At 61.9% G+C, this 110559-nt stretch carries 117 protein-coding genes and 1 tRNA gene (2 of these 118 only partly in view); 71 read left to right on the top strand and 47 right to left on the bottom strand.

The annotated features are described in order from the left end of the window. From ACGHJ7_RS04355 to ACGHJ7_RS04340, 4 genes are all read right to left on the bottom strand, one after another. A protein-coding gene (locus ACGHJ7_RS04355; protein ID WP_390474775.1) for a class I SAM-dependent DNA methyltransferase crosses the window boundary here: on the bottom strand, window positions 1-2654 show its 5' portion. It extends 358 nt beyond the left edge of the window; only the first 2654 of its 3012 coding nucleotides appear in the window; it begins with the start codon at window positions 2652-2654; its stop codon lies off the left edge, out of view. A gap of 54 nt (window positions 2655-2708) precedes the next feature. Further along, on the bottom strand, window positions 2709-3038 hold the full coding sequence (locus ACGHJ7_RS04350; protein ID WP_390474773.1) for an XRE family transcriptional regulator: 330 nt from the start codon (window positions 3036-3038) through the stop codon (window positions 2709-2711). 89 nt (window positions 3039-3127) lie between these two features. Further along, window positions 3128-4009, bottom strand: coding sequence for a nucleotidyl transferase AbiEii/AbiGii toxin family protein (locus ACGHJ7_RS04345; protein ID WP_173995044.1), 882 nt, complete (start codon window positions 4007-4009; stop codon window positions 3128-3130). Next, window positions 4006-4830 (bottom strand): type IV toxin-antitoxin system AbiEi family antitoxin, encoded by an 825-nt coding sequence (locus ACGHJ7_RS04340; RefSeq protein WP_390474770.1) that lies wholly within the window; start codon window positions 4828-4830, stop codon window positions 4006-4008. The genes ACGHJ7_RS04345 and ACGHJ7_RS04340 overlap by 4 nt, the downstream gene beginning before the upstream one ends. 116 nt (window positions 4831-4946) lie before the next feature. Here ACGHJ7_RS04340 and ACGHJ7_RS04335 point away from each other — a divergent pair, with 116 nt between their 5' ends. The 6 genes from ACGHJ7_RS04335 to ACGHJ7_RS04310 all read left to right on the top strand — a co-directional run bounded on the left by ACGHJ7_RS04335 (window position 4947) and on the right by ACGHJ7_RS04310 (window position 10325). Next, on the top strand, window positions 4947-5960 hold the full coding sequence (locus tag ACGHJ7_RS04335; protein WP_173995040.1) for a restriction endonuclease: 1014 nt from the start codon (window positions 4947-4949) through the stop codon (window positions 5958-5960). Between the two features lie 35 nt (window positions 5961-5995). Continuing rightward, on the top strand, window positions 5996-6265 hold the full coding sequence (locus ACGHJ7_RS04330; RefSeq protein ID WP_390474768.1) for a hypothetical protein: 270 nt from the start codon (window positions 5996-5998) through the stop codon (window positions 6263-6265). Window positions 6266-6328: 63 nt separating this feature from the next. Then, a protein-coding gene (locus ACGHJ7_RS04325) for an IS3 family transposase (protein WP_390474766.1) occupies window positions 6329-7500 on the top strand; the annotation gives its coding sequence in 2 pieces (ribosomal slippage) (window positions 6329-6581 and window positions 6581-7500; 1173 coding nt in all). Window positions 7501-7569: 69 nt separating this feature from the next. Then, complete coding sequence (locus ACGHJ7_RS04320) at window positions 7570-7842, top strand: hypothetical protein (RefSeq protein ID WP_390474764.1); 273 nt, start codon at window positions 7570-7572, stop codon at window positions 7840-7842. Window positions 7843-7902: 60 nt separating this feature from the next. Further along, window positions 7903-8763, top strand: a complete 861-nt coding sequence (locus tag ACGHJ7_RS04315; protein WP_211386582.1) for a hypothetical protein — start codon at window positions 7903-7905, stop codon at window positions 8761-8763. Then, window positions 8760-10325 (top strand): caspase family protein, encoded by a 1566-nt coding sequence (locus tag ACGHJ7_RS04310; protein ID WP_173995036.1) that lies wholly within the window; start codon window positions 8760-8762, stop codon window positions 10323-10325. Before ACGHJ7_RS04315 ends, ACGHJ7_RS04310 begins: the two co-directional genes overlap by 4 nt. 100 nt (window positions 10326-10425) lie before the next feature. Here the strand turns inward: ACGHJ7_RS04310 and ACGHJ7_RS04305 are convergent, their stop codons facing one another. The 4 genes from ACGHJ7_RS04305 to ACGHJ7_RS04290 are packed head-to-tail and all read right to left on the bottom strand — an operon-like array spanning window position 10426 to window position 15731. Beyond that, entirely contained in the window at window positions 10426-11841 is a 1416-nt protein-coding gene (locus tag ACGHJ7_RS04305; protein ID WP_211386584.1) for a UvrD-helicase domain-containing protein, read from the bottom strand. Continuing rightward, window positions 11834-13567 (bottom strand): ATP-dependent endonuclease, encoded by a 1734-nt coding sequence (locus tag ACGHJ7_RS04300; RefSeq protein ID WP_173995033.1) that lies wholly within the window; start codon window positions 13565-13567, stop codon window positions 11834-11836. The genes ACGHJ7_RS04305 and ACGHJ7_RS04300 overlap by 8 nt, the downstream gene beginning before the upstream one ends. A 55-nt stretch (window positions 13568-13622) precedes the next feature. Next, the gene (locus ACGHJ7_RS04295) at window positions 13623-15488 is read right to left on the bottom strand and encodes a hypothetical protein (protein WP_390474761.1); all 1866 of its coding nucleotides are present in this window, start codon (window positions 15486-15488) and stop codon (window positions 13623-13625) included. A 12-nt stretch (window positions 15489-15500) separates the two neighbouring features. Continuing rightward, entirely contained in the window at window positions 15501-15731 is a 231-nt protein-coding gene (locus ACGHJ7_RS04290) for a hypothetical protein (RefSeq protein WP_173995029.1), read from the bottom strand. Window positions 15732-16125: 394 nt separating this feature from the next. Here ACGHJ7_RS04290 and ACGHJ7_RS04285 point away from each other — a divergent pair, with 394 nt between their 5' ends. The 8 genes from ACGHJ7_RS04285 to ACGHJ7_RS04250 all read left to right on the top strand — a co-directional run bounded on the left by ACGHJ7_RS04285 (window position 16126) and on the right by ACGHJ7_RS04250 (window position 24441). Continuing rightward, window positions 16126-17319 (top strand): DUF932 domain-containing protein, encoded by a 1194-nt coding sequence (locus tag ACGHJ7_RS04285; protein ID WP_173995027.1) that lies wholly within the window; start codon window positions 16126-16128, stop codon window positions 17317-17319. 201 nt (window positions 17320-17520) lie between these two features. Next, window positions 17521-17778, top strand: a complete 258-nt coding sequence (locus ACGHJ7_RS04280; RefSeq protein WP_173995025.1) for a YjhX family toxin — start codon at window positions 17521-17523, stop codon at window positions 17776-17778. Window positions 17779-17789: 11 nt separating this feature from the next. After that, window positions 17790-18257, top strand: a complete 468-nt coding sequence (locus tag ACGHJ7_RS04275; protein WP_173995023.1) for a GNAT family N-acetyltransferase — start codon at window positions 17790-17792, stop codon at window positions 18255-18257. Between the two features lie 154 nt (window positions 18258-18411). Beyond that, window positions 18412-20463, top strand: coding sequence for a ParB/RepB/Spo0J family partition protein (locus tag ACGHJ7_RS04270; protein WP_390474758.1), 2052 nt, complete (start codon window positions 18412-18414; stop codon window positions 20461-20463). 196 nt (window positions 20464-20659) lie between these two features. Beyond that, complete coding sequence (locus tag ACGHJ7_RS04265; protein WP_173995020.1) at window positions 20660-21706, top strand: toprim domain-containing protein; 1047 nt, start codon at window positions 20660-20662, stop codon at window positions 21704-21706. A 313-nt stretch (window positions 21707-22019) separates the two neighbouring features. Then, window positions 22020-22946, top strand: coding sequence for a DUF2493 domain-containing protein (locus ACGHJ7_RS04260; RefSeq protein ID WP_236762392.1), 927 nt, complete (start codon window positions 22020-22022; stop codon window positions 22944-22946). 124 nt (window positions 22947-23070) lie between these two features. Continuing rightward, complete coding sequence (locus ACGHJ7_RS04255) at window positions 23071-23541, top strand: hypothetical protein (protein ID WP_173995018.1); 471 nt, start codon at window positions 23071-23073, stop codon at window positions 23539-23541. 564 nt (window positions 23542-24105) lie between these two features. Further along, entirely contained in the window at window positions 24106-24441 is a 336-nt protein-coding gene (locus tag ACGHJ7_RS04250) for a DUF736 domain-containing protein (RefSeq protein ID WP_173995016.1), read from the top strand. Between the two features lie 127 nt (window positions 24442-24568). Here ACGHJ7_RS04250 and ACGHJ7_RS04245 read toward each other — a convergent pair whose 3' ends face one another. Genes ACGHJ7_RS04245 through ACGHJ7_RS04235 form a run of 3 tightly spaced genes read right to left on the bottom strand, consistent with a single transcriptional unit; the run spans window position 24569 to window position 25301 of the window. Next, window positions 24569-24793, bottom strand: coding sequence for a GDCCVxC domain-containing (seleno)protein (locus ACGHJ7_RS04245; RefSeq protein ID WP_236762391.1), 225 nt, complete (start codon window positions 24791-24793; stop codon window positions 24569-24571). Then, the gene (gene merF, locus ACGHJ7_RS04240) at window positions 24769-25080 is read right to left on the bottom strand and encodes a mercury resistance system transport protein MerF (protein WP_390474754.1); all 312 of its coding nucleotides are present in this window, start codon (window positions 25078-25080) and stop codon (window positions 24769-24771) included. Before merF ends, ACGHJ7_RS04245 begins: the two co-directional genes overlap by 25 nt. Then, window positions 24978-25301: a mercuric transporter MerT family protein gene (locus tag ACGHJ7_RS04235; protein ID WP_390474807.1), complete on the bottom strand. Its 324-nt coding sequence runs from the start codon at window positions 25299-25301 to the stop codon at window positions 24978-24980. Before ACGHJ7_RS04235 ends, merF begins: the two co-directional genes overlap by 103 nt. Window positions 25302-25403: 102 nt before the next feature. Here ACGHJ7_RS04235 and ACGHJ7_RS04230 point away from each other — a divergent pair, with 102 nt between their 5' ends. Then, a complete protein-coding gene (locus tag ACGHJ7_RS04230; protein ID WP_173995010.1) occupies window positions 25404-25829 on the top strand; it encodes a helix-turn-helix domain-containing protein in 426 nt (141 codons plus the stop codon). 65 nt (window positions 25830-25894) lie between these two features. On the opposite strand, the gene ACGHJ7_RS04225 is transcribed toward ACGHJ7_RS04230, so the two are convergent. Further along, a complete protein-coding gene (locus ACGHJ7_RS04225) occupies window positions 25895-26119 on the bottom strand; it encodes a helix-turn-helix domain-containing protein (RefSeq protein WP_173995008.1) in 225 nt (74 codons plus the stop codon). 175 nt (window positions 26120-26294) lie between these two features. Here ACGHJ7_RS04225 and ACGHJ7_RS04220 point away from each other — a divergent pair, with 175 nt between their 5' ends. The 22 genes from ACGHJ7_RS04220 (at window position 26295) to ACGHJ7_RS04115 (ending at window position 44691) form a co-directional block, all read left to right on the top strand. Continuing rightward, on the top strand, window positions 26295-26561 hold the full coding sequence (locus tag ACGHJ7_RS04220) for a DUF2285 domain-containing protein (protein ID WP_173995006.1): 267 nt from the start codon (window positions 26295-26297) through the stop codon (window positions 26559-26561). Between the two features lie 142 nt (window positions 26562-26703). Next, a complete protein-coding gene (locus ACGHJ7_RS04215) occupies window positions 26704-26889 on the top strand; it encodes a transcriptional regulator domain-containing protein (protein WP_376909585.1) in 186 nt (61 codons plus the stop codon). Window positions 26890-26971: 82 nt separating this feature from the next. After that, window positions 26972-27418 (top strand): DUF2285 domain-containing protein, encoded by a 447-nt coding sequence (locus ACGHJ7_RS04210; protein WP_390474751.1) that lies wholly within the window; start codon window positions 26972-26974, stop codon window positions 27416-27418. Window positions 27419-27463: 45 nt separating this feature from the next. Beyond that, the gene (locus ACGHJ7_RS04205) at window positions 27464-28312 is read left to right on the top strand and encodes a hypothetical protein (protein WP_173995002.1); all 849 of its coding nucleotides are present in this window, start codon (window positions 27464-27466) and stop codon (window positions 28310-28312) included. 157 nt (window positions 28313-28469) lie between these two features. Next, window positions 28470-28754, top strand: coding sequence for an AlpA family transcriptional regulator (locus ACGHJ7_RS04200; RefSeq protein ID WP_173995000.1), 285 nt, complete (start codon window positions 28470-28472; stop codon window positions 28752-28754). Next, complete coding sequence (locus ACGHJ7_RS04195; RefSeq protein WP_173994998.1) at window positions 28751-29215, top strand: DUF2840 domain-containing protein; 465 nt, start codon at window positions 28751-28753, stop codon at window positions 29213-29215. Before ACGHJ7_RS04200 ends, ACGHJ7_RS04195 begins: the two co-directional genes overlap by 4 nt. Next, the gene (locus tag ACGHJ7_RS04190; RefSeq protein WP_173994997.1) at window positions 29212-29724 is read left to right on the top strand and encodes a S26 family signal peptidase; all 513 of its coding nucleotides are present in this window, start codon (window positions 29212-29214) and stop codon (window positions 29722-29724) included. The genes ACGHJ7_RS04195 and ACGHJ7_RS04190 overlap by 4 nt, the downstream gene beginning before the upstream one ends. A 39-nt stretch (window positions 29725-29763) precedes the next feature. Continuing rightward, complete coding sequence (locus ACGHJ7_RS04185) at window positions 29764-30477, top strand: lytic transglycosylase domain-containing protein (protein ID WP_390474748.1); 714 nt, start codon at window positions 29764-29766, stop codon at window positions 30475-30477. A gap of 247 nt (window positions 30478-30724) precedes the next feature. Continuing rightward, window positions 30725-32491 carry a DUF3363 domain-containing protein gene (locus ACGHJ7_RS04180; protein WP_173994994.1) on the top strand — a complete coding sequence of 589 codons (1767 nt, stop codon included), beginning with the start codon at window positions 30725-30727 and terminating at the stop codon, window positions 32489-32491. A 14-nt stretch (window positions 32492-32505) separates the two neighbouring features. Then, window positions 32506-34500, top strand: coding sequence for a conjugal transfer protein TraG (locus ACGHJ7_RS04175; protein WP_173994993.1), 1995 nt, complete (start codon window positions 32506-32508; stop codon window positions 34498-34500). Window positions 34501-34509: 9 nt separating this feature from the next. Further along, entirely contained in the window at window positions 34510-34932 is a 423-nt protein-coding gene (locus ACGHJ7_RS04170; RefSeq protein ID WP_173994992.1) for a CopG family transcriptional regulator, read from the top strand. Between the two features lie 135 nt (window positions 34933-35067). Further along, window positions 35068-36051 carry a P-type conjugative transfer ATPase TrbB gene (gene trbB, locus ACGHJ7_RS04165; RefSeq protein ID WP_173994990.1) on the top strand — a complete coding sequence of 328 codons (984 nt, stop codon included), beginning with the start codon at window positions 35068-35070 and terminating at the stop codon, window positions 36049-36051. Further along, entirely contained in the window at window positions 36048-36383 is a 336-nt protein-coding gene (locus tag ACGHJ7_RS04160) for a TrbC/VirB2 family protein (RefSeq protein WP_390474745.1), read from the top strand. The genes trbB and ACGHJ7_RS04160 overlap by 4 nt, the downstream gene beginning before the upstream one ends. Further along, on the top strand, window positions 36380-36649 hold the full coding sequence (locus ACGHJ7_RS04155) for a VirB3 family type IV secretion system protein (RefSeq protein ID WP_081533694.1): 270 nt from the start codon (window positions 36380-36382) through the stop codon (window positions 36647-36649). The genes ACGHJ7_RS04160 and ACGHJ7_RS04155 overlap by 4 nt, the downstream gene beginning before the upstream one ends. A gap of 4 nt (window positions 36650-36653) precedes the next feature. Further along, entirely contained in the window at window positions 36654-39152 is a 2499-nt protein-coding gene (gene trbE / locus ACGHJ7_RS04150; RefSeq protein ID WP_390474743.1) for a conjugal transfer protein TrbE, read from the top strand. Then, window positions 39130-39909 carry a P-type conjugative transfer protein TrbJ gene (gene trbJ, locus ACGHJ7_RS04145; RefSeq protein ID WP_390474741.1) on the top strand — a complete coding sequence of 260 codons (780 nt, stop codon included), beginning with the start codon at window positions 39130-39132 and terminating at the stop codon, window positions 39907-39909. The genes trbE and trbJ overlap by 23 nt, the downstream gene beginning before the upstream one ends. Before the next feature lie 6 nt (window positions 39910-39915). Beyond that, a complete protein-coding gene (trbK-alt, locus tag ACGHJ7_RS04140) occupies window positions 39916-40191 on the top strand; it encodes a putative entry exclusion protein TrbK-alt (protein ID WP_025825443.1) in 276 nt (91 codons plus the stop codon). Between the two features lie 3 nt (window positions 40192-40194). Next, entirely contained in the window at window positions 40195-41484 is a 1290-nt protein-coding gene (gene trbL, locus ACGHJ7_RS04135; RefSeq protein ID WP_099170562.1) for a P-type conjugative transfer protein TrbL, read from the top strand. Further along, window positions 41481-42167, top strand: coding sequence for a conjugal transfer protein TrbF (gene trbF, locus ACGHJ7_RS04130; RefSeq protein ID WP_025829577.1), 687 nt, complete (start codon window positions 41481-41483; stop codon window positions 42165-42167). Before trbL ends, trbF begins: the two co-directional genes overlap by 4 nt. Next, the gene (trbG, locus tag ACGHJ7_RS04125; protein WP_017516412.1) at window positions 42164-43222 is read left to right on the top strand and encodes a P-type conjugative transfer protein TrbG; all 1059 of its coding nucleotides are present in this window, start codon (window positions 42164-42166) and stop codon (window positions 43220-43222) included. Before trbF ends, trbG begins: the two co-directional genes overlap by 4 nt. Window positions 43223-43225: 3 nt before the next feature. Further along, entirely contained in the window at window positions 43226-44449 is a 1224-nt protein-coding gene (locus ACGHJ7_RS04120) for a TrbI/VirB10 family protein (RefSeq protein WP_017516413.1), read from the top strand. Beyond that, window positions 44446-44691, top strand: coding sequence for a DUF2274 domain-containing protein (locus ACGHJ7_RS04115; protein WP_017516414.1), 246 nt, complete (start codon window positions 44446-44448; stop codon window positions 44689-44691). Before ACGHJ7_RS04120 ends, ACGHJ7_RS04115 begins: the two co-directional genes overlap by 4 nt. Here ACGHJ7_RS04115 and ACGHJ7_RS04110 read toward each other — a convergent pair. From ACGHJ7_RS04110 to ACGHJ7_RS04090, 5 genes are all read right to left on the bottom strand, one after another. Further along, window positions 44645-45595 (bottom strand): LysR family transcriptional regulator, encoded by a 951-nt coding sequence (locus tag ACGHJ7_RS04110; protein ID WP_161795745.1) that lies wholly within the window; start codon window positions 45593-45595, stop codon window positions 44645-44647. The two genes, ACGHJ7_RS04115 and ACGHJ7_RS04110, sit on opposite strands and share 47 nt — an antisense overlap. Window positions 45596-45733: 138 nt before the next feature. Then, window positions 45734-46129, bottom strand: coding sequence for an MAPEG family protein (locus ACGHJ7_RS04105; protein ID WP_017516415.1), 396 nt, complete (start codon window positions 46127-46129; stop codon window positions 45734-45736). Between the two features lie 85 nt (window positions 46130-46214). Continuing rightward, window positions 46215-46895, bottom strand: coding sequence for a cupin domain-containing protein (locus ACGHJ7_RS04100; protein WP_081596628.1), 681 nt, complete (start codon window positions 46893-46895; stop codon window positions 46215-46217). Between the two features lie 10 nt (window positions 46896-46905). Beyond that, window positions 46906-47610: an SDR family NAD(P)-dependent oxidoreductase gene (locus tag ACGHJ7_RS04095; protein ID WP_017516417.1), complete on the bottom strand. Its 705-nt coding sequence runs from the start codon at window positions 47608-47610 to the stop codon at window positions 46906-46908. A gap of 21 nt (window positions 47611-47631) precedes the next feature. Next, window positions 47632-48243: a glutathione S-transferase family protein gene (locus ACGHJ7_RS04090; protein ID WP_017516418.1), complete on the bottom strand. Its 612-nt coding sequence runs from the start codon at window positions 48241-48243 to the stop codon at window positions 47632-47634. A gap of 101 nt (window positions 48244-48344) precedes the next feature. On the opposite strand from ACGHJ7_RS04090, the gene ACGHJ7_RS04085 reads away from it, so the two are divergent. Beyond that, a complete protein-coding gene (locus ACGHJ7_RS04085) occupies window positions 48345-49274 on the top strand; it encodes a LysR family transcriptional regulator (protein WP_017516419.1) in 930 nt (309 codons plus the stop codon). A gap of 24 nt (window positions 49275-49298) precedes the next feature. Here ACGHJ7_RS04085 and ACGHJ7_RS04080 read toward each other — a convergent pair whose 3' ends face one another. After that, the gene (locus tag ACGHJ7_RS04080) at window positions 49299-50267 is read right to left on the bottom strand and encodes a LysR family transcriptional regulator (protein ID WP_390474737.1); all 969 of its coding nucleotides are present in this window, start codon (window positions 50265-50267) and stop codon (window positions 49299-49301) included. 85 nt (window positions 50268-50352) lie between these two features. Between ACGHJ7_RS04080 and ACGHJ7_RS04075 the strand changes: the two genes are divergently transcribed. Next, window positions 50353-51435, top strand: coding sequence for an NAD(P)-dependent alcohol dehydrogenase (locus ACGHJ7_RS04075; RefSeq protein WP_052261069.1), 1083 nt, complete (start codon window positions 50353-50355; stop codon window positions 51433-51435). Window positions 51436-51726: 291 nt separating this feature from the next. Here ACGHJ7_RS04075 and gstA read toward each other — a convergent pair whose 3' ends face one another. Both gstA and ACGHJ7_RS04065 read right to left on the bottom strand, forming a co-directional pair. Then, a complete protein-coding gene (gstA, locus tag ACGHJ7_RS04070; RefSeq protein WP_017516422.1) occupies window positions 51727-52335 on the bottom strand; it encodes a glutathione transferase GstA in 609 nt (202 codons plus the stop codon). Window positions 52336-52382: 47 nt separating this feature from the next. After that, window positions 52383-53441 carry a nitronate monooxygenase family protein gene (locus ACGHJ7_RS04065; RefSeq protein ID WP_025828123.1) on the bottom strand — a complete coding sequence of 353 codons (1059 nt, stop codon included), beginning with the start codon at window positions 53439-53441 and terminating at the stop codon, window positions 52383-52385. A 199-nt stretch (window positions 53442-53640) separates the two neighbouring features. Between ACGHJ7_RS04065 and ACGHJ7_RS04060 the strand changes: the two genes are divergently transcribed. The 3 genes from ACGHJ7_RS04060 to ACGHJ7_RS04050 all read left to right on the top strand — a co-directional run bounded on the left by ACGHJ7_RS04060 (window position 53641) and on the right by ACGHJ7_RS04050 (window position 54989). Next, the gene (locus ACGHJ7_RS04060) at window positions 53641-53919 is read left to right on the top strand and encodes a helix-turn-helix domain-containing protein (RefSeq protein ID WP_025828124.1); all 279 of its coding nucleotides are present in this window, start codon (window positions 53641-53643) and stop codon (window positions 53917-53919) included. A 135-nt stretch (window positions 53920-54054) separates the two neighbouring features. Beyond that, window positions 54055-54546, top strand: coding sequence for a VOC family protein (locus tag ACGHJ7_RS04055; RefSeq protein ID WP_236761831.1), 492 nt, complete (start codon window positions 54055-54057; stop codon window positions 54544-54546). A 65-nt stretch (window positions 54547-54611) separates the two neighbouring features. After that, complete coding sequence (locus ACGHJ7_RS04050) at window positions 54612-54989, top strand: hypothetical protein (protein ID WP_025828126.1); 378 nt, start codon at window positions 54612-54614, stop codon at window positions 54987-54989. A gap of 196 nt (window positions 54990-55185) precedes the next feature. Here ACGHJ7_RS04050 and ACGHJ7_RS04045 read toward each other — a convergent pair. Continuing rightward, window positions 55186-55262, bottom strand: a tRNA-Arg gene (locus tag ACGHJ7_RS04045). A 555-nt stretch (window positions 55263-55817) separates the two neighbouring features. Here ACGHJ7_RS04045 and ACGHJ7_RS04040 point away from each other — a divergent pair. From ACGHJ7_RS04040 to ACGHJ7_RS03995, 10 genes are all read left to right on the top strand, one after another. Then, a complete protein-coding gene (locus ACGHJ7_RS04040; RefSeq protein ID WP_390474733.1) occupies window positions 55818-56153 on the top strand; it encodes a hypothetical protein in 336 nt (111 codons plus the stop codon). A gap of 82 nt (window positions 56154-56235) precedes the next feature. Beyond that, complete coding sequence (locus ACGHJ7_RS04035) at window positions 56236-56772, top strand: MmcB family DNA repair protein (RefSeq protein WP_390474731.1); 537 nt, start codon at window positions 56236-56238, stop codon at window positions 56770-56772. A gap of 684 nt (window positions 56773-57456) precedes the next feature. Further along, complete coding sequence (locus ACGHJ7_RS04030; protein ID WP_390474805.1) at window positions 57457-58209, top strand: sterol desaturase family protein; 753 nt, start codon at window positions 57457-57459, stop codon at window positions 58207-58209. After that, window positions 58107-58631: a DUF2141 domain-containing protein gene (locus ACGHJ7_RS04025; protein WP_390474729.1), complete on the top strand. Its 525-nt coding sequence runs from the start codon at window positions 58107-58109 to the stop codon at window positions 58629-58631. The genes ACGHJ7_RS04030 and ACGHJ7_RS04025 overlap by 103 nt, the downstream gene beginning before the upstream one ends. 178 nt (window positions 58632-58809) lie before the next feature. Beyond that, complete coding sequence (locus tag ACGHJ7_RS04020; RefSeq protein WP_390474728.1) at window positions 58810-60711, top strand: hypothetical protein; 1902 nt, start codon at window positions 58810-58812, stop codon at window positions 60709-60711. Between the two features lie 93 nt (window positions 60712-60804). Next, window positions 60805-61905 carry a phosphatase domain-containing protein gene (locus tag ACGHJ7_RS04015; RefSeq protein WP_390474726.1) on the top strand — a complete coding sequence of 367 codons (1101 nt, stop codon included), beginning with the start codon at window positions 60805-60807 and terminating at the stop codon, window positions 61903-61905. Window positions 61906-61955: 50 nt separating this feature from the next. After that, window positions 61956-62900: an alpha/beta hydrolase gene (locus ACGHJ7_RS04010; RefSeq protein WP_390474724.1), complete on the top strand. Its 945-nt coding sequence runs from the start codon at window positions 61956-61958 to the stop codon at window positions 62898-62900. After that, window positions 62901-64265 (top strand): M48 family metalloprotease, encoded by a 1365-nt coding sequence (locus tag ACGHJ7_RS04005; RefSeq protein WP_390474722.1) that lies wholly within the window; start codon window positions 62901-62903, stop codon window positions 64263-64265. A 6-nt stretch (window positions 64266-64271) separates the two neighbouring features. Beyond that, the gene (locus ACGHJ7_RS04000; protein WP_390474720.1) at window positions 64272-64985 is read left to right on the top strand and encodes a DsbA family protein; all 714 of its coding nucleotides are present in this window, start codon (window positions 64272-64274) and stop codon (window positions 64983-64985) included. Then, complete coding sequence (locus ACGHJ7_RS03995) at window positions 64982-65962, top strand: M48 family metalloprotease (RefSeq protein WP_390474719.1); 981 nt, start codon at window positions 64982-64984, stop codon at window positions 65960-65962. Before ACGHJ7_RS04000 ends, ACGHJ7_RS03995 begins: the two co-directional genes overlap by 4 nt. Window positions 65963-65981: 19 nt before the next feature. On the opposite strand, the gene ACGHJ7_RS03990 is transcribed toward ACGHJ7_RS03995, so the two are convergent. Further along, a complete protein-coding gene (locus ACGHJ7_RS03990) occupies window positions 65982-66611 on the bottom strand; it encodes an HD domain-containing protein (protein WP_390474717.1) in 630 nt (209 codons plus the stop codon). A 97-nt stretch (window positions 66612-66708) separates the two neighbouring features. Here ACGHJ7_RS03990 and ACGHJ7_RS03985 point away from each other — a divergent pair, with 97 nt between their 5' ends. The 4 genes from ACGHJ7_RS03985 (at window position 66709) to ACGHJ7_RS03970 (ending at window position 70542) form a co-directional block, all read left to right on the top strand. Next, entirely contained in the window at window positions 66709-67953 is a 1245-nt protein-coding gene (locus ACGHJ7_RS03985; RefSeq protein ID WP_390474715.1) for a sensor histidine kinase, read from the top strand. 4 nt (window positions 67954-67957) lie between these two features. Continuing rightward, the gene (locus ACGHJ7_RS03980) at window positions 67958-68755 is read left to right on the top strand and encodes a LytR/AlgR family response regulator transcription factor (RefSeq protein WP_390474713.1); all 798 of its coding nucleotides are present in this window, start codon (window positions 67958-67960) and stop codon (window positions 68753-68755) included. A 121-nt stretch (window positions 68756-68876) separates the two neighbouring features. Then, window positions 68877-69740, top strand: coding sequence for a carboxylating nicotinate-nucleotide diphosphorylase (gene nadC, locus ACGHJ7_RS03975; RefSeq protein WP_390474711.1), 864 nt, complete (start codon window positions 68877-68879; stop codon window positions 69738-69740). A gap of 133 nt (window positions 69741-69873) precedes the next feature. Further along, window positions 69874-70542: a ribonuclease T gene (locus tag ACGHJ7_RS03970; RefSeq protein ID WP_390474709.1), complete on the top strand. Its 669-nt coding sequence runs from the start codon at window positions 69874-69876 to the stop codon at window positions 70540-70542. A gap of 33 nt (window positions 70543-70575) precedes the next feature. Here the strand turns inward: ACGHJ7_RS03970 and ACGHJ7_RS03965 are convergent, their stop codons facing one another. After that, on the bottom strand, window positions 70576-71067 hold the full coding sequence (locus tag ACGHJ7_RS03965; RefSeq protein WP_390474707.1) for a hypothetical protein: 492 nt from the start codon (window positions 71065-71067) through the stop codon (window positions 70576-70578). Window positions 71068-71215: 148 nt separating this feature from the next. Next, window positions 71216-71671, bottom strand: coding sequence for a nucleoside deaminase (locus tag ACGHJ7_RS03960; RefSeq protein ID WP_390474705.1), 456 nt, complete (start codon window positions 71669-71671; stop codon window positions 71216-71218). A gap of 146 nt (window positions 71672-71817) precedes the next feature. On the opposite strand from ACGHJ7_RS03960, the gene rpmB reads away from it, so the two are divergent. Then, window positions 71818-72108, top strand: a complete 291-nt coding sequence (gene rpmB / locus ACGHJ7_RS03955; protein ID WP_390474703.1) for a 50S ribosomal protein L28 — start codon at window positions 71818-71820, stop codon at window positions 72106-72108. Between the two features lie 93 nt (window positions 72109-72201). On the opposite strand, the gene ACGHJ7_RS03950 is transcribed toward rpmB, so the two are convergent. Continuing rightward, window positions 72202-73173, bottom strand: coding sequence for an esterase-like activity of phytase family protein (locus ACGHJ7_RS03950; protein WP_390474701.1), 972 nt, complete (start codon window positions 73171-73173; stop codon window positions 72202-72204). A 138-nt stretch (window positions 73174-73311) separates the two neighbouring features. Between ACGHJ7_RS03950 and ACGHJ7_RS03945 the strand changes: the two genes are divergently transcribed. Further along, window positions 73312-73833, top strand: a complete 522-nt coding sequence (locus ACGHJ7_RS03945; RefSeq protein WP_390474699.1) for a hypothetical protein — start codon at window positions 73312-73314, stop codon at window positions 73831-73833. 33 nt (window positions 73834-73866) lie between these two features. Here the strand turns inward: ACGHJ7_RS03945 and ACGHJ7_RS03940 are convergent, their stop codons facing one another. The 3 genes from ACGHJ7_RS03940 to xseA are packed head-to-tail and all read right to left on the bottom strand — an operon-like array spanning window position 73867 to window position 76490. After that, window positions 73867-74808 (bottom strand): M23 family metallopeptidase, encoded by a 942-nt coding sequence (locus tag ACGHJ7_RS03940; RefSeq protein ID WP_390474697.1) that lies wholly within the window; start codon window positions 74806-74808, stop codon window positions 73867-73869. After that, complete coding sequence (locus ACGHJ7_RS03935; RefSeq protein WP_390474695.1) at window positions 74808-75011, bottom strand: DUF2093 domain-containing protein; 204 nt, start codon at window positions 75009-75011, stop codon at window positions 74808-74810. Before ACGHJ7_RS03935 ends, ACGHJ7_RS03940 begins: the two co-directional genes overlap by 1 nt. 24 nt (window positions 75012-75035) lie before the next feature. After that, a complete protein-coding gene (gene xseA, locus ACGHJ7_RS03930) occupies window positions 75036-76490 on the bottom strand; it encodes an exodeoxyribonuclease VII large subunit (RefSeq protein WP_390474693.1) in 1455 nt (484 codons plus the stop codon). A 5-nt stretch (window positions 76491-76495) separates the two neighbouring features. Between xseA and purD the strand changes: the two genes are divergently transcribed. From purD to ACGHJ7_RS03915, 3 genes are all read left to right on the top strand, one after another. After that, entirely contained in the window at window positions 76496-77773 is a 1278-nt protein-coding gene (gene purD, locus ACGHJ7_RS03925) for a phosphoribosylamine--glycine ligase (protein ID WP_390474691.1), read from the top strand. 77 nt (window positions 77774-77850) lie between these two features. Beyond that, complete coding sequence (locus tag ACGHJ7_RS03920) at window positions 77851-78936, top strand: PAS domain-containing protein (protein ID WP_390474689.1); 1086 nt, start codon at window positions 77851-77853, stop codon at window positions 78934-78936. Then, complete coding sequence (locus ACGHJ7_RS03915) at window positions 78936-79295, top strand: response regulator (RefSeq protein ID WP_390474687.1); 360 nt, start codon at window positions 78936-78938, stop codon at window positions 79293-79295. The genes ACGHJ7_RS03920 and ACGHJ7_RS03915 overlap by 1 nt, the downstream gene beginning before the upstream one ends. 224 nt (window positions 79296-79519) lie before the next feature. Here the strand turns inward: ACGHJ7_RS03915 and ACGHJ7_RS03910 are convergent, their stop codons facing one another. Continuing rightward, window positions 79520-80515 (bottom strand): adenosine kinase, encoded by a 996-nt coding sequence (locus ACGHJ7_RS03910; RefSeq protein ID WP_390474685.1) that lies wholly within the window; start codon window positions 80513-80515, stop codon window positions 79520-79522. 141 nt (window positions 80516-80656) lie between these two features. Here ACGHJ7_RS03910 and ACGHJ7_RS03905 point away from each other — a divergent pair, with 141 nt between their 5' ends. The 3 genes from ACGHJ7_RS03905 to ACGHJ7_RS03895 all read left to right on the top strand — a co-directional run bounded on the left by ACGHJ7_RS03905 (window position 80657) and on the right by ACGHJ7_RS03895 (window position 82835). Next, window positions 80657-81367 (top strand): EI24 domain-containing protein, encoded by a 711-nt coding sequence (locus ACGHJ7_RS03905; protein WP_390474684.1) that lies wholly within the window; start codon window positions 80657-80659, stop codon window positions 81365-81367. Continuing rightward, a complete protein-coding gene (locus ACGHJ7_RS03900) occupies window positions 81360-81791 on the top strand; it encodes a hypothetical protein (RefSeq protein WP_390474682.1) in 432 nt (143 codons plus the stop codon). Before ACGHJ7_RS03905 ends, ACGHJ7_RS03900 begins: the two co-directional genes overlap by 8 nt. A gap of 93 nt (window positions 81792-81884) precedes the next feature. Then, window positions 81885-82835, top strand: coding sequence for a hypothetical protein (locus ACGHJ7_RS03895; protein ID WP_390474680.1), 951 nt, complete (start codon window positions 81885-81887; stop codon window positions 82833-82835). A gap of 6 nt (window positions 82836-82841) precedes the next feature. Here ACGHJ7_RS03895 and ACGHJ7_RS03890 read toward each other — a convergent pair whose 3' ends face one another. From ACGHJ7_RS03890 to ACGHJ7_RS03840, 11 genes are all read right to left on the bottom strand, one after another. Then, complete coding sequence (locus ACGHJ7_RS03890; RefSeq protein ID WP_390474678.1) at window positions 82842-83138, bottom strand: hypothetical protein; 297 nt, start codon at window positions 83136-83138, stop codon at window positions 82842-82844. An 86-nt stretch (window positions 83139-83224) separates the two neighbouring features. After that, entirely contained in the window at window positions 83225-83581 is a 357-nt protein-coding gene (locus ACGHJ7_RS03885; protein WP_390474677.1) for a HesB/IscA family protein, read from the bottom strand. After that, a complete protein-coding gene (locus ACGHJ7_RS03880) occupies window positions 83581-84102 on the bottom strand; it encodes an SUF system Fe-S cluster assembly protein (protein ID WP_390474803.1) in 522 nt (173 codons plus the stop codon). Before ACGHJ7_RS03880 ends, ACGHJ7_RS03885 begins: the two co-directional genes overlap by 1 nt. 10 nt (window positions 84103-84112) lie before the next feature. Beyond that, entirely contained in the window at window positions 84113-85342 is a 1230-nt protein-coding gene (locus ACGHJ7_RS03875) for a SufS family cysteine desulfurase (RefSeq protein ID WP_390474675.1), read from the bottom strand. Further along, window positions 85339-86100, bottom strand: a complete 762-nt coding sequence (locus ACGHJ7_RS03870; RefSeq protein WP_390474673.1) for a SufD family Fe-S cluster assembly protein — start codon at window positions 86098-86100, stop codon at window positions 85339-85341. The genes ACGHJ7_RS03875 and ACGHJ7_RS03870 overlap by 4 nt, the downstream gene beginning before the upstream one ends. Further along, on the bottom strand, window positions 86093-86842 hold the full coding sequence (gene sufC, locus ACGHJ7_RS03865) for a Fe-S cluster assembly ATPase SufC (protein WP_390474671.1): 750 nt from the start codon (window positions 86840-86842) through the stop codon (window positions 86093-86095). The genes ACGHJ7_RS03870 and sufC overlap by 8 nt, the downstream gene beginning before the upstream one ends. Then, window positions 86842-87390, bottom strand: a complete 549-nt coding sequence (locus ACGHJ7_RS03860; protein WP_390474669.1) for an endonuclease domain-containing protein — start codon at window positions 87388-87390, stop codon at window positions 86842-86844. The genes sufC and ACGHJ7_RS03860 overlap by 1 nt, the downstream gene beginning before the upstream one ends. A 222-nt stretch (window positions 87391-87612) precedes the next feature. Then, complete coding sequence (sufB, locus tag ACGHJ7_RS03855) at window positions 87613-89109, bottom strand: Fe-S cluster assembly protein SufB (protein ID WP_390474667.1); 1497 nt, start codon at window positions 89107-89109, stop codon at window positions 87613-87615. Continuing rightward, complete coding sequence (locus tag ACGHJ7_RS03850) at window positions 89106-89531, bottom strand: SUF system Fe-S cluster assembly regulator (RefSeq protein WP_390474665.1); 426 nt, start codon at window positions 89529-89531, stop codon at window positions 89106-89108. The genes sufB and ACGHJ7_RS03850 overlap by 4 nt, the downstream gene beginning before the upstream one ends. Before the next feature lie 119 nt (window positions 89532-89650). Further along, window positions 89651-90439, bottom strand: a complete 789-nt coding sequence (locus tag ACGHJ7_RS03845) for a helix-turn-helix domain-containing protein (RefSeq protein WP_390474801.1) — start codon at window positions 90437-90439, stop codon at window positions 89651-89653. A 156-nt stretch (window positions 90440-90595) separates the two neighbouring features. Then, window positions 90596-92446, bottom strand: coding sequence for a DUF885 domain-containing protein (locus ACGHJ7_RS03840; RefSeq protein ID WP_390474663.1), 1851 nt, complete (start codon window positions 92444-92446; stop codon window positions 90596-90598). Between the two features lie 348 nt (window positions 92447-92794). On the opposite strand from ACGHJ7_RS03840, the gene ACGHJ7_RS03835 reads away from it, so the two are divergent. The 3 genes from ACGHJ7_RS03835 (at window position 92795) to ACGHJ7_RS03825 (ending at window position 97535) form a co-directional block, all read left to right on the top strand. After that, window positions 92795-93832, top strand: coding sequence for a quinone-dependent dihydroorotate dehydrogenase (locus ACGHJ7_RS03835; protein WP_390474799.1), 1038 nt, complete (start codon window positions 92795-92797; stop codon window positions 93830-93832). A 10-nt stretch (window positions 93833-93842) separates the two neighbouring features. Next, window positions 93843-95612: a gamma-glutamyltransferase gene (gene ggt / locus ACGHJ7_RS03830; protein WP_390474661.1), complete on the top strand. Its 1770-nt coding sequence runs from the start codon at window positions 93843-93845 to the stop codon at window positions 95610-95612. 90 nt (window positions 95613-95702) lie between these two features. Continuing rightward, a complete protein-coding gene (locus tag ACGHJ7_RS03825; RefSeq protein ID WP_390474660.1) occupies window positions 95703-97535 on the top strand; it encodes an AMP-dependent synthetase/ligase in 1833 nt (610 codons plus the stop codon). A 7-nt stretch (window positions 97536-97542) separates the two neighbouring features. Here the strand turns inward: ACGHJ7_RS03825 and ACGHJ7_RS03820 are convergent, their stop codons facing one another. Together ACGHJ7_RS03820 and ACGHJ7_RS03815 are read right to left on the bottom strand one after the other, a co-directional pair. Then, the gene (locus ACGHJ7_RS03820; RefSeq protein WP_390474659.1) at window positions 97543-98070 is read right to left on the bottom strand and encodes a hypothetical protein; all 528 of its coding nucleotides are present in this window, start codon (window positions 98068-98070) and stop codon (window positions 97543-97545) included. Between the two features lie 108 nt (window positions 98071-98178). Then, the gene (locus tag ACGHJ7_RS03815) at window positions 98179-99477 is read right to left on the bottom strand and encodes a hemolysin family protein (RefSeq protein WP_390474658.1); all 1299 of its coding nucleotides are present in this window, start codon (window positions 99475-99477) and stop codon (window positions 98179-98181) included. Between the two features lie 192 nt (window positions 99478-99669). Here ACGHJ7_RS03815 and ACGHJ7_RS03810 point away from each other — a divergent pair, with 192 nt between their 5' ends. Beyond that, window positions 99670-100365, top strand: coding sequence for an OmpA family protein (locus ACGHJ7_RS03810; RefSeq protein ID WP_390474657.1), 696 nt, complete (start codon window positions 99670-99672; stop codon window positions 100363-100365). Between the two features lie 79 nt (window positions 100366-100444). Here ACGHJ7_RS03810 and ACGHJ7_RS03805 read toward each other — a convergent pair whose 3' ends face one another. Then, window positions 100445-101236, bottom strand: coding sequence for a 3'(2'),5'-bisphosphate nucleotidase CysQ (locus ACGHJ7_RS03805; RefSeq protein ID WP_390474656.1), 792 nt, complete (start codon window positions 101234-101236; stop codon window positions 100445-100447). 117 nt (window positions 101237-101353) lie between these two features. Between ACGHJ7_RS03805 and sucC the strand changes: the two genes are divergently transcribed. The 3 genes from sucC to ACGHJ7_RS03790 all read left to right on the top strand — a co-directional run bounded on the left by sucC (window position 101354) and on the right by ACGHJ7_RS03790 (window position 104458). After that, window positions 101354-102553 (top strand): ADP-forming succinate--CoA ligase subunit beta, encoded by a 1200-nt coding sequence (gene sucC / locus ACGHJ7_RS03800; protein WP_390474655.1) that lies wholly within the window; start codon window positions 101354-101356, stop codon window positions 102551-102553. Between the two features lie 192 nt (window positions 102554-102745). Then, window positions 102746-103492 (top strand): electron transfer flavoprotein subunit beta/FixA family protein, encoded by a 747-nt coding sequence (locus ACGHJ7_RS03795; RefSeq protein ID WP_390474654.1) that lies wholly within the window; start codon window positions 102746-102748, stop codon window positions 103490-103492. Between the two features lie 36 nt (window positions 103493-103528). Further along, window positions 103529-104458, top strand: a complete 930-nt coding sequence (locus ACGHJ7_RS03790) for an electron transfer flavoprotein subunit alpha/FixB family protein (RefSeq protein WP_390474653.1) — start codon at window positions 103529-103531, stop codon at window positions 104456-104458. A gap of 112 nt (window positions 104459-104570) precedes the next feature. On the opposite strand, the gene ACGHJ7_RS03785 is transcribed toward ACGHJ7_RS03790, so the two are convergent. The 4 genes from ACGHJ7_RS03785 to ACGHJ7_RS03770 all read right to left on the bottom strand — a co-directional run. Further along, window positions 104571-105245, bottom strand: a complete 675-nt coding sequence (locus tag ACGHJ7_RS03785; protein ID WP_390474652.1) for a sigma factor — start codon at window positions 105243-105245, stop codon at window positions 104571-104573. Window positions 105246-105358: 113 nt separating this feature from the next. Continuing rightward, window positions 105359-106579 carry a DUF445 domain-containing protein gene (locus tag ACGHJ7_RS03780; protein ID WP_390474651.1) on the bottom strand — a complete coding sequence of 407 codons (1221 nt, stop codon included), beginning with the start codon at window positions 106577-106579 and terminating at the stop codon, window positions 105359-105361. Window positions 106580-106650: 71 nt separating this feature from the next. Beyond that, window positions 106651-110118, bottom strand: a complete 3468-nt coding sequence (locus ACGHJ7_RS03775; RefSeq protein ID WP_390474650.1) for an efflux RND transporter permease subunit — start codon at window positions 110116-110118, stop codon at window positions 106651-106653. 3 nt (window positions 110119-110121) lie between these two features. Next, a protein-coding gene (locus tag ACGHJ7_RS03770) for an efflux RND transporter periplasmic adaptor subunit (RefSeq protein WP_390474649.1) crosses the window boundary here: on the bottom strand, window positions 110122-110559 show its final stretch. The gene runs 774 nt beyond the window's last position; only the last 438 of its 1212 coding nucleotides appear in the window; its start codon lies beyond the right edge, outside the window — the gene reads right to left on this strand; the stop codon is at window positions 110122-110124.

Below are 110559 nucleotides of genomic sequence, written 5' to 3'. Positions count from 1 at the left end.
TCGTCTGTTGGTACCGCTTCGGCGCGACGTCGATGATCTGCAAAAGGCAGGTTGAACTCTAACGTATCTGAAATCACCTGAACATCGCGCTCCCCTAATCCATAGAGCTCAGCCACCCAGCCATCGACGAATGTCCAGTTTTTTTCGCTTTCAAGCAGAGACTGATACAAGCTGCCAATCTGATTTCTTTGGCCTGTCTTTAGTTGAAAGAAGTCTGGGAATGGGATTCTATCCAAAGCTGCTTTCTCTACCACATCCCGCTCGAAACCAAATTTGCCACTGGTTACGAGAGCAAACCAAGTGGCAAACTTACTCCCGAGAACTAGCGCGACGTAGCGGACAAAATCATGCGGATCATCGATCTCGCCTGGGCTGTAGCCATAGAAGGTTTCGTTGAAGACAAGATCTGAGTCCGAGACAGAAACAGCAATACGTCCAGTAGCTGCCGGCGGCGATTGATGTACGATCGCCATAGGTCCAGAGAATAACTCTCTCAGTCTCGGATCGTGAATTCGTCCGTGCGAGAACTTTGGCAAGCTTTCGGCATCGATTTGGATCTCAGTAAATGTAGATGCCGAGACCTCAGGCAAGCCGTGAAGATATCGGGCGTCCACTCCAGGAAGACCATCGCCATTTTTTCTAATCCGACTGCTTTTCTTGAGCGTTTGGAAGCCATTGCCACTACCTTGCAAGCGTCCACGTGCTCCGGCTCCCATCGCTTTGATCCAAAAAGCTCGTAGAGAGGCGTGGCCTCCAATTCGAATCCTCTCAAGAATACCGAGATCAGCCTTTGAACCTCGAAACAGAACCTTTAATATCTCAGGGGTGTCACGAAGCTGCTGAACCGAGATCACCTCTGCGCTTGTCGCGTCAATGCGCATCGCCCCTGCATCATTTAGAGAAGCCTCAATGTGGGGGCTGACGAAGCGAAACCCTGCACTAGCGCCCGGTGCCCTGTTTTTTGCAAACAAGAGACAAAACGGCGCGGAGATCTCGGGCCACACTTTTGTCTGTCGTAACTCGGCCCCATTTATTACGGAAGTTACCTCGATTGCGTCGAACAGCAATTGGCGCGCCTCGTCCATGCCGTCGCCTTGCTGAAAGAGAAGGCGTGCATGCAATGCGAATGTAATTTGCCCCCCTGGCTTTGCCCACTCCATCGCCCGCCAAACAAAAGGAATATCCAATACCTCATTTGGAATCGGTGGCGCGCTGTCTATGCCACGCTCAGCCGCAATCTCTTTGACTTTTGCGCTTACCAACTCCCAATCGGGCAGCTTTGTACCGCTTGCCCATGGCGGGTTGCCGACTACGAGATCATATTGCCCGATGTGCTCCTCGCCAACCAAGGGACCCAGACTACCAAGGTCTGCTCCCTTCTCTTCGAACTCAGAAGAGACGAGGTGAAGTACCTTTCCGCGAAGGTTTCTAAATCGCAGTTTGTCGACCGGCCTCGGGTTGGGGTCGAGTTCAATCGACATAAGATACAAGCCGAGGGCGGCAAACCGAAGTGCCGCCTCGTTGATATCGAAACCAACGATCTGGGTGTCCAAGATCGAACGGAGTGCGCGGGTGTCCGGACGTCTCTCATTGATACGCCATTTCTCAGCGACCAGCTCGCGAAACGCGGTCAACAGGAAGACGCCAGCGCCTGCAGCAGGGTCTAGCACACGCGCCTTATCGCAGGAGTCTTGCCTTTCTAAGGCTCGAAAAGAAGCTCGAACGAGTAAGTCGGCGATCGACCGAGGCGTGTAATAGCCGCCTTCTCGTCTTTGGCGTGCGGGCGCATGGTTACGCAAATAGAGTTCATACGCTTGGCTGAGTACACCCACGGGAATGTGCGCAAAATCCAGATTATCCCACTTTTCTTCCCATCCCAAAAAGAGTTGCCCGTCCGGTGCGCGGCGCAAAACATCACCCAAAACTTGATAGGCGTTCTCGGGCAATTTTGAGAACGTCCCAACGGACAGTGGGAGTAGGTCGCCGTTGAAAGTCTTATCAAGCCAAATTGAAGTTTTCTTAGCCATCTGGCTATTGTCAAAGAGACGCGCCGTTGCGCTTTCGTCGCCCATGCTGGCTGGAAGTAGGCCTCGGTCTGCAAGAAAACGTGTGAATAGCGCTCGCCCGACCAGCGAGATAGCGTCCTCGTCCGAAACGCTGAATTCTGCTATCAGCTGACCAATGGAGGCCGTGAGAAGGTTGAGAACAACATTTGAAATCCAATCGCGTTTGCTGACGGCCCCATCGGGCCGAATGTTACCGAGACGAGCGAAGGCAGTTGCGTTTGCAGCCTCGCCATCCCTCCAATCCACGCTCGCTTCGCTAGGCGTCTTGCGATCAAGTGCGAGACGGTAGACGTTAAGCTGTCCGGAACCGACGAGACCCAAATACGGTGCGTCACCTCGCATGGCGAGCAACCGTCTGATTCTGTGCAGCTGGTCAGTGTCGGTCAATGACGCTGCATCGACCAAAAACATAAGCGGCGCACCTTGCCACTCGTAAACTGCTCGCACGATTGCAAGATCGTTATCACCTGCCCGTTGCGCTGTTACCAAGGTGGCGTAAGGCAATAACTCTGGACCGTCTTGGTCGAGGAAGTGTAGCGATTGGAGATCGGCACCAAACGCAGCCGCGTTGGATTTGAGGTTAGCCATGCCGCCACCTCGCGACGGTGCCGTTCTCTGAATCAAAGATAGCTGAAGAAAGACTCATGAGTCGAGCTCCAAGGTGGCCTGGCGATTCCCGCCAAAACGCCCTTTTTGGGCGCTACCGCGGACCTTCTTGGGGGCAAGAGGCACCTTCGACATCACCTGGCGATAGTCGCCGCCAAGGTCATCTACTCCCCCAATGAGCACCGCAATGAGCCCAAGATGCGTCGGAAGCTCTCCCGTTCGGGCGTAGTTGGAAATCGAATTGGGATTCATGCCGACAAGTTCCGCAAAACCACGGACACTCAGTCCAGCCTTCCCAATTTCTGCTAGGAATTCCGTATACTGCATTTGACCCAATAACACATATTTTAATGTACTTAACCACATTATTTTATGTGGGTAAAGCCTCGTGGCTAACTGCGCGACCAGTCGCCTTGAGCACATCGCGCACGATGATTGGGTCGCTAAAGACCCAATCATGAAGATCGTCCGAGAAGTTCAGGGAGGCCTAGCTGCTCAGCAACTTCTCCGGTTCGGGCCCACCGCTGACCGGGCAGACGTTCGATCACATTGACGAATACCTTGATGAACGCCGCTCGCCCGGCGGCAGCATCCAGCGCATCGGCACGATCAGGTGTCAGCAGCGCGCGGATGTCACCCAACAAGTCGGGCCGTGCGAACTTCGCGAGCATCCGCTGCTCCGCTTCTGCGCGGGAGATGGTCTGATCTTGCTGGTCGAGATACCGGACAAACAGTTCCACAACCCGATCGAGATTGAGATCGGGAAGCGCATCAAGCGCGTGGTCTAGATCAAAAAGGTCGCGCCCTTTGTCGCGCTGCAACAAGGCACGCAGTTTCGTCGCCAGCAGTTCTTCCGCGGAGAAGGATGCGATGGTCGTGCTTCCTGTGAACCATGGGCTCTCCACAGCGTATGGGATCGAAACTGGCGGGTCGAAAGCTTCGATCTCAGCGATGTTGATCTCTACCTTTAACCGGATCTGCGCTTCAGAATCATCCTCAGCCGGAACGCGAAAACGCAGCTTCGGTGCGACCTGGCTCGATGCAAAGTTCGCTTGTCCCAACCAAGGCTCCAGCACGCCTCGCATGGCATCAAGGATGGGGCCGATCGGTCCGGGCGTTGTGCGGACGAGATCAATATCCTCCGAATAGCGCAAAGGCTCCGGGAAGATGACCTTGTTGAGGGCTGTGCCCCCTCGAAACCTCAGTTCGGCTCCCAAAAAATCGTGATTGAATATCTCGACGAGCGCACGAGAAATAATCAAGTCTTGCTCGACTTGCCTTGGCTCGGCCCAAGGGGCGATCAAGCTCCAAGCTGTGATGTTGGTTTCGGGGATCATTGTTCGTCAACTTCAATTGGGCGGCGGACAATGATGTGCCAACGTGCGTTTCGCTCTCGCTCATCGTAGGAGGTGACTGCACTTACTTCTCCAGGATCAAGTTCGACCCATGGTACATTGCCGTTTCGGATGTGCCTCTCCAAACCGGACGTAATCTCATCATGTCCCAAATGCTCGAGAATATAGCCGAGGCGTTGGACAACAGACCGCTCAAAGCTCGGCGCGAGGACATCAAACTGGATCGGGTCAATATTGACGGCAAGCTCATTGAGAACGCTCGCCGCATGATCAACACCACCGCTCGCATGCGGATAGCGTATCAAATCCAACGCGGTGAGCGCTGGCGAAGACACCCGCATCGATCCGGTCTCGGTCTTTCGTTGCTCAACGCCTTGCCCGACGCGTTCAATGTCCTTGCGGAAATAGAAAGCGAGCTTTGAACGTCCAGCCCGGATGGGTTTCCACTGCCGATCAGTGACGACCTGGAACTCCATGACCGCTTGATGAGATGCCCCATGAAGCTCTGCGGCTTTCAGGAGCGCCACATAGTAAGGTCGCCCCGCATGCTTCATCATAGCATCGATGTACCAGCTTGGTGGCGGCGCACCCCACTTCAAATACCGCGTGGGCGTAATGACGTAGAAGCCTCGGCGCGGTGCAAAGATATGACCCCGCTTTTTGAGACGTGCGGCCGCGTCGAGAAAAGCCCCATGGCTGATCCCTAACGCCTCTACCGCACTCTCGCGCGTGAAGCAGGTGCGGCCGCTGGACGCGAGCTCTTCAACATAGGTTGCCAAACTGGTGGCGCGCTGAGGTATCATATTCGAAAATCCGCTCTACCCGCCGAGTTTCTATTATGATATTACATTTTCGGCAAGCTCAATATGGCTAACTCCGCATCCGAAGCGGACTTACGAATATGATTCTAGGTGGGCAAATGACGGGAACAGACGATAGCGACCGGCTGATTCAAGAGGTTCTCTCAGACCTTGGCTGGGATGACGACCCTAAGATAGTCGCCGACAAGGTGAAGCGGCTAGACCAGGGCCTGCCCGCCGAAGACGAGTTTACGGCCATCTGCAGCTGGCTCGGCAAGGCGCGCCTCCTTCATAAACTCGACCAACATCAAGCACCGTCGAGTTCGCGCGAGCTCTATCAAGTTCCCGACTTATTGGCCGAATTTGAACATTCTGACCCCGTCCTAATCGAAGTGAAATCAAAGACGAAGCAGACGCTTTCCTTTACCCCGCGATATCTTGATCGGATCCGCGCCTACGCCCAGCTCGTCAAGATGCCCTTGCTTGTCGCCTGGAAGCACCACGGCATCTGGGTGCTCTTCGACATTCAGCACCTCACCAAGGCTCAGAAAAACTTCAACATCACGTTCGGCGACGCCATGAAAGAGAACCTGCTCGGCATCCTTGCTGGCGATGTCGCTTACAAGATCGCTTCCGGTGCAGGTCTGCGATTCCGCTGCAAAAAAGAAGCACTGGTTGACCGAGAGGAATCCGAAGATACCGTAACTGAGCAATGGAAAATGAGGATCGACGAGGTCGGCTTTATGATCTCCGGCGGAGCGACAGCGGATGATCTAGACCCGGACGTCACGACGCTTTTCACGACGTGGGATCTATCCGAGCAGCAATCCCACAGCGACACACACATCGACCTTCGTTTCATCGCAGGCGATGATGACGGCATGATGTTCGGCCATATGGCACTGACACATCTCCTGCATTGGGCCTTACCGCAAGGCGAAGCGATCAACTGGCGTCATGCGATTAGACGCGACGCGGTCGTCAGTAACATGACAAATTTCCGGCGCGCTCTAGAACGCGCCCTAGAACAGAAGGTCGTACACATCATACTCCATCAACAACCGCATACGTGGCCCCACTTCGTTCCTAAGCCCGTCGGCAACCCAACACCTCGAAGCGCAGCAGAGTCATGAAGCAGCCTACCAAACAGTACGGCCGAGCGTCCCTCATGGACGAAGTACTTGGTCTGGATGAGGTCACTGCACCAAAGGTGGCGTCCATCATCGTTCACGCTGGAAATATCGAACATCACCTTGAGCGCGCGATCTGGATCTTGGAGAAAATTGAACCAAAGGGGATTCGTCCAAAAACGGACTCAAAACCAATAACCAACTTGATTTCGATGTTGGAGAACCGCGCTGAGACTGTGCCTGAAGACGATGTTCGCACCTTTCTGCAAACTTGGTCGAAAGCGACACGATCCGGGTTCATCATTTGACGTGACCCCCTGATTTTCCTCCACGAGTGATTAGAGTCTGGCCTTGAAGGAAGGACGGACGAGATGAAGAGAACGAGGTTTACCGAGGAGCAGATCATTGGTGTGCTGAAGGAGGCTGAGGCGGGAGCGAAGACCGCCGATCTGGCGCGTCGGCACGGCGTGTCGGAAGCGACGATCTACAACTGGAAGTCGAAGTATGGCGGGCTGGAGGTGTCCGATGCTCGTCGCCTGAAGGAGCTGGAGAGCGAGAACGCGAAGCTCAAGCGGCTGCTGGCCGATGCCATGCTGGACAAGGCAGCACTGAAGGATCTTCTGGCAAAAAAGTTCTGACGCCCGCCGCCAAGCGGGAAGCTGTCGCTCATCTCCAGGCGTGCCACGGGATGAGCGAGCGGCGGGCGTGCCGTGTCATCGATGCCGATCGCAAGAGCGTGCGTTATCGTTCCACGCGGGACGATGACGCTGGTCTGCGTGAGAAGCTGCGCGAGCTGGCCAACCAGCGTCGGCGGTTCGGCTATCGCCGTCTGCACATTCTGCTGCGCCGGGAGGGCGTGATGATCAACCGGAAGAAGACTCAGCGCATCTACCAGGAGGAAGGGCTGGCAGTGAGGCGGCGACGCAGCCGCAGGCGTGCTGTCGGCACGAGGGCTCCTGCTGCGGTTCTGGCTCTACCGAACCAGCGCTGGAGCCTCGACTTCGTTCATGACCAGATGGCGTCGGGCAGACGGTTCCGTGTGCTCAACGTGGTCGATGACGTGACCAGAGAGTGCCTGGCAGCGGTGCCGGACACGTCGATCTCCGGTCGCCGCGTGGTACGGGAACTGACCGATCTGATCGCCCGGCGCGGCAAGCCCGGCATGATCGTCAGCGATAACGGCACCGAGCTGACCAGCAATGCGGTGCTGGCTTGGGTAGCGGAGATAGGAGTTGAGTGGCATTACATCGCGCCGGGAAGGCCGATGCAGAACGGCTTTTGCGAGAGCTTCAATGGGCGCATGCGCGACGAGCTACTCAACGAGACGCTGTTCATGAGCATGGCCCATGCCCGGGTCGAGATCGCTGCCTGGGTGGATGACTACAACCGGGAACGACCGCACTCATCCCTTGGCTACGAAACACCGGCGGCGTTCGCCGCAAAACTGGATAAGCAATGGCCTGCTTCGCTACGCCCTACGGGCTCCGCTACGCAGCCCATTGCTTCAACCGCGCTCATGCGCAACAACGCGGTCCGGCTCTAATCCCAGCTGGAGGAAAGCTGGGGGTCACGTCACATTCGCCACAACATCGCACACGGCGTCTCATTCAAAATGGAAAAGTCTCTGGTGTTCAGTCGAAATCCAAGATGGCACGGCGAGCTACGAAAACGGGAATATGGCGACTTGTGGTGCGAGCCATATATCCTTGATTTAATTCGAGAGTCCTTTGCCACACTGCTGCGCGTCATCGGGGCAATTGCGACGACCGATCGATCACTCAACGACATCGCAAGCCCGCTTGCTCAAAGTGCTGTAAGAGAAGCTCGTTCAATACTGGGCGAGTTTGCTGACCAGTTTTACAATCCCAGTTTCGAGAAATACTGATAAATCATAAAGAGTTCAGAAGCGGCACACATAAACCTGATCGAAAGAGACGCAACTAAATTGGCTAAACGATTAACTAATTGGAACGACATCGCGGAATTGAAGGCCGACCTTCTGGAGTTTTTTCCGGACGATGGGTTTATGAAAAAACTTGTCAAAGGCGTCATGCGGGTCGCCCGAGACAAGAAAAATCCGATCAGAGGAAATCTGGTCGCGAGCGGGCTCCGCGAAATCACCGGTCACATTCTACATAGTCTCGCGCCGGACGACGCCGTGCGAGAGTGTGTTTGGTTTGTACAAGCCAAAGATACCAAGACCGTCACTCGACGTCAAAAGGCACATTACATCGTCCATGCAGGGCTTCCGGAAGATTTCGTAAAAGACGCCCTAAGGCTCGAAATGACAGACTTCACCAAGCCGCTCTTGGATGCCTTCGAAGCGCTGAATAAATCCACACATGTCCGCTCCGAAACAATTGTACACAAAGGATCGGCGGTGCGCGAAATGATCCACGATGTGCTGGCAAGCCTACTGGACCTTCTCGCCGCCGCCGCAGGTGGACGAGAAGAGATTACACGAACGACCGCAAGCGTCATGCACACCGCCGTCTTCGAGAACCTGATATCGGAAACCATCCAAGAACTTGATGAGCTGTCGACACACACAATAGTTGACGGGCATTACATCGACACAGTGGAAGTCCAGTCCCTGACCGCAACTGAAATCGAATATGTCATCACCGGACAGGTTGAGGTCGAACTCCAATATGGTTCTAACTCAGACGTGCGGAACGACATCGGTTTTCGACAAGATGACTCATACCCTTACAGTGCGGTGATCAAATCTAATCCGGCGAAACCAATGGAAATACACCCCTATGATGTCGCTCTCAAAGTAGACAATAGCAGTTTCTTCGAATGACAAAGAAAAGCAAAAAATCAATAGGTCCAGCAGAGCCTACGCCCTTGCTCAAAGACTGCGGGCAAGTGACGGCCGTCATTATTGCTATCGAAGACTATCAGCCCAGAAAAAATGGCCAAATCCCAGGGGTCGACTACGCCAAAGCCGACGCAGAAGCCTTTTCGGCCGTTCTCGATCAGATGTTCCCAGATACGGAAATACATCGGATTTATTTGATCGACAGCTTGGCGACCAGCATGAGCGTTCAAGACGGTGTCCAAGAAGCGATCCATTCGACGGGACCGGACGACCTTCTGATATTCTACTATGCCGGACATGGTTTTCATAACGGGATCTCCAACTTGATCACTGTGTGGGACAGCAACGGTCACAACCTATCTGGAACCTGCCTCAATCTGCGGCAGCTGATTTTCGATCCCGTCGAGAAAAGTGCGTGCCAGAGGCTCCTGACATTCATCGATGCCTGCGCCGAAGATCTTGAAGATCAATTCAGCAGCCGCAACGTCGTCTCGGATATGAGCGAGACGGAATTCAAAGACTTCGTGAAAGTCGACCAGTATGTGGGTGTGTTCCTGTCCTGTACCCCAGGCCAGAAGTCATACGGCCATGCCGGGCTTGGTCACGGGGTATGGTCTTACCATCTGGTGCAGGCCCTGAGTGGAAACGCACCGGATGCGATCGATGCTTTTTCAGTCATCACGGACACCTCGCTCAGAGACTATCTCAGCAAGTCGGTTCGCCGTTATGTCACAAAGAAGATGTCGACGGCGGCACAACAAACACCCATCGTCCGCACATCTGCGTCAAACCGCTTCGCGATATGCGAAATCAAGGAAGCAGCTGAACCAGCATTGCCCAAGAATGATTTTACCGCCCTGTCGTTCAAACCGGATTCCACGCATTTCAGCCATATTGAAACGCGCGCCTATGACAGGCTCCCAGGGTTCTCGAAAGCAAAAGGACATTTCGTCCCCGACAATGTGAATCCAAGCAGTGCGGAGTTTGCCCGAAACCTCCTCGAAGAGGAAATCAACGAGGAGATCGATGACCACTATCGAGAGGCCAAACGAATTTTCCGCCTCCGCCGCGATGATATCGGAGCCGGTGATGACACACTTGATACTGATCATTTCCGGTTTTGGATTGAGGTTCGGCAAACACCCGACGATCCATCAGAAATCCAGATTATCCGCTGCTTAACCGTGCGGGAGGATTCTGAAGAAATGCTTCGAAGTATCGACGAGATGTTTGGCGCCACGTTTGATCGTGTTGTCAGTCGCATCCAAGGGGTAGGGCCAGACTTTGACGAGGTCGTTCGGCACCTTGAAGATATTGAAATTGAATATGGCGGATCGCTAGAAGAATCAGAGCGCAGACGGAAAGCGACATATTACTTTCCGGAGGGTGGTCGCTTGGAATTTGATCTTCGAGACGGTTGCGTAAGTATCTGTGCGCAGAGAAAAACCAAGTTCCTCGACATTTTGGATTTCGCAAGACCAATCGCGCTTGGGGGACCCGATGATCAGGTCAAATATCTCTCAGACGAGTCACAGCGCGTGTAAGACAATTGGAGGACACTGGGCCTTGAGGGCGAAGCCTTTCCCTGCGGTTGAGCCCGTAGTATCGCCGGACTCCTGCTGCGGGAGTGTAAGTACGGCTTCGCTAGGCTTGTCTGACAATGATTGGGTTCGTCGTACAGATCACAAGCTTTCGCGAACCGCGCGTCATCGCAACATAGAGATCGCGAGCATTCAGCAGATCTGTATCAATCACCACCGCCACATCAGCTTCCAGTCCCTTGAGAAGCAAAGTGCTACCAACAGCTCGGCGCGGCAAGGCCCGGCCTTTGACGCGGGACTGCTCCCGCGCGCGAACCGCCATTTCATGAAAGTCATCGACATCCACGCAGCCATTGAATGCCTGAATGGCAGAGCGCACCAAGGCCGGACGAAGGGGAAAAACGCCGGCTTGCCGATTAATCTCAACCAACATGGTCACGGCGGCTTCTGGGCTTGGCGATCGTGAGAACGCTAGCGCCGCACTCTCAGCATCAGTTGGCGGCGTCCGTTCTCGCCCCGCCAGCAATACGCTGAGCCGTTGCTTCATTTGTGCCGCGCCCACCCCAGTCATTGTGCTACCAGCAAAGTCTATCAGCTCTGCCGCCGCAGTCGGCGCGCGCATATCAAACGCCTCGGCAAACCGGATAAAGTCGGTCAGGTCGGCGTTTTCAACAACGACCGCGCCATGCGCTCGTCCTGCGATATCCCGGTGCCGTGGTGGTCGTTTGGCGTCACATACGATAAGGACACTCCCACCATCTACTGGCGCTCGCGTATTGGCAGCTTGCGTTTGCTTCTGGATGTCGTCGTCACCCGTTACCGAAATCAGGTCCACCTCAGGTGGCGCTTGGCCAAGGTCTATGGGCTGACCCGATTGAAGCGCGGCCCTCACAGCTAAGAGCCATCGTCCAAAGTCTTCGGTCCCGGCATTGCGCCAACGCCATGGAATATCCAGCTCTCCCGCAGCCGGAAAGCGGGTCTGAACATCGGCCTGCCAATCCACGAGAACGTTAGTGCCCCAACCGAAAATGGCCTGCATGGGATCGCCGAGAACGCAGGTCGGCAAGACTTCTGCAATCTTCGATACCATCGTGTGCTGTTCGATAATGCAATCCTGATACTCATCAACAAACAGTCGGGCATAGGTCGCCTGGAGCACGTCCCTGACATGATCGCCAGCAAGGATATTGAGCGTCCCTGCACGGATCGCGGGATAGTCATCTCTTGGATTGTTGAGGTCCAGCGTTCCGTCCGCATGGCCACTGCGCTGCGGGAAGGTTCCAATGAGACGCATTCCCCAGCCGTCGATCGTCGTAATCCGAAACGCACTTTGCGGGACACCCATATGCGTCAGTCGGGCACGGAGCGCTGCAACACCGGCATTGGTATGCGTCAATATCAAAATCGGTTTGGGATCGACGTGGCGTTGCAATGCCGACGCTATCAGATGCGTTTTCCCGCATCCAGCAGGTGCGGAAACGCTGCCGCAAGTGATATTTAGCAGATCGATCTCAGCCATGAGGCGTTTGCGCCCATGCGAGAAGCGCATTCACGCGGTTCTGAAAATCCTCACTGACATTTCCGAAGTTCGGTGCCAGAACATTACGTGCCACATGTTCCATCCGGCCAACTGTTTTGAACCACGGGTTTTTCTTTGTGGTGCATGCTGTGACAATCACATCTCGCTGAGCAGGTGAGATTACATGTTGCGGCGAATGAAGAATTGCACGGAGGTTGTCTATCGTTTCCTGGTTGGCCGATGCTGATTGAACATGCGCCGCGATCATGTCCTGACCATGCTCTGCAATAGCGTAATCCAAGAGAATCAAGAGTGTCGCGTCTCCTGTATTACCGACAATTGCTGCCTCTAACGATTGCCCGGCATGCCAAGTAAATGTAGCCCCCGCTGTTTGATGGAAAGCGGCTTCAATTTGTGTGTCGGGTATTAGATCAGCATCGCGAAATACCGCAGCGCGATACCCCAACTTCACGAACTCCGTTGCCTTTTCGTACAATCGGTCTGGATGACCGCCACCGCCATCAACAAGGGCGACGCCACAGGCAAAGATCGAGGGGCGGCCATGGGCAGTGCAGTGTTGTTCAAAGCCCCTCACAAACCCGACTTCAGACGCTCCCTCACAAACCAGAACCGATGGGGCCAGGAAAGCTTCGGGTGCACTGCGCAGCGTCCCTTGTGCAGTATCAGAAACCAAACGCGCGACGTGCTTTCCTTCTGACTGACGTAAAACACGAAGCTGTTTCGCGGTAAGTTCCCTCAAAACGATTGGTGAGTGCGTCGTTGCGAAGACTTGCTGCGGCGGCACCTCTTCCTTCGCCCCTAACGACCCCAATAAGCGAATGATCCGATGTGGTTCGAGACCATTTTCAACCTCGTCGACCAGCAGGATAGACGATACTCCGGCCACCTCGCGCTGGAGGCCCGCAATCAAGAGGCGTGTCGAACCTAGGCCAAGACCGCGAAGGGGCACACCGTTTTCATCGTGCAGCGCGATGGATCCGCCCGTCACAGAAACAGAATGTGTGTCGAGAAGAGCTTGTGCTTTTGCACCGATTGGTATGCCGAGTTCATCGGCTGCCTTTTTGACCGACGCCAACGCATCTCCTAGCTGTTCATCGGCGTCATTGCCAAAGGCTTTGCGGGCCTCTCTTGCAGCTTGCGAAAGTGCCAAAGACGCATCAGGCTTCTCTTCACTTAAACGTCCGAGCACTGACCCGCGCCGCCATGCGAGATTATGATCAGACGTTGCGCCTAGTCGGGTTGGCGCAAGATTGAGCCGATCCTTCCAGTTGAGGTTGCGTTCGCTGCCTTTCTCATCTGCCCGGTCTGATTTTAGTCGCCAGCGCGGTTCAAGATCGCCAGCAATCTCCAAATTCAGCGACAGGACGGTTTCCAATCCGTGTCCTGGCTCGTCTTCGATCGTTCCCAATAGATCATCATACCCACGCAGATAATCGCCATAGGCCTCGTAATTTTTCAAATTGTCGGACAAATCGCCTAAGGTCAGCGTGACAGAAATCGGTATCTCAACATCAATCTCATGAAAATCGGCGTCCGTGATCTGGACGGATCGACGGGCTCCAAGACAGAGGTCAATCGCATCCAGAACGGTACTTTTACCGGAGTCGCCAGAGCCGATCAGGCAATTGATCCCCGGTGTGGGATACCATTCCAACGATTTGATCGACCGGAAGTGTGAAATGTCGACTTTGCGAATGACCGCCATGGTGCTCTCCTTAACGGCCTTCGCCAATTCCTAATTCTTCTCGCCACCTTTTGACCTAAGCTGCGGTCTCTTCTGGCACGTCCGCCGTTTTGATCAGTTCTTTGGCATACCGTTTCGCTTGCGAGATGCTCTGCTTGTAATCGTCGGCGGCAAGCGACAGCGATTCAGGAGAAGTGGCGCGGTCTAAATCGTCACTTGACCAATCGTCTGAGAGGCGTTTGCTGATCGCATAGCAAGTTGCCTTTCCAACACGGAACGCCATGAATTTGCGCGAGGCTCTAAGGATAGAGGAACGCACTACCTCTGTTTCACCTGACGTGCGCAGCTCCGCGTCGAGTTCAACGGCCATGCGTTCCGCTGCCGAATAAAGGCCATTTACGAAAAGCGTTTGGGCATCCTTGTAAAAGCGGCCTGCACGACCTCTCAGGTTTTTCTCAGCAATCTCTTCAGGATCGGTCAGAATTTTGATTTCAGGAACGCGTTCTAACGATTGCGCTGAGCGTGACAGCTTCGATCCATCGGGAGCTTTGCGCACTTTCTTTTGTTTCGCGCGCTGACTCTTGTTCGGGTCGCCTTTAGCGCCATTTTCCTCATGTTCTTCGACTGTCTCAGGGAAGTCCGTGTTGAGATCAACTGGGTCCGAGGTATCGCTGCCATCGGCTGCTCTCTCAGTCGACAAAGCAGACGGACGGCGCGACGGGCTAAGGGTCGCCGTTGGGACTCTGAACTCATCGAGCAGCTTCTGCAGGTCGCTTTGCAAATCATCTAGGTTGTCATCCGAGGCCGGAGATTCTGAGCGAATGACCTCTTTGACCCAGTCTGGCATCAGTTCGCGTACGTAATCATCGAAGTCTTGGGCTACCATCGATGAGCGATCATCCGGCCAGGTTAGTCCGTCCCGATACTGGTTAGGCAAAGCTACATTGTCAGATAGTTCGACCTCAACCGTGAGAACCTTCGACCCAAACGGAATGCCGAAATTAGGCGCTGCAGCCGACCAAGCCTTCTTCGATTTGATATCGTATCGCTCACCCTTATGGACAAGCGCGCAAAACGTAGTCGAGCTCGTCGCAGGATTAGCCAGTGCGCTGAGTGAATGGCTGTGGCGCTCATGTTTCGGATCATGAATGTAATGGACTGCTATCTCCCCGCCAGGCGCCTCAACCCGCTCGTGCTTGGGCAGTTCGCCCAGAACGTCTTCCAGCGTCTTAAGTCGTCGTGTGCGACCCGTCTCGCCCTTGCCACCGCCCTTGGTCATGGCGACATCTATGCGCACTTCGACGCCCTCACCAAAACGCGCAAAGCGCCGGAAAATCGCTGAAGGAATGTAACTGCGATCAAGGCTTTTGCCTCTACCCAACGGCTCAGCGACTGTGTCGTGGTCCTCGCTTTGACCGAGCAAGACGACCTCAGTCCAATCGTACGTTGTGATTTGGCCTGCCTCGCGAGCCGCCTCGGTAACATCGTAAATCGTGTCGAAACTTCCGTCCGACAGTTCTGCGGGAAACCGCACATAGGTGCCTTCTTCACCATCGAAGCCGATAACAACCTCGTTTACGATGCCGTCCTTGCACGAGCGATAGCGAATTCCTTCGCGTGACATAGTCAAGCCTGAGACCTTGGCCCCAATCCCGAAGTTTCCATCCAATGCCATCTCTTTGTTTATAGATGAAGAAAGATCAGTCGCTTGCTTCAACTCTTTGTCGTCCATTCCGGTGCCAGTGTTCCAGAACGTTAACTTACGCACACCGTCGATCACCGTTGGATAGACTTCGATACGGCGGTTTCCGAGGTCAGCTCCAACTGCGCTTTCGTCGGCGTTCTTGAAGAACTCGCGGACAAGCGTGTCCACGGGGGCCTGCTCGATAAGACGATTGATGAGGAAACGCTTATCGCGAATGTTAAGTGGTTCGGCTTTCATCGATTGTGACCCCTACAGCTTGAACTTGTCGACAGCATCGCTCGACGATGATCCGAACTTTCGCTCGATCTCACCCGTTGCATCCCGAAGCACCTTGATAATCTTCTTCACATCGGCGTCGTCATATTCGTACGCGCGACGGTTCGACAAATTGCCAAGCTTGCGAATGGCATCGAGCGCGGATTGGGTGCGCCCTTCGGCTAAACGCACAAATTTCTCTCGTTTTTCATTGCTCTTAACCATCGAATCGTCACCGCCTTCTGCGCATTATATTGAAATTCAGATAGGTTGTCGGTCAATATATGTCAATAATGTCATGAATTTCTCAACAAATATCGGTTCATGTTCGGCACATTTCGTCGAATTTCATCAAATCCGCATATCCTCCGAAAGACTTTTTGTGAGGCTTTGTAAGTGAAAACACGGTGCGCCACTTCGTGTGAATCTGGCTGTTGGGTACTGCTTTTGGCTATTTATGGGGAAAGCCTTCCCCCTTGGTCGAGCCTGCAGTCTCGCCCAACCCCTTCTGCGGTGAGACTCCGCAACGCCCTTTAGAGTAAGAGGCCAGCGGCTGTCGCCGTGACGGGTTTGGAGGTCGAGAGAGAGGCTCTCGGACCGCCCGTCTTGGAGAACAGCCATGACAGCAATCGAGATCATGAACGGTCGCCCCGAGAGCGACGGCTACAAGGTGGATGTGTCTCGCGGCGGACACGATGGGCGGGTATCATCCGAATGGTTTTCCCGGCCCGACGACGAGAAGTACCTCTCCCTTTCAGAGCTATGCGCCTCGGTGAAGGGCCGCGCCGAGCGGAGCCGGACACGCACGGTCGAGAGCGCGGCGATCCGGGTCGAGGCCCACCGCGATGATCCGGAAAAGCTCACGCTGGTCTTGCCTAACGCCGAGGCACCGGTTGCGCCAACACACTGGAGCTTCGGTCAGCTTGCGAGCCTCGTCGGCGCGCCGGCCGCCTATCTGCGCCAACTTCCGGCCCCGCTCGCGGGTATAAACCTGCAATACGGCCTTACCAACCACCGCGCCGAGCAGATCAAGACCATGGAAGTCGCGAACGGTCGCACCGAGCTGCGCGCCGTGACCGGCCCAGACTACGGTCGCATCTACGACCACGAACTGGTCTCGGCCGTTCAGCGCATCGCAGGCGATGGCGTCGGCGACACGCGCTGGAAAGTGCCCGGCGTGCTTGATTGGTCGACGGGCATCTACAACCCGATGGTCGACGTCACCAAGGACACGACCACGCTCTATGCGTCGGACAGGGATGTCTTCCTCTTCTTGGTCGACGATCTGAACCCGATCGAGGCTGGCACGCTGCCCGACGGATCTCCGGACCTGTTCTTCCGAGGGTTCTATTGCTGGAATTCCGAGGTTGGGGCTAAGACACTCGGGATTGCGAGCTTCTATCTCCGCGCCGTGTGCCAGAACCGCAATCTCTGGGGCGTCGAGGACTTTCAGGAGATTTCGATCCGGCATTCCAAATATGCCGCCAACCGTTTCGCACATGAGGCGGCCCCCGCTCTGGCGAATTTCGCCGACTCCTCCCCGCAGCCTTTCATCCAAGGCATCCGGGCCGCACGCGAACGGATCGTCGCGCGCAGTGACGAGGACCGCACCGACTTCCTGCGCAAGCGCGGTTTCTCGAAGGTGGAGAGCGGCAAGATCGTTGAGACCGTGCTGGCCGAAGAAGGCCGCCCGCCCGAGAACGTCTTCGATTTCGTGCAGGGCATCACAGCCGTCGCCCGATCCAAGCCGCAGCAGGATGCACGGCTCACCATGGAGACCCGTGCCAAGAAGCTGCTGGAGGCGGCCACCTAAAGGTCGCTATTGCTTGTGGTTTTCCGCGATCGTCTATACGAACAAGCTCACGGCAGGCATGGAAGCCCGCCGATGGAGATTTGATGTTTACGATTGCGGGAAACCGCTAGTTCCACTCGGTTGGAACGTATGAACCCAAGGCCTGTCCGCGCGTGATGCCGGGCAGCCCTCTGTGTTGTTCTCAAATCTCAAAGAAATCCCATGAATATCTCAAGACACGAACAGCGTGTCTTGCACGTCCTCTCGCAAGGCGGCGCGATCCGCTACCGGCGTAAGGACAACGGCAAGATCCGCGATATCGCGTGCATCACGCGGGACGACCATATGCTGGCCGACTGCACGATGCATGTCTTCGAGCGCCGCAAGAAACGGCGCTTCATCCACTCGAGCGATGGAAAGCCCTACCGCGTCACGCGGCTGGGGCTCGTCTCCGTGCGCTCACAACCCGACAATCGATAAGGAAAACACCTATGACAGATATCACTGTTCAACCAACCACCTCCGACGACATTGCGGCGCTCCGCCTCGCGGCGGACGAAACCGAACTGTTCCCCGGCGAGATGCTCCCGGACATGGTGTCCGGCTTTCTCGGCGGCGACGCAGATGCGCTCTGGCTGACGGCCCATCTGGCCGGAACGCCGGTCGGCTTCTGCTACGCAGTTCCAGAAGATCTGACCAACGGCACCTGGAACATGCTCGCGCTCGCCGTGCGTCCTGCCCATCAGGGCGACGGCGTCGGCGGCGCGCTCGTGGAGGCGCTTGAGGATCAGTTGCGGACGCAAGACGTCCGTGTGCTGATCGCGGATACCTCCGGGACCGACGCGTTTACGCTGACGCGCCGCTTCTACGCGAAGAACGGCTACAGCGAGGAAGCCCGCATTCGCGACTTCTGGGACGCGGGCGACGACAAGGTCGTTTTCTGGAAAGCCTTGCGCTGAGTACCGCGCACGGCCCGGGGGGTTCGGATTTGGCACGCCCGGGAGAATAGTTGCGGCCCGCCGCTCCTTTAGAGGGAGAGGTGGGCCGTGGCCTTCGTGACGGGTTTGAAAGATCGAGAGAGTGTCTCTTAATCGCCCGTCGCGGAGAAGTCTCATGACCAAGTCCAAGAAGATCACCCTCAGCGCCTCGCGCGACATCCCCTTCAACAAGCTGCTGCTCAGCCAGTCGAACGTCCGGCAGATCAAATCCGGCGTCTCGATCGAAGAGCTGGCCGAAGACATCGCCCGGCGCACGCTACTGGCAAGCCTCACCGTCCGACCGGTGCTGGACGAGGAAGGCGGTGAGACCGGGATGTTCGAAATCCCCGCGGGCGGCCGCCGCTTTCTCGCGCTCGAACTGCTGGTGAAGCAGCGCCGCTTGAACAAGACCGCACCCGTGCCCTGTATCGTGCGGACCGATGGTCTGGCCGAGGAAGACAGCCTCGCCGAGAACGTCCAGCGCGCGCCACTGCATCCGCTCGATCAGTTCCGCGCCTTCCGGGCGATGCGCGAGAAGGGCAAGTCTGAGGAAGAAATCGCCGCGGCGTTCTTCGTCTCGGCCGGTGTCGTTAAACAGCGGCTGAAGCTCGCCGCCGTATCGGCAGCGCTTCTGGACGCCTACGCCGAGGAGCAAATGACCCTCGACCAGTTGATGGCCTTCACGGTCAACCCCGACCACGAGCGCCAGGAGCAGGTCTGGGAGGCACTGAAGCAGCACTACTCGAAACAGCCTTACGAGATTCGCCGCATGCTGACCGAGGGCGCCGTGCGTGCCTCCGACCGGCGGGCGCAATTCGTGGGTCTCGACAACTATGTCGAGGCGGGCGGCGAGATCCTGCGCGATCTCTTCCAGACCGACGATGGCGGCTGGCTGCAGGATGCCGCGCTGCTCGAAACCATGGTGTCGGAGAAGCTCAACGAAGACGCCAAGGCGATCCGGGCCGAAGGCTGGAAATGGATCGAGGTCGCGCCCGACTTTCCCTATGGGCACACCTACGACCTGCGACGCATTCGCGGCGAGGCCGAGCCGATGAGCGATGAGGAGGAAGCCTCCTATACCTCGCTCAAGGCCGAGTACGAAAAGCTCGAAGACGACTATGCCGAAGCGGATGAACTCCCCGAAGAGGTCGACACCCGGCTCGGCGAAATCGAGACTGCGATGGAAGCGCTGCAGGATCGCCCGATCCGGTTCGAGGCGGATGACTATGCCATCGCGGGCGCGTTCGTCAGCATCGACAGCTCTGGCAATCTGCGTGTCGAGCGCGGCTATGTTCGAGCCGAAGACGAACCGGCGGTGGAAACCGACGAGGCTTCCGACGCGGGCGGTGATCCGGCCGTGGATGATGCGATTGCTGACAGCGACGAGCCGGCCGTCGATCCTGACGAGGAGGAAGACGATGACGGCACCAAGCCGCTCTCCGACCGTCTCGTCTGCGACCTGACCGTCCACCGCACCATCGCGCTGCGCAATGCACTGGCCGGTGATCCACAACTGGCCATGCTCGCCTGTCTGCACACGATGGTCCTGCAGCTCTTCTACCATTACGGCCAAGACAGCTGCATCGAGATCACGCCCAAAGCCACGCATTTTGGTGCGCAGGCGGACGGTCTCGGAGACACGTCCTATGCACAGGGGATTGACCAGCGGATCGAGACCTGGGCGGCCAACTTGCCGAAAGCGCAGGAAGACCTGTGGGATGCGCTGATCGAATGGGATAGTGACAGCCGCGACGCGCTCTTCGCGCATTGCGTGTCGATGACCGTGAACGCGGTGCAGGAACCGCATTACCGCAAACCGCGTGCACTCGCCCATGCCGATGTCCTAGCCGCAACGCTGGGTCTGGACATGGCGAAGGCAGGTTGGTCGCCGACGGCGGAGAGCTATCTCGGCCGCGTGACCAAGGCGCAGATAGTCGCTGCGGTGCGCGAGGCCAAGGGCGAAAAAGACGCCGAACGCATCGCCGGGTTCAAGAAGCCCGATATGGTCGCCGCCGCCGAGGAACTGCTCGCGGGCACCGACTGGCTCCCGCAGCCGCTGCGCACCCCGCCCCTGGTCGAGATGCCCGACGAGCCGGAGTTCGAGATCATCGATAACGGTGATGTCGAGCCGCAGGCGGAGAACGATGATGCCGAAGAACAGGCAGTCCCGCTCGAAGCCGCTGAGTGATCGCGCAAGGACAGGCGAACGGCGGCATTAGGTCGATGGTCGATCGTGCCGCTTCCGGCGATGATGTTTCTGTCGCCGAGGCCGCCTTCGCCACGGGTGACCACCAACCGAGGGAGAGGCTCCCCCAACTTCCTCGCAACTGGGGTCCGTCGGAAACGGCGGGCCCCTTTTTCGTGCGCAACCGATGGAGATTCTCATGTCGAATACAGCAGCGGAAATTGCGCAGCGCCTCGGTCGTGACGCGGAGGCCGTATGCCGGCACTATCTGTCCAATGGCCGCAAACAGGGCAATTACTGGATCGTCGGCGATGTCGACAATGCGCCGGGACGCAGCCTCTATGTCCGCCTCACGGTACCATCCTCCGGCAAGGGATCCGCTGGCAAATGGACCGACGCCGCCACCGGCGAGCATGGCGACCTGCTCGATCTCATCGCAGCCAATCTCAATCTGTCGTCCCTTGGCGACACGCTGGACGAGGCACGCCGCTTTCTCAGTCTCCCGAAATCCGATCCACCGTCACGTGCTCCGGTGGCGAGAGCGCCGACCGGCTCACCGGAAGCGGCACGACGGCTTTGGGCGATGGGTCAATCCATCGCCGGAACACTCGTCGAACGCTATCTCGCCGCTCGAGGGATCGGCAGCCTGCAGTCAGTTCGCGCGCTGAGATTCCATCCAAGCTGCTACTATTGGCACGAAGGTCAGCCGAGATGTGGTCCGCCGGAAACCTGGCCCGCCTTGCTCGCAAAGGTCACGGACGAGGCTGGCACACTGACCGGTGTCCATCGGACGTGGCTCGATCCAAAAACGGCCACGAAGGCCCCGCTCGATCCGAACCGCAAAGCCATGGGCAATCTGCTCGGATACGCCGTGCGCATCGGACAGGCCCGCGAGGTCATGGCGGTGGGCGAAGGGCTGGAAACGATGCTCTCGCTGCGCGTGGCTATCCCTTCACTTCCTGTCACTGCAGCACTCTCCAGTGCGCATCTGGCCGCGTTCGATCCGCCCAAACACCTGAACAGACTTTACATCGCCGTCGATGCAGACCCCGCCGGACGCGAGGCCGCTGCGATCCTGGAAAAACGCATCTTGCCGATGGGGATCGAGACGATCCCGCTCCATCCGGTGCAGGGCGACTTCAACGACGATCTTTGCCGTCTTGGGTTGGACAACCTAAGGGCGCAGTTGCGGTCACAGCTCGCACCGATCGATGTGCCAAAGCTCCTGGAGGCGGTCACAAGCTGACCGTCACGGGAGCAACGGTCGTGCAGAACCGCGATCGCCTCACCACATCCGAGAGCCGCTCCCACGGCCTTCCTGAGAGGGGCGAGACGGAGCGGAGACCGCCCGGTCCGGCAATGGCTGCGGTGACACCGTTTTCCGCCGCCGCGCAAGCGCGGCTTTGCATCGCGATCCAAAACGGCGCCGCCTTCGCCATCCTCCGCTGCGCTCCGGCCGCCGCCTGAGGTCGGCGGTGCAAGCCCGGTCGCTCGCCGCTTGCCCGTCGCCCATGAAGGCCGCGCGGGGCGCGGTCACGAGGCGAAGGAGACCCAACCCCATGACCCTGCACGATCCACAAACCCGCTCAGCCACCGCCCTGGTGCTCGACGAACTCCAGCTCTTCGGCCACCGGCCCTTCTCGGGCGAGCCCGATCCGCGCCCTTTGCCGGAAGCAGATATCGTCCACGGCGCGCTGACTGACGTCTTCGACGCACTTGTTGTCGCTCTCGGAGATACGCGGCTCGAACCCGATCTCGAAGACCTGCTCTGGTCCACCACCAATGTCTTCCACCGCATGGCGGTCCGTATCGACCGCACCCTCGACGACAACGAGCAGGCCCAGAAACGCAGCCAACGTCAGCAGGACGGCTCCGAAGTCCGTTCGGTCGAACTGGAACGGCTGACCGCCGAAGGCATTACGCTGACGGAGCGACGCAACGCCTATGACAGCATGCGCGATCTCGCCGCCGAGCTCTTCGAAGCGCATATTGGCCAGACCTGGCATCCACGTTCCGGCTCACAGCGAAACCGCAAGCATATGACCGCCGCGCTGATCGACAGCCGCGACTATCTCGACACCAAGCGGAAAACCGACCTCGAACCGCTGATGCCCACCGGCACGAAGATCGCCTTCACCGGCGGTCAGGATGTCATGGATACACAGGCCATCTGGACGGCTCTCGACAAGGTCAAAGCCAAGCACGACGACATGGTGCTGCTGCATGGCGGTTCACCCAAGGGTGCTGAACGCATCGCGGCCTGTTGGGCCGACAACCGCAAATGCCAGCAAATCGTCTTCAAGCCGAACTGGAACCGGCACGGCAAGGCAGCACCGTTCAAGCGCAACGATCAGCTTCTGGACACGCTGCCCATCGGGCTCATCGTCTTCCCGGGCTCCGGCATCTCCGACAATCTCGCCGACAAGGCGAAAATCCTCGGCATTCCGCTTTACGATTTCCGGGAGAAGAAAGGCGGGTCGTCATGACCCATGATGCCTTCAAGGCATCGCGATGCGCTGTCCGGGGATATTCCGCGATCAGCGCATTTATGCTATGCTTTGGCAGCGCAATGGCGGTGGTGGGAGCGCAGCTCATAAGAGGAGACCGCCCATGTTTGTATCCGCCTTTCTAAGCATCGTTGGACTTGGCTTCCTCGTCTATGTGCTTTTCAGTCTCGCCGTTTACGCGCTTCCTTTTTTCGTCGCTGTCACCGTCGGAATGTATGTTTACGATACGGAGGCAGGCGTCTTGGCCGCCCTCGTCGCAGCGATGTTTGCAGGGGCCTTCACGCTCATCATCGGACAGATCGTCTTCGCGAAGGTGCAGTCGGTTCCCGTGAGGCTGCTGATAGCGAGCCTCTATGCAGCACCCGCAGGTGTGGCCGGATTTTCGGCTATCAAGGGGCTTTCTCAGATTGGTGGCGCGTCGGAAAGCTGGACGCTGGCCTTCGCCATCATCGGAGGGATTGTCGTCGCGGGCACGGCCTGGGTGCGGATCGCAAGCCTCGCCGGGCCGCCGGGGGAGGACAATGTACATCGCTCCCAGAGCACCTACAGGCAACAGTTCGCGAATGACCGATGAACCCACACCGTCAGCGACGGTGTAAAGTCTCGTGGTTTTGCGCGATTGGTTGAAGAAGCTCTCCAGATCGAGGCGTGTCGCGGGTGTGGTCGATCGAACGCTTGGACCAGAACCGAAACTTCGAGCAGAATGACGAAGCGCTTGGGAGACGGCGTTCTCATCCACCTGCAGTAATCAGCGACGCGACTGATCTCCGCCGTTCTACACGACACAGCCTGTCTTCACGCGACAAGCGGTGCCGGTGCATTGCCCGGTCCGAATCTGGCGGCCATTTCTCTTCCCATGCCCAAGTCACCCGCACCCGCTGCGGTCTCTCCAACGGCTGATCTGACCGGGATCGGCTGACGCCTCGACCGCCTCAGCCGCAACGCCGGGTTCGGACTTTCTTCCCCTGGCCGGAGGCCATTCCTCGCGGGACGACCCTCACGGGTCCAAGAAAGTCCGCCCCCGGCGTCCTCCGCTAGCGCTGCGGGCCAAGGGCTGCGTCGGCGGATCGTCCCGGTCCTGACGATCGCCATCGAGACCGCGACGGGCGCGGGATCGAAAGCCAATAGGAGAATTGACATGGCAACCATCGGAACCTTCAAGAAGACCGGCAACGAGTATGTCGGAGAAATCGTCACCCTCAACGTGCAGGCGCAGAACGTCCGCATTGTTCCCGAGGACAGCACCAATGGCGAGAACGCCCCCTCCCACCGGGTCTTCGTCGGCCGCGCCGAAATCGGCGCCGCCTGGTCCAAGCGCTCGAACGAGGACCGCGATTATCTGAGCCTCAAGCTGGACGATCCGAGCTTCACCCAGCCCATCTACGCCAACCTTTTCGACGACACCGTCATCGAAGGCGGCGAGGAAACGTTCAGCCTCATCTGGTCCCGGGCTCGCCGCAAGAACGGCGAATGAGCCGCCCATCGCTCCGCCCGGTTTCCCGGGCGGGGCGTACTTTTCGTTTGTGACGCCGGATCGGCAGCGCGCCAGAGGGGGGCTTCGAGCCCAAATTGATTGATGCTGCGCGATGTCTGAATGGCGGCTATGCGCAGCAGGACTTGCCTTCTTGGATTGGTGGACATGGAACCGTTGCATAGGAACAATAGACGCAGCAGTCTCCCGGCAGGGGTTTCAGGACGGTGCCGCATCCCTTGCAATCATAAAACCACTGGCACGCGTCTGTTGGCATAGTCTCGGTTTCTACGTGTCCGCAAGACGGACAAGTGAGCGTAGATTCCAAGGCTACTTTTGCGTCTTCTGTCGCCATACCGCGTACCCCGTCAGTATAAGAAATCCTGCCAAGATCGGCAGCAAAACAGCATCGTTGTAAACGACCCCAAGTAAGCCAGTCAGGCCAACCGCTGTTAGCAAGACAGGCAGCAAAGGCGTGAAGCAACAGAGGATGGCCAAGATCGTGCCGCCCACCCCGAGCGCCAATAGTCTGTTCTTCATCAGATCGATCTCCACAAATCCCACATGAAACGCTGCGCTGACGGCTCCCACAGGGGCGAAGACAATGCGACCAAGAAGGCGATGGATGCGAGTGAAGTCCATACCATTGCAGACTGCCCACGCGTTGCGCATGGCTTGCGACGAAGCACCCGATACCAAGCCCAAACGAGAGCAATCGCAACTCCGAAAAGGATGAACTCGCGGTAGGCAATGAATGGCCCAAGAATAGTGAGCCAAGCACCGCCAAGGCCCACTATCGAAAGGCAGATAGGCAAAACACAGCACGACGCCGACAACAGCGCTAAAAGTGCTGCGAAGGGCATCACAAGCCCGGCAGCAACGCCAGATTCTGCTACAGGCAGTTGATTTGCATTCATGTCCATTTTGCTTTTCTACTTCCTGTAGCCACTACAGGAGCAAGCGAAATGTTCACAATCGGCAAAGCGTCGGATCAAAGCGGCGTGAATATCGAAACGATCCGTTACTATGAACGTGAGGGGATTGTTCCGAAGCCGGTGCGCTCCGCAGGCGGACGTCGGCTTTACTCGTCTGATGAAGTTGCGAAACTCAGGTTCGTTCGCCGCTGCCGCGATCTGGGTTTCCCGATTTCAATCATACGGACCTTTTTATCGCTCACCGCGCAGAATGACCGATCATGCGGTGAAGTGAAAATCATGGCTGAGAACCATTTGGGTGAGATAGACGCTAAGATTGAGCACTTGGTACGCCTCCGGGAGGCGCTCTTGAGCCTATCTAAGAAATGCGACGACGGCACTGCGGCCTGTCCCATGTTGGAAGCTCTAATGAAGGATGGCTTTGGCGAAGGCGTACCAGAGCAAAGCGGTCATTAGTGAAAACTCCACGGAAGCTCAATTTCTCCGAGTTCCAGACATTTGGGTAGGCTGCCGTCGCAAGACTAGGTCCCGTCTGGAATATCTTCTTTCAACAAGAGATCCGGCTTAACATCCAACGCAAGAGCCGCATGCCAAAGCGTGATGATCGTGACGTTCTGTTGACCCCGTTCCATCGAGCTTACATGGGCTCGGTCCACGCCCATTTTCACCGCCAACGCCGCTTGGCTCATGTCTGCTAAAGTTCTGTAGTGCTTGAGATTGTTCCCAAATGTCTGCCGGATATCCATCCGACGACAAAAGACCTATCGCGTATTTTAGTGCGACGTATTATAATACTCGAAAAGGAGCTCAGATTCAGGGGAGCCGTTGTCCGAAAGCGTCCTCTCGGCTGGGCCACTGTTGCGCCAGACCGCGCAAAGATGGCATTAACCATTTGGGCGCAACGCCGCCCAGGGGGACGGGATGACAGATCAAATCAATCAAAAGCTCGTCGATACACCACCCGAAAGCGATACCATCACGGAATATGATCGTGCTCAATTGAAGCTTTACGCGCGCCTCTTGGATGCTGAAGCCGACGGTGCCGCGCTTTCTGAAATCACTCATCATCTTTTTGGAATCGAGGTTGATGATGAACCGGAACGGGCGCGCCACGTGCACGATAGTCATTTGGTGAGAGCCCACTGGGTCGCACAACATGGGTATCATGAGCTGCTGACCAAGGCTTAACACGCCACCCTGCACTCTGCGTGGCGATGCGCGTTCCGCATCACTCGATGCCGCCAGCTCCCCTACGAATTCCCGCTTAACGCGAGCATATTGCTAGGTCCTCAGCGATCGACGCTCGGCGCTTAACAGTGGGAGAGCGGACATGCCGACGAATTGGCGAGACGAATCCAGCTATGATTACATCGAACAACTCGATGCTTCAGGCCTTGCCTGGGAGTGCCTTAGACGCAACCCGCGCTACAAAGCGGCATATCCAACGATGACGGACATCGAAGCGTCAGACTGGGGGTTGCGATTTCCCCGTCGACCCGAACTTAAAGGCAACTGACACGCGTCTCTTTTGGCGACCGGCAGTTGCGCCAGCCGTCAGCACGATAGTTTCCGCATTACGTGACAACGAAGCGCAAACTTTGCCTTTCGATGGGCTGATCTTAGAAGTCCAACGAGGTAGCAAAGGCCGATACTGGACATGTCTGCGACCTGATTTTGTCGTCGTATCCGACGTCGCGCTCACCGCCGATAGACCATTTGGGGTCCTCATCCCACTCGAAGCAAATTGGTCGATCAGAATGAAAACGGCGCGGCGTCTTCACGCCGCCATGCAAGGCCAACAGACACGCGGATGGTTCACGGCGCAGCGCAGAAAACGCATCGCCCAAGCCCTCCGCACGGATGACGGGCGGCGATCCGGAGCCCGCTTCCAGGAGATCGCGGTCGCTTATTTCGGCGCGGCTCGCGTCAGTGTTGATCCTTGGAAGACCAGCTCATTGAAAGCACAAGTGGCGCGTCTCGCAACTTATGGACGGATTCTGACCAACCAAGGTCACCGACATTTGCTCCATGGTAAAACAAAGTAAGAACATCAACTTGTTAAGACCTGTGTTTCCGGTATGTTTCGGAGCATGCAGAATGACATCGAAGCGCTAGAAGATCATGCCCGTATAATGGGGCGCTCACGGCGTTTGCCGTCCAAAGCGCGCATGGTCTTTGACCAAATATTTCACAGTGGCGGGGGCTATGTCCTCGACTTTTCTGACTGCACAATGGCCGAATGGTTCGAAGAAACCTTTGACCTAGACATCTTTCAGGAACGCTTCCAAGCCGAAGGCCATAGCAAGGGAAAAACGCTACGCGGGTTCGTTGAAGTCACCGAACCACGCCTTGTCGCGCGGGTTTTACACGCACTTTGGCTCTATCGCTGCGAGCTTCCTGACTACAAAGAATCCGATCCGGAAGAGGAGGCAAGGCTCAAAGCCTGGCTCGATCGGTACACCAATGAGCTTGAAACTGCATCCACGATGAAACTCGAAGATGCGCTGACTGACTTCTCGCGCGACACCACGCTGCCGAAGTTGCGCGCCTCCATTGCAAACGATCTCGTCGCCGAGAAGCCCGGTGTCGCACTTGACCGTGTGCATACCTACTGCGTTAAACGCTTCCGGCATTTGCTCTCCGAACGCGGCCACCCCGTCGAGGCAAGGACGCCCCTCCACGCGATCTTCGGCGCTTACGGCAAATTGCTCCGCGACAACAGAGAAGTCACCGAGTTCGCTTTACCGACACTTCGAGTGCAGCATAAGCTCTTCGAAGCGCTCAATGACGCGCGCAACAAACGCTCCTTCGCGCACGACAACGACTTGCTCTCAGTCTCAGAAGCACAGTTTCTGATCGACTGCGTGCTTTCCTCCCTGGCCTTTATCAAACGGATCGAGAGCAGCCGTCCGCAATCGGAAGACGACACTCCATTCTGAAAAACATCATCTGAGCACCCACATTCCCGTGTTTTTCGGGGGTGACGATTTCCTTCCGCAACCTTCGTCATCCCCCTCACGGGCACTTCTCCGCTTCTCTGTCCATCGACCGCCCAGCGCATTCCGCGACGGGCCGCGATGACCAGAGGAGTCTATCATGCCCGATCCCACTGCCGGCCTGCCGCCGCGCTATCTCAGAACTCCGGAAGCCGCGCGTTTTCTCGGCCTGTCCGGTCGAACGCTTGAGAAGCATCGCACCTACGGGACCGGCCCAAGCTATTCAAAGATAGGCGGCCGCGTCGTCTACGCAGTCGACGACCTGCAGGCCTGGGTCAGCCGAGGCGATCGCCGGTCCACCTCCGAAGACACCGGCGACATCGTTCTGCCTGCCAAACGCCATGCGGCGATCTCACCGGCCTACAGCCGCGAGAAACGCCGGTGAGCGCCCGCACGACTGTTCAGTTGACCTGGATCGAGGGTCAGATCGAGCGTTGGCTGCGCTTCGGTCGGATCGTCCAAGAGACGACCACGAGCCGTTCCCAACGCATGGTCGGGTTCCATCCCGGCTCTATCTTCGCGTTCATCCGCTGGGCGTCGAACGACTACGGGACGGTCGAAAGCCGGATCGACATTCTGCAAGCGCCGCGCCAAGGCGAGCATTTCTCCACCGTACCATTCGTGACACCCGGCGGCATCAGTCTGTTGCGCCTTTCCGGCTGGCCGAAAGTCGAAGCCGTGCTGCTCGCCACCGACCAGGTCGAGGCCGAAAGCATCGCGCCCGAAGACGTCTGTCCCGACCATTGGCGGCATGTCCACAACCGCCTAGCCAGCAATCTCGAGCCACGTCGCTATACGCCGTTCCGACACGATGCCTGGCTCAAACGTCGAGCGCTCGCGGCATGAGACGCGCACGTACATCGCTCATCCTCGGCGGTTTCGGCATTACCCTGATCGCGCTCTCCGCGGTCATCCGCGCCAATCCGGTCCTCGTCTGGAATGCGTCGGCAAGTGTGCCAATCGGCTTCTATGCCGTGCGGTCCATCGATACGCCCAGGGTCGGTGACCTAGTCGTTCTGGAACCGCCGTCGCCGCTCGGCGACTGGCTTCTCGAGCACGGCTATCTCGGCGCGGACGTCCCGCTCATCAAGCATGTCGTCGCACTTCCTGGACAACGTGTCTGTCGCATTGGCGTCACCATCACCGTCGATGGATCGCCCGTCGCGAACGCAAAGCTCCGCGACCGTTTTGACCGGCGCTTGCCCAGTTGGCAGGGCTGCCAGACGCTCACGGACGATCAGATTCTCTTCCTCAATCCCGACACCGAAGCGAGCCTCGACGGTCGTTATTTCGGGCCGCTGCCACGTGACGCGATCGTCGGCCGCGCCGTCCCGATCTGGACCCGGGAGGGCTGATGAATGTCAATCCTCCCTCCTTCCGGCCGTCGGTTCATCGTGGCTTCTGCGACGATCCTCGCGCTTTCCGGCTGCGCCAGCCCGCCCACCGCAGACGCGCGGGATACGGTTTCGCGCACTGCCGAGGCCACGGCCCCGACCTCCGACATCGACACCTACATCGCGGAAGCCGCGCAGCGTTTCCGCATCCCGGAGCACTGGATACGCGTCGTCATGCAGGCCGAAAGTGCGGGCAATCCCCGTGCTGTGAGCAGCGCTGGTGCGATGGGTCTCATGCAGATCATGCCGAGCACCTGGGCTGAGCTGCGTGCCGATCATGGCTTCGGGTCGGACCCGTTCGACCGTCGCGAGAACATCCTCGCGGGCACCGCCTATCTGCGCGCAATGTACGACCGGTTCGGCGCGCCGGGGTTTCTTGCGGCGTACAATGCCGGTCCCGGACGATACGCCGAACATATTCGAACCGGGCGCCCATTGCCGCGCGAGACGCGCCACTACATGGCATCGCTGTCACGCGCACTTGGTTTCTCTGGTGCAGTTCCACTGCAAGCAACGCGCACCGTTTCCGCAGCACGGTGGCAGGAAGCCCCGCTCTTCGCGCCCGTTTCTTCTGCAGACAATCAGCAGCAGAGCAACCGAAGGGACGGTCGCCGCCGCTCCGTCAACCAATCGTCGGAGAGTCATCCCAACGAACCGCAAAACGAGCGGGCCAACCCGCTTTTCGTTTCCAGATCAACGGAGACAGATCAATGAGCGGCTCATTCGCAGTCCGCGCCGTTTTGTCATGCTGCCTCGTATGGAATGCGGCAGAAGGAAGATTGCAGCAGGGATCAACGGTGGGAGGGCAAGATAAAAGGCCGGACGCGCGAGGCGTCTACGGCATTGTTGTTGTTGAGGTTTTTGTGTGTCGCGAACTTGGCAATAGTGCTGCGCTTACAGCTATCCCCCTGATTACATACACCTTTCACCGTGCCATGCCTTACTTTGGGGAGGCACCCGCATGAGCCGGCGTGAGAACGACATTCGCATCAAGCCCGGGCGCATCCGCGACAAGGGTCCGTCGGCCAAGCGCGCGAAGAGCTTCGTCGGACAGGTCATGCGCGCCGCGAAGAAGGCGGGGCATACCGGCAATCATTTCAGGACGAGCGGCGGGCGTGCCGGGCGTTCGACTTTCGGGCGCGGACGCTTCGTCAGGGTCTCACGCGGCCTCGCACGGACGCAGCGCCGGGTCGTGGTAAACGCACGGATCGTCCGGCATCGCGGTCAGAAGTTCCGGTCCGCACCGCTCGCCAAGCATCTCGATTATCTGAAGCGCGAGGGCGTCACCAAGGACGGTCGCGATGCGGGCATGTTCGACAAGGAGCACGAGCGGGTAGACGACCGCGCTTTCGTCGCCAGTACCGAAGACGACCGCCATCATTTCCGCTTCATCGTCTCGCCGGAAGACGCGGGCCAGATGGAAGACCTGCGGGCCTTCACCCGCGATCTGATGGCCCAAGCCGAGCGCGATCTCGGCACCGAACTCGATTGGGTCGCGGTCGATCATTGGAACACCGACAATCCCCATGTCCATGTGCTGGTGCGCGGCAAAGCCGATGATGGCAAAGACCTCGTCATCTCGCGGGACTATATCAGCCGCGGTCTGCGTGGGCGGGCGGAAGAACTGGTCGAGTTCGAACTCGGACCGCGCAGTGAGAAGGAGATCGCTGCCGGTCTTGATGCGGAAGTGAAGGCCGAACGCTGGACCGGTCTGGATCGGGCCTTGCGGTCCTATGCCAATGACACGCTCGGTGTCGCCGACTTGCGGCCCGGCGCGCCCGACCTCGACGACGAAGATCTCAAGCGTCGCATGACCGGGCGCGCGCAAACTTTGGAACGCTTTGGGCTTGCGGAAAAGCTCGCACCAACGGTCTGGCAATTGAAACCGGGGATGGAAGACACACTGCGCGAGATGGCCGTGCGCGGTGACATCATCAAGACGATGCACCGCGCCCTGAGCGGACAGACACGCGGTCAGGCCCGCGTGCAGTCCGACTTCGCAATCGAGGGGCAACCGGATAATTCGATCCTCGGCAAGCTGGTCGACCGCGGCTTGCACAACGAACTCTCGGGTGAAGCCTATGCGATCATCGACGGAGTCGACGGACGTCTCCATCACCTGCGGTTCCGCGATCTCGATCTCACAGGCGACACTCCTCTCGGCGGGATCGTTGAGACGCGGAGTTGGGCCGGGAAGGATGGAGGGACGCGACGCCTGGCTCTGGTCGGGCGGTCGGACGTTGCGCTGGAAAAGCAGGTCGAGGCCGATGGTGCCACATGGGCCGACCGGTTGGCGCTCGCCAAGACCCGCGCGCCGTTGGCGCAAAGCGGGTTCGGAGCCGAGGTCCGCGACGCTTTGGTGAAACGCGCGGAGCACCTGATCGGCCAGGGCCTCGCGACGCGGCAAGGTCAGCGCGTCACCTTCGCACGCGATCTCCTGAAGACACTGCGCCAGCGCGATCTCGGTAAAGCTGCGAGCAAAATCACCGACGAGACCGGCCTGCCATTTCGAAAGTCCGATGACAGCGAGTCCGTTGCGGGCATTTACAAGCAACGCCTCGACCTCGCTTCGGGCCGCTTCGCCATGATCGATGACGGGATGGGCTTCGAGCTCGTGCCCTGGAAGCCGCAGCTCGAAAAGCATCTCGGCCAGACCGTCTCGGGCACCGTCACGGCGGGCGGCGGCATCGGCTGGTCGCTCGGCCGCAAGCGCGGCCTCTCGATCTGATCCCGGAGACCTCTATGACCTCGAAGAAACACGCATCACCGGCCACCGCCATCCTCTGGGGTCAGATCTTCATCGTCTCGACGGTTACGCTGCTCTTCGTCTGGGCCGCGACGCAATGGGTGGCTTTCCGACTCGGCTTTCAGTCCCAACTGGGGGAACCGATGACCACCATCTTAGGTCTGCCGATCTACGCGCCGTGGAGCGTCTTCGTCTGGTGGTACTGGTACGACGCCTATGCGCCGCGCGTCTTCATGGAAGGCGCAATCATCGCCGGAACCGGTGGTATCGCTGCCGTCGGGATCGCGATTTTTCTCTCCGTGCTGCGTGCCCGCGAAGCCAGCAATGTGACCACCTACGGCTCCGCCCGCTGGGGGACAGAGAACGACATGCGCGAGGCGGGATTGTTCGTCGATGACGGTGTGGTCCTCGGGCGCTACCAGTCCCGCTACCTCCGGCATGACGGACCCGAGCATGTGCTCTGCTTCGCGCCGACGCGCTCCGGTAAGGGTGTCGGTCTGGTCGTCCCGTCGCTTCTGGCCTGGCCAGGCTCGGCGATTGTCCACGATATCAAGGGCGAGAACTGGCAGCTGACGGCCACCTATAGGTCGCGATTCAGCCACGTGCTTCAGTTCGATCCGACCGATCCGAATTCGGACGCCTACAATCCGCTGCTCGAAGTGCGCCGCGGCGACAGCGAGGTGCGGGACGTCCAGAACGTTGCCGACATCCTGGTCGATCCCGAAGGATTGCTCGAACGCCGGAATCATTGGGAAAAGACGAGCCACTCGCTTTTGGTCGGTGCGATCCTGCATGTGCTCTATGCCGAGGCTGACAAGACGCTCGCCGGTGTTGCGGCCTTCCTCTCCGATCCGAAGCGGCCTATCGAGTCGACGCTCGCCGCCATGATGCGAACCCCGCATCTGGGAGACCACCCGCATCCTGTCGTCGCCCAAGCCGCACGCGAACTTCTGAACAAATCCGAGAACGAACGCTCCGGTGTTCTCTCGACCGCGATGAGTTTCCTCGGGCTCTATCGCGATCCGGTCGTGGCAAAAGTCACGCGCCGCTGCGACTGGCGGATCGACGATCTCGTGACCGGGGACAGGCCGGTGACACTCTATCTCGTGGTGCCGCCATCAGATATCTCGCGCACCAAGCCGCTGATCCGGCTCGTGCTCAATCAGATCGGTCGGCGGTTGACTGAAGACCTGCACGCTGAGCGCAGCCACCGCATGCTGCTCATGCTCGACGAGTTCCCCGCGCTCGGACGGCTTGATTTCTTCGAGAGCCAACTCGCCTTCATGGCGGGCTACGGGATCAAGGCGTTCCTGATCGCCCAATCCCTCAACCAGATCGAGAAGGCCTACGGTCAGAACAACGCGATCCTCGACAATTGCCATGTCCGTGTCGCCTTCGCGACCAATGACGAGCGCACCGCGAAGCGGGTGTCCGACGCGCTCGGCACGGCGACCGAGATGCGGGCGATGAAGAACTACGCCGGGCATCGGCTCTCGCCGTGGCTCGGGCATTTGATGGTGTCTCGTCAGGAAACAGCCCGACCGCTGCTCACCCCGGGCGAAATGATGCAGCTCCCGCCAAAGGACGAGATCGTGCTGGTCTCCGGTGCGCCACCGGTCCGCGCAGAGAAGGCGCGCTACTATGCCGACCCGCAGTTCAAGGCCCGGATCGCGCCGCCACCGGATCGCGACGCGCAAGCTGGGGCGGTCGGCAGCACGGCAGACGATTGGAGCAGTCGCGAACCAATCGCAGCGCCGCCTCCCAAAAAACGGAAAGCATCGAGCGACGACGCCGATGGCGGTATTCGGCGACAGCCCGACCTTCCGGAACATGAAGACATCGCCCCCGAACCGGCACCGGTGCGCAGTGAGTTCGCCGATCTCGATGACGAACCGGAAGACGATGCACAGCGCGCAAAAGCCATGCGCGACCGGTTCGGCGGCGTCGCACGACAAGCCTCGCTCGATCCCGATGACGGGATCGAGCTCTAGGAGGTGGCCGTGAAGAAAGACCGACTGAATGTGTATTTCGATCCGGCTCTGTCGGGTGAACTTGAGGCGTTGGCCGCCCGCCGGAAGGTCTCGAAATCGCAAATCGTGGAGGCGGCGCTCGCCGCATTTCTGTCGCCCGATGGCGCAGATCAGCGGGAGGCCGCAATCGTCCGGCGCCTGGATCGACTTACCCGCGCAATCGAACGCCTGGAGCGCGACCAATCCATCGGCAATGAGGCGATGGCGCTGTTCGTGAAGTTCTGGCTGACGACCACACCGCCATTGCCTGACGAGATGCGGGAGGCCGCACAGGCATCGGGCAAGGAACGCTATGACAGGTTCGTTGAGGCAGTTGGGCGGCGACTCGCAAAGGGGAAAACGCTGACCAAGGAAATCTCGGAGGACATTCCAGACCCTACATCCACTGCCTGAAGCCATCGCGACTTCATGCAAAATGCGCATGTCCCTGCCTTCACACGCCGCCGCACTACTACGCCCTTAAACCTGTTGCGAATGATCCTTTAGCGGTCTTCTTGATCGACCCCGTAACCAGATGCGGGGCCGCGAATGACCGTCCACACTCTCAAATCAGCAGCGATCGAGCGCGGTTCCCGCATGCTCCGCACCGCGCTTGGCGCGGATATTGCGGCCTGGCTCGACGAAGCCGCCGTTGTCGAAGTGATGCTCAATCCGTGCGGTCGCCTCTGGGTCGACCGGCTCGGTGACGGCCTCTGCGATACGGGCTCGACGCTTACCGCAGACGATGGCGAGCGGATCGTTCGCCTGGTCGCCCATCATGTCGGCGCCGAAGTCCATGCGGAGGCGCCGCGCGTCTCCGCCGAATTGCCCGGAACGGGCGAACGTTTCGAAGGATTGCTTCCCCCCGTGGTCGCAGCCCCGACTTTCGCGATCCGCAAGCCCGCCGTCGCCGTCTTCACGCTCGACGACTACGTCCGCGCCGGGATCATGGATGAGGTCGCAGCCGACGCGCTGCGCGAAGCCGTCGCGTCCCGCGCCAACATCCTCGTCGCGGGTGGCACATCGACCGGCAAGACGACACTCACCAACGCGCTGCTCGCCGAGGTCGCCAAGACCTCCGACCGCGTCGTCCTGATCGAAGACACGCGCGAGCTGCAATGCACCACGCCCAATCTGGTCGCGCTCCGCACCAAGGACGGCGTTGCGACGCTGTCCGATCTCGTCCGTTCATCGCTCCGCCTGCGCCCGGATCGAATCCCCATCGGTGAGGTGCGCGGGTCCGAAGCGCTCGATCTTCTCAAAGCCTGGGGTACCGGCCATCCCGGCGGGATCGGCACGATCCATGCGGGCTCGGCCATCGGCGCGCTGCGCCGCCTCGAACAGCTCATCCAGGAAACCGTTGTCACGGTCCCGCGCGCTCTGATCGCGGAGACCATCGACGTTCTCGCCGTCCTGCAAGGACGCGGCAGCGATCGCCGTCTCGCGGACTTAGCCCGCGTCACCGGCCTGACTGCCGAGGGCGACTACGCGCTTCAATCCCTTCTCACCAACCCGAAAGGACCCGCCACATGACCACCCGACTCAATCTCCTCTATCCCCGCTGGCCCATCTATGTCAGCGCCGCTGCGATCGTTGTCCTGCTCGCCACCGGACAAGCGGAAGCGGCGGGGTCCGGCATGCCCTGGGAAGCGCCGCTTCAAGCCATCCTCGAATCCATCGAAGGGCCGGTCGCCAAGATCGTCGCGGTCATGATCATCATCATCACCGGTCTGACGCTTGCGTTCGGCGATACATCGGGCGGCGCTCGCAGGCTCGTGCAGATCGTGTTCGGTCTGTCAATCGCCTTCGCCGCATCGAGCTTCTTCCTGTCCTTCTTCTCATTCGGCGGTGGCGTCCTCGTATGAGCGACCCGACCGACATCCCCGGCTTCACCGCCCCCGTCCATCGCGCGCTCACCGAGCCGATCCTGCTCGGCGGCGCACCGCGCACCATCGCGATCGCCAATGGCACCATCGCGGCCGCCGTGGGTCTTGGCCTCCGGCTCTGGCTGGTGGGGCTCGCCCTCTGGGCCATAGGGCACATGCTCGCGGTCTACGCCGCAAAGCGCGACGCCCAGATCGCCGATGTCGCGCGCCGTCACCTCCGTTATCCGACCTGGATGGGAGTGTGAGGAGATGATGCGCCTCGCCGAATACCGCTCCAAAGCCGCATTGCTCGCCGATTTCCTGCCCTGGGCCGCGATGATCGGCGAAGGTGTGATCCTCAACAAGGATGGCAGCTTCCAGCGAACGGCGCGGTTCCGCGGTCCCGATCTCGATTCCGCAACGCCCGCCGAGCTGGTCGCGACCGCCGCGCGGCTCAACAGCGCGCTGCGCCGTTTGGGCTCGGGATGGGCGGTGTTTGTCGAAGCGCAACGCGTCCCGGCACGCGAATATCCGCTGTCGGAGTTCCCCGATCCGATCTCCGCGCTGGTCGATGCGGAGCGGCGCGCGCAGTTCGAAGAAGCCTCATCCCACTACGAGAGCCGCTACTTCCTGACGCTGACCTGGATGCCGCCTGCGGACGATACCAGCCGCGCGAGCGGGTGGCTCTTCGAGGACGCGCCGAGCAAAGGTGCCAACCCACACGAACACGTCGCGGCGTTTCGCTCCCGTTCGGACCGGCTGCTCGGTCTGTTCGAAGGGTTCATGCCCGAGGCCGCCTGGCTCGATGACGCGGAGACGCTGTCTTATCTCCATTCGACGATCTCGACGCGGCGACAATCCGTCCGCGTGCCCGAGACCCCGATGCATCTCGACGCCTACTTAGCCAACGAGCCGCTGGTCACCGGGCTCGCGCCAAAGCTTGGCGAGGTGCATCTCCGCACGCTCTCGATCGTCGGATTCCCGACCGCGACCTGGCCGGGCCTACTCGACGAGCTTAACGCGCAGGCCTTCGAATATCGCTGGGCGACGCGCGCCATCTGTCTCGACAAGACCGACGCCACGAAGCTCTTCACCCGCATCCGGCGTCAATGGTTCGCCAAGCGCAAATCGGTCGCGGCGATCCTCAAGGAGGTGATGACCAATGAGGCCTCGACGCTCCTCGATAGTGATGCCGATAACAAAGCGCTCGACGCCGACGAAGCCTTGCAGGAACTCGGAAGCAACATCGTCGGCGCGGCCTATGTCACCGCCACCATCACCGTCTGGGACACGGACGAACGCGCGGCGGATGCCAAGATGAAGCTAGCCGAGAAGGTCGTGCAAGGCCGCGACTTCACCTGCATCCCGGAGACGCTGAACGCCATCGAAGCCTGGCTCGGCTCGCTCCCCGGCCATCTCTACGCCAATGTCCGGCAGCCGCCGATCTCGACGCTCAATCTCGCCCATATGATCCCGATCTCGGCGGTCTGGGCAGGGCCAGCGCGCAACGACCATCTGGGCGGCCCGCCGCTCTTCTACGCCGAGACGAAAGGAGCGACACCGTTCCGCTTCTCGACCCATGTCGGCGATGTCGGTCATACCCTCATGGTCGGCCCGACCGGCGCGGGCAAATCGGTGCTGCTGGCGCTCATGGCTTTGCAGTTTCGCCGCTACGAGAACGCGCAGATCTTCGCCTTCGATTTTGGTGGATCGATCCGCTGCGCGACGATTGCCTGCGGCGGGGATTGGGAAGATCTCGGTCTCGCGCTGTCGGACGAAGAGGACGCGGTCCAGCTGCAACCGCTCGCCCGGATCGACGACGCGGCCGAACGCAGTTGGGCGCAGGACTGGCTCGCCGGATTATTGGCCCGCGAAGAGGTGATGATCGACCCGGTGGCGCGCGATCATCTCTGGTCAGCGCTCACCTCGCTTGCCTCGGCCCCGATCGAAGAACGCACGCTGACAGGTCTGTCGGTCCTCCTGCAATCGAACGATCTCAAGCGCGCACTGACCCCTTTCTGCCTCGGCGGACCGTTTGGCCGTCTGCTTGATGCGGAAGACGAAGCACTCGGCAGTGCCGATTTCCAGGCCTTCGAGACCGAGGGGCTGATCGGCTCCGCCGCTGCGCCTGCCGTCCTCGCCTATCTCTTTCACCGCATCGAAGCGCGGCTCGACGGACGCCCGAGCCTCATTATCGTCGATGAAGGCTGGCTTGCCTTGGACGACGCGACCTTCGGATCGCAACTGCGCGAATGGTTGAAGACGCTGCGCAAGAAGAACGCCTCCGTCGTCTTCGCCACCCAATCGCTCGCCGACATCGACGGCTCGGACATCGCGCCCGCCATCGTCGAAAGCTGCCCGACACGCATCTTCCTGCCGAACGAGCGCGCCTTCGAGCCGCAGATCGCCGCGACCTATCGCAGTTTCGGGCTCAACGACCGACAGATCGAGATCGTCGCCCGCGCGACGCCCAAACGCGACTATTACTGCCAGTCGCGCCGCGGCAACCGGCTCTTCGCTCTCGGCCTCGGCGAAGTCGCGCTCGCCTTTACCGCGGCCTCTTCCAAAGCCGACCACGCCGCGATCGACGCGATCCTCGACAAACACGGGCGTGACGGTTTTGCCGCCGCCTGGCTCGCCCGGTGCGATCTCGGATGGGCGACCGAACTGCTCGGTCCTTCCGACGCCGTGATCGAAGCCACCCCATCCGCAACCCCAGAAGCCAACGACGACAAGGAGAAGACTGATGTTCACGACCAAGACACGTAAACTGGCAGGGCGCGCCGCCGCAGCCCTGTTGCTGTCGAGCGCGATCGCAATGACCCCGGCGACCGCGCCGCCCGCCCACGCATTCTTCGGCGGCGGGTTCGGCGGGATCGTCTACGATCCGACCAACCATGCCGAGAACCTGCTGACCGCCGCCCGGACGCTGGAGCAGATCAACAACCAGATCGCCCAGCTCCAGAACGAAGCGCAGATGCTGGTCAACCAGGCGCGCAATCTCGCGAGCCTGCCATATTCGTCGCTGTCGCGACTGCAGTCTTCGGTGCAGCAAACCCAGCAGCTCTTGGACGAAGCACAGCGCATCGCCCATGATGTGGCGACGATCGACGAAGCCTTCACCCAGGATTACGGCGCGGCAGCCGCGCGCGGCGATTTCGACGACATGATCGCGGGCGCACAGGATCGCTGGCGCACTTCGGTCGCCGGTTTCGAAGACGCCCTCAAGGTGCAGGCAGGCGTCGTGGGCAACATCGAAACCGCCCGCACCGAAATGCAGGCGCTCGTCGGCCGCAGCCAGGCCGCGACCGGTGCCTTGCAGGCGACCCAAGCCGGTAATCAACTCCTCGCATTGCAAAGCCAGCAGATTTCTGACTTGACGGCGGCCATCGCCGCGCAGAACCGGGCGCAATCGCTCGAAGCCGCGCGTGTCGCAGCTGCCGAAGCGCAGGCCCGCGAGAACCTCACGCGCTTCCTCGATTACGGCTCCGGCTACGAGCCGACCACCGTGCGGATGTTCCGGTAAGCCGCGATGAAGCTGACCGCTGAGACCACGCTGAAAGCCATCGCCATCGCCTTGGGCGCCATTGCCGCGCTCATGGCGGCGATGGAACTTCAGCGCGCGTTGGAAGTGGAACGGATGGAGCGCCCCGCCGTGGTCTCGGACGATCCGTTGCGTGAGACCTTGCAACACTGCCGCTCGCTGACCCCGGAAGCCCTTGAAGCCGACACAGAGTGCCAGGCCGCCTGGGAGGAGAACCGCCGCCGCTTCTTCGGCACGTCCACCGACAATTCGGACCCGGAGTAGGTCATGGACGGAGTCGGCGTCATCGATCGGTTCCTGGAGGTCTTTACGACCTATATCGACAGCGGGTTCGGCCTGCTCGGCGGCGATGTCGCCTTCCTCGCGACCACACTCATCGTTATCGACGTCACGCTCGCCGCGCTCTTCTGGGCCTGGGGGGCGGATGACGACATCATCGGTCGCCTCGTCAAGAAGACGCTCTTCGTCGGCGTCTTCGCCTATATCATCGGCAACTGGAATGCGCTCGCGCGCATCGTCTTCGAGAGCTTCGCAGGTCTCGGCCTCATCGCCACCGGCGGCGCGATCGGTGCGGGCGAGCTCCTGCAGCCGGGCCGGATCGCCGCTGTCGGGCTTGAAGCAGGGCAACCAATCTTGGAGTCCATCGCTGACCTGATGGGCTTCGTCTCCTTCTTCGAGAACTTTATCCAGATCTCGATCCTGCTCTTCGCCTGGATCGTGGTCCTGCTCTCCTTTTTCATCCTCGCGATCCAGCTCTTCGTGACGCTGATCGAGTTCAAGCTGGCGACGCTCGCGGGCTTCATCCTCGTGCCCTTCGGCCTCTTCAACAAGACCGCCTTCATGGCCGAACGCGTGCTAGGGCTCGTCATATCGTCCGGTGTCAAGGTGCTCGTGCTTGCCGTCATCGTCGGCATCGGCTCGACCATCTTCGGCGAGTTCACTGCCGGTTTCACCGGCGAACCGACCATCGAGGATGCGATGGCCGTCGTGCTCGCGGCGCTCTCGCTGCTCGCGCTCGGCATCTTCGGCCCCGGCATCGCCAACGGCATCGTTTCTGGCGGACCGCAGCTCGGTGCCGGCGCGGCGGTCGGTGCCGGCCTCGCAGCAGGCGGCGTGGTCGCAGGTGGTCTCGCGGGCGCGAAGATGGCCGGGGCCGCCGGTGGAGCCGCCCTGCGCGGTGGATCTGCCGTTGCAGGCGGTGCTTCGACTGCCTTCGGGATCGGCGCAGCCTCGGGCACGTCCACGGCCGGGAAAGCCGCGAGCGCCATGGCCGCAGTCGGCCAGGCCGGAGTCAACACAGCTGTCAGCCCGCTCAAGCGCGCTGTCGGCGACAGCTACCGCTCCGGCTCACGCGCTGCCTTCGAAGCCACCGGCGGCAAGTTCAGCAATTCCCCGTCATCCATGCCGACCCCCGCCAATGACGGTCCGCCCGCCTGGGCGCGCCGCATGAAACGTCAGCAGAGCCTGCAACACGGCACCGCCGTTGCCGCCCACGCCATCCGCTCCGGCGATGGCGGCGGCGCGGGCACTGCCATCAGCCTTTCGGAGAGATCATGAAATTCAAGAGAACCAGCGTGCGATACGCCAAGACCCCCGAACCCGTGACCCCTTACCGGAAGGCCGCCCAGGTCTGGGACGAGCGGATGGGTTCGGCCCGCGTCCAAGCCCGCAATTGGCGGCTCATGGCCATCGGGTGTCTCGCCACGACAGCGACCTTTGGCCTCGCGCTGGTTTGGCAATCCACCCAAGGCACAATCGTCCCTTATGTGGTCGAGGTCGATAGACTTGGGGCAGCCCAAGCCGTGGTACCGGCAACCGCCAACTACCGCCCAACCGATCCGCAGATCGCTTTCCACCTCGCACGCTTCATTGAGAACGTCCGCGAGGTTCCCGCCGATCCGATCGTGCTCCGCGAGAACTGGCTCCGCGCTTACGATTTCACCACCGATCGCGGGTCCGTCGCGCTCAACGACTTCGCCCGGGAAAACGATCCCTTCGCCCGCGTCGGCGAGGTCCAAGTCACCGCCGAAATCTCCAGTGTCATCCGGGCTTCTGACAACAGCTTCCGCGTGGCCTGGACCGAACGCCGCTACGTGAACGGGCAGCTCGCCGTCACCGAACGCTGGACCGGCATACTCAGCGTCGTCGTCCAACCACCCCGCGACGCCGACCGCCTCCGCAAAAACCCTCTCGGCGTCTTCGTCCACGCCATCAACTGGTCAAGGGAGAACGCCCAATGAATGATTGCATCATACGCAAAACCTGCATGCCCGCCAGACTTTCCATCACTACACTTCTCGCCGGTTCGATGCTGGCCGGGTGCGCCACCTTCAAACCGCCTGAGATCAGCTACGATGATCCGGTCGCCGCAACGCTGGTTGCTGAACCGGCGCGCCCAGTCCGGATCGTCGAGACACCCGAGCCTTTACCGCTGCCCGGCCAGCTCATGCGGGTCGATGCCGACGACCGTCCGGCAGAAGCTGCGGAACCGACCGAGCGCGTGACCAACGCCAATGCCGCCGCCCGGATCGAACCGGTGCGCGACGGCTTCATCAACGCCGTCCAGCTCTATCCCTACAGCTCCGGGGCGCTCTATCAGGTCTACACCTCACCCGGCCAGGTCACGGACATCGCGCTACAGACGGGTGAGAGTCTCGTCGGCGCCGGCCCGATCGCCGTGGGCGACACAGCACGCTGGATCATCGGCGATACCGAAAGTGGCTCCGGCGACAGCCGCCGCATCCATGTGCTCGTGAAACCGACCCGGCCCGATCTCGTGACCAATCTCGTCATCAACACCGACCGGCGCACCTATCACCTCGAACTGCGCGCGACGCCGCAGGCCTATATGGCCTCCGTATCCTGGCAATACCCCGAAGACGACCTGATCGCGCTTCGGCGCCAGAACGATCGTGCAGAGGCGAGCCTTCCCATCGGGCGCAATGTCGATCTCGACGATCTCAACTTCCGCTACCGGATCACCGGCGACCGCGCGCCCTGGCGGCCGCGCCGCGCCTTCGATGACGGGCGGCAGGTCTTCATCGAGTTCCCGCGCGGGATTGGCCAGGGCGAGATGCCGCCGCTCTTCGTGATCGGACCTGAAGGGGACGGTCAGCTCGTCAATTACCGTATCCGGCGCAACTACATGATCGTCGATCGGCTCTTCGCCGCCGCCGAACTGCGGCTTGGGGATCGCCAGCGGGTGGTGCGGATCGTGCGGACGGACGGGGTCCAGCGAAGCACCCAACGCGAAGAGCGCGTGGTGTCCGCCTGGCGTCCCGATGAGGACCGCTGACCCATGACCGGAACTGAAGATCAGCAACAAGACGACCGCGCCGAAGAGCCGCCACGCACCGAACAGGACATCGCGAAGGAACTCCGCCTACGGCCCGATCCGCCGCGTGTCATGCGGCTCTCGCGCAAGGCGATCACGGTTCTGGTCGTCGCCGGTGGGCTCGGCATCGGCGCGATCCTGATCGGAGCCTTGCAAGGCTCCGATCCAGGCGATGGACCTTCCGAACTGTTCTCGACCGAACGAGTCCAGGAGGCCGAGGGCCTTTTGGGGCTGCCGCGCGACTACGCGTCGATCCCACGGCTTGGCCCACCGCTACCGGGTGAGCTCGGGCGTCCGGTTCTGTCTGCGCAGCGGCGCGGTGAGCCCGTGCCCGTCGTTCCTGCGACCGGTCCTGCCGTCGATCCGGAAGAACAACTGCGCTTGCAAGAGGCCGAAGCCGCGCGGCTCGCGACGCTCTTTGCCGACGCGAGATCGAGCGGCACCGGGGCTGAAAGGCCACAGGCAGCCCCCGTTGCGGCCGCGGCCACCGGGCTACAAGGTCTCTTCCCGGCTTCTGCCGATCAGGCACGGAGGCCGGACACGACGGAGCGACAGGAAGCCTTCCTAGATCGTGAGGTCGATAGACGAACCACCGCCGCAAATCGGCTACAATCCCCGCCGAGCCCCTACGTCCTGCAAGCGGGATCGGTCATCGAGGCAGCGCTGCTGACAGGCCTGCGCTCCGACCTTCCGGGGCAGATCACCGCGCAGGTCACAGCGAACGTCTATGACAGTCCCACCGGGCAATTCCTGCTGATCCCACAAGGCGCGCGCCTGCTGGGCGAATATGACAGCCGCGTGGAAACCGGTCAGCGTCGTCTGCTGCTCGCCTGGACCCGATTGATCCTACCCGACGGTCGCTCCATCGTCCTCGAACGCCAGCCCGGCACGGATCAGGCCGGATACGCCGGGCTCGAAGACGGTGTCGACAATCACTGGGGCCAACTATTCCGCGCGGCGGGTCTGGCGACCATCCTCAATATTGGGCTTGAGACCGGCGAAGATGGCGGCGACGAGATCGCCAAGGCAATCAGAGACGGCACGCAGGACACGATCGGACGCGCCGGCGAGGCCATCGTCCAGCGCCAGCTTCAGATTCCGCCGACACTTACGATCCGGCCAGGATTTCCGGTACGCGTGATGGTGACGCGCGATCTAATCCTCGAACCGCAAGGAGATGCCCGATGAGCAAGTTGAAGCTAGGCGACATTCGCGACGACAAGCCCGTCAAGCTGACGATCGAGCTACCAGCGCAGGTGCATCGGGATCTGACAGCTTATGCGGAGATTCTTGCGGCTGAGAACGGGCGCAAACTCGAACCGGCCAAGCTCATCGCGCCCATGCTGGAGCGTTTCATGAAGACCGATCGCGGGTTCGCTAAGCTCAAGAAAGAGAACCGTTCGTCTTTGCTTCGATCTTCGCCAGACTGATGAATCGTCGAAGTGCCGGGTTATCGTTTTCTGGAAGCCATGTCAGAGAAAAAGGAGTTGGCTCACCATCACCCCCAATGGGAACATAGGTGACATTAGGGTAGGTAATCCCTCTACAGTGCTCGTAGACAAATGTGATGCCCAACCCCAGACCGACCAAACCCATGATCTCTTCGCGACTCAGCCGATTTCGGTGAACGAGTTCTGATTTTGCGAAAGCCGCAACGTGCCCTAGCCTGTGTGTATCGAAAGCCGTAAATGGCTCCGTCACCCAAAGAACATCAGAAGCCTCATTCAACTCTTCCCAGAGTATTTGATGACGTTCAGACCATTCGTGGTCCGTCGAGACCGCAAGAAGCATCCGCTCGCGCGAAAGTAAAACACTGTCTTCGACACTTGGCTTTGGCGCACGTGAAGTGATGATTGCGTCCACGAGGCGTTGGTTCAATAGAGTGGAGAGTTCGTTGCTGGACGCTCCAATCACCTGAATGGCGACATCGCAATGGGCTTCGATAAAAGCCGAAAACAGGTTTCGCACGGGTCCGCCGGAAAGGCAGGCTGTAATGCCAACGTCCAGTTTTCCAGTCATAGCAGTCCCAGCCATAGAGGCGGATTCTAGAGCGTCCTGAACCCCGGCAACAAGCATCCGGGATTGTGACATAAAACGCCATCCAAAAGGCGTCAGGCGCACTCCTGTCGTACGCCTTTCAAAGAGCGACAACCCAAGCATTTCCTCCAATTTCTGAATGCGTCTGCTCAAAGACGGTTGGCCAACGCCAATAGCCTCTGCCGCTTTACGAATGCTACCTGCCTCGCAGACAGACAGAAAACACTGCAAGTCAGATATACAAAGAGGTATGCCAGAACTCGGTTCCCCTGCACCTAATTTAAGGCGTCGAGACACGATGCAATCCCGCAACAAATACTAACTCCACCCCGTTGCTGCACGACTGGGGAGGGCGACAGGACGCGACGACTCTAGCTAGGAGATGCGCCACGTCACCGGAGCGAGTGGCGCGCGCTCTGAGTTTCGCTGCCACGATCAAACGACCCCGAGGATGACCATGGCCAGAACCACTTGGACTATCCACCCAAGGACGAAGGTCAATGTCCGAGCGACCGGAATACCCAGCGTGTAGACGACAAAGTGCGCCAGACGGGCGAAGAAGTAGAGCATGCTGAGTGTGATCGTGAGGCTAGAGGACAAATTCAGGGCGACGACTCCCAACACCAGAGCCGCGAAGATCGGAAAGTTTTCCATCGCGTTTTGATGGGCCGCCGTCGCGCGCTGCGCCCAGTCCGACAAGGGCTTATGCTCAGGGTTCGGATTTCCCAGCGATGCTGGTATCCCGATTACGGCAAAGCGGTTCAAGACATAGACCATCCAAAACAGGGCAGTCATGAGGCCAGTTGCAGCCATCCAGTGGATTTCAGTCATTATTGTTTCCTTTCGATGACGAGATCAGCCTGAAATGCGGGTCGCTCTAGCAACCCGATTTCAGGGCGGCGCGTTTTCCGGCCGATCAGGTGAGATGCCCCAAGTGGCCCCGTTTGGCCCAGATGCGACAGCCTGACGGGGATTGGATGGGCAATTCTGCCCCAGCCGGGAACCGCAGCCATGTGCCCGCGCCGCATAGGGTGTCGCCGTAAAGCAGCTCCCCTTCGATGACGAAAATCTCTTCGCCGGAAAAATCGCCGCGGTCAGCCCAATTGGTTCCTGGCGCAAGCCTCTCTGAAACGACCGTCTCGGACACATCCTGATGGAGCTGCGCGCGGGTCAGACCGTCCGTTCCGGTTGGCTCATATGCGAGGTCGTCAATATGCTTGTGGACGGTCTGGCGATCATCTTCTTGGAACTGGCGCAGCTTCACAAAAATCGTGCATCCATCCTTCGTGAAGGGCGCGTGCTTGCTGCCCGGAGGGTTGCGCACGTAACACCCGGTGCGGAAATCCCCGTCACCATCAGAAAACACTCCTTCAAGCACCAGATATTCTTCGCCCATGTCATGGGTGTGTTCCGGAAACGCACTTCCCGGCGCATAGCGGACCACCGAGCTTGCCCGGGCAACTTCGGCCCCGTCGCGTTCCAGAAAGCGGCGGTCAACCCCGGCTGTCGGAGAAGGCGACCACTCTTGTTCAGCAGAATGAACGATGGCCGGTTGAGAAAGATCAGTGTTTACACTCTCTGGTACACTGTACGTCATGATGAAGTCCTCAGAATTTCTCAGTCGCAGGGCGCATGTCGAATTCATGTGTCCAGGCTTTGGGGGATTGATTGATCAGCTGCAGATAGGCCGTCGCGATCGCGTCAGCGTCGAGACAATCTTCTTCCTTGATGTTGAAGCGTTCCTGGGCTTGGGGTCCCCAGATGATGCCATCGAGCACGGAATGCACGACGTGGATCCCTTGCGGGCCAAATTCGCGGGCAAGGGACTGTGCCAGGCCACGCAGCGCGAACTTCGCTGATGCGAAGGCTGCAAAGCGCGGATTGCCTTTGAGAGCCGCTGTTGCGCCGGTGAAGATCACTGTGCCGCTACCTGCAGAAACCATGCCGGGCAGCACGGCCCGCGCCGTGATCATTGCACCGAAGCAGGTCGACACCCAAGACGCCTGGAACTCCTCTGGTGTCAGTTCCAGAAAGGGTTTCGGGATGAGCTGCATCGCGTTGTAGATCAGCACCGTTGCAGGGCCATCCTGCCCGTCAATCAGCTCAATCGCCTTTTCGACACGCGCCTGATCGCTCAAGTCGTAAGGCAGGTGGGTGTAAGACGCGCCGAGGTCTTCTCCCTCAAGGCTGCTTTTCCGGGATAGGCCGTACACGTTGTAGCCATCCGCGATCAGCGTCTTTGCAATCGCTGCTCCAAAGCCCGGCGCCATACCGGCAATGATCGCAGATTTCTTTTGTTGTGAATCGTTCATGTTATTTCTCCTTGATCAGTTTCAGGCCTTGGCGGTCGGACGTTCAGAGACGCGCGCGTGCCACGCCGCGAGATGCGTGCAGTCAGCCGGGATCGAAATGCCAAACAGACCCGCAAAATCGACACCGCAGAGCGCCGTAATGTCGGCAAAGCTGAACGTGTCGCCAGCGACGAAGTCCCGTCCCTCCAGCTCTTGGTCTAACCAGCGCATGGTCTCTTCAACGCGCGGTTTGTTCGCCTCGCCCCATTCTTTATTGCGATAGCGATCCGCCTCGCCCAAACCGTCAGTGGCGTGATGGAAAAAGGTCGTGGCCGCCCCGACCAGGCCTTCTTCGACCCGCCGTTGCCACATCGCGACCAAAGCCTGGTCCTTCGGTGTTTTGCCAAGCAAAGACGGCTCAGGCTGCGTAGCCTCGAAGTAACGGGCAATCGCAACAGCCTCAGAGATGACCGCGCCGTCGTCGAGCTCGAGGCAGGGTACGGCTTTGAGCGGATTGAGCTTGGTGAAGCCCTCACTGTACTGCTCGCCCTTGAAGACATCGACCTGAGCGCAGTCGATATCGATCCCCTTCTCAGCAAGGAAAATTCTGATGCGACGTGGGTTCACTGCACCAGTGCAGTCATAGAGTTTCATGGCAGACCTCAAATTTAGACTAGGGTTGCATGGACTGTAGCGGTCAGGCTATTGATAGAGAAATTGCATCTCAGAATATGACCAATAGTTGGTGGCTATAAATGAACCTCAACCAGCTCCGATATGCCTCAGCGACTGCGGCCGAAGCTTCGTTCACCAAGGCGGCTGAACGATGCCATGTCACCCAGCCAACCCTTTCCAATGGGATTGCGCAGTTAGAAGAAGAACTCGGCGGAGCCCTGTTCGATCGCACAACCCGCAAAGTGAACCTGACCGCCTTTGGCAAAGACGTCTTACCGCTGATCGATGCAGTGCTTCAGTCGCAAGGAGAGTTGCAGGCCCGGGCAAAAGCCTTCTTCGATCCACAACATCAATTGCTTCGTATTGGATTGTCACCGCTGATCGACATGCGCCTCCTGACACAGGTAATTGCTCCATATCGAACAGAATTTCCCGATGTCGATGTCTTCTTTAAGGAGTGCTTTCTGGATGATCTGGATGCCCGTCTGGAAAAGGGGCAGATTGATGTGATGCTCTGCCCGTTTCTGCCGCATGAGCCCACGGCGCGCAGCACTTTCAGCACCGAGATTTACACAGAAGAGCTGCGATATCTTCCAGCCCGGTCGTCTGCCATGACCCAGGTTGATGAGGGTGCCGTCCTACTTTCACAGATCGCAGATGACACGTTCATTCTATCCTATGACGGATGCGGTCTGGCCAATGCAACGCGATCCCTTTTCTCCAGCGCGGATCTTCAGTTGAAGGAGTATTCCGGGCACACGATGAGCTATCACGTCATGCAGGAATGGGCCGATTTGGGCATCGGGTCCACCATTCTGCCGGGCTCCCGCATTTCGAGGGAGTTTCGGGATAAGACTTGTCGGGTCATGCTGGCGCCACAGCATCCAGCCTTGATCCGCATTGACGCACTTTGGAACCGTGCAGCGACCTATCCCAAACACATCAGCGCGTTCCATCAGCACCTGATCGAACGCGCGCCAAGCCTCGTGCGCGGTGCAGCCGCTGCTTGACGTTCAACCAGCCTTGGGGCGCGGTCATCTACCCCAAGGAACGGGTGATGCGAAACGCGCGACCAGTGCATCAATCGCGACCCGGATTTTGGGTGCATGGTCACGTCGTCGCGGCCACAATAGGTTGATGCTCCGGTCTACCATGTCCGAAAAAGACAACACTGGAACAAGAGCGCCTGATCGCAAGTGTTCACCGGCAAGCCAAGTAGATAGCCGCGCAATGCCATGCCCTGCCAAGGCGGCATCCAGAAGAGCCTCACCGTGATTGACTGTCAAACATCCAGCGTATGACTGCTCGACCATGTCACCGTCCTCAGTAACGAGATGCCAAGGGAGAAGGCGCCCACCATGCTCAAAGAAGATACATCGGTGCGAAGCGAGATCCTCCAGCTTGTCGGGTGTCCCGTGACGCGCGATGTAGGCTGGCGCTGCACACAGGATCGACGTCTGCTCCGCCAGCATTCTGGTGAGAATAGTGGCGCTGTCATCTGACGCGCCGATCCGCACAGAAAGGTCGAAGCCTTCCTCAACCAGATCGACAAAACGATCCGTGAAAGACAAGTTGAGAACCAAACTCGGATATTGAGTCGTAAGCTCCAAAAGCGCTGGAGCAGCCCATAGTCGCCCGAAAGAAACGGGCAAGCTTACTCTCAAAACGCCCGTCACTTCCCTGCGCCGCAAACTCATCGACGTCTCTGCAGCTTCAATGTTTTCAAGAATCTCCTTGCTCTTCAGAAAAAAGACTTTGCCCTCATCCGTAAGCGTGATCGAACGCGTCGTGCGCAGCAAAAGCTGTACACCCAGGCGTTCTTCAAGCCGAGCCACGCTCTTTGCTGCCGCAGACTTTGAAAGGCCCAAGGCCTGTGATGCTGCAGTGAAACTGCCCATCTCTACCGTGTAGACGAACGCAGAAATGCCTTCGACGCTGATAGACGGGAGGAGACGCTTAAATTCACGATCCTTTTTCGCAAATGATAGGATAAGAATTCCCAACTAACTATATGAAATATACAATAGGCTGTGCCCAGATGTCACGTGATCGACAACAGATCACCTGCAATCGTGAGGTGCAGATTTCATGAAACAGAAAACGATGAGGGCGTGGGCGCTCAGGGAATTCGGCCTAAGCAACCTCGAAATGGTTGAAACACACAGACCGATTCCATCTGCGACGGAAGTTCTGATACGTGTACGAACAGTCTCGCTGAATTATCGCGACAAATTGGTGGTCGATGGGGCACTTTTGCCGGAACGGCCTAACATGCCATTCATTCCTGTCTCGGACTTTTGTGGTGCGGTCGTTGACGTTGGGCACAACGTCTCAAGCGTCGAGCCTGGAGACCGGGTGATTGGTAACTTCTGGACCGAATGGATTGACGGTCAACCGCCGCGGTCGATGCTCACCCATGGTTTGTCTTTGGGCGGACCTCTGCCTGGTGGGCTTGCTGAATACATCGTCATTCCGGAAGCGGCAGCTGTCAAAGTACCAAGTGATTTGACGGATGCGGAGGCCTCCACACTCCCTGTAGCAGCACTGACGGCATGGTTCGCTTTCGCCGAAACCGGCAATGTCCGAGAGGGTCAAACCGTTCTCGTCCAGGGCACAGGGGGCGTTGCACTTGCCGGATTGCAGATTGCGCAAGCGATCGGCGCACGCGTAATCGTTACTTCGCGAAGTGAGAACAAACTCACCCAGACGCTCAAGCTCGGTGCTTGGGCTGGTATAAATACGAGTACCCACCCAAACTGGCCCGAAGAAGTTATCGAACTGACCGACGGTGCCGGTGTCGATCACATTCTGGAATTGATCGGCGGCGATAACCTTGCCCGATCTTTGACAGCAGCTGCGCCACAGGGCCAGATATCGCTTGTCGGCTTCCTCGGCGGGATGGATGCGCAGATCAGTGCGATTCCGTTCATGCTGCGCAGAATAAGACTGCAAGGAGTCTCGGTCGGACATCGACGCGCGCTTGAGCGATTGATCAGCTTTGTTCAGCGCAATGACATCCATCCGGTAGTCGATAAGGAATACGCTTTTGAAGATGTGCAAGACGCATTCGCACATCTCAAACACGGCCCATTTGGAAAAATCACCGTCCGGGTCAGCGACTGGCGCGAAGCCAAATCGCAAACGCTCGACGAAGACGTGCTTCACAGTTAGTCAGCTCTCTCAGAACACTGACGCAGTGTTGCAATCAGTAAACCGTTGCAAACGCAGTACAGCGTTAAGTCCGCGGAGCCAGTGGTTTGTGCGGCTGACGGTCCCTTCCAAGGCAACCGCTGACTCTCTCCCGCGATTACCGCTCTCTTCTAAATTGATCGGCTCCGACCCCACCGACAAGTGAATTCTCCAGAAGGGTGCGGCGGCTCAGCGCAAACACATCAGCGTATTCCATCAACACATGATCGAACGCGCACCAGGCCTCATACGCTGAGCCGCCTCCGCTTTACGCTAGCCGGACGTCTCGGCCTCAATTGCGGCCTTCACGGCCGGTCGATCTCCGATCCGTTGCAGATAGGCCTGTAACTTAGGCCAGGCATCCAAGCTGATATCCTTAAAACCCGCCCACCGCGCCACAACGAACAAATAGGCGTCCGCAATCGTATATGTATCTCCCATGATGTGTGTGCGGCTATCTGAAAACCGCGCTTCGATATAGTCGAAACATTTGCCCACCTTGGCAGGAGCCGCCTGGATTTGTTCTTCGGAGGCTGTCGCTGAGAACAAAGGTGAAAAGGACTTGTGAAGCTCGGCACTAATGAAATTCAGAACGCCTTGCAGCTTGGCCCGTTCAATGCTTCCGGACGGAGGGACCAAATCGGCTTCTGGAACGCCGTCTGCAATGTACTGAATGATAGCCACACCTTCGGTAATGACATCGCCGGTATCCAACGCCAGCGCTGGAACATAGCCTTTTAAGCAGATACCGAGGTAATCGTCGCCGGATTGAGTTTTCTTGGTCTGAAGATCGACGAGATCGAGTTCAAATTTCGCGCCCACCTCGCGCAGGATGATGTGCGGGGACAATGAACACGCACCGGGGGAATAGTAGAGTTTCATTTTAGGCTCCATGATTTCAGAGGGGTTGAACTGAGCTGGGAACGGCCTCACGCGATGCCGACGATCAGGTCGGCCATCAGATCGGCGGTCTTCCTGTGCTTCAGAAGCGGTGCGGCCTGATTTGCATAGAGCGAGAGGAACTCATCACCCCCTGCAGCGATGCTTGCTGCGCGCAGCGGCGCCACGAACCATGCCTGGACTGGAAACGGCGGGAGCTGAGCTGCCACGGCCTGCATGTCTTTGATCAGACGGTTGGACATGCCCCTGGCAAGTCGCCCGGTATAGGCACGTGTCAGTTCTGAACTGGCAGAGCGATCCGAATACAGTGCCGCCCGATGTTGATCCACCGTGCCGGATTCCGCGCAGGCCAGGAACGCCGTGCCCAATTGCGCGGCCCCCGCACCGAGGGACAACGCCGCCTCGATGCCCCCGGCATCCACAATCCCACCCGCCGCAATGACCGGTTTTGAACACATCTCTGAGATAACACGGGTAAGCGGCATGGTGCCCATCAAGCTGTCCTCGGCCCGGTCCAGAAAGGACGGCCTGTGCCCGCCCGCTTCGAACCCTGTGGCGAGGATCACATCGACATTTGCAGCTTCGAGCGCTTGCGCCTCGGCTAATGTTGTTGCGGCCCCCACTGTTGTGATGCCCCGGGCCTTGCAATCTGCCAACACGCGGGCTGGCGGTATTCCAAAGACGAAGCTGAACACATCCGGTTGTGCTTCAAGGATTGCCTCCACCTGCTCCTCAAAGCTGGGGTGGAACCGCGGCGGTTGCTCTGGTTTGGGAAGGTTGAGCTCACGATAAAGCGGTTCAAATAGGCGCCAAGCCCGATCGTAGGCATCAGTGGAGTAATCCCGTGCCTCTGGATCGTGATCAGACACCCAAAGGTTCAGCGCGAAAGGGTTGCTGGTCTTCTCCCGGATTTCAGAAGCGACACCCAGAATGCCTTCGGCTTCCAGATAATGCACACCAAATGACCCCAAGCCGCCGAGGTTAGAAACGGTGGAAACCAGCTCCACGGTCGAAAGCCCGCCACCAAAAGGGCCTTGAATTATAGGATGTTTGATCTTCAGCAGATCCAGGGTTTGCGTGCTTTGCATGAGTTTGCCTCCATCCGAGTTACGCACCAGATGCAGACTAGATAGGTCCAACGTTACATCTTGTAATTAGCTTTCCTCAGGTTACTCTTATTTTGAAGTTTCCAGATGGTAACCACGGAAAGGACGTGCTTTGACAGTTTTGAAGCGACGAAAAAATAGGTCTCCGGCCCACGATCCCGACTGCCCTTTGAACGAGTGTATGAGGCTTATTGGAGGTGCGTGGACCCCCAACATCATCTGGTACCTCAGCGGAGGCGCGCGCCGATTTTCCGAGCTAAAAGAAGACATTACGCCGGTATCAGCCAAAGTTCTGAGCGCACGCCTGAAAGAGCTTGAATCAAAGGGGGTTGTCGACCGAACGGTCGTGGCGACCTCTCCACCCACGGTGGAATACAGCCTAACCGATCTAGGTCAGCAACTCGTTCCTGCAATCGATGCGATCGTTACGGTTGGGAAAATGCTGAAAGAACGAGCTTGATCAACGCCATGGAGTCGGTCTGGTATCGCGCATCAAGCCCGCATCACCGCAAAGGGTTCATAGGCCAGTCGAAACTTGGGGGCCTCTCAGGACGCGACGGGTATCACAGACCCAAGAAGACACAGAGGATGATCTATGACTCCATTAACCCGCCGTCAGAGCATCGCAATGGCCGCTGTTGGTTCGGCAATCTTGGCTAATCCGACGAAAGCATTTTCCCAGAGTAAGACCGTATCCGCACTCAACCAAATCCGCGCTTTGGATTACACCATTATCTATACCCGCGACATGACCGCGATGCGAAAATTCTACGAAGAAATCATGCAGCTTGAGTTTCGCCAGGCTGCAGGAGATGGATGGGTCGAGTTCAAGGTTGGCAGCAATATCCTTGTTCTGACGAGCGAACCAGCGGGTGGCCTCTTTCCCGAGACGGTGCCTGCACCTGGTGTTGGTTCCGTTCAGCTAGCGTTTCGGGTCGCGCCCAAGATGGTCGATGCCTGCGCGGAGGAATTGCAGGCAGCCAAAGTGAAGATCATCGGCGAACCCACAGACCAGCCATGGGGCCATAGAACACTGTTCTTCCGGGATCCAGACAACAACATCCTGGAGATATATGCCGACATCTGATCGCCCATGTGTCGATTCCTAGAGCAACGAGACTGTATCCATCCATTTCATGAGGCGACTGCACGATGAACCGCCAGGACGTTCTTAAAGACGAACTTCGCAGGATATATGAAAAGTACGTCGAGGGTTTCAAAGCCAATGACGTAAAGTTAATCGACGAGATCGTTCGCTATCCCATCGCTTATCTTAAAGACGGTGTTGTCGAAATGATGGACAGCTATCCGATTGATCCGGCGAAACTCAAAGCCGCCAAAGGATGGGATCACTCGACGGACTGGCATTTCGATATCCCAGCAATCAACGATCATCACGCCCATGCGGTCGCTTCCGCCGTGCGGCGGCGCGTCGATGGCTCGGTCATTGAGCGTGTTCATGGTTTCTACGCATTTACGAAGATCGACGGCTCGTGGAAAATGTACGCGTTCTCCGAAGTGACGTCGTGAGTTCTCTGTCCTCAGCTTGATCGCTCGCGGTACCCACCTGTTTTCTCAGACAAAGCCTAAAACAAGCGGGAGGATGACCCGCCTAACCTACAGTCTCTGCAGCAATGAACGGAAGTGATGCGTCCAAGTAAGCAGTGCGCAAGCGCGAATTTGAGAATCACCTGATCAAGTAAAATATTGTTTTGTATATAGAAATTGGCGCACCCGAGAGGATTCGAACCTCTGGCCTCTGCCTTCGGAGGGCAGCGCTCTATCCAGCTGAGCTACGGGTGCATACCGTTCGCGAGATGCTTACGCCATGCTTACGCGAGATTTTAATCGGTCTGAAGAGCGAACCCGACATCCACTCAAACCGTTGTTTAGTCACTTCTTTCTTCCAACACCAGCAACCATCGCCAGACTTGACATCCGCCTTCGGAGGGCGACACTCTATCCAGCTGAGCTACGGGTGCCTGTGCTTACGCGATGCTTACGCGGAAACAACGGCTGTGTGAAGCCGTTGTAGCGCGTTTCGGTAAGCTATTGAAATCTAATCCATTCCCTTCAAAAATCGTCATTCTTTAGGGCTTGACACCTGCCTTCGGAGGGCAGCGCTCTATCCAGCTGAGCTACGGGTGCATCGCCTGTGCAGGCTTGCGGTTTTGCAATCGTGCGGGGCGGGCCGATAGCAAAGGGGGGGCTCGCTTGCCAGCGATAATGACGGTCGGCCGCGAGACGGGCGCGCATTAGCGATTTGGCAATGGCCGCCCGGCTAAGGCAGGCGGGATGAACGCGCATACCAATCCTTCCGCGAGTACGCCGGCCGCCCGGCGAAAAGGCAATCCTGCCATGAGCGTCGAATGGGCCGCATTGCAGGATGCAGCGGCGGCCGTCGCGGCGATGGCCAATCTCGCGCCCGAGCGGACGAGCCCGGAGATCCGCAACTTTCCCGCCATCATCCGCGATGCCGGCGGGGCGCGGCTGGAACTGGCGGAGCAGGGTATCGCCGATCTGGGCGCGATGATGCGCCCCGGTCTTACTGCGCTGCTCGCGGTGCGTGCGCGGGGACAGGACGCAACGGCGCCCGCCCTCGCCCTGTGGCGCGAATTTCACCATGCCCGCGCGGCGCTGCTGGCCCTGATTCCCGATACGGGCGGCAATGGGCCCCGCCGCGCAGCGGGATAACAAAGGGCGCCGCGCCGAGGAGGCACGCCGGACCTCGCACCAGCCGCTTGACGAAGTTCATGGTCTGTTCCAGACAGGCTGCATGACCGCGACCCCCTCCAGCCAGACCGAATCGGACAGCGCCGGCAGCGCATCCGCAATCCCGCTCGCCAATCCTGTTGCCAACGATGCCGGCGGCCTGTGCCGCGGCATATCGCGGATGTTTGCCCGCAACGGCATCTGGTGCCTGCCCGAAATGCCGCTGAAGGGGGGCCGCCGCGCCGACCTGATGGGCATCGATGCGAAAGGCCGCGTGATCATCGTGGAAATCAAGGTCAGCCGGGCGGACCTGCTGGGCGATGCGAAATGGCCCGATTACCTGGAGCATTGCGACAAGTTCTACTGGGCGCTGGCCCCCGACCTCGATCGCGGCGTGCTGGAGACCGATGCGTTTCGTCCCGATGCGTGCGGCATCATCGTCGCCGACGCCTATGACGCGGAAATCGTGCGGCCCGCCCCGACCGAACCGCTGGCCGCCGCACGGCGCAAGGTAGAGGTGGAACGCCTCGCCCGGACCTCGCTCAGGCGCATGACGGTGGCGAGTGACGGCGAATGCGCGCCTTGGGGCGCTGGAGAATAGGCTTTTTGTCGAACTGACTATTGCCGGTTTTAGCCAAAGCGCCTCAGGCAACTGTAAGATTTTGCGAGCTGCTAAGACGACCGCTCCTAGACACACCCTGTATGGCGTTGTTCGTCCATTGGTCAAAGGATCATAACAGATTGACTGCCACCCCAAGCGACGATTACTGATGTTCGCGGGGGAGCAGGAAGCTACCTATTTCAAACCTCGTGAAGAGGCCTGACGCTTTGCTAGCAGCGGCGGCTTGCGACCCCCCACACTGCTCAAGTGGAACTGAGCAATGCTGCGAACTCTTAGATACTGAATCAGGATTGCTTGAGTCGCAAGCGACCAAGAGGTTAGCTTGCATCAAACTCGTGGATACGGTTTTGGATCTGCGCACTGATACCGAGAAAATCCACGCAAATGCTTGAGCGGTTCGACTGGCAACCCCGAAAATAAAGAATGGCAAAAACTTTTCGCGGCGCAACATCGTCGAGTTTTCTTTGCCTAAACATTTTTGGAAAACTGATTCGTTCAGACTATCAATCGTTCGTATCGCACTCACCACTCAGCACTTCGTTAGGCTTTGCAGGCTAGGCGAGGCGGCGTAAGATGCCTGCCGATGTGGGTCTGGACGGAATGATGGCGAACCTTACTGGTTTCTTCGATGCGCCCTGGGCGGTAATCGGCTGGTCGGCGGCGATGATGAGCGTCATCGTCGCGCTGCGCTACCTGGCGACCAGCGGCATCTTCGCCTGGATCACGGGCAAGGTCCGCCCCGGCTATCACGCGAAACTCGGCAAGCAGGTCCGGCGCGAGATCGGCTGGTCGCTCGCCTCGGCCGCGCTTTACGGCATTCCGGCAGGCGTCATTGCATGGGGCTGGCAGGCGCATGGCTGGACGCAGGTCTATACCGGCTGGAACGACTATCCGCTGTGGTACCTGCCGCTTTCCGTCATTGCCTATCTCTTCGCGCACGATACCTGGTTCTACTGGACCCACAGGTGGATGCACGAGCCGCGCGCCTTCCGCATCGCCCACGCGGTGCACCATGCCAGCCGCCCTCCGACCGCGTGGGCCGCGATGAGTTTCCACCCGGTCGAGGCGCTGACCGGCGCGGTCGTCATCCCGGCGCTGGTTTTCCTGGTCCCGATCCACGTCGCGATGCTGGGACTGGTGCTGGGCATCATGACGGTGATGGGCGTGACCAATCACATGGGATGGGAGATCTTTCCCCGCGCGCTTGTTCATTCAAGGGTAGGGGACTGGGTGATAACGGCGAGCCATCACCAGCTGCACCATGAAAGATACCGGTGCAATTACGGGCTCTATTTCAGGGTATGGGACAGATTATGCGGAACGGACGGGGGATTGGCCGACGCGTACAGGCGGCCGGGGAAGCAACCAGGCGCAGTGGCGGTCGCCGCCGCGCCATCGCGGGCGCGCCCTTCCTGACGCTGGCGGGCGCTGCCATCCTGGCGGGCGGCAATGCCGCGCCGCAGGTGCAGGACGTTACGGTCGACGTCACGCAGCTGCGCAATGCGAAGGGCGATATCCTCGCCTGTCTGACGTCGAGCCGGAAGCATTTCCCCGATTGCGAAGGCGATGCCGCCGCGTTCGAGGCCCGCGCCGCCGCCCGCAACGGTGCCCGGATCACCTTCCGCAACGTGCCTGCCGGGACCTATGCCATCGCCCTGCTCCATGACGAGAACGCCAATGGCAAGGCGGACCGTGCATTGATGATGATGCCCAAGGAAGGGTTCGGTTTCTCGCGCGATGCGAAGCTGAAGATGGGGCCGCCCAGCTTCTCCTCCGCGTCGTTCGAAGTGGCCGATGCACCGGTCCGCCAGCGGATCACGATGCGCTACCTCTTCTGATTTCCCGGAAGGGCGCGATGCCCTGCCCCGGCGTGCCGACGTCACGGCGGCGGGTTGCCCCTGGCGCCCGCACTGCGCATCGCGGGACGAAAAGCCCTTAACCGTATGTTTACCATGCCCCCTCATACCCCTGTGGTGAAGGGTCACCTACGGCCCGCAACAGGCAAAGCCAGGGGCAATGGGACTGATGGACACGCTGCGCGGCAAATTCGGGTCATCCGCTTGGGATGACGAGATCGACGCCGACGACTTCGACGAGGACGAGCAGGACGACGGCATGGAAGTGCAGTCGCCCCCCTCCCCCGTCGGTCAGGACGAGCGGCGGATGCAGGTCCGGGCCTATAATTTCTGGGCCAGCCTGCTGGGCGACCGCAGCCTGCCCTGCATCGAGGACCTGGAGCCCGAGACGCTGGACGATTTCGGCCCGTTCTCGGTCCTGCTGGATTTCACCTCGGGCATAGAAAACCCGGCCGTGCCCTATCTCGGCGCGAAGCTGGCCGGCGAATGCGATGCTGATGCCGAGATCGAGACGCTGGAAGACGTTCCCAGCCGTTCGCTGCTGAGCCGTATCACCGACCATTACATGCAGATCCTCGCCAACAAGGCGCCGATCGGCTTCGAGGCGGAATTCGTGAACCAGCGCGGCGCGACCGTGCTGTATCGCGGCATCCTGCTGCCCTTCTCCAGCGACGACGACACGATCGATTTCATCTACGGTGTCATCAACTGGAAGGAAGTGGCCGACCAGATCACGACCGATGCCCTGCTGCTGGAAATCGACAACGCGCTGGAAGGTGCAGAGCCGGAAGGCGCAGAGGACGACCGTGACCATTCCGAAGACCCCATCGGCGACTGGGCCGACGGTCCTGCGGCGGACACGACAAGCAGCGACGACGGTGCCGATGACGGCTTCGACGACCTGCCACTGCCCGCGTTCGGCGACAGCACTGCGACCTTCGATGCAGAGGCCGACGTCCGCGCCGAAGCCGAAGCCATGGCCGCGCGCCTGCTCGCCAGCGAAGAAGAGGGCAGCGAGGATGGCGAAGATGCCTATGACGATGCCGAAAGCGACGATGCCGAAGACTGGTCCACGCCGCTTTCCAGCCTGATCAAGCCCAAGGGCGAACGCCAGGCGAAGGAACCCATCCTTCCCGCCGCGACCCCGCTGCCCGGCGATATGCCCATGGCAACGGACGCAGAAGACGAAGGATCGGACTGGGACGACGAGCCAGCGATCCCGCAAGGCTACGATGCCGAGGAAGCCGCGCAGGATGCCCCGCTGGAACTGGAAGCGCCGTTCGAACTCGAAGCGCCTCTGGAACTGGATGACGCGGTAGCGGACGAGCCCCAAGCCGAAGCACCGCTCGATCTCGACCAGTTTGCCGTCGCCAGCCCGGACACCGGCGAATCTGCCGCAGACGTCCCCGCTCCGGCGACCGAGATCACCTTCACCCCTTCGGTCGAGATCGACGAGAATGCCGGTCTTTACGACTGTCTCGCCGATGCACGCGAACTGGCGCAGGCTGCCAGCACGTCCGAAGATCGCAGCCGCAACGCGCTCTATGCCGCGGTCAGCCGCGCCTACGACGTCAGCCTGGCCGCAGAGGAAGCGCCCGAGGACTTTGCCGAACTGGTCAGCGAAAGCGGCCTGACCGTGCAGGACCGCGCGCCGATGACGCCGGTCGTGAAGCTCGTCTTCGGGGCGGATTACGACAAGACCCGCCTGACCGAATATGCCGCCGTGCTGAGCCATGCACACCGCATGGAACTGGAGCGCGGCAGTTTGCGCGAATTCCTGTCGAGTGCAGAGGGCGGCCTGAAGGGCGTCGTCCAGGCCGAACGCCGCCTGCGCCGCGAGGAAGCCGGCAAGCCGGTGGCCGAGGAAGGCGAGGTCCGCGAAACCCTGGCGAAGAAGCTGCGCGAGATCGAACCGCGTTCGCTCACATCGATTTCCGCCGAGGGCCCGGAATTCGGCGTCGTCATGATCCGCCGCCTGCCCACGGGCGAAGTGGTGCTGGTCGGCGAGATCGAGGACGATGTGAAACTGGTGGAGCAGGTCGGGCGCAAGCTGGTCGGCTGAACCTGCCGGTCGAAGCCTTACCAGCATTGCCGGAACACGTTTCTTTGCCCTGACGGGGTTTCGCTGGGGGCATCCTACCGCTAGCCCCTGCCCATGCCCTTGTTCCCGACTGCGCCCGTCCGCCTCCAGCCCTATTTCGGCCACCGCAACGAAACCCACCTTTACATGAAGGCGCGCGCCCTGCGCTCGGCCAAATCGAGCTTCGATGGCGGCGGAAGGTGGCAGGCCATGCGCACCATGCTGGCCCAGTTCCTGAGCCACGAGGTCGCGGGAATGGAAGCGCGGCTGGAAGTAGAGCGCGCCGACGGCTCCAGCATCGAAGTGCCCGGCACGACGGACAAGGAAGGCTTCGTCACTTTCGAAATCGCCCTCGACGACCCTCTCCCCCTGCCGGAGAACACGTCGTGGGAAGTGGTGACGCTGCACTGGACAAACGAAAACGGCGAACAGTGCATCGAAGGCCACGTGCTGGCACCGGGCCGCAGCGCATCGCTGGCAGTCATTTCCGATATCGACGACACGATCATCGAAACCGGCATTACCGGCAATCTTCGCAGCGTGGCGCGCAACTGGCGGCGGGTGCTGGCGCAGATGCCGGACGAACGGCTCGCCGTGCCCGGCGCGGACGTGTTCTATTCCTCGCTCGGCGGAGGGCGCGTGCTGGCGGAGGGCGAGACGCATACCGGCGACCGCATTCGCGCCTTCCACCGGCCGTTCTTCTACGTCTCGTCCAGCCCGTGGAACCTGTTCAGCTATCTCGTCGCATTCAAGCGGCAGCGGGAAATGCCGCTCGGCCCTGTATTCCTGCGCGACTGGGGTCTCGATCGCAGCACGTTCGGCTCGTCCAGCCACGGATCGCACAAGACCGATGCCATCCGCCGTATCCTGGCGGATTACCCTTCGCTGCGCTTTGCCATGATCGGCGACGATACGCAGGGCGACCTGACCGCATTCGGCGAGATCGTGCAGGAACACGCGAATCGCATCGCCGCAGTCTTCATCCGGAAGGCCGCCGGACCGTTCAGTCCCGAGGAAGTCGCTGCCAAGGCCGCCATCGAGGAGGCCGGCGTACCGCTATGGCTGGGCGAAAGCTACGATCTGGGGCAGGACTTCCTGAAAAATGCCGGACTTTCCGCAGACGGGGCGACGTCGAAGATCATCGAAGCGGTCGAGAAGGGGGACGAGGCCGCCTAGGCCTCGCGCGCATCATGGGTAGGAACAATGCAGGCAGGGGCTCCAAGCGAATGATCTGGATCGCAGCGGCCGTCATCGGCCTCGGCATCGTGGGCGCCGGGCTGTGGTATGCCGCGCTGAATGCGCAATCGGTCGAGACGCTGGACCGGGTCGACGGCTTCTACACCTCCGGCGACGCGCAAATGGTAGAGGGGCCGGTCAGCTTCGGCGACCATCCCCAGCAGCGCCTGTTCGTCCACCGTGCGCCCGGCGACGCTGGAGAAGCGCCTTTGCCGGTCCTCGTCTTCATCCATGGCGGCAGCTGGCGTAGCGGCGATCCCGAACCCTACGCCTTTGTCGGCCGCAATTTCGCGCCAGAGGGTTATGTCGTCGTCTCGGCCGGATACCGGCTGGGCGAGGCCGGGAAATTTCCCGCCATGCTGCAGGACGGGGCCGCTGCCCTGCGCTGGATCCATGACAATATCGCACGTCACGGCGGCGACCCGGACCGGATCGCGGTGATGGGCCATTCCGCCGGCGCCTACAACGCCGCCATGCTGGCGCTGGATACGCAGTGGCTGGCAGCCGAGGGGCTGGGGCCGGACACGATCGATGCGTGGGTGGGCCTTGCCGGACCCTACGATTTCCTGCCCCTCGATAGCGATTCGACGCGGGCCGCGTTCGGCCATGCCGAGCCGCTCGAAAAGACCCAGCCGATCGCGTTCGCACGGGCCGACGCGCCGCCCGCCCTGCTGATGACCGGCGATGCGGACGAGACGGTGAAGCCGCGCAATGTCCCCGCTCTCGCCGATGCGCTGTTGGATGCGGGAATGCCGACCGGCCGGGTGCAGACGGACAGCATCCCCGGCATGGGTCACATCCCCATCGTGATGGCGCTGTCCACCCCGTTCCGGAAGGACGGGCGGGTGAAGGCCGAAATCCTGCGGTTCCTGGACCGGCACCTCGCGTCCCCGGACAGACCGGCTTCAGCCGCCGTTCAGGGCGAAACGGAGTAGATGGCCGCCATGCGCATCCTTGCCAACCTGCTGGCGCTTTGCGCGCTGGTCGCCTTCACCGTCCAGCCCGCTTTCGCCCAATCGATACTGCGCGATGCCGAGACAGAGGCGCTGCTGCAGGAATTGGCCTATCCGCTGGTCGAGGCGTCGGGGCTGGAGCCGGGCAATGTCGACATCGTGCTGGTCAACGACCCGTCCATCAACGCCTTCGTCGCGGGCGGTCAGGTCGTCTACCTGCATTCCGGGCTGATCGATGCCGCCGATACCGCCAACGAGGTGCAGGGCGTCATCGCGCACGAGCTGGGCCATATTACCGGCGGACACATCACCCGCTTCGGCGAAGGCGCGAAATCCGCGACCGGCGTGTCGCTCCTGTCGCTGCTGATCGCCGTGGGCGCTGCCGCTGCCGGCGCAGGCGATGCGGCGCTTGGCGCCGTGCTGGCCGGGCAGCGGGCGGCCCTGGGCAAGTTCCTCGCCTTCACCCGCGTTCAGGAATCCTCCGCCGACGCGGCGGGCGCGCAATTCCTGTCCGATGCCGGTATCTCGGGCCGCGGTTCGCTGACCTTCTTCGGCAAGCTGCAGAACCAGGAATTCCGCTATGGCCGCAGCCAGGACGACGAGGCCGGGTTCGTGCGGACCCACCCGCTGTCGGGCGACCGCATCGCCCGCCTGCGCGAGGTCTATACCGCCGACCCTGCATGGGATGCGCCGGACGATCCTGCGCTGCAGGCTCGGTTCATGCGCGTGAAGGCGAAACTGTCGGGCTATCTTGCCGACCCTGCGCGTACGCTGGCCTCCTTCCCCGAAAGCCGGAACGACGTCGCCGCCCGCTATGCCCGCGCCTATGCCTATCACAAGGATGCGCGCATGGACCGGGCGCTGGCAGAGGTCGACGCGCTGCTGGAGATGGACCCCACCGACCCCTATTTCCTCGAACTGAAGGGGCAGGTCCTGCTGGAATCGGGCCGCGCGGCCGACGCGCTGGAACCCCTGCGCCAGGCGACCGAACTGACCAATTCCCAGCCGCTGATCGCCTCGATCTTCGGCCATGCCCTGATCGCCACGGAAGACGAAAGCCACCTGCCCGAGGCGGAGAACGTGCTGCGCGCCGCGGTCAGCCGCGACCGGCTGAACCCCTTCGCATGGTACCAGCTGGGCAAGACCTATGCCGCGCAGGGCGACATGCCGCGCGCACAGCTGGCCACGGCAGAACAGCAAGTGCTGAACCGCGATTACGGCCGCGCCCTGCAAAGCGCACTGGCCGCCGAGGCAAGCCTGCCGGAAGGCTCGCCCGACTGGCTGAGGGCGCAGGACATCACGCTGCAGGCCCGCGCCGAACTGGAGCGGATCAGGGACTCAAGGTAGGGGCATATGGCAGGCAACTGGACGACGATCGCGGCATCGGGCGCGCTGGCACTGGTCGCAGGCTTCGGCGGCGCGGCGCTGTATGACCGGACTGGCATGGGGCAGAAACAGACCCGCGCCTACCTGCTGGAAAACCCCGAAATCCTGCCGGAAATGGCGGAGGCCTACCAGAAGCAGGAGGCGAAGGAGCGGCTGGCACAGGTCGGCGGCGACGCGATGCAGCCCTTCCCCGGCGCGGTGCTCGGCAATCCGCAGGGCACGCGCACACTGGTCGAATTCTCGGACTATAATTGCGGCTATTGCCGGATGGCCCGCGACCATGTCGATGCGCTGGTCGCCGCCGATCCTGAGCTGCGGGTGGTGGTGCGCGAATGGCCGATCTTCGAAGGCAGCGAGGAACCGGCGCGCATGGCGCTAGCCGCTGCCAAGCAGGGCAAATACGCAGCCTTCCACGCGGCCCTGTTCGAGGAAGACAGCCGCGATGCCGAATCCATCCGCCGCGCCGCCGCGAAGGCAGGGCTCGACCTCGATCGCGCGATAGAGGACGCGGTGGGCGAGGACATCACCGTGGAACTGGCGAAGAACCAGTCGGTGGCGCAGGCCCTGGGCTTTGGCGGCACGCCCAGCTGGATTGCCGGCGGAACCCCGCTGGAAGGGGCCGTGGGACAGGAACGGCTGGCAGAGCTGATCGCCTCCGGGGCCGACGACGCGGGCGCATGATGCGCGCCGCCTTTACCGCATTATCGGGCCTGTGGCTCGCGGCGCTGGCAGTGCCGGTACTCGCGGAGGACCCAGCTACGGGCCAAGCCATCGCCATCCCCGCCGATTTTGCCGAGCTCCGGGCCAAGGACGCGCGCATCCAGCGACTGGGCCACGAACTGGCGACGGCCAACGCCCCCTTTTGCGAAGAGACCCGCCCCAGCCCCGGCCTGATGCTGCACGACATCGCCGCCTATGGCGACAGCGCGCTGCTGCGCGAGGCCCTCGGCCTCAACGGTGATATCGCGGTGCAGGTGGCCGTGCCGGGCGGGCCGGCAGACGGGCTGCTGGCGAGGGATACCGCGATCCGCGCCGTCGCGGGGCAGGAGGTGGCGGACGCCGTGTTCGACGAGGAGCGCAAATGGCTGCGCATGACGTCGCTCAATACCCGCATGGAAACCGCGCTGGAGAAAACGGGCCAGGTCACGCTGACCACGGCGGACGGGCGCGACGTCACCATCGCCGGGACACCTGCCTGCGCCACCCGGTTCGAGATCGGCGCCATCGGCAAACGCGCCGCCGCCGATGGCCGGCGCGTTGTCATCGGCGAGGAGTTTCCCGGCCTCGCCTATGACGACCCGGAACTGGCCGCCGTCATCGCGCACGAACTGGCGCACAACATCCTGCGGCACCGCGCCCTCCTCGACGAGCGGGGCCGGAAGCGCAGGCTGGTCCGTGCGACCGAGCGGGAGGCCGATCGCCTTGCCCCGTGGCTGATCGCCAATGCGGGATACGATCCGGCGGCAGCGACCCGCTTCATGCAGGCATGGGGTCCGGATCACAGTGGCGGATGGTTGCTGCGCAAGCGGACCCATGATGGCTGGGACGAACGCGCCCAAACGATCGCCGCCGAAGTGGCGCTCGTCCGCAGCCACATGGCAGCGAGTGGCCGGGCCGACTGGAAGACGCATTTCGTGCGCGAAGGCGAGACGCGCTAGGTCTCCCCTTCAGGCGGCGTCAGGCGGCTTCGTCCTCCATCGCCGCCTTGTACATCGATGCCAGCGGCTTCGCCATGACGCGGCGCACCATCGGCTCGAAGAATTCCAGGCTCTCGCTCTCGTAATCGGGGTCGAACGCGGCCTGGTCGTATTTCTCGCAGAATTCGCGGCACGCTTCGTAATGTTCGTGGCCTTCGAACTTGTCGCGCGCATTGCGGTCCATGCCGAGGTGGTGGAAATAGTAATAGCCCTGGAACGCGCCGTGGTTCTGGCAGATCCAGTAGTTCTGCTCGCTCACGAAGGGTTTCAGGATCGAGGCCGCGACTTCGGGGTGGTTGTAGCTGCCCAGCGTGTCGCCGATATCGTGCAGCAGGGCCATCACGACATATTGTTCGTCCCGCCCGTCTCGGTGGGCCCGGGTCGCGGTTTGCAGCGAATGCTCCAGCCGGTCGACCGGAAAGCCGCCGAAATCACCGTCAAGCAGTCGCAGATGATCGAGCACGCGGTCGGGCAGGCCCTTGGCAAAGGCGCGGTATTCGCCGCCGATGATTTCCCAGTCTTCCTTCGTGCCTTCCTTCATCTCGGTGAAGGCGGCGCGGGCATGGGCGTGTTCCTGCGCACCGTGCAGCGTCTGCTTGCTTACATCCATCGTGTTCTCTCCTCTTGAGCCGTAAAGTGCCACAGCTGAGCCAAACGCGCAAAACCTGTCTGACGCAGGGCTGCAAATGCGCTAGGGAAGGCAGTCTATGGCGGTATTGCCCTTTCGACCCACGCGCTTCTTCGAAAACAAGAACCGCGCCTTCTGGAACCTGCAACTGGCGGGATGGGGCGGCGCGTTCACCTTGCGCGCCGTATCGGGTTTCGTCGGCGGGCAGGAGCTTTCCTTCTTCGCCGTGATCTTGATCGAGGCGGTGACGGGCCTGTCGATCAGCCTGATCCTGTCGACCGTCTATCGCCAGCTGATGGGGATGAAGCCCGTCGTCACCTGGGTCTCCACCGCCGCGGTCCTGGCGGTCGCGGTCGTCGTGTTCGCTTTCATGCAGACATGGGTGATCGACCTGACGCGGCCCGAAAACTCGGGCTTCGCGTCGCTGTTTATCGGGTATTCGATCTATCCCCTGACGCTGCTGGGGGCATGGTCGGCGCTGTATTACGCAATCAATTTCTTCCTCCAAGTGGAGGAACAGGCCGATAGGCTGGAACGGCTGGAGGCGCAGGCCACCGGCGCGCAGCTGGCCATGCTGCGATACCAGCTGAACCCGCATTTCCTGTTCAACACGCTCAATTCCATCAGCACGCTGGTGCTGCTCAAACAGACGGAGCCGGCGAACGCGATGCTGACGCGGCTGAGCAGTTTCCTGCGCCATACGCTGGTGACGCAGCCCGGCGGCAAGACCACCGTCCGGCAGGAAGTCGACACCATCAAGCTGTATCTCGACATCGAGAGGATGCGGTTCGAGGAACGGCTGCGCACCGAGTTTGACATAGAGGACAGCGCGGCCAAGGCCTGCCTACCATCCATGCTGCTGCAACCGCTGGTCGAGAACGCGATCAAATACGCGGTATCCCCGCAGATGGAGGGCGCGAAGATCACCGTTCGCGCCAATCGCACGGGCGACCGGCTGCGCATGGTCGTCAGCGACAGCGGGCCGGGCCTGCAGGGCCGCTCACCCTCCCAAGCGTCCGCCTCGTTCCAGGGCGATGCGCCGGGCACGGGCGGCACCGTATCGACCGGCGTGGGCCTGCCCAATATCCGCGACCGGCTGGCACAGGCATACGGAGAGGACCACTTGTTCGAAATCCGCTCCCCTGCCGAAGGCGGCTTCTCGGTCCTGATCGAAATCCCCTACGAGCAGGAGGAGGAAGACGCGCCCGAGGCGGCCGCATCGCCCGCCCCTTCTTCTCCGGCTGCACCGCGCGCGCAGCCCCAGAAACAACCGGCATCCCCAGCCGTTCATCCCCCACAGATATCCCCTGCCACCGGAAGGTAACGCCATGGCCATACGCACCATCATCGTCGACGACGAAAAGCTCGCAATCCAGGGCCTGCAACTGCGTCTCGAGAAGTTCGAGGACGTCGAGATCATCGAGACCTGCGCCAATGGCCGCGAGGCGATCCGCGCGATCAAGACGGAGAAACCCGACCTCGTCTTCCTCGACATCCAGATGCCGGGCTTCGACGGGTTCTCCGTGGTGAAGGGCGTGATGGAAATCGAACCGCCGCTGTTCGTCTTCGTCACCGCCTACCAGGAACACGCGATCCGCGCGTTCGAGGCCAATGCGGTGAACTACCTGATGAAGCCGGTGGACGAGGACAAGCTGGCTGACACGCTGGAACGCGTCCGCATCCGCCTGGCGGAGAAGAAGAGCAGCGAGGAAGCGGAGAAGCTGAAGACCGTCCTTGCCGAAGTCGCCCCCGACGCGGCAGAGGAAATGGCCGACGGCGAAGACGAGAGCGCCGACCGCTTCGAAAAACTGATCAACGTGAAGGACCGCGGCCAGATCTTCCGCGTGGAAGTCGATTCCATCGAGCATATCGAGGCGGCGGGCGATTACATGATCATCTCCACCGGCGACAATTCGCTGGTCCTGCGCGAGACGATGAAGGACCTGGAGCGCCGGCTGGACCCGCGCAAGTTCCAGCGCGTCCACCGCTCCAAGATCGTGAACCTCAACCAGGTCCGGCAGGTGAAGCCGCATACCAATGGCGAATGCTTTCTGGTGCTGGATTCGGGCGCGGAGGTGAAGGTGTCGCGCAGCTACCGCGACGTGGTCGCGCGCTTCGTGCATTAGTTTGCCTTTCGCTCGCGCCTCCGCGCGAGCGTCCTCAGGGCTGCTCCTCCGCTTCGCTGCGGGCCCCTGCGGGCGGCTGGTCAGCCTTGCGGTTGCCGGGCGACCGGGGCAGGAATGATCCATGACCGATTTTTCTCTTCCGGGTTTCGACCTTTCCGCCTTTGTCCGCAGCACCTTGGACGAGGATCTGGGTGTCGGCCTGCCGGGCGGCGGCAGCGATGTCACCGCGTCCAGCGTCATCCCGGCGAATGCCCGCTTTTCCGGTGTGATGGACGCGCGCGATGCGTGTTCGGTCGCGGGCCTGCCGGTGGCGGCGGCGTTCTTCCGCGCGCTCGACCCGGAAGTGCGGATCGAGATCCTGGTGGAGGAAGGCGCACGCGTCATCCCCGGCACCGACCTGATGCGGCTGGAAGGGAACGCCCGCGCCCTGTTGACGGCAGAGCGCAGCGCGCTCAACACAGTGCAGCACCTGACCGGCATCGCCACCATGGTCCGCGAATATGTGACGGCGATGGACAATCCCGATTGCACCCTGCTCGACACGCGCAAGACCATTCCGGGCCTGCGCATGCTGGAGAAATACGCGGTTCGCATGGGCGGCGGCTCCAACCACCGCATGGGCCTGTGGGATGCGGCCATGATCAAGGACAACCACATCGCGGTCGCAGACACGGTCGGCGAGGCGGTGCGCCGCGCGGTCGAGGCGGGGGTCGAGGACATCATCTGCGAAGTGGACCGGATCGACCAGATCGAACCTGCGCTGGAAGCGGGCGCGACCCGCCTGCTGCTCGACAACATGGAACCGCCGACCTTGCGCGAGGCAGTCGCGCTCGTGGCAGGCCGCGTCCCGACAGAGGCCAGCGGCGGGATCAATCTCGACACCATCCAGGCGAAGGCCGCGACGGGGGTCGATTACGTCAGCGTCGGACGCCTGACGCAAAGCGCCCCGGCGGCGGATATCGGGCTGGATTTCGGGGTGCTGTGAGGGATTGGTTTTCTCTCGCGGCATATCGGCTTCGCTGATGCCTCCGAGGGGCCGGCGCAGGAGCGCCGGCGGCCCGTCGGCCTTGCTGTCCGCTAATAGCGGACCGTTGCTTGCGCTGGCCGGCTTGGTCGTCGTGGGACTGCCTGCCGCGGCTTCGGCGCAGGCCTACCAATGCAAGGTTCCGGCGCGCATTTCCGTGCCGCAGGCGAAGCAGGACGGGCCGGTGCGGCAGGTTCCGGTGACAGGCTACACCATGGCACTGAGCTGGAGCCCTGAGTTCTGCCGCACGCGCCAGCGCAGCGGCACGCATGCCACCCAGTGTTCGGGCCGCAATGGCCGCTTCGGCTTCATCGTCCACGGCCTGTGGCCGGATGGGCGCAGCACCTGGCCGCAATACTGCCCAACCGCGCGCCGTCCCCAGCCTGCCACGGTGGCGAAGAACCTCTGCATGATGCCGTCCGCCAGCCTCGCCGCGCGGCAATGGGCGAAGCATGGCAGTTGCATGACGCGGCGGCCCGATACCTATTTCAATGTGACGCGCATATTGTGGAACAGCTACCGCTGGCCCGATTTCGACCGCATCAGCCGCGAGGAGGGCCTCACCGCAGGCCGCATCCGTGAAGCCTTCGCCAGCGCCAATCCGGGCTGGGAGCCAAGCATGGTCGGCGTAAAGCTGAACCGCCGCGGCTGGCTGCAGGAATTGCGCCTCTGCTACGGCAAGCGCTTCAGGCCGAAAGTGTGTCCCAGCCGGACATTCGGGCCGAAAGACGGGGTGAAGGCCAAGATATGGCGAGGGATGTGAGGGATTTCCTCAGGATGCAGGTAAATCGACCAACTATTCGAGTTCAGAAAGACGGCTCGACATCAATATGTAGCAAATAGCCGGTCCATAACGATCGCCCGAGTCATCGCCAGAATCGAGAGCGACCCAGTTCGGTTGTATTTGATCCTTTAGCCACCCTGCTTCCCTCTGCGTAATTGGGCGCAGATTTGAGTTTTCATAACCACAATCCAAAGCGACTTTCAGCAGACGTGCAAGAGTGGCGCGTGGACCGAAACCTAGAGGGTCACTATCAAAGGATTCCAAAGCCTCTATCATCACAGGTGTAGCATCGCAGTTCGTTGAGATCGCTTCGGCTCCAATGACGAGATGAATGGAGGTCGCAACCTTTGCCAATTCCTCTTGAATGTCATCTACCGAGATTTCTGAAAAACGGCTCTTCGGAACAAGGCGTAATGTCGTCATCTCGCCCGAATGACCTGTGCAGTTGATGCTCCATTTTTCGCGCGCAGCTAATTCGCGGATCAAAACTATTTGCGGCGTCATACCGGACGCTATTACGCCTTCGACTGGACGCGGCTGAGCGCTGTAGCAGCCACTCATCAAAACAATTATTAGAAAAGAAAGATCTATACATACACTAATCTTATATTAGGTTTTGCAAAACGCAAGCTGGTCATCAACGCCGTTCATACTACCTCCGCCCCCTAAAAAATTCCCGCAACATCTCCCTCGCCTCGCCCTCACCCATGCCCGAATACACTTCCGGCGCGTGATTGACCTGCGCGTGCTCGAAGACCCGCGCGCCGTGTTCGACGCCGCCGCCTTTGGGGTCGCTGGCGGCGTAGTAGAGCTTCGCAATCCGCGCATGGGCGATGGCGCCGGCGCACATGGCGCAGGGCTCCAGCGTGACCCATAGCTCGCAGCCTTCCAGCCGTTCCTGTCCCAGCGCCTCGGCGGCGCGGCGAATCGCCAGGATTTCGGCGTGGGCGGTCGGGTCGTGGAGGGTGCGCGGCGCGTTGTGGGCGCGGGCGACGACCTCACCGTCCTTCACCACCACCGCGCCGACCGGCACCTCGCCCGCATCCACGGCGAGGCGCGCCTGCTCCAGCGCGGCTTGCATTGCGGGCGGGACGGGCCATCGTGCCATCCCGCCGCGCTAGCGGGGAGAGCGCGGCAAACGCAAGCTATCGGTTGACGATTCGGCTTTTGGGCGATACTTGCGCGCCTTTCCCGGCCCTCCCCCCGCATCTTGCGGGGCAGTGCCGCATATCAAAGCAAGCAAAGAGATTGATCATGTCGCGCATCTGCGAACTGACCGGCAAGGGCCGCCTGACCGGCAACAATGTGAGCCACGCGAACAACCGCACCAAGCGCGTGTTCCTGCCGAACCTGCAGCACGTCACCCTGCTGAGCGAGAAGCTGGAGCGTGGCTTCAAGTTCCGCGTGTCGACCCACGGCCTGCGCAGCGTCGAGCATAATGGCGGTCTCGACAACTGGCTGCTGAAGACCAAGGACGAAAAACTGTCCCCGCGCGCCCAGAAGGTGAAGCGCGAACTGAAGAAGGCTGCCAAGGAAGCAGCGTAAGCCGGAAGGCTTTTCTTCAAGCGAGATTCCAAAGCGCGCTGGGCATCATGCTCCGCGCGCTTTTTCGCGTCTGTAGCCGGGACGGCGCGCCGATTACTCGGGTAGTTCCCCGTCCCAGCGCATCCTGAGCAGCAGCGTGTTCTGGAACTTCGCCGTATTGTCGTCCGAAATCATCCAGAGCGTGACGGGATAACCGTCCCCCCACACCGCGATCCCTTCGAAATTGTCGGTCGGCATCGGCGGGGTGAACCGCGCAATTTCCTGCCACGGCCATTCCTCGCCCTCGCGAATGTCGGCCGGGTCCGCGACCAGCAGGCGCGCCTTGAACACCGGCGGCAGGCCCCATTCGAAGCTGCGCACCAGGATCAGCACGCGGCCATCGGGCAATGCGGCCATGTCGACCGGCAGATACCCTTCCGGATCGTGGAAATCGAACGAAATGGCCTCGGCCCCGTCCACCGGATCGCCATCGAACAGCAGGCCGTCGCGGTTCTGTGCCGACCACGCCCATGTTCCTTCCGCCATGGCGATGAACCGCCCGTCCGGCAGACGCACGAACGCCTCGGGCCCAGCATTGGACGGCCAGTCTTCCATTTGCGGCGGTTCCGCGCCCGCCTGCACGCCCCCGCGCGGCCCCATGCGGATGACCGCGTTGAGGTTCTCGTAAGCGGCCCAGAGCCAGCCCGTCTCCGGGTCGATCGTCAGCGCCTCCAGGTCCGATCCCGTTTTCTCGCCGAAATAGGATTTCGCCCCGAACCGCCGCATGTCGCCGCGCCCGGGCTGGCCGCCATCCAGTTCCAGCCACAGCGCAGCGCCCTGGTCGCTGCCTGCCAGGAGGAAATCGGGCTCGATGGCGACCAGTCCGGAATATCCGCCGAACAGCGAATGCTCGCTCGACAGTTTCCACATGCCCTCGATCTCCAGCGCACCGACGCGCGGCTGCTGGACCGGGATGGCGACCGAGACGAGACCGGCGTCCAGCACCTGCGCCGGGCGCGGGCTGCGGATCCAGGTGCCGGGCGCAAGCGCCAGCACGACAAGGGCGAGGAGGAGAAGGCGTGTCACCGGCGCTGCCATAGGCGAAAGGTGCGCCCGTTCAACGCATAAGCGGCCAGACGCGGTGCCCCGGCCGCAGCGATACACTTGCCATGCAGGCGGGCGGCACTACACTCGGGCGCCGACACAGCACCCCATGAGGTCCCGATGGCATTTCGCACCCTGATCGCGCTTGGCGCAGTTTTCACCCTCGCCGTTCCCGCTGCGGCGCAGGACGACGAGATGGGCACACCGGCGGCGGTGCAGGCGCTCTACGATTGCCGCGAGATTGCCGATCCGATGCAGCGCCTCTCATGCTATGACGCGCAGGTCGCGGACATCGCGCAGAAGGAAAGCACGGACGAGCTGGTCTTTGCCGACAAGGAACAACTGCGCGAGGCACGGCGCGGCCTGTTCGGCCTGTCGCTGCCGCGCATCCGCCTGTTCGACGGCGGGGACGAGGACGAGTTCGAGGAAATCACCACCACCATCGCCAGCGCCACGCGGATCGGGCGGGGCAGCTGGGCCTTCACCCTCGCCGATGGGGCGCAGTGGGTGCAGAACGACAATTTCATCATGTACAGCGACATCGATCCCGGCACCGAAGTCACGATCAAGAAAGGTGCGCTCTCCAGCTTCACCGCGAAGATCGGCAATCGCCGCGCGATCAAGGTGAAGCGCGTCCAGTAAGGAGGGGGCAGTTCGCACTGCCTCCCCTCAACCTCAGGGCATGGGGCCGGTGAACAGCAGCGGGTCCAGCCGCGCATCGTGCCATTTCAGGCTCCAGTGCAGGTGCGGCCCGGTGGCGCGGCCCGATGCACCGACATTGCCGATATGCTGGCCTTGCGTGACGGCCTGCCCCTCCTCCACCACGATGCGCGAGGCGTGGAGGAAGGCGCTGTTCAGCCCTGCCCCGTGGTCGATGATGATGAGGTTGCCTTCGAGGCTGAAACCCGTGCGGGCGAGGACGACCACGCCGTCTGCCGGGGCGACGAAGGGCACGCCGCCACCGGGCGCGATATCGATGCCGGAGTGATAGCTGCCCGGCTCCCCGCGATAGATGCGCTGGCGGCCGAACAGTCCGGAAATGCGCCCCGTTACCGGCCAGACGAAATCCTGCGTCCAGCCCTCGGCGCCGGTCTGTCGTGCGCGCGCATCGACGATCGCGTTCCACTCCGGCTCGCGTTTCGCCCACCACGCCTCGCTGCTGCCGCCTTCGCGCTTGGCGACATTCACGCGCTGGATGTTCCATTCGCGAGGAGAGACGGTGACCGGCACGCTGACCTGCCGCCCGTCCTTCATGGATGCGTGCAGGAACGCCTGCGTGCTTTCGTCCCGGTCGAAGGCAGCGAAGAACCTGCCGGTCGGGCCGATCGCCAGCGGCGTTTCGCCGAGCCGCGCGGACACCGTGCCCGCCGGAACCTGCCCGCGAATGAAGCCGCCCTGGGTCAGCTCGCCGTCATAGAGGAATGTTGCCGGCCCCTGCGCCTCCGGTGCGGCAGCGGCGGGTGGCGGCGTCATGACAGGCGCGGCGGCTGTCTGAGGCGTCTGCGTGTCAGGTGATGCGTCGGCGCTGGCCAGCGTTTCGTCTGCCGCGCTGGCGGCATTGCAGGCGGCCAGCGAAGCGAGTGCGATCAGCGCCGCCCCGCGTGCAGGCAGACGCATCACTGCGCCTCCAGCAGGCGCTTCGTCGCGATTTCGGCGCTGGCATAGGGTTCCTGCAGGTCCGCGCTCCAGTAACGCAGGTCTTCGAGAGCGATGAGCTCGCCCGATACGGCGCAGGCGACGTGGCGCCCGGCTTTCAGGACACGGAAGGAGCTGGCTTCGTAGCGCAGCTTGGCGAGCTGGTCGCGGGATGACATGAGCATGGGCGGGTCTCTAGCAATGGCGGGTCAATCGAACAAACCCTGCTGCGCATCGCCGCCTGCGGCCGGCTTCTTGCGGCGGGCAGGCTTGCGCGCAGCGGGCGCGGTGTGTCCCTCTCCTACCGCAAGCACTCCGTCTGCAAACTGAATGGAGAGCGCGCCCGCTTTCTCCGCCTCGACCTTGCGGCGGACCAGTCTGCCGTCCGCATCCTGAACCAAGGAATAGCCGCGTTCGAGCGGGGCACGCGGATCGAGCGAGCCGTGGACACGGGCGAGTGCGTCCAGCCGTTCCTGCTGGCGAACCAGCTTCTGGCGAGGCAGGTCGGGCGTCAGGCGGATGGCGGCGAGTCTGCGCGCGGCATCGCGGTGGGCGCGGGTCAGGATGGACGGCGCCAGCTGCGCGCGGCCCAGCCGTTCGCGGCCATCGCGCGCGCGGTTCTCCAGCCCGCGTTTCAGCCTGTCCGCCAGATCGTCCAGCTTTTGCGCCTGCGGTTGCAGCAGCGCATCCAGCTTCGGCAGGCGCTGGACCCGCGCCTCCAGCCGTTCGCGTCCCAGTTCGAGCGGGCGCAATACGCTGCGCTGCTGGCGCACACCGAAATCGCCGAGCATCGCGGCAAGCTCCGCCCGCACCGGCACGGCCATTTCCGCAGCAGCGGTCGGCGTCGGCGCGCGGCGGTCGGCGGCGTAGTCGGCCAGCGTGGTGTCCGTCTCGTGCCCCACGGCGCTGATGACGGGAATGGGCGATTCGGCGATGGCGCGGACCACGCTTTCCTCGTTGAAGCTCCACAGATCCTCGATCGAGCCGCCGCCGCGCGCCACGATCAGCAGGTCGGGACGCGGGACCGGTCCGCCTGCCGGAATGGCGCCGAAGCCGCGAATGGCCGCGCTCACCTGGTCGGCTGCGCCCTGCCCCTGCACCAATACGGGCCAGACGACGACATGGCTGGGGAAGCGGTCGGCCAGCCGATGCAAGATGTCGCGAATCACCGCGCCGGTGGGCGAGGTCACCACGCCGATGGTGCGCGGCAGGTAGGGCAGCGCGCGCTTGCGTTCGCGGGCGAACAACCCTTCCGCTTCCAGCCTCGCCCGCGTTTTTTCCAGCAGGGCCAGCAGCGCGCCTTCGCCGGCCAGCTCCATCCGCTCCATCACGATCTGGTACTTGCTGCGCCCGGGATAGGTCGTCAGCTTGCCGCTCGCGACGATTTCCAGCCCGTCTTCCGGCTGGAACGGCAGGCGCCCGGCATTGCCTTTCCACATCACCCCGTCGATCACCGCCTTGTCGTCTTTCAGGCTGCAATAGAGATGACCCGACGCGGCGCGCTTCACGCCCGACAATTCGCCGCGAAGGCGGACGAAGCCGAACTGGTCCTCCACCGTCCGTTTCAGCCGGGCCGACAGGTCGGACACGCTGACAGGCTCGGCGTTGTCGCCGCTGCGACCCTTCGCTACGAGGCCGCTATTGTCGTCACTGTCAAAGGGCATGAGCCATGAATATCCTGCTGATCGGTTCGGGCGGGCGCGAACATGCGCTGGCGTGGAAGCTGGCGCAATCCCCGCAAGTTGCGAAGCTGTTCGCCGCCCCCGGGAACCCCGGCATTGCAGAGGAAGCGACCTGCGTCGACCTCGATCCTGCCGACCACGCAGCGGTGCTGGCATTCTGCAAGGCGGAAGACATCGCGCTGGTGGTCGTCGGACCCGAAGCGCCGCTGGTGGACGGCCTCGGCAATGCATTGCGCGCAGCCGGTATCGCAGTGTTCGGCCCTGACAAGGACGCAGCCCAGCTGGAAGGCAGCAAGGGCTTCACCAAGGATTTGTGCGAGCGGGCGGGCATTCCCACGGCAGGATACGTCCGCACTCGTTCGTTCGAGGAAGCGCGCGATGCGCTGGACCGGTTCTCCCCGCCTTACGTGCTGAAGGCAGACGGTCTTGCTGCAGGGAAAGGCGTGGTCATTCCCGAAACGAAGGAAGCCGCGCTGGTGGAATTGCGCGATATGTTCGGCGGCCGTTTCGGGCAGGCCGGGGCGGAAGTCGTGATCGAGGAATTCATGACCGGGGAGGAAGCCAGCTTCTTCGCCCTGACCGACGGGACCACCGTCGTCCCTTTCGGCAGCGCGCAGGATCACAAGCGGGTGGGCGAAGGCGACGAAGGCCCCAATACCGGCGGCATGGGCGCCTATTCGCCTGCGCGCGTGCTAAGCGGCGAACTGCAGGCCCGCGTCATGCGCGAAATCGTGCAGCCCACCGTCGATACGCTCCGGGCCGAGGGGATGCCCTATTCCGGCGTGCTCTATGCCGGGCTGATGCTGACCGAGGACGGCCCGAAACTGATCGAATACAATGCCCGCTTCGGCGATCCGGAATGCCAGGTCCTGATGATGCGGCTGGAGAGCGACCTGGCTACGCTGATGCTGGCCTGCGCCGAGGGACGACTGGGCGAAGCGGAGGACGTCTCCTTCAGCAAACGGACCGCGCTGACCGCGGTGATGGCCGCGAACGGCTATCCCGGCACGCCGGAAAAAGGCGGCGCGATCGAACTTGGCTCGGCCGAAGAGGACGGCGCGAAGGTTTTCCACGCAGGCACGAAGCGCGATGGCGAGACGCTGGTCGCCAATGGCGGACGCGTGCTGAACGTCACCGCCATGGGCGCCAATGTGACCGAAGCGAAAGCCGCAGCCTACGAAGCGGTCGATGCCATCGACTTTCCGTCCGGCTTCTGCCGCCGCGATATCGGCTGGCGCGAAGTGGAGCGTGAAGCGCAAAGGTGATTCCGCCGGACCTTTCCCGCTCTCTGCGACGTTGGGAGAGTGCAACAAAAAGCAATCAGCGACGAGGGGACGCTTCCATGGCGCGGCAGGACAATACGAAGGGCGAATTGAAATCGTCCAACCAGGCCCACCGCGCAATCATTTCGCGAGGCGCCCGCGCCGAAACATTTGGCGGCGCCACCGGGCTACTGTTCGAACAGGCCATGGCGCAGACCCGCATGGCCGTGTGCCTGACGGACCCCCGGGTCGAGGACGATCCCATCGTCTTCTGCAACGAAGCGTTCGAACAGCTCACCGGTTACAGCAGCGATGAAGTCGTCGGGCGCAACTGCCGGTTCCTGCAGGGGCCGGATACCGATCCCGGTCAGGTCGCGAAGATCCGAGAGGCGCTGAAAAGCGAGAGCGTCGTCGTCGTCGAACTGCTCAATTACCGGAAGGACGGCAGCACCTTCTGGAACACGCTGCATCTCGGCCCGATCTACAATGCCGAAGGCGAGCTTATCTATTTCTTCGGCAGCCAGTGGGACGTGACCGACATCCACCAGTCGCGTGCCGAGGAAAAACACGCCAAGGCCATTGCCCGCGAAATCTCGCACCGGATGAAGAACGTCTTTGCCGTCGTCGGAGGCATCGTGAACATCACGGGGCGTTCGATGGATGCCCGCGAGGTATCGCGCAAGATCAACGAGCGGGTGCAGGCGCTGGGCCGGTCCTACGAACCCACGCTGGACGATGCGGCGCTGGGCACGATTCATGTCGGGCAGGCGATCCGGTCGGTGCTGGCGCCCTACGACCCCGAAGGCGACCGCATCGTGTTCGAAGGGAACGGCGTCCGCACGAAGCCGAATGCCATTTCGGCGATCGGCCTCGCCCTGCACGAACTGGCGGCCAATGCGACGAAATACGGGGCGCTTTCCAACGCCGCCGGAACCGTCACGGTCCGGTGGCATCATGCAGAGGATGCCGGGCCCGTGCTGGAACTGGAGTGGATCGAGGCGGACGGCCCCACGGTCGATGGTCCGCCGCCTGCACGGGGAACCGGCTTCGACATTGCCGAGACGCTGCTGAAATTCGCGCAAGGGACCATGCACAAGGATTGGGACCCGGCCGGCCTGCGTGTGCGGATCGCGGTTCCCATGCAGCCATCGGCAGGGGCAGCGTAATGAAATACCTCGTCCTGGAAGACGAGCCGCTGATTGCCATGGACCTGCAGTTCGCGCTGGAGGATGCCGGCTACGAGGCGGTCACCGCGTCGAACAACGCGCAGGCGCTTTCCATCATCGGGGACGGCGGCATTGCAGGGGCCATTCTGGATGTCAGCCTCGGCCCGAACGAGACGTGCTACGAAACGGCGGACCGGCTGCAGGATGCAGGCATCCCGTTCCTGCTGCATACCGGCGACCTCAACCGCATCGGCGAACACCTGCGCGAAATGAACGCTCCGGTGCTGGAGAAGCCCCGGCCTGCCGACGATGTCGTTGGCGCGCTGCTCGGCATGGAAGAACAGCGCAAGGCCGGCTGATCGATCAGAAGAACCTGTCCTACACGCGGTCCGCTCGCTAGCGAGGACGGGCTCTTTCCCATTGCCGGAACCCATCCCCCAAGCTGCGTTTTCGCGTCATTTCCCGGTGAAGTGTCAACTTCGCGAAAGCGCCATAAACTTTTGGTATTCCGATGGAATAAGCGAGCGAAGGACCAGGCGCCGCTGTCAACATCGTCAACTTCGCGGCGGCTGGACCGGCCTGCCTAGCCGAGGTGCTTTTCCATCAAGGCCTTCATGTCGGTTTCGGGACGCGGGCCGATATGGCTGATGACTTCGGCCGCCGCGATCGCTCCGCGCTTCAGGCAGGTCTCGAGGTCCATGCCCGCTGCATGGCCGGACAGGAAACCGGCGGCGAACTGGTCACCCGCACCGGTGGTGTCGACCACCTTGTCGACCGGCTGCGCCGCGACTTCGGCGCGGGTTCCGCCGGCGATGGCGACAGCCCCGTGCTCGCCCTTCGTCGCGACCAGCATCGGAACATCGCCCGACAGGCGATCGAGGCCTGCCTCGAAATCATCCTCGCCTGTCAGCGTCGCCAGCTCGCTTTCGTTGACGAACAGGATGTCGATCACGCCGTCGGCGATCATGGCGCGGAAATCGTCGCCATGGCGGTCGATGACGAAGCTCTCGCTGGCGGTGAAGGCGACCTTGCGCCCCGCGCCGCGGGCGACGTCGATGGCGCGCCGCATGGCCTTGCGCGGTTCTTCGGGGTCCCAGAGATACCCTTCGAGATAAAGGATCGCACCGCTCGCGATCAGGTCCTCGTCCAGCGCGCCCGCGGGCAGGAACTGTCCTGCACCCAGGAAGGTGTTCATCGTCCGCTCCCCGTCGGGCGTCACGAAGATCAGGCAGCGGCCCGTCGGCGGCTCTTCCTCGCGCGCGGGCGTGTCGAAAGCGATGCCCGCAGAACGGATGTCGTGGGCAAAGACCTTGCCGAACTGGTCGTCGGCCACCTGCCCGATAAACGCGCATTTCGTGCCGAGCGCCGCCAGGCCCGCCAGCGTATTGGCAGCACTGCCGCCCGATTTCTCGGTCGCCGGACCCATCGCATCATACAGCCTGTCCGCGCCTTCCGCATCGACCAGCGACATGCCGCCACGGGCAAGGCCAAGCTGCTCGATGGTCGCATCCTCGCAAGGCGCAAGGATGTCGACGATGGCATTGCCGATCGCGACGACGTCGAATTTGGGGTCGGACATGGTGCTGCGTGTCTTTCGTTCGGGGAAGGAGGATGTGCCCTGCGCGCCTAGCCGCTGGAACGCCCAAGGCCAAGCCCTGCCCCCTGCTCGCGCGAACTCGTGCCGATTGACTTGCGCGGCCCGTCGCCCGATGCCCGCAACATGGCGTTACCCGGCATGTCCCTTCCCGCAGCACTCGGCCGCGCCGCCGGACAATTGGCGGACCCCGCCATCCTGCGCGTGCTCGTCAAATCGGTGATCGTCACGATCGTGGTGTTCGCGGCTCTGGGCATCGGCAGCTTCGCATTGCTCCAGGCCTTTATCGAGCAATGGACCGGCGACATGAGCGAGGAAATCGCCGCGCTCGCCGCCGTGCTGGCCATCGGTATCGGCGGCTGGCTGCTGTTCCGCATCGTCGCCCTCGCGGTGATCCAGTTCTACGCGGAAGACATCGTCCGTGCTGTCGAGGCGCGTTTCTATCCCGAGGCGGAGCGAACGGCTCGCCCCGTGCCGTTCGGCGAAAGCATCGGCGAAAGCGCTCGCTCCGCCTTCAGGGCGCTGGCCGTCAACCTGCTGGCCCTGCCCCTCGCGCTGGTCCTGCTGGTGACGGGCGTTGGAACGGTCGCCCTGTTCTGGGTGATCAATGCATGGTTGCTGGGCCGCGAATTGCAGGATCTGGCATGGGTGCGCCACCGCCTCGACCGGGCCGAGATCCCGCCCCTTGGCGGCGGAACGCGCTTTCTTCTCGGCGGAGCGATCGCCGCCTTGCTCACCGTGCCTTTCGCAAACCTGCTGGCGCCTGTAATCGGGGCGGCGGCGGCAACCCATCTCGTTCAGTCGAAAGTTCGCAGGAATCCCCCTCCCGATGCGTAAAATCCTCGCCCTTGCCCTCTTGCCGATGGTCGCCGCCTGCGCGACGACCGTCCCCCAATCCAGCCAGGGAGCGGTGCAGCCGGGCAATCCGACGCCTCGCGTCAGCGTTCCCGTGCCGAGCACGCGCCCCGCTCCGCCGACCGGCGGGTTCATCGCGCCGCGCGTAATGGATATCCCCGGTCTCGAGGGGGTCATCGGCCAGACTGCAGCGGGCCTCACCTCGCGCTTCGGCGCCCCTAGGCTCGACGTGATCGAAGGCGATGCGCGCAAGCTGCAATTCGCCGGCGAACCATGCGTTCTCGACATCTATCTTTACCCGCTGCGGCCCGGGGCGGAGCCGACTGCCACCTATGTCGATGCGCGGCGCACCTCGGATGCACTCGATGTCGACCGGGCAGCCTGCGTGCGCGCCCTCGGGCGCTAGGGGCCCGGGCGAACAGGTTTCGATAAAGGAGGTAAGGGCGATTTAAGAATGTTCTGCCATCCCCGCAGGGTATCACAGGGGACTAGACTTCGCATGAGCATGCAGTTTGCCGATCTGGCCAGAGCCGTGGCCGCCGACCGCCACGTTTCGCCCGAGGAAATCCAGTCGCTGCGCCGCCTCGGCTGGGGCGACGGACAGATCACCCGCGACGAGGCCGAGGCGATCTTTGCGATCAACCATCAGGTCGACAATCCCGGTCGCGAATGGGTCGATTTCTTCGTCGAGGCGCTGACCGAATTCGTGCTGAACGGTACCGAGCCCAGGCACATGTGCAACGAAGAGGAAGCCGACTGGCTGATCGGTGCGCTGGACGCTGACGGGCATCTCGAGACCTTTGCCGAGCTGGAACTGCTGGTGCGGGTGGTCGAGCGCGCGCAAAACGTACCCGAAAAGCTGAAGCGTTACACCCTGTCGCAAATCGAGGATGCCGTACTGACCGGGACCGGCCCGACCCGATGTGGCGGCGAACTGTCGGCCAACCATGTAAGCACGGCGGAATGCCGATTGCTGCGCCGCGTCATCTTTGCGAGCGGCGGTCACGGCCCTGCCGCCGTCAGCCGGTTCGATGCCGAAATGCTGTTCCGGATCAAGGATGCGACGCTTGGCCACGACAACGCGCCGGAATGGGCGCCACTCTTCATCGACGGGATCGCGAATTACCTGCGCGGCTTCGAACTGACGCGCGCGCAGTTGAGCCATGACCGGGTGAAAGAACTCGAAGCGTTCATCGCCGACAACAAGCGCGAGGTCGGCCGGTTCATGGGCCGCATGGCGCGGGAAATTCCGCAGGTCCGCAACAATCTGGGCGTGGTGTTCGGCCGGAAACCAGCCGGGCGCCCCACTCCCGACTACACCGCGCAAGCGGCAGCGGGCGAGATCGTCACCGACAACGAACAGGCCTGGCTCGACAGCATGATCGAAGCCGATGGCGAGCTCGATCCGCTGGAACGCCAGCTGCTCGAACGGCTCGCCCGAGAAGATTGATCGCCTTTACTGGAATTCGAATAGCGGCATCCCGTTAGCCGCCACACGTCGCTGGACCGTTCGGCGCGCCGTGATCCGGCGGACCCCCTCGCGAAGGCTCACATGCGCACCGCGAAGGATGCGGGCCGCCACCTGCCCGGTCGCATAGCGTTTGCCGGACCGCTTCGCCTTGCCTTCACCGACCACCTTGCGCCGTGTCTCGGCGACCGCGCGCAGCGGCTCTGCCCCCGGCTTGGTTTCGGCGTGGAGCGGCGGCGCAGAAAACATTGCGATGGCGGCGGCGATGGGAACGAAAGGTCTCATACCCAACCAATGGGGCGGCCGCGACAAAGTTTCGGCAAACCTTTCCAACAGGTTAAGCGGCTCGCCAATTTTCGTGGCGGAAGCCGTCAGACCATGAAGCTTTCGCCGCAGCCGCACGCGCCCTTGGCATTCGGGTTCTCGAACACGAAACCGGCGGTGAAGTCGTCTTCGACCCAGTCCATCGTGCTGCCGATCAGATAGAGCACGCTGGCGCTGTCGATGTAGAACACGCCGCCGGGCGTCTCGATCTTCTCGTCCAAGCCGGCTTCCTCGGTCACGTAATCGACCGAATAGGCGAGACCCGAACAGCCGCGGCGCGGCGTCGAGAGTTTGACGCCTATCGCATTGTCGGGCGCCTTGGCCATCAGGTCGGTCACGCGCTGCTCGGCAGCGGGCGTGAGAATGACCGCTGCGGGGCGTTCGCGAAGGGTGCTTTGCGCCATCACAGCATCCCCAGTTCCAGCCGCGCCTCGTCCGTCATCTTGTCCGGACCCCATGGCGGGTCCCAGACGAGATTGACCTCGGCATCGCGTACGCCCGGCACGCTGGCCGCGCGCAGCTCGACTTCGCCCGGCATGGTCTCGGCGACCGGGCAATGCGGCGTGGTCAGGGTCATCGTGACCGTGACATCGCTCTCGTCATCGACCTCTACGCCGTAGATCAGGCCCAGATCGTAGATGTTCACCGGGATTTCCGGATCGTAGATTTCCTTCAGCGCGGCGATCACCGCTTCCTGCAGCGGCCCACCAGCGCCGCCCGGACCGGCCTCTTCCGGTTTCTTCTGGAGAAACCCTTCAAGGTAGTCCCGCTTGCGCTCCATGGTCTGTTTCGGCGTTTCCGCGGCAGGCTCCACCGCATCGTCCACGCGGGCGCGCGGAGGCTTGGGCGGTGCCTCGGTCAGAACCTGTTCCGTCGGCGCCGGGGCCGCGACGAAATCCTTCCTGTCAGCGTTGTCTTCGCTCATCATCGAATTCCTAGCCGAAAATCTTCTGTGTTCGCTCGATACCGCGCAGCAGGGCCTCGATATCGCTGTCGTCGCTGTAGAGTCCGAAGCTCGCCCGCGCAGTTGCGGGAACGCCCAGATGGTCCATCAGCGGCTGGCAGCAATGGTGCCCGGCGCGGATTGCGACGTTCTCTTCATCCAATATGGTGCCCAGATCGTGCGGGTGAACCCCCTCCATCACGAAAGAGACGATCCCCGCGCTCTGCTCCGGTCCCAGGACACGGACCGAATTGATCCGCGAAAGCGCCTCGCGAGTCCTCGCTGCCAGATCGGCCTCGTGCGCGAAAAGCCCTTGCATGCCCGCCTCGCCGGCCACCTCTTCGACGTAGTCGATGGCGGCATGCAGCGCGATGGCCTCGGTAATCATTGGCGTGCCCGCCTCGAACCGCTGGGGCGGCGGGGCATAGGTCGATTTTTCGAAGGTGACCCTGTCGATCATCGCGCCGCCGCCGTGCCAGGGCGGCATTTCTTCCAGTATATCCTCGCGCGCCCACAACACGCCGATGCCGGTCGGCCCGTAAAGCTTGTGGGCAGACAGCACGAAGAAATCGCACCCCAGCTCGTCCATGGCGAGCCGCATGCGCGGCGCGCTCTGGCAGCCGTCCAGCAGCAGCTTCGCGCCCACCGCATGGGCGGCCTTCGCAGCGCGCTTGGCGCCCAGAACGGAGCCGAGGACATTGGACATATGGGCCAGCGCGACCAGCTTGTGCGCGCGCGTCAGGTTGGCCTCCAGCCAGTCCAGATCGATCAGGCCGTCTTCGGTCAGGGGGCACACATCGATCTTCGCGCTGGTTTCCTGCGCCACTATCTGCCACGGCACGATGTTGGAGTGATGCTCCAGCTGCGACAGCATGATGCGGTCGCCTTCGCGCAGGTTCGCCCGGCCCCAGCTATTCGCCACGAGGTTGATGCCTTCGGTCGCACCGCGCACGAAGACGATCTCGTTCTCGTTCTTCGCCCCGACGAACCCTGCGACCCTGCGCCGCGCCGCTTCGTAACCCAGCGTCATCTGCGCGCTGCGACCATAGACGCCGCGGTGGACGGTGGCGTAATCCTTGCCCAGCGCCCGGCTCATCGCGTCGATCACCGCGCGGGGTTTCTGTGCCGTGGCAGCCGTGTCGAGATAATGCCAGGGCTTACCCTCGGCCGTGACGAGGCCCGGGAAATCCGCCTTGCGGGAAAGGGTCGCGGCCTCGCTCACAGATGCGCGTCCAGCTTGTCCAGCGCGATGCGGAGCAAGCGTTCCGCCTCGTCCTCGTCGTCCAGCCCCGCCATCGCATCGCCGAGAAACGCCTGCACCAGCAGACGGCGCGACAGTTCGGGCGATAGGCCGCGCGCCGCCATGTAGAAGCGCGCATTCTCGTCCAGCTGGCCCACGGTGGCGCCATGCGCGCATTGCACGTCGTCGGCAAAGATTTCGAGCTGCGGCACGGCGTTCACGCTCGCGCCCTTTTCCAGCAGCAGGCCCTTGAAATCCTGTGCCGCGTCGGTCTTCTGCGCATCGCGCACGACGTCGATCCGGCCGAGGAAATTACCCGTGCCCTGGCCCCAATGGACGGCGCGCACGGTCTGGTTGCTGGTGGCTTCGGGATGAGCGTGAACGACGTGGCTGACGAATTCGCGCGTGGTGTCGCGCCCGCCGACCGTGATGCCGCCCATCTCGAAATGCGCCCCGCGTTCCAGGTGCACGACCAGTTCGACGCGGCCCAGCTGTGCCGCTGCAATCACGCCGAACAATTCGAACCGTGCGCCCTCGCCGATCTTCACGCGCAGGCGGCGAAGCTTCGTACCGTCATCCGGCTCTGCAATGGTGACGATTTCGCGCCGCGTCTCGCCTGCCGGAACGTCGATGTCGCTCCAGTCGTCGAAGGTGCCCAGATCGAGCGAAGCAAGTGCATCGGTATCGGAATACCGCCACGCCTCGTCCTTGCGTGTGGGGAAAGTCGCTGCCTCAGGCATCTGCCATCACCGCATCGTAACCCTCGGCCTCCAGGCGCTGCGCCAGCTCCGGCCCGCCAGTCTGGACGATCCGGCCCTGCGCCAGGATCGACACCTTGTCCGGCTGCACCACGTCGAGCAGGCGCTGGTAATGGGTAATCAGGAGTACCCCCTTGGCCGGATCGCGCATGATTGCATTGATCCCGTCGCCCACCACGCGCAGCGCATCGATGTCGAGGCCGCTGTCGGTCTCGTCCAGCACGGCGAATGCCGGGTCGAGGATACCCATCTGGACCATCTCGGCGCGCTTCTTCTCGCCGCCGGAAAAGCCGACATTCACGTTGCGCTTGAGCATTTCCATGTCGAGCTTCAGCAGCCCGGCCTTCTCCTTCGCCAGCTTCAGGAATTCGCCGCCGGTCAGGGCTTCCTCGCCCCGTGCCTTGCGCTGCGCATTCAGCGCCTCGCGAAGGAACTGGACGTTGGAAACGCCCGGAATCTCGACCGGGTACTGGAATCCGAGGAACAGGCCCGCCGAGGCGCGCTCATGCGGTTCGAGGTCCAGCAGGTCCTGTCCGTTGAACGTCACGCTGCCGCCGGTCACTTCGTAACCGGGGCGCCCGCCCAGCACATAGGCGAGCGTCGATTTGCCAGCGCCGTTCGGGCCCATGATCGCATGGACCTCGCCCGCAGGCACTTCGAGCGTGAGCCCGTCGAGGATCTGCTTGCCGCCAATCTCGGCGGAAAGGTTTTCGATTTTCAGCATTACTTGTCTCTTCGATTTCGCGGGGGACCATTGCCGTCGCGGTCGTAGCGCGGCCTGGTCTGGCGCGGGTTCCTGGCGTCGTGTTCGCGGCGGGCCTGTTTGCGGTCGCCGATCCGCATCCTCATGCCGAGCGTGATGCGCTCCAGCACCTTGTCCATGTTTTCGAGGATGTCTTCCGCCGTGATCCGCATGACGCGGATACCGACGGATTCAAGGCTCTTGTCGCGCCGCTTGGCGAGGGTTTCGTTCTGGTCCGGCTCGTCGATGATGATCGCCATGCCGAGTTTGTGGCAGTTGAAATCGACGATCGCGCTGCCGACCACGGCATGCCGCGTGAAGGTGAAGGGGCCCATGTCGGCCTCGGTAAAACGCTTCGCCAGCGCCTTGTGCGCCGGGGAGGAATGGCGCCGCAATTCGCGCGCCCGCTCGTGCAGCGCATCGAGCCGCTTCTCCGAAATCTCCCAGCCGCGGCCCTTCTTCTTAAGGGCGGGCGCGGCATCGGCGGTCTCGGTCAGATCGCGAAGCTGGAGGGTCTTGCGGTCAGTCATCGTCTTTGACCCGGATGATGGAAGGATCACGGCCCTCCCGAACTGCTCGCCTACGCTTGACGAGGTAATGGGCAGACAGAGCTAAGGCAGCTAATGCAGCAGAAGTGTCGGCCACGAACATCCAGCCGGATGATCCGCTTTCCCAAGCCCGAAACAACAGCCAAAGACCCATAACCAGCCAAATCCAAGGAAGTGCGCCGTAGTCGTCTGTGTAAACCGTACTCACCCCACACTCCCCTCAAGCGAAATCGCCAGCAGCTTCTGCGCTTCCACAGCGAATTCCATCGGCAGCTCTTTCAGCACCTCTTTCGCGAAGCCGTTGACGATCAGCGCCATCGCCTCTTCCTCGTCCAGCCCGCGCTGCTGGGCATAGAACAGCTGGTCGTCGCTGACCTTGCTGGTGGTCGCCTCGTGCTCGATCTGGGCGCTGGGGTTCTTCACCTCGATATAGGGCACGGTGTGTGCGCCGCACCGGTCGCCGATCAGCAGCGAATCGCATTCGGTGCGGTTGCGCACGCCCTCGGCATTAGGGCTGACCCGCACCAGGCCGCGATAGGTGTTGTTCGACTTGCCGGCCGAGATACCCTTGGAAATGATCGTGCTGCGCGTGCCCGGCGCGTTGTGGATCATTTTGGTGCCGGTGTCGGCCTGCTGGTAATTGTTGGTGACGGCGACGGAGTAGAACTCGCCCACGCTGTCGCGCCCGTTGAGCACGCAGGAGGGGTATTTCCACGTCACCGCGCTGCCGGTTTCGACCTGCGTCCAACTGACCTTGCTGCGGTCGCCCTGGCACAGCGCGCGCTTGGTGACGAAATTGTAGATGCCGCCCTTGCCTGTCGCATCGCCGGGATACCAGTTCTGCACGGTCGAATACTTGATCTCGGCATCTTCCATCGCGACCAGTTCGACAACGGCCGCGTGAAGCTGGTTCTCGTCGCGCATCGGTGCGGTGCAGCCTTCGAGATAGCTGAGGTAAGAGCCCTTTTCGGCCACGATCAGCGTGCGTTCGAACTGGCCGGTATTCTCGGCATTGATGCGGAAATAGGTGCTGAGCTCCATCGGGCAGCGCACGCCTTCGGGAATGTAGACGAAGGTTCCGTCGGAGAAGACCGCCGCGTTGAGGCAGGCGAAGTAATTGTCGCGCTGCGGCACCACCTTGCCCAGCCACTTCTTCACCAGCCCGGGATGCTCCTTGATCGCCTCGCTGATCGACAGGAAGATGACACCTGCCTTGCTCAGCTCCTCGCGGAAAGTGGTGGCGACGCTGACCGAGTCGAACACGGCGTCCACCGCCACCTTGCGCGCGCCCTTCACCCCGGCGAGCACTTCCTGCTCGGCAATCGGAATGCCCAGTTTCTCGTAGGTTTCGCGGATCGCCGGGTCGAGTTCGTCGAGGCTTTCCAGCTCCGGCTTCTTCTTCGGTGCGGCGTAGTAATAGGCGTCCTGGTAGTCGATTTCCGGATAGCCGAGCTTGGCCCAGTTCGGCTCCTCCATCTCCTGCCACAGGCGGAAGGCCTTGAGCCGCCAGTCTAGCATCCACTCAGGCTCGCCCTTCTTGGCGCTGATGAAGCGGACGGTGTCTTCGGTCAGGCCCTTCTCGGCGAATTCGGTGTCGATGTCGCTGGACCAGCCGTGTTCGTAGTCGGCGGCCTTTGCGGCGGCATCGTGGGCGGCCTGGTCCTGTAAAGGCTGGTCCTGAAGGTCGAGAGTATCGGTCATGCCAGTTCTTTCGCGGCTGTCTGGTGAGCCTGCGCAAGTTGCGTCAGCGGAATGTCCGCCAGCGCGCCGCGCAGTGCATTGTTGATCGTGGGCCAGTGCGGCTTCACCGCGCAGGTGTCCCCGACGACGCAGTCCGATCCATCGACGCACGCGGTGAGCGCGATGGGCCCTTCGACCGCCTCGACGATGTCGGCAACGGTAATCGCCGCCGCCGGGCGAGCCAGTTGCAACCCGCCGCCGGCCCCGCGGACCGAGCGCAGCAAACCCGCGCCCGACAGCTTGCTGACGACTTTCTGTACGGTCGGAGCCGGAAGGCCGGTTTCCTGCGCCAGTTCGCCCGCCGACACGCGTCCGCCGCCGCAATGGCGGGTCGCGGCGCACATCGTGACGATGGCATAATCGGCGAGGTTTGAAAGGCGCATGGTGCTCGTGAAAACGGGTAATCGGACTGTTTCGTTCCGATTTCACCTATGCATGGGTGGCTGCGCTTTCAACGCAAATCCCATTGTTGCGAGTCGTTAGCATTTGCGCGGCTTGAAGCTTACGCCTTCGCCTTAGCCTCTTCTTCCGCAATCCGGTCGAACAGGGCCGCGTTGCCATAACCCCGGACATCGAGCGTCTTTTCACCCAGGGTCTCTGTGTCCCCGCCGAGCCGCTTCGGCGTGCGGCCGGTATAGCGCCGCAGATCCCTGATCAGGTGGGCCTGGTCGTAGAAGGAGTCGTAGATCTCGGTCACGATCGCGTCGGGCAGGTCGGGCATCGACAGCATGGTCGCTGCCCGAACCGCGCGGTAGCGCTTGGCCAGGGCGATCGGGGGACGACCGAAATACCGGTTGGCCAGCCGCTGGACCGTGCGCGGCGACATCGAGAGCGTTTCCTGCAGGTCTTCGATCGCCGGATTGAAGGAATTGCCGAGCCATTCCAGCATGCGGTCGATGAATTGCTCATGCCCCGGATCGAGTGCCCTCAATGCGCCGCCGAGGACCGACGCAATCTGGGAGGCCGCCTGAGGTCTGTCGATATCCCCGCGCCCCAGACGCCCGGCAATATCCGCCGCGGCCGCAGCAGCATCGCCGTCCGCAATCGTGCCCGCAAGCGGCAGCATCCGGTTGGTCGTGAGATTGACGGGCTGCCCGGTAAGCGCGGCCCAGCCCTTCACGTTGAGCGAGACGCCCACCATTTCGGCCGGACCATGCACGTGGAACGGCGTCGCCTGGTCCAATTGCGCAACGAAGAAGCCGCCTTCGACCGGCCCCTGCGTGCCCGACGGGAAATCGGAAGAGACTGCCCCGCGCCCGAACAGCATCAGCTGCGGCGAATAGGACGGCATCACGTCATCCAGCGCCTCCCCCTCGAACCGGAAGGTATACAGCGTGTTGACGTAGCCTTTCAGCTCCGCAGGGATGGGCGCGAAGTCGAATTCGAACGAGCTGCCTTCGGGCGCCCCCCGGTCCTGTTTCTCGTCTCTGGCCAGAATTTACCCCCGTCAGCTGTCTTTCTGTCCGGCGACCCATGCAGCGACGTTTTCTTCCATGATCGACAGCGGCACCGGACCGCTGAGCAGGATGGCATCGTGGAAGCCGCGAATGTCGAAATCGTCGCCCAGTTCGGCCCGGGCCATCTCGCGCAGTTCCATGATCTTCAGCTTGCCGATCATGTAGGCGGTCGCCTGCCCCGGATAGACCGCATAGCGTTCGATCGCCTTGCGGATGTCGCCATCGGGATTGGGCGTGTTCTCGGTGAGGTAGGCAATCGCTTCCTCGCGCGTCCAGCGCTTGTGGTGGATGCCGGTATCAACGACCAGCCGGCACGCGCGCCACAGTTCCATCCCCAGCCGGCCGAAATCGGAATAGGGATCGGTGTAGAAGCCCATATCCTTGCCCATCTCTTCGGAATAAAGGCCCCAGCCCTCGCTATAGGCCGTGACCCCGCCGAAGCGGCGGAAGGGCGGCACGTCGCCCAGCTGGGTCTGGATGGAAAGCTGCAGGTGATGGCCCGGCAGGCCTTCGTGATAGGCCAGCGCTTCCAGCTCGTTGGCCGACATATCCTTCAGGTTGTAGAGGTTCACGTAATACGTGCCCGGCCGCGATCCATCGGGCGCGGGGCGCTGGTAGAACGCTTTGCCTGCGCTTTTCTCGCGGAACGCCTCGACCGGCTTGATCACCAGCGGATCGGTCGGCAGCGTGCCGAACCATTGCGGCATCACGGCCTCGACCTTGTCGATCGCGGCCTGCGCATCGGCGAGATATTCCTCGCGGCTGGTGTAGTAGAACCGGTCGTTGGTGCGGGTAAATTCGAAGAAGTCCTGCAGGCTTCCCTCGAAACCGACCTCGGCCATGATGGCGCGCATTTCGCCATGGATGCGATCGACCTCGCGAAGGCCGATGGCATGGATTTCATCTGCCGAGAGATCGGTGGTGGTATAATTGGCGAGCAGCGCCTCGTAATAGGCCGCTCCTTCGGGGAAGCGCCAGATGCCGTCATCGGTCGGCGCGATGGCCTGCTGCCTCTTCATCTCTGCAAGCAGCCCCTCATAGGCCGGCTGGGCAGAGTTTTCCCAGGCGGTGACGGAATCCGCGATCAGCGCAGCCTTCGCCGCGTCGTCGATTTCCAGCTCGCCCACCTTCTCCGCGAAATCTTCCAGGATCGCATTGTCCAGTCCAGCGGATAGCAGGTTCTCGATATCGGAGATAACATAGGGATAGACCCAGTCCGGCGGCATGATGCCGTTATCGGCGCGTTCGCGCGACTGCGAGGTCAGCTCCGCCATGCCCGGGCCAACGCCTTCGATCCGGCTGATATAATCGCGCGCATCGCTTTCGTTCGTCACGCGGTGAATGTTGATCAGGAAGGCCGGCAGCTGGCTTTGCGCGCCGTTCATCTGGTCGAAGATGTAGCCGTATTTGCGATACGGGAAGAGCGATGCGCGCCGCTCCTCGACCGCTTCGAACAGGCGATAGGACAAGGCGTCCTGCTCCGGCAACGCATCCACGTCGAACTTGCCGCGCATCTGCTCTGCCGTGAATTGCAGCAGCTCGAACGACTGACGCTCGCCCGCATCGGTGAAATCGCCCCATTCGCCGTAATCCTCGTCGCGAATACCGCGATAGGCCTTGCCCAGCGGCGAAAGCTCGAGCGATGCCTCGTCATACGCCTCGAACAGGGACCCGATATCTTCCGCCGCGGCAATCGTGGAGGCGTTGACCGGGCTCGCCGTTTCGGGCGCGACGGGCTGAACGGTGGCGGCGGGCGCCGTGCCATCCACCCCGTAACCGTCCACCGTCGCACATCCCCCGAGTGCCAGACCGGCCACGCCGATTGCCCAAACTGCCTTCATTACCCGCTCCTGAATTCTGCTGTCTTCGCGCCACGTGTGCAGCATGAAAGCGCGATGCACCAGAGGCAACGCAGGGGAAACCGGTCCGGAATGGGGTATAGTCGCGGGGAAAAGGCGCAAAAAAAGGGCGGCCCGGGACTTCGTCCCGATGGCCGCCCTGAAAGGAAAGAACTCTGGCATCGCTGCTTTAGAGCCCTTCGGGTCGCAAATGAGGTGCTACCGATTCGCTTCTGGATTTGATTGTATGGAAACGACACATCGTCCTGAGCCTTCGCTTCGTCGCACCCGGTGGCGGTCTTCAAGAGCGGCTCGACACGGTTCGCCGGCTTCGTCATAGCAGCGCCCGTCATGCTGTTTCCCCTCCTCAGGCCCGCGATTTTCATGCTCGACCCGGAAAAGGCCCATCGCCTTTCCATTGTGGGCCTTTCGATGCTTCCCCCGGGCAAACCTGCCCCACGCGATCCCGTGTTGGCCTGTAGTGTCGGCGGGCTCGATTTCCCCAATGCCGTGGGGGTCGCCGCCGGTTACGATAAGGACGCGGAAGTTCCCGACGCGCTGCTGGGCCTCGGCTTCGGCCATGTCGAGATCGGGTCTGTCACGCCGCGCCCACAGGCCGGCAATCCCAAGCCGCGCCTGTTCCGGCTGAAGGAAGACCGGGCCGTCATCAACCGGATGGGGTTCAACAATGCGGGCGGCGACAAGGCGGCACAGCGCCTCGCGAAACGGAAAGGGCGCGGCGGGATCGTCGGGGTCAATATCGGCGCGAACAAGGATTCCGCCGACCGGATCGACGATTATGCGAGGATGGCGCGCCTGATGGCGCCGCTGGGCGACTACCTGACGATCAACATCTCCAGTCCCAACACGCCCGGCCTGCGCGCCTTGCAGGACGAAAGCGCCCTGACCGGCCTGATCGACGCTGTCTTCGCGGCGCTGGACGAACAACCTGCGAGGCCTCCCGTCTTCCTGAAAGTGGCACCCGATCTCGAACCGGCAGACATCGATGCCATCGCCCGCATTGCGCTGGAATCGCGGCTGTCCGCGCTGATCGTGTCGAACACCACGATCTCGCGGCCCTCCCTGTCGTCCTCCGACCGCGATGAGGCAGGCGGCCTGTCGGGAGCACCGCTCAGGGACCTTGCCCTGCAGCGGGTCCGCGATTTCCACCTGGCGACAGGCGGCCGCATACCTCTGATCGGAGTGGGAGGCATCGGTTCTGCTGAGGACGCATGGGCGCGCATCCGGGCGGGGGCCAGCATGGTCCAGCTCTACAGCGCGATGGTCTATGAAGGACCGGGCCTCGCGCGCAGGATCAACCGGGACCTGAAGGCGCTGGTGCAGCGCGAAGGCTTTTCCACCATTGCCGAGGCGGTCGGAACACAATAGCCCTGCGGGCATGAAAGCACGCACCCTGCCCGCCGCCCTGGTTACAGCTCTCTCGCCGTTCGCGCTCAGCGCCTGCGCGGCAGGTTATGGCGAAGCATCTCCCGCGCCGCAGCCCCTCCCTCCGCAGCCGCAGGAGCAATCGGCGGCACCGGTTGCGAAGGGCGCCGTGGCGACCGCCGATTTCCGCGCAACCGCGGCCGGGGAGGAAATCCTCGCCGCTGGCGGCAGCGCGACCGATGCCGCGATTGCCATCATGCTGGCACTGACGGTGGTCGAGCCGCAAAGCTCCGGCATTGGCGGGGGCGGCTTCTTCGTGCGCGGCACGCCGGACGGCAACGTCGTGACCTATGACGGGCGCGAAAAAGCGCCGCTTGCCGCGACCCCCGACTGGTTCCTCGATGCAGAGGGCAACCCGCTTCCCGGGAAAGAGGCGACCATCAGCGGGCTGAGCGTGGGCGTACCGGGCAATGTCGCCTTGGCGAAGCTGGCCCATGAACGCCATGGGAAGCTGGAATGGGCGCGGCTGGTGGAACCGGCCATCCGGCTCGCCCGCGATGGCTTCGTCGTCAATCCGCGCCTCGTCACGGTGCTGGAAGGCCGCCTCGACCGGGCAGGCTACGATGCGAAGGCGCGCGCGACCTTCTTCGAACCCGACGGCACGCCCAAGGCGGTAGGAACGACGATCCGCCAGCCGGAACTGGCGGCGACGCTCACGAAACTGGCCGAGGAAGGGGCGGGCAGCTTCTACAGCGGCGATTTCGCAGCCGGGCTTGCCCGCCATGTCGCGGCGGACACCCCGCGGGCGCAGACGATGACGGCCAGCGACGTGGAACAGTACGAACCGGCCGTGCGCGATGCCGTATGCGGAAGCTATCGCGGATACCGGGTATGCGGCATGGGCCCGCCATCGTCGGGCGGGATTGCAGTGCTGCAGATGCTTGGCCAGCTGGAGCGGTTCGACCTTGCCAGCTTGGGCCCGCGGTCTGTCGAGGCATGGCACCTGTTCCTGGAATCGCAGCGGCTCGCCTATACCGACCGGGAGCTTTACACCGGCGACGCGGATTTCGTGGACGTCCCGGTGTCCGGGCTGGTCGATCCTGCCTATCTCGCCGGCCGCTCGCTGCTCCTCGACCCGAAGCGGCGGAGCGAGGATTTCGCACCCGGCACGCCCGAGGGCGCACCGCAGGCCCGCGCCGTGGGCGGCCATTATCCGGAAAGCGGCACGACGCATTTCGTCACCATCGGCCCCGACGGCACCATGGTCAGTTATACCTCGACCATCGAGGGCGCCTTCGGATCGGGCCTGATGTATCGCGGGTTCTATCTCAACAACGAGCTGACGGATTTCAGCTTCTCGCCCGAACGTGGCGGCGTGCCGGTCGCGAACCGTGTGGAAGGGGGCAAACGGCCGCGCAGTTCGATGTCGCCGACCGTGGTGTACGACCCTTCCGGCAAGCCCTTCCTGGCCGTCGGCGCCGCTGGCGGACCGACCATTCCGATCCAGACCGCGCGGGCCATTGTCGGAGTAATCGATTTCGGCCTGCCCCTGCGCGAGGCGCTGGCCCAGCCGATGATCATGGGCTTTGGCGACCGCGTGATCGTGGAGGACAATAGCTGGCTAGAAGAGGCGATGCCGCAGCTGGCGGCGCTGGGTCATACAAGGATCGAGACCAGCGATTTCCTCTACCGGACCAACGGGGCTCTGCGAACCGGCAATGGGTGGGAAGCGGTGTACGATCCGCGCCTCGATTCCGTCCTGCGCCTGTCGGGGGCGGAGTAGGCTGCGCTTGTCGCCCGACGGGCAGCAGCGTAGAGCCAGCGCGAACGCCGCGCAGACGGCGGACCTTTTTGGGATGCAGGAGCAGCAGGTTTGCAACTGAGTGATATCGAACAGGCGAGCAATCTCGTCGATCTCTTCCTCAAACGCGCCGACGAGAATGGCGACAAGCCGTTCCTTGGCAGGAAGACGGGCGGCGAGTGGAAGACCCAGAGCTGGCGCGAGGTCGCCGAGCAGGTCTGCGTCCTGGCCGAAAACCTGCGCCGTATCGGCCTTGCCGAGGGCGACCGTATCATGCTGGTGTCGGAAAACCGGCCCGAATGGTGCATCGCCGATCTCGCCATCATGGCGGCAGGCTGCATCACCGTGCCGGCCTACACCACGAATACCGAGCGCGATCATGTCCATATCCTGGACAATTCGGGCGCGAAGGCCGTCATCGTATCGAACGAGAAACTGTCGGCCCCGCTGATCCCCGCCATCTTCCGCACAGGGATTGCCGAACACATCATCCCGATCGACGGCGTGCGCTCCTACCAGGGCGGCAATCTGCATTGCCACGAATGGGCCGGACTGGTGGACGGCGACGCGCAGGCAGCCCGCGCTGCGGTCGAAGCGCGCCTTGCCGGCATCACACGCGAGACGACGGCGTGCATCATCTACACCAGCGGGACGGGCGGCGCGCCGCGCGGGGTCATGCAGCATCACGGCGCGATCCTGTGCAATGTCGTGGACGCGGCGGAAATCCTGATGCACGATTTCGGGCTGGAGGAAGACGAGCGCTTCCTGTCGTTCCTGCCGCTCAGCCATGCATACGAGCATTCCGGCGGGCAATTCCTGCCGATCGGCGTCGGCGCGCAGATCTATTACGCCGAAGGGCTGGAAAAGCTCGCGAGCAATATCGAGGAAACCAGGCCGACCATCATGGTCGTCGTCCCCCGCCTGTTCGAAGTCCTGCGCACGCGCATCATGAAGCAGGTGGCGAAGCAGGGCGGCGCTGCCAACTACATGATGGACCGCGCGCTGCAGATCGGGGAACGGCGCGCGGAAGGCCGGACCAAGCTGCTGGACAGGCCGATGGACTTCATCCTCGAGCGCACGCTGCGTCCGAAGATTCGCGATCGTTTCGGCGGCCGGATCAAGGCGATGGTATCAGGCGGCGCGCCGCTCAATCCCGATGTCGGCATCTTCTTCGATTCGATGGGGCTGACGATGCTGCAGGGCTATGGCCAGACCGAGAGCGGTCCGGTCATCAGCTGCAACCGCCCGGCTGCCGGGATCGCCATGGACACGGTCGGCCCGCCGATGAAAGGCGTTGAGGTGAAGATCGCCGAGGACGGCGAAATCCTCTGCCGCGGCGAGCTGGTGATGAAGGGATACTGGCAGAACGAGGCCGAAACGAAACGCACCCTCATCCCCGACCCCGCCGATCCCTCGGGCGAGCCATGGCTGCATACCGGCGATATCGGCCATATCGACGAGGCAGGCCGGATCAAGATCACCGACCGCAAGAAGGACATGATCGTCAACGACAAGGGCGATAATGTCGCACCGCAGAAGATCGAGGGCATGCTGACGCTGCAGCCGGAAATCGGGCAGGCCATGGTGAGCGGCGATCGCCGTCCCTACGTCGTCGGTCTGATCGTGCCCGACGCCGAGTGGCAGCTGGAATGGTGCCAGTCGGCGTCGGGCAAGCAATTCGATTGCAGCGCAGTGCAGGACCTGCCGGAGTTCAAGGCCGCGATCCGCGCAGCGGTCGACCGCGTGAACAAGGAACTGTCGGTCACCGAAAAGGTCCGCCAGTTCACCTTCGCTGACGAGCCGTTCGCCGTCGAGAACGAAGAAATGACCCCCAGCATGAAAATCCGCCGCCACAAGATACGCGAGCGGTATCAGGACCGGCTGGACGGATTGTATCGGAGTTAAGTGGGGCTCAAGCCGCTTCCGCTTCCACATATTCAGGATAGAAGCCGGGTTCCGTTTCCGACCAGCCCGGTGCTGTCGCGGCAGCTTCGCTGAGCGATTGCAGCAGCATCCGGCGGCGTTCCGGGCGAATGTGCGGCAGGGCCGCTGCGGCGACGAAGGCGCTCGGCAGCCATGGCCGGGCCTGCGCGCCGAGAAGGCGTTCGTAGAGGAAGCGGAAAGCGGAGAACCCGTCGATCCTTTCCTGCGACAGGTCGAAGGCCGCCATCCGGGTCAGAGTCCCGATGAAGCCGTCGATATGGTCCGCTTCGGGATCGGCAGGCATGTCTTCGCGCAGCCGCTTCAGCTCCTGATAGGCGACATATTGCCGCCGGATACCGGCATTCTCCGCTGCATCGCGCGCCCAGCTCTTGAACGCGTCGCACCGCCCGAGACCGACATCCAGGCTGCGGCGGATGTATCGCTGCTCTGCAGCAGTGAAGCTGGCAAATTCGCGCATTTCGGCAATGGCGAGAGAAGCGTTAGCAGTCTGCGGCATCGGTATATCCCCCTTGTCCGGGGACCGGTATCGCGCAGGATGGTTAACAGCCGGTAAGCATGTCCGACGATTCTGCCCTGACGGGTTAGCGTGGCGGATGAACGCCCGTCAGTCGGGCGTGCGGCTGACCAGCAATTTGTCGATCTTGCGCCCGTCCATGTCGACGATCTCGAACGTCCAGCCCTGCTCGCCGAAGCTTTCGCCTTCCTGCGGGAAATGCTTCAGCACCGCGAGCGCGAACCCTGCCACGGTCGCGAATTCACGCGATTCGTCGTATTCGATGCCGATCTTGTCCGCCAGCGCATCGGCCGCCATCGCGCCCGACACCAGCAGCGAGCCGTCGGCACGTTCGACGATTTCCGGGATGTCGCCCTGATCCACATCGCTGGCAAACTGCCCGACAATCGCGGTGAGGAGATCGACCGAGGTCACGATCCCGTCGAGATGCCCGTATTCGTCATGCACCATCGCCATCGCGATGTCCGCCTGCTGCAGCACGCGCAGCGCATCGAGCGCGTCGAGCTGGTCCGGCACGATTTCGGGCTTTTTCGAGAGGGCCTGCAAGTCGACCGGCAGCCCGGCAAGCTGCGCGGCCAGGACTTCGCGTACCTTGACGACGCCCAGAACCTTGTCCGGGGAGCCCTGCGCAATCGGCAGGAGCGAATGCGGGCTCTTGGCAATCTTGAGGGCGATGGCCGCCTCGTCGTCGTCGATGTCCAGCCAGTCCAGTTCGGTCCGCGGCGTCATCACCTCGCGCACGGGCCTTTCGGCCAGGCGGACGACGCCGGTCAGGATGGCGCTCTGTTCTTCCTCCAGCACACCCGTCTGGGTCGCGTCGGCAAACAGCATGTGCAGTTCTTCCGCCGTGACGCTCGCCTGCCCGCCGGGGCGGACGCCCAGCAAGCGAACGATGGCGGCGGACGAGGTATCAAGGACCCAGACGAAGGGCGCGGCGATAATGGCCAGCCAGCGCATGGGTCCGGCCATGGCGACGGCGATGGGCACTGCCAGCCTGAGCGCCAGTTGCTTGGGCACGAGTTCCCCGATGACCAGCGTGAAATAGGTCGTCAGCGCGATGACCAGCGCAAACCCGGCCTGGTCTGCGAGATCGGGCGGCAAGCCCAGTCCGACGAGCCGTTCGCCGACCGGGCCACCCAGGCTCGCACCCGAATACGCACCCGAGATGATGGCCACGAGGGTGATCCCGATCTGGACGGTCGAGAGAAACTTGCCGGGATTGCCCGCCAGTTCGATGGCCGTCTCGGCCCCGCGGCTTCCCTTGTCGGCCTTCGCCCGCAGTTTCGTGGGCTTGGCAGAGACGATAGCCAGTTCCGACATCGCGAAGATGCCGTTGAGCACAATCAGTCCCGCGATGATGAGCAGGTCGGTCCAGGGAAAGGGTGTCACAGTTCGCCCGCGCTAGCACAATTGTGCGGCCACGCCAGCCTGTCCGATACATGGCCCTGCCGTTCATCACGGGAACAGGAGACCGCGACCAAGGTTGGTATAGCGAGAAGCGCGCGGTGGGCGCGCACTATCGTGACGTGCGGGGACATGCCCGCCGGCCCTTCCGGGCCGAATTTTTGGGGAAAGACCATAATGAAGAAATCTCGTATTCTCGTCTCGGCGCTGGCCGCAACCTCGCTGATGGGCCTGTCGGCCTGCGTTACCGATCCCAACACCGGGGAACAGAAGATTTCCCGCACGGCGATCGGCTCCGTGCTGGGCGGTGCGGCTGGCTACCTGCTGGGCGACGTCATCGGCGGTTCGACCGCGCGTATCATCGGTGCCGGCATCGGCGGCAGCGCGGGCGCTGTTATCGGGAAGCAGTTCGACGACCAGATCAAGGAACTGGACGAGATGACCGAAGGCACGGGCGTCGACGTGACCGAGATCGGCGACCAGGAAGCGATCCTGGTGAACCTGCCTGACGGCGTTACCTTCGCAGTCGATTCGGCAACCATCACGCCCGCCTTCCAGGGAACGCTGGACGTGATCGCCAACAGCCTGATCAAATATCCCAACAGCCTGATCGACGTCTACGGCTTCACCGATTCGACCGGTTCGGATGCCTACAACCTCGAACTGTCGCAGCGCCGCGCGAATGCGGTTGCCGACTATCTCGCTGCTCGCGGCGTGGCCCGTGCCCGCATGGCGACGCAGGGCTACGGCGAAGATCCGCGTTACTTCAAGGACACGAACGACACGGCAGCCGGCCGCGCAGCGAACCGCCGCGTCGAAATCAAGATTACCCCGATCAGCCAGGCCGATGTGGCTCAGGCCCAGGGCAACTGATCAGCCTCGCGCTGATGCAAGAAAGAAGGGGCCTGCAGCGATGCGGGCCCCTTTTTCGTGAGCGCTGCGAATTCCCGGCCTAGTCCTTGGGACGGGCGGCCACGATCCGCGCACGGTCGGCGAGGTGGTCCACCGCCTGACGGTGAATGCCGGGGGCACTGACGAGCAGCCCGAAACTGCGCGGATCGCGCTTGTTATAGGCAAAGACCCTGCCGAACGCATCGCTGACCGCAGCCCCTGCCTCGCGGGCAATCAGGGTTGCCGCGCCGATGTCCCATTCGAACCCCCAGCGCAGCGTCGCGATCAGGTCCGCTTCGTCGGCAGCGACCATGGCGACACGCAGCGCGATGGAATTGGGCTTGTCGACCATTTCCATCAGCCGGTCTTCCTTCATCAGCGAATCGGCCGGGATGCGCGCGCCGGACAAATCCTCCCGCGTCGACGCCTTCAGCGTATGGCCGTTGCGGGTCGAGCCCTGTCCCGCCACCGCGATCCATTCTTCCCCCCGCGCCGGTGCGCTGAGCATGCCGATGAGCGGGCGTCCTTCGCTGACCAGGGCGACGGATACCGCCCACCCCTTGCGACCGCGGATGAAATCGCGCGTGCCGTCCACCGGGTCGACCAGCCAGATCAGCCGCTGTTGCTGGCGCTCGGGCGTATCGGTCGTTTCCTCGGACAGCCACCCGGCTGCCGGCAGCAACGCGCCCAGTTCGCGGCGCAGGAAGCGATCGACGGCGAGGTCCGCCTCGCAGACGGGATCGCCCGGCTTTTTCTCCCACGACTCCAGGTCATGGCCTGCACCGGGCCAGTGGGAATGGGCGATCGCGCCCGCTTCGCGGACGATCGCGGCAAAGCGTTCGTGGTCGATCATAATCTCTGGCGCTGCAATTGGACGCGCCGCAGGCACTTTTCAAGCTGGCTCATCCATGCAAAGGCCCCACAGCAAAGCCATCCTTCCCCTGACGAGAACAACAGGACACAGCGCCCCATGAACATCCATGAGTACCAAGCCAAGGAACTGCTCGCGAAATACGGCATCGCCGTTCCCACGGGACACGCCGCGATGACGGTCGAAGAAGCGGTCGAAGGCGCGAAGAAGCTTCCCGGGCCGCTCTATGTCGTGAAAGCGCAGATCCACGCAGGCGGCCGCGGCAAGGGCAAGTTCAAGGAACTGGGCCCCGACGCGAAGGGCGGCGTGCGTCTGTCGCAGAGCATCGACGATGTCGAAGCGAATGCGAAGGAAATGCTCGGCAATACGCTGGTCACCATCCAGACCGGTGACGAGGGCAAGCAGGTCAATCGCCTCTACGTGACAGACGGCGTCGACATCGAACACGAATACTACCTGTCGATGCTGGTCGATCGCGCCACCGGCCAGGTTGCCATGATCGCGTCGACCGAAGGCGGGATGGACATCGAGGACGTCGCGCACGAGACGCCCGAGAAGATCACGACCATCACCATCGACCCGGCGCAGGGCTTCATGCCCCATCACGGCCGCGCCGTCGCCTTCGCGCTCAAGCTGACGGGCGACACCAACAAGCAGTGCCAGAAGCTGGCGAAACAGCTCTACACCGCCTTCATGGACCTCGACATGGAAATGCTCGAGATCAATCCGCTGGTGGAAGACAAGGAAGGCAACCTCCTCGTCCTCGACACCAAGATGAGCTTCGACGGCAATGCGCTCTATCGCCACAAGGACGTGGAAGAGATGCGCGACGAGACCGAGGAAGACCCGGCCGAAGTCGAAGCGAGCGAATACGACCTCGCCTACATCAAGCTGGACGGCAATATCGGCTGCATGGTCAATGGCGCAGGCCTGGCCATGGCGACGATGGACATCATCAAGCTGAACGGCGCCTTCCCGGCGAACTTCCTCGACGTGGGCGGCGGCGCGACGACCGAGAAGGTCACCGCGGCGTTCAAGATCATCCTGAAGGACCCGGCGGTCGAGGGCATCCTCGTCAACATTTTCGGCGGCATCATGCGCTGCGACACGATTGCGGAAGGCATCGTCGTGGCGGCCAAGGAAGTCGAACTGGACGTGCCGCTGGTCGTCCGCCTCGAAGGCACCAATGTCGACCAGGGCAAGGACATCCTGAACAATTCCGGCCTGCCCATCGTTGCAGCCGACGACCTGGGCGATGCGGCGAAGAAAATCGTCGCGGAAGTCAAGCAGGCGGCCTGATTCGCCTGTCACGGGGCCAACCGCGCTGTCCGATGCGGCAACCTGCCGCTACGTCAGCGCGGTGCCTCCTGCCCTGCCCTTGACGTAAACGTAAATGGAACGCAAACGCTGTTCCATCATTCGATGAAGTAAGCGGCCGCCGATGCGGCCTGCCCCGTTTCGGGGCACCAATTTCGAGAGGAAGGAACCCACATGAAAATCCTCGTCCCCGTCAAGCGGGTGATCGACTACAACGTGAAGCCCCGTGTGAAGGCGGACGGCTCCGGCGTGGATCTTGCCAACGTCAAGATGAGCATGAACCCCTTCGACGAAATCGCCGTCGAGGAAGCCATCCGCCTGAAGGAAGCCGGCAAGGCAGAGGAAATCGTTGCCGTCTCCATCGGCCCGGCAAAGGCGCAGGAAACGCTGCGTACCGCGCTCGCCATGGGTGCGGACCGCGCAATCCTGGTCGAAACCGATGACGAGGTCGAACCGCTGGCGGTTGCCAAGATCCTGAAGGCGATTGCCGAGGAAGAGAACCCCGGCATCGTCATGCTGGGCAAGCAGTCGATTTCCGACGACAGCAACCAGACCGGCCAGATGCTGGCAGCGCTGATGGATCGCCCCCAGGGCACCTTCGCCAACACCGTCGAAGTCGACGGCGACAGCGTGACGGTGAAGCGCGAAGTCGATGGCGGACTGCAGACGGTCAAGCTGACCCTGCCGGCCATCGTCACCACCGACCTTCGCCTGAACGAGCCGCGCTACGCGTCGCTGCCCAACATCATGAAGGCGAAGAAGAAGCCGCTCGACACGAAGACGCCGGCCGATTTCGGTGTCGACACCGGGCTGCGCCTCACCACGACGAATGTATCCGAACCGCCCGTTCGCCAGGCTGGCGAGAAGGTCGAGGACGTCGACGCGCTGGTAGCCAAGATCAAGGCGCTCGGCATCGCGTAAGCGAGCCTCGAGCCCTCAAGGAAAAGGAAAACGGACATGAACACCCTGGTTCTGGTCGAACACGACAACAACTCGGTCAACGACGCCACGCTGGCCGTCGTGACCGCCGCTGCAAAGCTGGGCGACGTGACCGCACTGGTCGCAGGCTCCAACTGCGGCGGTGCTGCCGACGCTGCTGCGAAGATCGCTGGCGTATCGAAGGTGCTGAAAGCCGATGACGCCGCTTACGAGCACCAGCTGGCCGAAAACGTCGCCCCGCTGGCGGCCAAGATCATGGCGGATTACGACGCCTTTCTCGCGCCCGCCACGACCAACGGGAAGAACATCGCCCCGCGTGTCGCAGCCCATCTCGACGTGATGCAGGTGTCCGACATCCTGTCGGTCGAAGGCGAGAAGACCTTCACGCGTCCGATTTACGCCGGCAACGCCATCGCGACGGTGGAATCCAGCGATCCCAAGCTGGTCATCACCGTGCGCGGCACGGCCTTCGACAAGGCCGAAGCCGAAGGCGGCTCCGCCAGTGTCGAGGAGGTAACCGGGCCGGGCGATGCTGGTACGTCGAGCTTCGTGGGTGAGGAAATCGCCGAGAGCGACCGTCCCGAACTTACCAGCGCAAACGTCATCGTTTCGGGTGGCCGCGCGCTGAAGGATGCCGACACGTTCGAGGAAATCATCACCCCGCTGGCTGACAAGCTGGGCGCCGGCATCGGCGCCAGCCGTGCCGCCGTCGATGCGGGCTATGTCCCCAACGATTACCAGGTCGGCCAGACGGGCAAGATCGTGGCGCCGGAAGTCTACATCGCCATCGGTATCTCGGGTGCAATCCAGCACCTTGCCGGGATGAAGGATTCCAAGACCATCATCGCGATCAACAAGGACGAGGACGCTCCGATCTTCCAGGTCGCCGACATCGGCCTCGTCGCCGATCTCTACAAGGCCGTACCGGAACTCACCGGCAAGCTCTGAGGCCTGGCGCCTGTTTCGACAGGTGAACAATCAAGCCCCCGGATCGCGGTGTGCCAAGCCGGCACCTGCGCTCCGGGGGTTTTCCGTTCGGCAACCGCAAGACCTGTGGCAATCAGGCACTCGCCGTCGCAGCGTAGATGGCGAAGCAATGCCGCGCCACGCGCCTTCCAGCCTGACGCTGCCTCTCCCGCGCGGCGCGATTGCCCTGCCCGCCTTCCATCCAGTAACGCCATGCCCGGTCCCCATCGCGGCGCGTGATGCGCTTTTCGTCCGACGCCGCGCCGATCAGACCCCTTGCCCAACGTGACGCAAGGTGCGTTGACGCCCCTTCCTCCACCATTTGCTGCGCGGTTTCGTCAACGATCTCCAAAGCGCCGGCTGTGTCGGCCTCGTGGCCCCGGCCAAGGGCCACGGTGACAATCCCGGCATTGCGCGCACTGGTCCTCTGATCGAGCCGGACGCGGTGGCGAAGGGATTGCAGCTCTCCCCGCATAGCCCAGGTCGCGTGGGTCGCAAACGCGGCCTTTTGCGGGTCGTAACAGGAGATGGCGCGGTGGATACCGATGGCACAGGCCTGCGCTGCATCGTCCGCCATGTCGTCCAGACCATAGCGCCGTGTCAGGTAGCGAATCCGTGCGGACAGGGCTGTGAGGATGCGGCGGAATGCACGGTCGGCTTCACCCTGCATCCTGCGACGCGGTGGCGATCCCTCGTCCAGAAAACCGGACCGGAGACAGCGATAATGCTGCACCAGTTCTTCCAGCGTTTTCCTGCTTTCCTGCGCCACCGCGATGCTCCCCTTCCATGACAAGTGGAGCGTTGTGTGCCGCCTGCATGGCTAGCGAGTGCCGAAGGGCAGTATAGGTAATGGCGGCTAGGGAATTTTGCCGGGGCCGGGTTTCAGATCAGGATGTCGAGCGTGTGGATGGTCATGCCGACAAGGCCGCCCACGATGGTCCCGTTGATACGGATGAACTGGAGATCGCGACCGACCGCACCCTCCACCCGGTCGGTGACCGTGGTGGCATCCCACCGGCGGACGGTTTCCGACACCAGCTGCACGATCTGCGCGCCATAACGCGTCGCGACCCCGACACCGGTGCGGCGGGCGAAGCGGTTGACCTGCATCTGCAGGCGCTGGTCCTGCTGCAGCGCATTGCCCAGCTCTGCCAGCCCCTTGCGCATTTCATCGCCCAGTGCGCTCTCTGGATCGCGGGCCCGGCGGATCAGCGACAGGCGAATGCGTTCCCATACGCCCATCCACCATTCCGCGACCGCCGGGTTCTCGAGCATCTCGCGCTTCAGGTCCTCGACCCGCTCGCGTGTTTCCGCATCGTGCTGTAGATCGTGCGCCAGCTTCTCCATGCCTTCCTGGATTTTGCCGCGCAGTTCATGGTCGGGATCGACCAGAACCTCGGCCAGCAGGCGGTACAGCCCGTCGAGAACGGATGTCGCAATGCGTTCGTCCAGCCCGGTCCAGCGCAGGACCGAATTGGCCCGCTGGCTGATGATCTCGCGAACCGTTTCCTCATTGTCTTCCAGCGTCAGCCCGGTCCAGCGGATGACCCCGTCCATCAGCGGCAGGTGCCGCGAATCGGCAATAGCATTTTCCAGCATTCGCCCGACCAGCGGCGCGACATCGATCTTCGCAAATTGCGAGGCCAGCCCGCTGCGCACCTGCGTGCCGAGCCGGTTGGGATCGAGCGATTCGAGAACTTCGGCAAACAGTTCGGCCGCCCCGCCGGTGATGCGCGACCGCGTGCCGCCATCCGCCTCTGCCGCCGGGTCGACCAGGAAATCGCCCGCGGCACCGGCCACGTTCATGCCCTGCATCCGCCGCGCCACCACAGCGGGGGTCAGAAAATTGGTACGGAGGAAATCCGCCATCGTGTCGGCGATGCGGTCCTTGTTCTTGGGGATGATCGCGGTGTGCGGGATCGGCAGGCCCAGCGGATGCCGGAACAGGGCCGTCACCGCGAACCAGTCGGCCAGTCCGCCCACCATGGCCGCCTCGGCAAAGGCGTTCACGAACCCCCATGCCGGGTGCAGGTCCAGCACCTGTTTCGACGCGACGAAAATGCACGCCATCGCCAGCAGCATGAGCGTTGCGGTGATCCGCATCGCACGGGCAGCGTCGGGAGATACAGCAGTGTTGGCAGCCGCTGTGGGCGCCGAATGGCTCTGACGATCGATCACTCGGCAGGAACGGGGGTATGGCTGCCGGGTTCCGGACCCGTCTTCCCGTCATCGCCGGGACGATAGGTCAGGAACTTGCCGCGCAGCCACGGACCCAGCCTCCGCTCGAGGCCATCGGCCAGGCTGAAACCTGCCGGAACGATCAGGAGCGTGAGCAGGGTCGACACGATCAGCCCGCCGATGACGACGATGCCCATCGGCTGGCGCCATGCACCGTCTCCGGTCAGGGCGATGGCGGTCGGCACCATGCCCGCCGTCATGGCGACGGTCGTCATCACGATGGGCTGGGCGCGCTTGTGCCCGGCATCGATGATGGCATCGAGCTTGCGGGTGCCGCGGTCCATTTCCTCAATCGCGAAGTCGATCAAGAGGATGGAGTTCTTCGACACGATACCTAGCAACAGCAGCATCCCGATATAGACCGGCATGGATTGCTCGCCATCCAGCAGCCAGAGCAAAAAGATACCGCCCAGCGGCGCAAGCGCCAGCGAGGTCATGTTGACCAGCGGACTCATCAGGCGCTTGTAGAGCAGCACCAGCACGGCGAAGACCAGCAGCACGCCGGCGACGATGGCGATGATCAGGCTCTGGATCAGTTCCTGCTGCCATTCTTCCTCGCCCACGACGTCGCGGATGACGCCTTGCGGCAGGTCTTGCAGGACCGGCAGCGCGTCGATTTCCGCCTGCGCTTCGCCCTTCACGACTCCCTGCGCCAGATCCGCGCCGACCAGTACGCGGCGGTTCTGGTTGTACCGCTGGATGGTCGTCGGGCCGGAACCGAAGCTGATCTCGGCAACACGGGACAGCGGCACGCTGCCGCCGGTCATGGTCTGGACCGGCAGGTTCTCGATTGTGGTCAGGTCCTCGCGCGATTGTGTCGGCAGCTTCACGCGGATGGGAATCTGACGGTCGGACAGGGAGAACTTGGCCGCGTTCTGCTCGATCTCGCCCAGCGTGGCGATGCGGATCGTCTGGCTGATGGCCGCCGTCGTGACGCCGAGCTCGGCCGCCAGGTCGGGGCGCGGGGTGATGATCAGTTCGGGCCGGTTGATGTCGGCGCTTATGCGCGGGGCGATCAGGGAATCGATGCCCTTCATCTGCTCGACCAGCGTGGCCGCGGTTTCTTCCAGCAGTTCCGGATTGGACCCGGCGAGCATCACGGTCATGTCGCGCCCGCTGCCGAAGCCGCCGGACTGCGAGGCGAAACGGACCCGTGCATCGGGAATTTTCGCCAGTTCGGGCGCGAGCGCCCGTTCGAACTGGATCGAGGTCCGCTCACGATCGTCGGTCAGGCGGATATAGATCGTCGCCTGGCCTTCGCGCACGCGTTCCAGCGCGCGGTCGACTTCGGGCTCCTCATACAGCAGGTCGGCAACGCGGCGGGACACGCGTTCGGTGGTCGCCAGCGTGGTTCCGGGGACCATCTCGATCTCGACCCGGCTGCTGTCATTGTCGATCTGCGGCTGGAACTGACCTGGAACGCTGGCGAACAGCAGGACCGTCAGGAGCAGCGCGAAATAGCCGATCATCAGCATCCATGCGCGGTGATCGTAGAACCGCGCTTCCATCCACAGCCAGCCATTGCGGACCCAGCCGCCCAGGGCGCGGAACGGAAGGCCCAGCAGCTTGAGCGCGGCCAGCCCGGCGAAGAACCCTGCCAGGATGACAAGCGCAAACTGCAGCAGGCCGATGATGCGGTTGCCCACAACGGCCAGTTTGGAATCGGGATCGCTGCTTATCGCGGTGCCGATCTTTTCGGGAATGTCGAGCTCCGCAAGCGCGGCGTGACCCTGCGTGACGACCAAGGCCGGGACGACGAGCAGGATCAGGATGACCAGGAGGAAGGCGATGGCATAGAAGACACGGTGCCGGGGCGCTTCCAGACCGGCGCGCCGGGCATACATCTTCCCCCGGTCGAGCGACCAGCGGAGGATGCCCATGTAACGGTCCATCATCGGCCCTTCGCCGTGATCGGCATGACCTTTCGCCTTCAGGAAATAGGCCGCGAGCATCGGCGTGATCATGCGCGCCACGGCGAGCGACATCAGAACGGCGACGACGACCGTGAAGCCGAAATTCTTGAAGAACTCGCCCGAGATGCCGGGCATCGCACCGACCGGGAAGAACACGGCCACGATGCAGAAACTGGTCGCGACCACCGGCAGGCCGATTTCGTCGGCGGCGTCGATACTGGCCTGATAGGCGCTCTTGCCCATCCTCATATGACGCACGATATTCTCGATCTCGACGATGGCGTCATCGACCAGCACACCCGCCACCAGCGCGAGGGCGAGCAGCGACAGCGTATTCAGGTTGAAGCCGAGCAGGTCCATGAACCAGAAGGTCGGGATGGCGGACAGCGGAATGGCAACGGCGGAAATGATGGTCGCCCGCCAGTCGCGCAGGAAGAAGAACACCACGACGACGGCAAGAATGGCGCCTTCGATCATGGCCGCCATGGAGCTGTTGTACTGTTCTTTCGTGTAATCCACGCTGTTGGTCAGCGGGATGAAGCGCACGCCGGGATTTTCTTCCTCGATCTCGGCGATTTTCTCCAGCGCGGCGTCGTATACCGTGACGTCGGACGCACCCTTCGCGCGGGACATGGCGAAGTTGACGACTTCCTTGCCGCGCACCTTGCTGATCGAAGTCCGCTCGCTGTAGCCGTCGCGCACGGTTGCGACATCCGCCAGCTTGACCGTGGTGCCATTGCCCAGCTGGATCTGCTGCTGCGAAAGCTCGTAAGCGGTATCGCTGCTGCCGAGTACACGGACCGACTGGCGCGTTCCGCCGACCTCGGTCGCGCCGCCCGCTGCATCGATATTGGTCTGGCGCAGCACCGCGTTGATCTGGCTGGCCGTGACGCCGAAAGCCTGCATCCGCTGCAGGTCGAGAATGACCTCGATCTCGCGGTCGACGCCGCCGAAGCGGTTGACCTCCGCCATGCCTTCGACGCTGAGCAATTGCTTCGCGATGGTATCGTCGATGAACCAGCTGAGCTGTTCGATCGTCATGTCGTTTGCCTCGACGGCATAAATGCCGAGGAAACCGCCCGAAATGTCCTGCTTGTTGACGCGGGGCTCCAGGATCCCGTCGGGCAGGCTGCCGCGGATCGTGTCGACCGCGTTCTTCACCTCTGCCACGGCGTCGTTCGGATCGGTACCGATCTCGAATTCGATGAAGGTGTTGGAATTGCCTTCGCGCGCGGTGGAATTGATCGATGCCACGCCGTTAATCGAACGGACTGCGGATTCCACACGCTGGGTAATCTGGTTCTCGATTTCCGTGGGGGCCGCGCCCGGCTGCGAGATCGATACGCTGACGGCCGGAAATTCGACGTCCGGGTTATTGACCACGTCCATGCGTGCAAAGGCAAGCAGCCCCGCGAACAGCAGGCCGGTGAACAGGACCAGCGGGATGACCGGGTTGCGGATCGACCACGCGGAGATGTTCTGGAAATTCATCGATCAGCCGCCCCGTACTGTGGTGTTTTGCGGCGCGATGGTCTCGCCCTCCGTCACGAAGCCGCCTGCGCGCAAGACGACCCGTTCCGTCCCGTCGAGCCCCTGCGTGATCGCGATGCCCTCGCTCGTGACCATGCCGGTCGTGACCGAACGGCGGACCGCCTTGTTGCCTTCGCCGACGATGAAGACGAAGCTTCCGTCATTGTCGGACAGGACCGCGGATTCCGGCAGGAGCGGGGCGACGATCGTACCGCTCTTGATGACGGCGGTCGCAAAGCCGCCGGGACGAAGCTCGCTCGCATAGGGAAGCGAAATGCGCGCCACGCCCTGCCGGTTCTGTTCGTCGATGGTCGGGGCAAGCTGCCAGACCTGGCCGGTGAAGGCCTTGTCCGTGCCGGCCGGGGTCACCGTCGCCTGCACGCCGGTCGACAGCCTGGCTAG

Source organism: Altererythrobacter sp. MTPC7 (assembly GCF_042851395.1).
Classification (GTDB): Bacteria; Pseudomonadota; Alphaproteobacteria; order Sphingomonadales; family Sphingomonadaceae; genus CAJXSN01.
Note: the sequence above shows the minus strand (reverse complement) of the source record. Positions and strands in the feature narration are given on the sequence as shown.

Excerpts from the sequence above, each read along its gene's own strand:
- ACGHJ7_RS04235 (WP_390474807.1), bottom strand. The coding sequence starts at position 25,301 with ATGCCCTTCGCAGCACTTTTAGCGCTGTTGTCGGCGTCGTGCTGTGTT.
- ACGHJ7_RS04065 (WP_025828123.1), bottom strand. The coding sequence starts at position 53,441 with ATGCAAAGCACGCAAACCCTGGATCTGCTGAAGATCAAACATCCTATA.
- ACGHJ7_RS04205 (WP_173995002.1), top strand. The coding sequence starts at position 27,464 with ATGCAGAATGACATCGAAGCGCTAGAAGATCATGCCCGTATAATGGGG.
- ACGHJ7_RS04270 (WP_390474758.1), top strand. The coding sequence starts at position 18,412 with ATGACCAAGTCCAAGAAGATCACCCTCAGCGCCTCGCGCGACATCCCC.
- sucC (WP_390474655.1), top strand. The coding sequence starts at position 101,354 with ATGAACATCCATGAGTACCAAGCCAAGGAACTGCTCGCGAAATACGGC.
- ACGHJ7_RS04000 (WP_390474720.1), top strand. The coding sequence starts at position 64,272 with ATGGCAGGCAACTGGACGACGATCGCGGCATCGGGCGCGCTGGCACTG.
- ACGHJ7_RS03900 (WP_390474682.1), top strand. The coding sequence starts at position 81,360 with ATGCGTAAAATCCTCGCCCTTGCCCTCTTGCCGATGGTCGCCGCCTGC.
- ACGHJ7_RS04200 (WP_173995000.1), top strand. The coding sequence starts at position 28,470 with ATGCCCGATCCCACTGCCGGCCTGCCGCCGCGCTATCTCAGAACTCCG.
- ACGHJ7_RS03920 (WP_390474689.1), top strand. The coding sequence starts at position 77,851 with ATGGCGCGGCAGGACAATACGAAGGGCGAATTGAAATCGTCCAACCAG.
- ACGHJ7_RS04275 (WP_173995023.1), top strand. The coding sequence starts at position 17,790 with ATGACAGATATCACTGTTCAACCAACCACCTCCGACGACATTGCGGCG.
- ACGHJ7_RS03895 (WP_390474680.1), top strand. The coding sequence starts at position 81,885 with ATGAGCATGCAGTTTGCCGATCTGGCCAGAGCCGTGGCCGCCGACCGC.
- ACGHJ7_RS03840 (WP_390474663.1), bottom strand. The coding sequence starts at position 92,446 with ATGAAGGCAGTTTGGGCAATCGGCGTGGCCGGTCTGGCACTCGGGGGA.
- ACGHJ7_RS04090 (WP_017516418.1), bottom strand. The coding sequence starts at position 48,243 with ATGAAACTCTATGACTGCACTGGTGCAGTGAACCCACGTCGCATCAGA.
- ACGHJ7_RS04085 (WP_017516419.1), top strand. The coding sequence starts at position 48,345 with ATGAACCTCAACCAGCTCCGATATGCCTCAGCGACTGCGGCCGAAGCT.
- ACGHJ7_RS03850 (WP_390474665.1), bottom strand. The coding sequence starts at position 89,531 with ATGCGCCTTTCAAACCTCGCCGATTATGCCATCGTCACGATGTGCGCC.
- ACGHJ7_RS03890 (WP_390474678.1), bottom strand. The coding sequence starts at position 83,138 with ATGAGACCTTTCGTTCCCATCGCCGCCGCCATCGCAATGTTTTCTGCG.
- xseA (WP_390474693.1), bottom strand. The coding sequence starts at position 76,490 with ATGCCCTTTGACAGTGACGACAATAGCGGCCTCGTAGCGAAGGGTCGC.
- ACGHJ7_RS04260 (WP_236762392.1), top strand. The coding sequence starts at position 22,020 with ATGACCCTGCACGATCCACAAACCCGCTCAGCCACCGCCCTGGTGCTC.
- ACGHJ7_RS03860 (WP_390474669.1), bottom strand. The coding sequence starts at position 87,390 with ATGACTGACCGCAAGACCCTCCAGCTTCGCGATCTGACCGAGACCGCC.
- merF (WP_390474754.1), bottom strand. The coding sequence starts at position 25,080 with ATGGACTTCACTCGCATCCATCGCCTTCTTGGTCGCATTGTCTTCGCC.
- ACGHJ7_RS04015 (WP_390474726.1), top strand. The coding sequence starts at position 60,805 with ATGCCCTTGTTCCCGACTGCGCCCGTCCGCCTCCAGCCCTATTTCGGC.
- ACGHJ7_RS03870 (WP_390474673.1), bottom strand. The coding sequence starts at position 86,100 with ATGCCTGAGGCAGCGACTTTCCCCACACGCAAGGACGAGGCGTGGCGG.
- ACGHJ7_RS03995 (WP_390474719.1), top strand. The coding sequence starts at position 64,982 with ATGATGCGCGCCGCCTTTACCGCATTATCGGGCCTGTGGCTCGCGGCG.
- rpmB (WP_390474703.1), top strand. The coding sequence starts at position 71,818 with ATGTCGCGCATCTGCGAACTGACCGGCAAGGGCCGCCTGACCGGCAAC.
- ACGHJ7_RS03790 (WP_390474653.1), top strand. The coding sequence starts at position 103,529 with ATGAACACCCTGGTTCTGGTCGAACACGACAACAACTCGGTCAACGAC.
- trbF (WP_025829577.1), top strand. The coding sequence starts at position 41,481 with ATGAAATTCAAGAGAACCAGCGTGCGATACGCCAAGACCCCCGAACCC.
- ACGHJ7_RS03780 (WP_390474651.1), bottom strand. The coding sequence starts at position 106,579 with ATGCGGATCACCGCAACGCTCATGCTGCTGGCGATGGCGTGCATTTTC.
- ACGHJ7_RS03820 (WP_390474659.1), bottom strand. The coding sequence starts at position 98,070 with ATGCCGCAGACTGCTAACGCTTCTCTCGCCATTGCCGAAATGCGCGAA.
- ACGHJ7_RS04310 (WP_173995036.1), top strand. The coding sequence starts at position 8,760 with ATGACAAAGAAAAGCAAAAAATCAATAGGTCCAGCAGAGCCTACGCCC.
- ACGHJ7_RS04230 (WP_173995010.1), top strand. The coding sequence starts at position 25,404 with ATGTTCACAATCGGCAAAGCGTCGGATCAAAGCGGCGTGAATATCGAA.
- ACGHJ7_RS04290 (WP_173995029.1), bottom strand. The coding sequence starts at position 15,731 with ATGGTTAAGAGCAATGAAAAACGAGAGAAATTTGTGCGTTTAGCCGAA.
- purD (WP_390474691.1), top strand. The coding sequence starts at position 76,496 with ATGAATATCCTGCTGATCGGTTCGGGCGGGCGCGAACATGCGCTGGCG.
- gstA (WP_017516422.1), bottom strand. The coding sequence starts at position 52,335 with ATGAAACTCTACTATTCCCCCGGTGCGTGTTCATTGTCCCCGCACATC.
- ACGHJ7_RS03980 (WP_390474713.1), top strand. The coding sequence starts at position 67,958 with ATGGCCATACGCACCATCATCGTCGACGACGAAAAGCTCGCAATCCAG.
- ACGHJ7_RS04245 (WP_236762391.1), bottom strand. The coding sequence starts at position 24,793 with ATGGCGACAGAAGACGCAAAAGTAGCCTTGGAATCTACGCTCACTTGT.
- trbE (WP_390474743.1), top strand. The coding sequence starts at position 36,654 with ATGATGCGCCTCGCCGAATACCGCTCCAAAGCCGCATTGCTCGCCGAT.
- sufC (WP_390474671.1), bottom strand. The coding sequence starts at position 86,842 with ATGCTGAAAATCGAAAACCTTTCCGCCGAGATTGGCGGCAAGCAGATC.
- ACGHJ7_RS03910 (WP_390474685.1), bottom strand. The coding sequence starts at position 80,515 with ATGTCCGACCCCAAATTCGACGTCGTCGCGATCGGCAATGCCATCGTC.
- trbJ (WP_390474741.1), top strand. The coding sequence starts at position 39,130 with ATGTTCACGACCAAGACACGTAAACTGGCAGGGCGCGCCGCCGCAGCC.
- ACGHJ7_RS04330 (WP_390474768.1), top strand. The coding sequence starts at position 5,996 with ATGGACGAAGTACTTGGTCTGGATGAGGTCACTGCACCAAAGGTGGCG.
- ACGHJ7_RS04160 (WP_390474745.1), top strand. The coding sequence starts at position 36,048 with ATGACCACCCGACTCAATCTCCTCTATCCCCGCTGGCCCATCTATGTC.
- ACGHJ7_RS03795 (WP_390474654.1), top strand. The coding sequence starts at position 102,746 with ATGAAAATCCTCGTCCCCGTCAAGCGGGTGATCGACTACAACGTGAAG.
- ACGHJ7_RS04120 (WP_017516413.1), top strand. The coding sequence starts at position 43,226 with ATGACCGGAACTGAAGATCAGCAACAAGACGACCGCGCCGAAGAGCCG.
- ACGHJ7_RS04215 (WP_376909585.1), top strand. The coding sequence starts at position 26,704 with ATGCCGACGAATTGGCGAGACGAATCCAGCTATGATTACATCGAACAA.
- ACGHJ7_RS03945 (WP_390474699.1), top strand. The coding sequence starts at position 73,312 with ATGGCATTTCGCACCCTGATCGCGCTTGGCGCAGTTTTCACCCTCGCC.
- ACGHJ7_RS04300 (WP_173995033.1), bottom strand. The coding sequence starts at position 13,567 with ATGGCGGTCATTCGCAAAGTCGACATTTCACACTTCCGGTCGATCAAA.
- ACGHJ7_RS03845 (WP_390474801.1), bottom strand. The coding sequence starts at position 90,439 with ATGCCGTCCTATTCGCCGCAGCTGATGCTGTTCGGGCGCGGGGCAGTC.
- ACGHJ7_RS04060 (WP_025828124.1), top strand. The coding sequence starts at position 53,641 with ATGAGGCTTATTGGAGGTGCGTGGACCCCCAACATCATCTGGTACCTC.
- ACGHJ7_RS03885 (WP_390474677.1), bottom strand. The coding sequence starts at position 83,581 with ATGGCGCAAAGCACCCTTCGCGAACGCCCCGCAGCGGTCATTCTCACG.
- ACGHJ7_RS03880 (WP_390474803.1), bottom strand. The coding sequence starts at position 84,102 with ATGAGCGAAGACAACGCTGACAGGAAGGATTTCGTCGCGGCCCCGGCG.
- ACGHJ7_RS03985 (WP_390474715.1), top strand. The coding sequence starts at position 66,709 with ATGGCGGTATTGCCCTTTCGACCCACGCGCTTCTTCGAAAACAAGAAC.
- ACGHJ7_RS03835 (WP_390474799.1), top strand. The coding sequence starts at position 92,795 with ATGCTGTTTCCCCTCCTCAGGCCCGCGATTTTCATGCTCGACCCGGAA.
- ACGHJ7_RS04295 (WP_390474761.1), bottom strand. The coding sequence starts at position 15,488 with ATGAAAGCCGAACCACTTAACATTCGCGATAAGCGTTTCCTCATCAAT.
- ACGHJ7_RS04035 (WP_390474731.1), top strand. The coding sequence starts at position 56,236 with ATGACCGCGACCCCCTCCAGCCAGACCGAATCGGACAGCGCCGGCAGC.
- ACGHJ7_RS03940 (WP_390474697.1), bottom strand. The coding sequence starts at position 74,808 with ATGCGTCTGCCTGCACGCGGGGCGGCGCTGATCGCACTCGCTTCGCTG.
- ACGHJ7_RS04105 (WP_017516415.1), bottom strand. The coding sequence starts at position 46,129 with ATGACTGAAATCCACTGGATGGCTGCAACTGGCCTCATGACTGCCCTG.
- ACGHJ7_RS04190 (WP_173994997.1), top strand. The coding sequence starts at position 29,212 with ATGAGACGCGCACGTACATCGCTCATCCTCGGCGGTTTCGGCATTACC.
- ACGHJ7_RS04255 (WP_173995018.1), top strand. The coding sequence starts at position 23,071 with ATGTTTGTATCCGCCTTTCTAAGCATCGTTGGACTTGGCTTCCTCGTC.
- ACGHJ7_RS03960 (WP_390474705.1), bottom strand. The coding sequence starts at position 71,671 with ATGGCACGATGGCCCGTCCCGCCCGCAATGCAAGCCGCGCTGGAGCAG.
- ACGHJ7_RS03965 (WP_390474707.1), bottom strand. The coding sequence starts at position 71,067 with ATGACGCCGCAAATAGTTTTGATCCGCGAATTAGCTGCGCGCGAAAAA.
- trbG (WP_017516412.1), top strand. The coding sequence starts at position 42,164 with ATGAATGATTGCATCATACGCAAAACCTGCATGCCCGCCAGACTTTCC.
- ACGHJ7_RS04055 (WP_236761831.1), top strand. The coding sequence starts at position 54,055 with ATGACTCCATTAACCCGCCGTCAGAGCATCGCAATGGCCGCTGTTGGT.
- sufB (WP_390474667.1), bottom strand. The coding sequence starts at position 89,109 with ATGACCGATACTCTCGACCTTCAGGACCAGCCTTTACAGGACCAGGCC.
- ACGHJ7_RS03775 (WP_390474650.1), bottom strand. The coding sequence starts at position 110,118 with ATGAATTTCCAGAACATCTCCGCGTGGTCGATCCGCAACCCGGTCATC.
- ACGHJ7_RS04320 (WP_390474764.1), top strand. The coding sequence starts at position 7,570 with ATGGAAAAGTCTCTGGTGTTCAGTCGAAATCCAAGATGGCACGGCGAG.
- ACGHJ7_RS04115 (WP_017516414.1), top strand. The coding sequence starts at position 44,446 with ATGAGCAAGTTGAAGCTAGGCGACATTCGCGACGACAAGCCCGTCAAG.
- ACGHJ7_RS04340 (WP_390474770.1), bottom strand. The coding sequence starts at position 4,830 with ATGATACCTCAGCGCGCCACCAGTTTGGCAACCTATGTTGAAGAGCTC.
- ACGHJ7_RS03805 (WP_390474656.1), bottom strand. The coding sequence starts at position 101,236 with ATGATCGACCACGAACGCTTTGCCGCGATCGTCCGCGAAGCGGGCGCG.
- ACGHJ7_RS04075 (WP_052261069.1), top strand. The coding sequence starts at position 50,353 with ATGAAACAGAAAACGATGAGGGCGTGGGCGCTCAGGGAATTCGGCCTA.
- ACGHJ7_RS04025 (WP_390474729.1), top strand. The coding sequence starts at position 58,107 with ATGCGGAACGGACGGGGGATTGGCCGACGCGTACAGGCGGCCGGGGAA.
- ACGHJ7_RS04220 (WP_173995006.1), top strand. The coding sequence starts at position 26,295 with ATGACAGATCAAATCAATCAAAAGCTCGTCGATACACCACCCGAAAGC.
- ACGHJ7_RS04010 (WP_390474724.1), top strand. The coding sequence starts at position 61,956 with ATGATCTGGATCGCAGCGGCCGTCATCGGCCTCGGCATCGTGGGCGCC.
- ACGHJ7_RS04180 (WP_173994994.1), top strand. The coding sequence starts at position 30,725 with ATGAGCCGGCGTGAGAACGACATTCGCATCAAGCCCGGGCGCATCCGC.
- ACGHJ7_RS04030 (WP_390474805.1), top strand. The coding sequence starts at position 57,457 with ATGATGAGCGTCATCGTCGCGCTGCGCTACCTGGCGACCAGCGGCATC.
- ACGHJ7_RS04005 (WP_390474722.1), top strand. The coding sequence starts at position 62,901 with ATGGCCGCCATGCGCATCCTTGCCAACCTGCTGGCGCTTTGCGCGCTG.
- ACGHJ7_RS04305 (WP_211386584.1), bottom strand. The coding sequence starts at position 11,841 with ATGGCTGAGATCGATCTGCTAAATATCACTTGCGGCAGCGTTTCCGCA.
- trbK-alt (WP_025825443.1), top strand. The coding sequence starts at position 39,916 with ATGAAGCTGACCGCTGAGACCACGCTGAAAGCCATCGCCATCGCCTTG.
- ACGHJ7_RS04285 (WP_173995027.1), top strand. The coding sequence starts at position 16,126 with ATGACAGCAATCGAGATCATGAACGGTCGCCCCGAGAGCGACGGCTAC.
- ACGHJ7_RS03810 (WP_390474657.1), top strand. The coding sequence starts at position 99,670 with ATGAAGAAATCTCGTATTCTCGTCTCGGCGCTGGCCGCAACCTCGCTG.
- ACGHJ7_RS04155 (WP_081533694.1), top strand. The coding sequence starts at position 36,380 with ATGAGCGACCCGACCGACATCCCCGGCTTCACCGCCCCCGTCCATCGC.
- ACGHJ7_RS04335 (WP_173995040.1), top strand. The coding sequence starts at position 4,947 with ATGACGGGAACAGACGATAGCGACCGGCTGATTCAAGAGGTTCTCTCA.
- ACGHJ7_RS04345 (WP_173995044.1), bottom strand. The coding sequence starts at position 4,009 with ATGATCCCCGAAACCAACATCACAGCTTGGAGCTTGATCGCCCCTTGG.
- ACGHJ7_RS04250 (WP_173995016.1), top strand. The coding sequence starts at position 24,106 with ATGGCAACCATCGGAACCTTCAAGAAGACCGGCAACGAGTATGTCGGA.
- ACGHJ7_RS04225 (WP_173995008.1), bottom strand. The coding sequence starts at position 26,119 with ATGGATATCCGGCAGACATTTGGGAACAATCTCAAGCACTACAGAACT.
- trbB (WP_173994990.1), top strand. The coding sequence starts at position 35,068 with ATGACCGTCCACACTCTCAAATCAGCAGCGATCGAGCGCGGTTCCCGC.
- ACGHJ7_RS03990 (WP_390474717.1), bottom strand. The coding sequence starts at position 66,611 with ATGGATGTAAGCAAGCAGACGCTGCACGGTGCGCAGGAACACGCCCAT.
- ACGHJ7_RS04175 (WP_173994993.1), top strand. The coding sequence starts at position 32,506 with ATGACCTCGAAGAAACACGCATCACCGGCCACCGCCATCCTCTGGGGT.
- nadC (WP_390474711.1), top strand. The coding sequence starts at position 68,877 with ATGACCGATTTTTCTCTTCCGGGTTTCGACCTTTCCGCCTTTGTCCGC.
- ACGHJ7_RS04350 (WP_390474773.1), bottom strand. The coding sequence starts at position 3,038 with ATGTGGTTAAGTACATTAAAATATGTGTTATTGGGTCAAATGCAGTAT.
- trbL (WP_099170562.1), top strand. The coding sequence starts at position 40,195 with ATGGACGGAGTCGGCGTCATCGATCGGTTCCTGGAGGTCTTTACGACC.
- ACGHJ7_RS04040 (WP_390474733.1), top strand. The coding sequence starts at position 55,818 with ATGAGCGTCGAATGGGCCGCATTGCAGGATGCAGCGGCGGCCGTCGCG.
- ACGHJ7_RS04095 (WP_017516417.1), bottom strand. The coding sequence starts at position 47,610 with ATGAACGATTCACAACAAAAGAAATCTGCGATCATTGCCGGTATGGCG.
- ACGHJ7_RS03935 (WP_390474695.1), bottom strand. The coding sequence starts at position 75,011 with ATGCTCATGTCATCCCGCGACCAGCTCGCCAAGCTGCGCTACGAAGCC.
- ACGHJ7_RS04100 (WP_081596628.1), bottom strand. The coding sequence starts at position 46,895 with ATGACGTACAGTGTACCAGAGAGTGTAAACACTGATCTTTCTCAACCG.
- ggt (WP_390474661.1), top strand. The coding sequence starts at position 93,843 with ATGAAAGCACGCACCCTGCCCGCCGCCCTGGTTACAGCTCTCTCGCCG.
- ACGHJ7_RS04280 (WP_173995025.1), top strand. The coding sequence starts at position 17,521 with ATGAATATCTCAAGACACGAACAGCGTGTCTTGCACGTCCTCTCGCAA.
- ACGHJ7_RS04265 (WP_173995020.1), top strand. The coding sequence starts at position 20,660 with ATGTCGAATACAGCAGCGGAAATTGCGCAGCGCCTCGGTCGTGACGCG.
- ACGHJ7_RS04020 (WP_390474728.1), top strand. The coding sequence starts at position 58,810 with ATGGGACTGATGGACACGCTGCGCGGCAAATTCGGGTCATCCGCTTGG.
- ACGHJ7_RS03905 (WP_390474684.1), top strand. The coding sequence starts at position 80,657 with ATGGCGTTACCCGGCATGTCCCTTCCCGCAGCACTCGGCCGCGCCGCC.
- ACGHJ7_RS04050 (WP_025828126.1), top strand. The coding sequence starts at position 54,612 with ATGAACCGCCAGGACGTTCTTAAAGACGAACTTCGCAGGATATATGAA.
- ACGHJ7_RS03915 (WP_390474687.1), top strand. The coding sequence starts at position 78,936 with ATGAAATACCTCGTCCTGGAAGACGAGCCGCTGATTGCCATGGACCTG.